Below are 113,918 nucleotides of genomic sequence, written 5' to 3' on the forward strand. Positions count from 1 at the left end.
ATAAAGCGCACGTAAGATGAACTTAGCTCTGTAGGTCCAAATTGGCTTGTAGACATCAGCATAATCATCTGAGTAAATCGATTTGCTATGGTAAAAAATGGATTTGTTCGCGGTCATTTTCACTCCAGATTAACTTGTGCTCAATAGCGACAATTAAGAACCGACGGACGAGCAGCGAAGAACCCGAAAAGGAGGAATGCAAAGCACGACTGAAAAGAGGTGGTTTTTGCTGTGTCCGACGTTTTTGTAAGGTTTTGAACACTGTTCTTTTGCTGGAATTCTAAGAGAAAATTGACCTTAGGTATTGTATGGTTTGGTAAGGAAATGTCAGGTTGAAACCCATTGTTCAAAAGGAAGAAAATGCGAATGTCGGCTGAATATGACGTTGAGTTGCTAAGTTAATGTGAAATAAGTTGAACGAAAATTGAACATTATTTGAAATTGTTTTGACGTGTTTTAGGTCTTTATACGTACCTTATAAGTATCGAGCCAATTTTGGCCCGATGTAAAGGTAAGTAAGGAGAGGTTTATGAAACGCTTAACAACTTTAGCAAGTACGATTGCTCTGATTGCTGCACCTTCTATGGCTCTTGCTGGTGGTTATCATTGGACAAACGATACCGAAACTATCCATGGCGACGTAATGGATAGCAAACAAGCGGCTTATGAAATGGGCCGAGACATGATCCAAAGCTACCAAAATAAATCATCTGGACAACTCCGTGATGAGTTTACGAGCCTTACAACGTATGTTGATCGCCAATCGTTTTCTATCACTGACTCAAAAGTCATGGTAAATGAGTTCTTGCAAAGTGACGGGCAAGTTGTTTACCAGCCTATTCTCAATGTTCAATACGAGTACCGCATGCGTGATACCGGTAAATATTAACCAGTAAGACGGACTCGAATTGTTTACCAGTAATATTTTTGCTGTTTGTTTTGGGGAGCCACGAGCTCCCCATTTTGTTTTTGTTGGAAGCGAAAATTCGCACACTCTCAGTGCAACATTTTCTATCGCTCAGCGTTAGATTTTCTTGCTCGTTGATTGTCATCATCGTTTGTAAAGTGTTTGCGGAAATGGATGTAACGCACTAACGAGGATACCCGATGACACATCATTCATATTGGTTCAAGCAGGCAATTGAAGCTGAGCAACCAGAAACGCCACAACCGTTACAGCAGAACATTAATAGTGACGTTGCGATTGTTGGTGGCGGATACACCGGACTTTGGACCGCGATTATGATTAAGCAGCAATCTCCGGAAAAAAAGGTAGTCGTGATTGAAAAAGGCCTTTGTGGCAGTGGTGCATCGGGCGTAAACGGCGGTTGTATGTTGACTTGGTCTACCAAGTTTCCGACATTGAAACGGTTATTCGGTGAAGAACATGCTGCTTGGTTAGTAAAAGAGTCGGAACAAGCAGTGCTAGAGATTGACGACTTTTGTCAGCAGCACAACATCGATGCGCACTTATCGTTGAAAGGGGTTTATTACACTGCAACCAATCAGGCTCAAACTGGGGGAATGCAGCCAGTTGTGGACGAGTTAAAGCGATTAGAAGTGAACAGTTGGCGTCGTTGCTCGGTGGAGGAACTGCGTGCCAATGCGGGTTCACCTCGACATATAGAAGGCTTTCACTCTCCAGTTGCAGCCAGCGTTCAACCTGCATTATTAGTGAGGGGGTTACGCCGTGTTGCTATTGATCTGGGTGTAGAAGTTTATGAGAACACGCCGATGACGCGTCTAGATTATGGAAAACCTGCCACTGTCTGTACACCTAAAGGAAATGTTCAAGCGCAGCAGGTGGTATTGGCATTAAATGCATGGATGGTGGAGCAGTTTAAACAGTTCAAAAACAGTATCGTGGTGGTCTCTTCCGACATGGTGATCACCAAGCCGCTTGGTGACGCACTACCTCTATCTGGTTGGCAGGCAGGTTCTAGCGTGTTGGATTCACGTATCTTCGTCCACTATTACCGAGATACGCCAGATGGCCGTTTGATGTTGGGGAAAGGCGGCAATCAGTTTTCTTTCAATAACCAAGTTGACGCAATGTTTAACAAGCCAACACGCTACCAAGGTCTACTGCGCAAGTCGTTCGATAAGTTGTTTCCTCATTTGAGAGGAGAGGAGTTTGCTTATTCATGGACGGGGGGCTCTGATCGTTCTGCTACTGGTTTCCCTTTTTTCGGCGAGCTAGATAAACAGAGCAATATCTTTTACGGATTTGGTTATTCAGGCAATGGTGTAGCGCAGACTCGAATGGGCGGAAAGATCTTATCTTCATTGATATTGGGAATCGATAACGAGTGGACGAACAGTGGTTTAGCCAAAGGACCGTTGGGGTATTTCCCACCAGAACCGCTTCGCTGGACCGGGGCTATGATAGTGCGCAACGCGGTACGTCGAAAAGAGGAAGCAGAAGATAACGAGAAAACGCCGTTTATCTGGGATAAGTGGCTAGCAAAACTCGCGGGACCAGCAGGCAAAGCGGATAAGCTTGACTAAACTGAAGACTTTAGCCACAAACGAGACAGTTTGCAGTGAAAGTCATTGGGGCGCGATGAAGCCTTGTGTTAGCCTCTGTCTTTCAAGCTCAGATTTAAAAGGTGAGTCATAAAATGAAAGTATTCAGCAACTTCGATAGCGGCAGCATTCACGTAGTGAAAGCGGACGACAAAAACGACATCCAACTCAAAATTCCTAACGACAATATGTCGGAATTCTACCAGTGGTTCCACTTCCGTCTTGAGACAGAAGCCGAGCAATCACACACCATCAAATTGCTTGATTTGGCTAAATCGGCTTATCCAGAAGGATGGCAAGGTTACGATGTGGTTGCGTCTTACGATCGTGAAGAATGGTTCCGAGTACCGGCAGAGTTCGATGGCGACACGCTGACTTTCACTGTAATCCCTGAGCGCAGCTCAATTTACTTCGCGTACTTTGCGCCATACACGTACGATCGTCATTTAGACTTGTTACACATGGCACAAAGCGCGCACCACTGCCAACTAGAGACGCTTGGTCATACGCTAGATGGCAATGACATGAGCTTGCTTACTTTCGGTGAGCCAGAAGAAGGCAAAAAGAAAATCTGGATGATTGCACGTCAGCACCCAGGTGAGACCATGGCGGAATGGTTCATGGAAGGTATGATCCAACGTCTGTTAGATGAAAACGACACGGTTGCGCGTGCATTGCTTGAAAAAGCGGTGCTTTACGTCGTACCAAATATGAACCCAGACGGTGGTATTCGCGGTCACTTGCGTACCAACGCAGTAGGTGTAAACCTAAATCGTGAATGGCAAACGCCATCAATGGAAAAGAGCCCAGAAGTCTACCTTGTGCGTCAGCGCATGCTGGAAACGGGTGTTGACATGTTTTTAGATATCCATGGCGATGAAGCGATTCCGTATAACTTCGTCGCTGGCTCAGAAGGTATTCCTTCTTACGATGAAAATCTTGCCGCTTTAGAGGCATCATTTAAGCAAGCGTTATTGACTATTACGCCAGAGTTCCAAGATGAGATTGGTTACGATAAAGATGAGCGTGGTAAAGCGAATTTGACTGTGGGTTCAAATTGGGTTGCAGAGCAGTTCAAATGCTTGTCTTACACAATCGAAATGCCATTTAAAGATAACAACAATCACCCAGATCCACTTTACGGTTGGTCTCCTGAGCGTAGTGTCTTGTTTGGACAAGATGTATTAGCTGCAACGTTAACCGTAGCGGATAAAATTTAGCGCGACGAGTTAACGCTTTTTCATTATTTCGAAAACAGCTCATTTTAAATGAGCTGTTTTTTTGTGCTCTCCATATCCACGCTCCCCTGTAAAAATTTGTTGCCATTCACAAGCTTAAATGATGATTCTTAAATTTGAGAAAGTGGCTTTTTATGGTGATTTGCGTCACAGAAAGTTGGCTTCTTTGTGATATTCTCCGCAACGAATTGACTATGGCTAAACCAACGCAACGAACTTTATTTTTCGGTTGGGTATGCGGATGAAGCTCATGAATAGATGGTCTTGAGGTTACCTTTTTCCGTTTTACGTCATTGGCGTTTGAATATCATTTTTGATTCTTTCCTACGCTATTTAGCTATTTCTATTCGAAGAAAAGAGAAAGTTACGGCTTCATATTTTACGGCAGTATGCTGCCGCGATGTGTTGCTTTGTGTACAAGAAAAAGGAAAAGAATAATGAAAAAAATCGCTATAGCAGTGGCTACTGTACTTGCTGGTGGTGTGATCTCAAACGTTGCACTTGCTGACACTTACATGGGCGGTAAAATAGGTTACAACTCTCTAAACGATGCGTGTTACCTAAACGAACCTTGTGACGACGACAGTTTTGCAGCATCTATGCACTTAGGCTACAGCTTCAACAAGTACGTTGCAGCAGAGTATGGTGTTGATTACCTTGGTGACTTCACTGCAAACTTCAAAAAGCCTGGCCTAAACACAGTTGACGGTGACCTATGGGCACTAACTCTAGCTCCTAAGTTCAACCTACCACTAACGGATTCTTGGAATCTATTCGCGAAAGTTGGTGCTGCATACATGATGGCTGGTGACGAGAAAGATTTCGTACCAACTGGCTCTCTGGGTGCTGAATACCAAATCAACTACAACTGGAGCCTACGTGCTGAATACCAACGCTACCAAGATATGTCTGATGATGTAATTGAAGACATGGATTCAGATTTCTTCGGTATCGGTTTCAACTACAAGTTTGGTTCTGAGCCAGTCGTTCAAGAAAAAGCCGTTGAAGAGGTGGTAGAAGCACGTCCTGCAACCCGCATTGTAGATCACGTTTACCCTGCTCAAACAACAGCGACAGTACAATTCGACTTAGAAAGTGCAGAAGTGAAAGACGCGTCGAACCTTTCTGGTACCGTTGATTTGATGAATACTTACCCACAAGCTCAAGTTGAGATCACGGGTTACAGCGATACGACAGGTTCTGCTGCTTACAACAAGCAACTCACAGAAAAACGTGCGAAAGCCGTTGCTGACGAGTTCCAAGCAAAAGGTATTGCGGCTGAGCGTATGACAGTGAAAGGCATGGGTGAAGCTAACCCAGTAGCAAGCAACGAAACACGTCAAGGTCGTCAAATGAACCGTCGTGTTGAAGTAGTTGTCCCTGCGTTTGAATACCAAACCACTGAGAAAGCAGAATAATTCCTGCTTAAGATAAAGTTCCAAAAGCCAGCGTGTATCACGCTGGCTTTTTTGATCCCGCTTAACAAACTCAGCACTTTCATCAATTTGTCATCACCAGTTCATACCATGGCTGCCAAGTGTTTGGGAGAGTGTTATGCAAAGTTTACCGCCGCTTAATTTGCTCCGAGCGTTTGAAGCCACGGCGCGATTACAGAGCTTCACTAAAGCCGCAGAGGAGCTAAATGTGACCCGTGCGGCCGTCAGTCAGCAGGTGAAATCGCTAGAACTGCAGTTAAATGCAACATTATTCGAGCGCAAGGGTACGCACCTTACGCTGACCAGCTCAGCAAAAGAATACTGGCCTGTGGTTAACCATGTGCTTCAAACATTATCGACCACGACGCAGCATTTATTTACTCGTCCCAAGAATACGCAAGTTAACTTACATGTCGCTCACAGCTTTTGCTCTCAGTGGTTAATGCCAAGATTGGCTGATTTTCAGCGACAATTCCCAGACATTTCCTTTAAAGTCTCGACAACTGCTAATACAGTTCCAAACGCCAGTGCGATTGCGGATATCGAAATTATTAACGGAGATGGAGATTGGCAAGAGCAAGAAGCCATACGATTAACCCAAGAAAACTGGATTGTTGTCGCAAGCCCCGGCTTTATGCATTTAAACTCGATAAATGACCTCTCGCAGTTAGCTAAAGCGCCTAAAATCTGTACTAGTGGTTATCATGAATCTTGGCAAGAGTGGCTTTCACACCAAGGTTACCAAGGGAAGGTGAGCAAAGTCGTCGCCGAGTTTGAACACTCATTGCTTGCTATTCATGCTGCGATTAATCAACTTGGCGTGTTGCTGGTAAGAGACTTTCTTGTTGAGGATGAGCTGCAACAGGGCGTATTAGTCCAGGCTGGAAATTGGCATATGCCAAGTTCTGGTGCACATTATATGGTGGTTCGAGCATCCGAAAAATCACACGTAAACACCTTTGCTCAATGGTTAATACAGAGTCTTTAATGTTCGTTCAGCGAGTAAGTAGAGCGCATGTGTGGTTTGGCTATTATTAGCAGTAGCAAGTCATCAGTCTAGGACTGAGCGACATGCTTAATGACATCTAATAACCACTGATTTACTGGAGCTTGCTGTTGAGAGCGACGACAGCTCATCACGTAGCGAACATCAAGCTCTAGCCCAGCAGGAAGCGCGATACTCCGGCAACCCTTAGGAACATGTCCACTCATCGTTATGCCAAAATGATTCGTTTGCAGAAGCACTTTTTGAATCATCGCTGGATGCTCAATTTCCACTTTAGGTGTGGTTCTAAAACCCATATGTTTGAGCCTTTCCAACACTGGGTATCGGTAGTCGTTCCATCCCGGCGTTTTAAAAAGTATAAAAGGGTATTCTTCTAGTTCTTGGGAGTTTTGAGCGGGATGATCTTGTCGAACAAAAAATACCGCTTTTCCTCGCCCTAGTTCGGTCTGAACAATTGACTGTGGCAGATCTTCATCAAAGTAATGAATCGCAATGGCGTTTTCACCGTCAATTAATCGTTTTTTTGCTTCGCTACCCCAGCGCAAACATGAGAATTTTGCGTTTGGGGCGTGCTTTAGTAACTCCAAGTAAAACTTGTCACCAAAGTACTCCCAAAACAATGTGTTGGCATAAATAGTGATTGAACCGTCAAAATGAGCTGGTGAAAAATGCTGTGGTTTGATGGAATCAATACTGTTGATTATTTGCTCAAAATGCGCAATGTTCGCTTCCACAAAAGCTGTTGGTTCAAAGCCATTTTTGGTCTGAACGAATAGCGGATCATTGAGCTGAGTTTTCATCTTTGTCAGATTTTTGCTGATTGCTCCTGACGTTTTACCGAGTGATTCTGCGACTAACCGGACGTTACGTAACTCATACATCCGTTTTAATACCAAAATATTTTGAATATCCAGATTAACGCTCATACATTGTCTCGCTTGGCTTTTGTCGACAAATCATATCGCTGAATTTCTTAAGAAAAGACAACGCTCGGTCAATTTAAGTTGCTGCCTTATCCCTGATTTATTGAAGGTAACGATAAGTTATTCTTGGTTACATCAGTTTATTAGCATGGATTTCCATTTGGTAAATAATGGCTTTCCTCGTATGAGCGCGTTTCTGTTGTTACAGTTTTTCCACCGACAGAAAGTAAGAACGATAATAGAGGTGATGTATGAAAAAACTAATCGCACTTGTTTTGATGGTTTGCTCAACAAACGTAGCATTTGCTGGTGATGGGTCATACACGGGCACGATTGATATGACGATGGCAACGAAAAATCAGGTTGACGTAGAGCGTTCAGATTCTCAATTGACGCTGAAGGGTCGGAATGAAATGGCCTATGGCGGTGTAACAATCCATTCGGATGCTGCAACTCAAAAAATTGAACTTCGTGGTCGACGTGATTAATCGAATAGTTTCTTGTTAAGAAAATGCCGCGAAGAACGCGGCATTTCTATATGTAATATCATCAGATCATAATTACCAGATAAGCGTATGGTGAGAAGCTAAGCGCAATGACCACCTGCCATTATTCGCATGGCGGTGCCATATGAATGACAGCTAAGCCCCCCAAAGAGGTTTCACGGTATTTTTTATTCATATCTTTACCAGTCTGATACATGGTTTCGATAACTTTATCTAAAGAAATTAAACATTTACTTGTGCGCTTTAATGCCATACGCGATGCATTAATCGCTTTCATTGCTCCCATGGCATTTCTTTCAATACAAGGTACTTGAACCAAGCCGCCAATCGGGTCACAAGTCATACCCAATGAATGCTCCATCGCAATTTCCGCAGCAATACAAATCTGCTCGTTACTGCCCCCTCTTAGCGCTGTTAAGCCAGCGGCAGCCATGGATGAAGAAACCCCAACTTCTCCCTGGCACCCCACTTCTGCACCAGAAATTGACGCGTTAGTTTTATATAAGATGCCGATAGCGCCGGCGACTGCGAGAAAGTCTTTTAGCTGTTTAACATCGAGCTCTTTGATGAAGCGATGGTAGTACATCAATACCGCCGGAATCACCCCTGCTGCACCATTCGTTGGAGAAGTGACGACTTGCCCTCCTGCTGCATTTTCTTCACTAACCGCAAAGGCGAAGAGATTGATCCAATCCATGATCTCCATCGGATCGTTTTCAACTGCAGCGTTGGCTTCGAGCTTTTTCAAAAGGTTTGGTGCTCGACGAGTGACATTTAGACCACCTTCCAAAATCCCTTCCGTATCGAAGCCACGTTGCATGCAGAGCGACATCACTTTCCAAATTTGCTCTGCTCTTTGGTTAATTTCTTCGTCTGAGCGAAATGCGAGTTCGTTTTGGAGGATCATGCCTCCCAAGCTGAAACCGTTCGTCTCGGCTTTTTCCAGCATCTCATCTGCGGATGTAAACGGAAATGGTACTGCGACCTCATCTTGTTGCGTGCCGTTCTCTAGTTCGTCGGCGGTGGCGATGAATCCGCCCCCAATGGAGTAATAAATTTCAAACGCTACTTGATCTCCAGCTGCGTCTAATGCCGTAATCGTCATGCCATTTTCATGCAGGGGAAGGTTGTCGCTATGAAAGACGATGTCATGGTCGTAGCTAAACTCAATCTGGTGTGTACCGGCGAGCATGAGCGTATTATTGTCTATGGTATTTTGTAGCGCACTTTTGGCACTGCTCATTTTGATGGTATCAGGTTTATTTCCCATCAAACCAAGGACCGTGGCTCGGTCTGTATGGTGCCCTCGACCTGTCAGTGACAATGAGCCATAAAGGTCCACTTGCACCCGATGCACTTTCGCCATAGAGTCGCTAACTAGCTGAGTGAAATGGAATCCGGCAAGCATAGGACCATTAGTATGGGAGCTGGATGGCCCGACACCAATTTTAAATATATCGAAAATCGACAGCATAATTGACTTCCTTTAGCAGTGAACCTTTATAAAGGTCTCTAGAACAGTGTTGTTAACTAGATGTTAAAGCTTGTGGGTCGGGAGTGAAAGAAGATTTTTGTAACACTGCCAACTAAGCGCGAGATTTTAAAATGAAGTTAGACAACATCGTCATCGTTTTAGGTAAACGCCTCGTCAATAACAAATTGACCTCTGAGGGCATAACCAGAGTCGAAGTTTTGTCTTGTAGGACTGCATCACTACCGACAGAGCGAACGGCGATTATTTTTTGTGGCGGAGTAACGCAAGGACAAAGCGTTTCTGAAGCAGAGGCGATGTACGCGTATTTTAGAACCCTAAACGCAGACTCTGTGAATCCGTTCCCTGAACGTCATATACTCTTAGAAACGGAGTCGTTGAACACGTTTCAAAACATGCGTTATGTTTCCCAAGTTTTGTGCAAAAGTGGGTTGTTCGAGTTATGGTTGGGGCATCCGGTTGAGGTTATCTTGCTGTCTAATGACTACCACCTCGAACGAATCATTGATATCCAGAATTTGATGGATGAGCAAGGCTTATTACGAGTACTTAAATCCGATTGCGAATCCATGGGGGTGACCCTCAATATTCCACTGGATATCAGCAAACATATTAGCGTGCCATACCCACATAAAGGGCTTATGGCGGACACATTCTTGCTACTCGATGAACTCACAACCTACCGAGTTTATTTAGAAGGGGTCAAGCATGGCGTATTTTTCCGAGATTTATCAATTGTCCGAAAAAAGCCACTTATGATCGCAAGAGATACTATTCACAAATTGCTCTCTTTACCGCTCGATAAAGAGGCTTTGCAACATATTGAAGAAATGAAAAAGGCCGTCGAAATGACGGCCTTGGATGAATCTGTAGGTGCTGCGGAAAAGGCATTAAGTATCTTCCATCCGATACTGACGGCATTGAACCGTCGCTTTGACCCAGAGTCTATTCATTAAGCTCGCGTTTTGTGCGGACGGCGCTTAATGCGATCAAACAGTAGCAAAGCAGTTCTATACCTTCTTCTGAGATATTTTTAACATCACGGATGTAATTTTCGTCCATCACTTGTTGCCAAAAACTACCCATACCATACAAACGAGAGAAGACTAATAATAGCATTACAGCACCAACTAATAGCTTCATATGTGGCACCGTTAAAATGGTCGCCATTTCGTTCATGGTACCTTTACCACCTTGGTAAGCTTTGGCGCAAGCCAGTGCGGTGACAGCAAGTGCTGGGAAAACCCAAGAGCCATGATGAATCATGTCTGTCCAATAGTCCGTTTCGCGAATAATCAGTACTGCAAAAAATCCTGCAATCAAAATAGCCGCATGCTTTAGCTGAGGCTGTTGTTTCGATAAGCTGAAAAACGACCATGATGCAATAGCAAGCATCACAAGCTGGAGCGTTTCTGTAACGGAAAGCTCGCCAAGGCTTGATCCCAACACGACATAATCAAGACGAAGACTAAGGTTAACGAGAATACTTATAGCGACAATCATCAAGGCGTTTAAACTCGATTTATAAATAATGCGCTTTGATTTTTCAGTAACAACGTTGCTTGGGGCTGACTCGGCTTCTTTTACTATTTGTGTTTTCATCTTGCTCACCTGTCCCAGAAAATGTGGAAGAAATGTGAATTAGTGTGATCTGTGTTTGGAATTTTATTGTCCAAGTGGAAAGTTATGTCAGGGGAATGTCAAGAATAGAACACTGTTCGATATAGGGTCGATGTGCGGTAAAGTCAGAGATATGTAAAAACAACGTAAGAACACTTTGATAAATCAAATAAAAAGGAGCCCAAAGGCTCCTAAGTGATAGAGGGAAGGTGACGTATCGATAAAAATAATTAGTAGTTGTCACCCTCATTTTCTTTGTGATTCTCGCGATAGTATTCCCATTGCTCGACGCGTTCATTGTCCGACAGCACACAGTAAGTGACACGTTCGCCGTTTTCCGACACGGTATCCAGCTCACCACCTTGCTGAACACAGTATACGGCTGCGGGATTTGCAACGGAGGTATACTCAGTTGATCGGGTCGCTCCCTCGTAAGTTGAACAACCAGCCAGTACCAATGTTGCAGCCATAGCCATCATTAAATTTGTCTTTTTCATTCTTTATCTCCGCATGGGGTGGGCGAGTATTGTATTGATTATAGGCAACTTTAAGAGATTATTGTCTTATCGATGTTAAAAGTAAGAGGGACGTATAAGAATTTAGATATTCTCATTTATTGCTGATTAGCACGTCACACTTCTGTTCTAGGCGTATTGTTGTGAAGGTCATATCAATCACTTCCTGACAAGCGCTCGAACGTACCTGGTCTACAACAATGATTTAAAGTGTGAAATTCGGTAATATGCGCACAAAACATTGACCGTGGTATTTTCGATGAGACATTTAAAATCGACCGTTCATCCAGACATAGAGCATTTGGATGACAAAATTGTTTTTCAGCGCAATGCAGCGCGAGCCATTGTACTTGATGGTGAAGATGTGCTGTTGCTCTATACAGAACGTTACCATGACTACACGCTACCAGGCGGTGGTATTGATGATGGTGAAGATGTCATTGCTGGATTAGTCCGTGAATTAGAGGAAGAAACGGGCGCCCAAAATATACATGGTATTAAGCCTTTCGGAATCTTTGAGGAGTTTCGTCCGTGGTACAAGGATGACGCTGACGTGATGCACATGGTGTCGTATTGTTATACATGTAAAATCGAACGTGAGCTAGGCGAAACGGCGTATGAAGATTACGAAGTTAAAAATGGAATGCGCCCGGTATGGATGAACATACACGAAGCAATTGCACACAATGAAAAAACGATGGCAGAGAGCCCGAAAAAAGGCATGAGCATTGAGCGCGAAACGTTTTTACTTCAGTTGATTTCTAAAGAATTACTATAAACAGCTAGTTTGCATCATTACGACTTAGCTTCTGTTGGCTCTATTGTGGGCAAAGATTTTAGAGCAATAAAAAAGTCCGGACTCCCCCCCGGAACCCGGACTTATTCCAGACGCGCAAGCGAAGCGTCATCTTGATATGTTAGATTTGTTTCGAACTATGAAAACAATAGCTGTTTTACATTTAGTGTGTAAATAATTATTAGGTCTGACCATTGGTTTTCATGTTTTTTTGCAAACGCAATGTGACGCATATCTACCCAATTGCCAAGCGCAATTGGGGCGCTTTTTAGTAAACCACTACTCTTTCTTATCTTTGAGATACCTTACCTCAACTTTTTTGCACACGTTTGCATAGAGATCACGAGTTTTCAAATCCGCCGAACAGGATCTTGTGATTTTACGTTTCTCTGACATTGAGCTCTGTCGTAGCTTTTATCACAAATTAACTAGCGGAGGCAGTCGGCTAAAGTCGACCAGCGGTTGTGAAATCATAGGAGCGTCTGGAGCAAATAAGAGTAAAGGTTGAAATGATGAGGATTGTAACTGACCGATATCTATCAACTTTTCCAATGCATAGAAGCGGCTGACATATTGGCGAGTCTCGTTAGGCAGCGTGAGTTGTTGGAAATCTCGACTTCCTGCTCGCTGAATAGCACGTGCAACACGTCCTTCTCCGGCATTGTATGCAGCTAAAGTGAGAGCCATATTTTGATCGAATTTGTTGTATAAAAACGCCAGGTACTTGAGCGCGGCCGTTGTGCTAGCTTCTGTGTCAAAGCGATCGTCTTGTTTTGTATTTATCGTTAATCCGAAACGTTTCGCTGTGGCTGGTATCAGTTGCCAAAGTCCGGCGGCGTTAGCGTGAGAAACGGCTTTGGGGTTGTAAGAAGATTCTAACATTGGCACTAAGGCTAGGCTATTTGGTAATGAGTGGTTTTGAAGCTGTTTGAAAATGTGGTTAATTACCGGTTTGGATGAATCGAGACGCTTGGCAATTTGTGGTTTGTATGGGGCTAATACTTGATACTGCGTTTGAATATCGACAGCATTTGGTTTTGCCTGGCATGTGAATGGAAGGTAGGACAGAAAGGCAATAAAAATAAAAAGGCCTACAGTACTCAGCCGAGATGGCGACTGAATCTGTAGGCAAGACGAACATCGTTTAGAACGATTTATCTTCATAAGTGTGTTGCACAGGTTGTTTGAGTTGACTGACCAACTCATGGAACGCCGCAGAGCTGTGGCCATTGCTCTGATTGTATTGTTGGCACTGACTTACCAACGTTTCCAATAGCGCCCATTGTTTTCTAGCTTGCATACCTATTTGGGCAGGCAAAGCATTGAAAATTCGTTTTACGCTGGCGTCATTACACGCTAACCCCAGCGCTCGCATACACTGGCTTCTGTCATTGGCGGAGCGGCTGAGTTTATTGAGTATCGGCATTTGTTTCTGAACATTGTCGTTCAGTGCCTCTCCATCAAACTTTAAGTACAATACCTTTTGCTGCTGCAGCAAAGGAAGCAGTTGTTGATAAAGCTTAATATCCTCAGATATAGAGCGAACAAATTGTTGAATTCGCTGCGATACTGCGCTTGCCATGATGTCTTCCTAGCGTTTTATTACTCGTGACCTGTATGGAACTGCATGATTGCCTTGGATAGCACTTTTGTATCTAGGCTAAGTTCACCACGCGCTAATGCGTTGCGTACTTGTTCTACTTTTTCCATATCAACATCAGGTAGTGATGCCATTTCAGCTTGAGCGCGATCTATCGCTACGGTATTCGCTTGAAATGCAGGCTCGTGTACTTTGCTCTGTTCGACGACGTCGACAGGCTGTTTGCTTGCTTGCTGTAATTTTGTTTGTGGGACATGACCGCCCGCGACTTTGTCGATTTTCATGCTGTGGTCCTCATCATCATGTTCTAAATTAAGTAGGCGGTTAGAATGTGATAAACATTAAATATTTTTTTTGTACTCGAAGTTCAGTGTTACTGACGAGAGCCAAAATTAAAAAATGTTACCCCGAGTCAAAAAATCAAAATTGAGTATGAACCTGGTTTAATCCAGTTACGACTGCTCTTATGACCTTGCCCGAACTTGGGTTTTCCACGTCAATTTGTTGCCCTTTCGCTCCATCTTCTAAGGCGACTCCTTTTGTGCTGGCACTAAATCCATTTTTGCTCGCAATGACTATGACTTCATTGCCTTTCTCGATTAGAGGTGGGGCCGACAAATTGGATGGATTAACCACTTGTCCAGCCCTCAAACGACGAGAGGTTTCTAAGCCTACTGCTTGCTCGGGGCGAGTATAAAAATCGTCTTGGCGAGAGATGGTTCGGGTTTCAAGCTTTATGTGTTTAGCCGTTACGACTTCATTTCGGCCAACCGTGGTTGTCGCGACCAAAACAGGCAGAGTCAGCGAAGACTTTATCGTAACGTTAATTCGCCATGGTGATGCGATATTGTCGCAGCTGACTGAGCGCTTGAGGTTACCGACTGGCAACGTGTTGTTGTCACGACCTGTGATAACTAAAGGCGATTGACATTCTGGCAAGTGATTGGCGGAACCGGGCACCCACATGTCGAAGTCCAGTTTGTACTTCCCCCACTGATTGGAGAGCGCTACGCGATCCACCTCTTGTTCGAAATCCGTTGCTACAACGGACCTTATCTCTTCAACGCTGAGGGTTTTGTCATTGGTGTTGGCGAATGCTTGTTCTGATGTCAAAGCGAGTAACGTCAGCATTATTGTTGAGGAAGTGGACACTTTCCTCTTGTTTTTAATGCTTTCCGAGAACCGGAAGTTTGGCTTCCATCCTTGTTTGTAAATCATTGATATATATGGCTATTTTTTATGGCACGTATCTTGTTTGTATGTTGGCGTATTCGAGCCAACTGTAAGGAAGATGCATGGCGATCACATTTGAAAATGCTTTAGGAGTACATCCAGAGGCACTTAATTTTCGCGTTCAGCGTACCAAAGTCCTCGCCAGTAACCTAGCAAATGTTGACACCCCTGGGTATTTGGCGAAAGACCTAAGTTTCACCACCGTAATGAACCAAGTAACGGCAGGTGGTGTGAACAAACCGGTGCCAAAGTTCCAGGTTCAGGCCCAATACTCGGTGCCTTACCAGAATAGCAAAAATGGCAACACCGTAGAGCTTGGTGTTGAACAAGCAAAATTCACGCAAAACAACATGGACTTTCAAACTAGCCTGACGTTTCTCAACATGAAATTTAATGGCTTAGCGAAAGCGATTGAGGGACGTTAATTATGTCATTCACTGATATTTACTCGATCACTGGTTCCGCGATGACAGCACAAACTGTGCGTCTGAATACGGTAGCCAGTAACCTAGCAAACGCAGATGCAGTATCTGCAAATCCAGAGGATGCTTATAAAGCGCTTAAGCCAGTATTTGCGACTGTGTACCAAAAAACGCAAATGACAACAGAAAATGGAGCTTATCCCAATGCAGAAGTTCGCATTGTTGACGTTGTTAAAAATGCTGGAGATGCAGAGAAGCGTTTTGAGCCGAACAACCCACTGGCTAATGATGAAGGCTATGTGTTTTACCCAGATATTGATGTAGTTGCTGAAATGGCAGACATGATGTCCGCAACACGCAGCTTCGAAACGAATGTTGAAGTATTAGCCAATGTAAAAAGTATGCAGCAAGGTCTGCTTAGATTAGGGCAGGGCAGCTAATGAGTATTGCACAATACACCCCTTTATCGTCTGACGCTCCAGTAAATACAAAAGCAAAAGACAGCAACGGTATCTCACCAAACCCTAAAGACATGAACAGCGCTTCTTCATTGGAGAATGAGTTTATTTCTTTGATGGTGGCTCAAATTCAAAACCAAGACCCACTTAATCCCCTTGATGGTACGGAATACGTTGGTCAATTGGCTCAGTTCTCGCAGGTACAAAGTACCGAGAATATGTCTAAGACAATGCAACAGAGCATGGTGTTACTGGACAACATGCAAGTGCTATCAACAGCGGGCCTTGTTGGGCAAACGGTTTACGTCAATGCGGATGAATTTCAGCTTGGTGAAGACGTACAAAACGGAAAAATCGAACTCGCTCATAGCTCAAACCAAGTCACGTTAGTTGTTAAAGATGAATTTGGTCAATCAACTAAAGTGCCACTAGGTGCTCACGGCAAAGGTGACGTCGACTTTTCAATTAATCCTGAAGAACTTGGTCTTAAACCAGGCAAATACTCAGTGGCCGTAGAAGTGCAAGAAGGGCAAGCAAGTCCAAATGTGCTGATGGCAGGCACTGTTGAGCAAGTGCGCATTCCTAATACCGGTGGCGCAGCATTAGTCAATGTCCATGGCGTTGGCAACGTTCCTTTCTATCAAATCACTCAGTTTGGTGCTTAACCAAATACGGAAATCAGAGGTCTATTTATGAGTTTTAACATCGCACTAAGTGGTCTGGACGCGACCAACACAGAGCTAAACACAATCAGTCACAACATTGCCAACGCATCAACGTATGGTTTTAAAGGTGGCCGCACAGAATTCTCCGCTGTATATAACGGCATGCAACCTGGTGGTGTGGAAGTCGCGTCAATTTCACAGAACTTCGACAAAGACGGCAGTATCACAGGAACTGGCCGTGCGATGGACCTAGCTATTAATGGCGGTGGCTTTTTTGTTACTAAAGATAATATGGGTCAAATGTTGTACACACGTTCAGGTGTGTTCTCAACGGATAAGAACAACTTTGTTACGGCTAACAGCGGTGCAAAGCTTCAAGGTTACAGTGTCGATAGCAACAACAACCTAATGACAGGTTCTGTGGGTAATATTCAGGTATCGACTTCCTCACTGAATGCTAAAGCAACAGACAGCTTAGATTTTGTTGCGAACTTCGACGCAAGCGCGTCTGTTATTGATAAAGCCGTAACGCCATTCAATCCAAAAGATCCAAGCTCATTTAACTCGTCTTACACAACAAAAGTCTACGACTCACTGGGTAACTCGCACACGGTAACTCAGTACTTTACTAAGACTGCTTCTAACTCGTGGGAAGTGAACGTTCAAGTAGATGGCGGTACGACGCCAGTAGCAACTGTGCCTGTAACGTTTGGTAAAGACGGCTCGCTTTCAGCACCAACTGCGCCGTTTAATGTTTCATTCCCTGCTGCAGGCGCGAACGCGATGAGTGTAGACATTAACCTGAAAGGCAGCACGCAATTTGGTGCAGCTTTTGGCGTAAGTACTAATAGTCCTAACGGTTACACATCAGGTGAACTTGCAGGTGTACGCGTTGAAGGTAACGGCATGGTTTACGCGACTTACACTAACGGCCAATCACAGCTACAAGGTCAGGTTGTTCTTGCTGATTTTGCAAACACACAAGGCTTAGCGAAAGTGAGTGGAACATCATGGACTCAAAGCTTTAGCTCAGGTGCTCCAATTATGGGTGTTCCGGGTTCAGGTACGATGGGTGACCTAACTCCGGGTGCATTAGAAGGTTCTAACGTTGACTTAACCAGCGAGCTTGTTGCTCTAATGACTGCACAACGCAACTACCAAGCAAACGCAAAGACAATTTCTACCAGCGACAAGCTTACTCAAGCTTTGTTTAACGCGGTGTAATGGGAGTTTTGCATGGATAGTTTGTTATTTACGGCAACGTCGGGTGCCAGCCGAGTTCTTAAAGCGCAGCACGTTCGTTCAAACAACTTATCAAATGCTGATACTGCGGGTTTTCGAGCGGATATGGAGCGTGTGCGTAGTGTAGAGATGCAAGGCCCAGGTTTTGATGGTCGCACTATGGTTGTGACCAACTCTGCCTCAACACGTTTCGACGCTGGCGATATTGTGAAAACAGGACGTCCGTTGGACGTTGCGGTTATGGGGGAGGGATATCTCTCTGTAGAAACCCCAGCGGGTAACGAAGCTTACACCCGTGCAGGCAATATTCAGGTCGATACTTTTGGCGCTCTAACAATCAATGGGTTCCCTGTCCTCGGTGACAATGGTCCTTTGGTTGTGCCGGATTATCAAAAGATTGAAATCAGCGAGCGTGGTCAAGTCTCAGTGATCCCACCAGGTGGCGGCGCAGAAATTGTGGCAGGCACTTTGAAGTTGGTTAAACCGGAAATTAATCAACTGCAAAAAGAGAGCGATAGCTTGCTGCACAGCGTAGATGGCGTGCCATTCGCGGCAGATGAAACCGTGCAACTCTCTCCTGAGCACATTGAGGGCAGTAACGTATCTGCTATTGATGAATTGGTTAGTGTGATGTCGCTGACGCGCAACTTTGAAATGCAAGTTCGCATGATGAAAACGGCGGAAACTCTAGCAAAAGCTGGTAACAAATTAATGGCGGCGAGCTAAGTCTCGCCCCGCAAGGAGTAAAAAATGCATTCAGCATTATGGGTAAGTAAGACAGGCATGGCAGCGCAAGACACGAAGATGACTGCCATTTCTAACAACCTAGCAAACGTAAACACGGTTGGCTTTAAGCGTGACCGAGTCGTATTTGAAGATCTTTTCTACAGCATTCAGCGTCAACCAGGCGCACAAGTAGACCAAGTTAACGAACTACCAAGTGGTATTCAGCTAGGTAGCGGTGTTCGCGTTGTTGGCACACAAAAAGTGTTCACGCAAGGTAATACCCAAAACACAACGCAAGAGTTGGATCTTGCTGTAATGGGTCAGGGTTTCTTCCAAATAGAAAACTCGGACGGACAGATCATGTATACACGTAATGGTCAGTTCCATCGAAACTCAGAAGGCTTAATGGTGAACAGTCAGGGCCTGCCTTTAGAGCCTCAAATCCAGATCCCAGACAATGCGGTCTCTTTCTCTGTGGGTGTTGATGGCACAGTGACTACAACAACAGCAGACGATCCAACACCTCAGCAGCTTGGTCAAATTACACTTGCAAAATTCATCAATCCAGCCGGCTTAGAGGCCATGGGTGGCAACTTATTCCGTGAAACGGAAGCCAGCGGTCCAGCTGATGAGCTGATTGCAGGAGCTGATGGCGCCGGCATTATCAAGCAAGGTGCACTGGAAGGGTCAAACGTACAAGTAGTAGAAGAGATGGTCGACATGATCACCACTCAACGTGCGTATGAGATGAATGCGAAAGTGGTCTCTGCTGCAGATGACATGCTGAAGTTTGTTTCGCAATCAATGTAAGTATGAAATTGGTGATGATGAAGGAAAAAGCAATGAAATGGCTTTCTAAGAGTTGGGCAGTAGCCGCCGTGTTGCTGGTGGGATGTGCTGGCCGTCAGGAATTTATTCCGCCTGAGCCGAATGCTGAGGAATATGCACCACCAACGCTCGATTACACGCTGCCGGAAACCCAATCTGGTAGCCTTTATCGTCACCAATACACGATGACTCTGTTCCAGGATCGTCGTGCTTACCGAGTTGGCGATGTATTAACGGTTCAATTATCAGAAGAAACCTCATCGAGTAAAAATGCGGGTACTAAGTTCGGTAAAAGTTCAGCAATTAACTTTGTGGCGCCGACCATAGGCACGAAAACTATCGATGAGTTAGGGGTTAGCGTGGATGGCAAACGTAACTTCGATGGCAGTGCATCAAGTTCACAAGGCAACAAGCTTCAAGGTGCCATTACGGTAACGGTACACGAAGTATTACCTAATGGCGTATTGCGTATCAGCGGTGAAAAATGGCTTCGTCTGAATCAAGGCGACGAGTTTATTCGTCTAACCGGTATCGTCCGTGTGGATGATATTAACCGCAGTAACCAAGTTTCTTCTCAACGAATTGCTGATGCAAGAATTACCTACGCAGGTCGCGGAGCGCTAGCTGACAGCAACGCAGCCGGGTGGCTAACTCAGTTCTTCAACAGCCCATGGGTACCTTTCTAATGAAGACAATGCAATCTTTCTTTATGTCTCTCCTATTGGTGTTGACCTTGGGACTACCAGGCACTTCACGTGCTGAAGCGGAAATTCCGATCATGGACTTGGTCGATGTTCGCGGCATTCGAGAAAACCAACTGGTTGGTTATGGTTTGGTAGTTGGCTTAGCCGGCCAAGGTGACCGAAACCAAGTGAAATTTACCTCTCAATCTATTACCAACATGCTACGTCAGTTTGGGGTTCAAATTGATGACAGTATGAACCCTAAGCTACGAAATGTGGCTTCTGTGAGTGTGACAGCGTCCGTTGACCCAATGGCAGGCCCAGGACAAACGTTGGATGTGGTTGTGTCTTCAATCGGTGATGCAAAGAGCCTTCGCGGTGGTACGTTATTGCTAACGCCTTTACGTGGTATTGATGGCGAAGTGTACGCGATTGCGCAAGGTAACGTGGTTGTGGGCGGCTTATCTGCAGAGGGGCGAAGTGGCTCCAAAGTAGAAGTAAACACACCAACGGCGGGTCGCGTTCCGAATGGTGCGACTTTAGAGAGAGAAATCAAAACCGATTTCAACCAACGTGATGAAATCACCCTAAACCTGCGCAAGCCTAGCTTCACTACAGCAAAAAATATTGCGCGTGAAATTAACAACACTTTTGGACCTAAAGTTGCAGTTGCGATCAATAAAGCGCGCATTGATATGCGTGCACCAAAAGATACACAGCAGCGTGTCGTCATGATGTCGATGCTTGAAGAAATGAGCGTCGTTGAAGGCCGTAAACCTGCTCGTATTGTCTTTAACTCTCGCACTGGCACCGTAGTGATCGGTAAGAGTGTCAAAGTGAGTGAAGCAGCAGTAAGTCACGGTAACTTGACCGTGCGAATTTCTGAATCACAACAAGTTAGTCAGCCTAATGCGTTTGCAAATGGCGATACGAAAGTCGTTAACCAAACGGACCTTGATGTGAATGAAGATCTCGCTCAGATGGTGATTTGGCCTCCAGGCACGGAACTTAACACCATAGTTAATGCGGTAAATAGTTTAGGTGCCACGCCTACAGACTTGATGTCTATCCTGCAAGCTTTGAGTGAAGCGGGTGCATTGAACGCTGAATTGGTCGTGATATAAGGAGTTAAGGATGAAGCTAGACAGTACCAATGAACAAACTCAGTTAAATTCGATGCTTTATCACGACAATAGTGCATTGGCTAACATCAAGCATAGTCGTGATCAAGAAGGCGCACTTGAAGTCGTCGCAGGTCAATTTGAGGCAATGTTCCTACAAATGGTGTTACGCCAAATGCGCAGCAGTAGTGATGCTCTTGCTGATAAAGACAGCCCGTTCGCCAGTCAGCAACAAGGGGTATTCCGTGATATGTATGACGGTCAGCTGGCGATGGAACTAGCAAAGAAACAGAGCTCAGGCATTGCCAATATGCTCATCCAGCAGCTGAGCCCGTCTATGCGTGAGGTTGCTTTCGATGCTGCGCGCAACATCTCATCCGCTAACGATGGTAAAGCTTCGAATTCTGAATCTATCTCACAAGTAGATTCTAAAGAGGTGGAGAAGAATTCAAGCCTATTTAATACCGCTTCTCAAGCCGTCGCCTCTGTTAAACAGGTATTCGGTGAGGCCGGTATGACTACCGCGTTTTCTCAGCCGTTGATCAGAAAAATGGAGCTGTAAATGAACCTAGTTAATATTGCCCTTTCAGGTTTAGGCGCGAACCGTGTGGCCCTAGACGTAACCGCGCAAAACGTGGCAAACGTGAATACCGTGGGTTACAGTCGTCAACAAGCGTTGATGGCGTCTGTCGATGATGGTAAAGCCAATCGCTTAAGTCCAGGTTTAGGGGTAGAAGTCACTAGCATTCGCCGCGTTACTGATCAATTTCTGATTAAGCAAACGTGGTCGACTAACAGTATGGCGGCATACGCATCTGGATACACCAGTAACATGAGTCAGCTGGAGAATACGCTTGGTGCCGATGGTTTCAGTATATCGGCTGGCTTGGACTCGCTAAACGCTGCGCTTAACGATGCGACCGTTAAGCCGGAATCCATACCTTACCGCCAGCAGATCATTAACGAATCTGAAGCTTTGGCCCGCCGCTTTAATACGCTTACCGAGTCTTTATACAATCAACATAAAGACATGAGCGACCAACGTAATGCAGCGCTTAACCACGCGAATAGCCTTATGGAAAATATCGCGAAGGTGAACAAGCAACTGGTAGAGATGCAAGGTACAGGTGGTAATCCATCACAGTTAATGGATGAACGAGATAGGTTAATCGGTGAGTTATCTCAAACCATTGAAATCAAAACAACACAGCAGCATGACGGCAGTGTTCAGGTCACACTAACCTCTGGTCAACCGCTTGTGATGGGTACGGACCATGGCAAACTGGAAGCCATTCCTGACCCGAGTGATCCTTACTTAGCGGACTTACACGTCACGTTCTCGAATCAAAGCTTTGCGATTGGTGACTCGCTTGGTGGCAAATTAGGTGCGATTAATGACTATCAAACCGAAGTGTTGAAACCAAACCAACTGGCTCTGAATGACATGGCGAAAGCTCTCGCGGATGAATACAACGCCGTGCTTGCAACTGGCAAAGACTTAAATGGCAACCCAGGTAAACCTTTGTTCAGCTATGACCCAGCAAACCCTGCAGCCAGTTTGGATATTACCAAGCTAACTCCAGATGAGCTTGCGTTCTCAAGTGATGGAACACCTGGTAACGCAGATGCGTTGCAATCATTGATCGAGTTAAGCAACAAGCCAGTGGCGGTATCAGGTTACGGCTCAGTAAGCTTGAACGATGCCTTTAGTTCAATGGTGGGTCAAACCGCAATTAAAGCACGCCAAGCTAATGCTGATTATCAAGCGAAGTTAGCCATGAACAAGCAAGCGCACGCAGCTCGCGATAATGTTAGTTCCGTAAACAGCGATGAAGAAGCGGCTAACCTAATGATGTTTGCTAATGCGCACAATGCCAACATGAAAGTGATCAGCACAGCAAATCAACTGCTCGATTCTATTCTGCAGTTATTCTAAGAGGAAAGTTTAGATGCGAATTAGTGACAATCAATTTAGTCAAATGATGTTGCACAGCTTGCAGAGCAATAGCTCGGGATTAGGCGAAGCTCTGCAACAGATGTCTACTGGCAAGCGCTTAACCAAGCTGTCTGACGATCCAATGGCTTCGATCAAGTTGCTTAACTTAGACCGAGAAACCAGTGCGATTGCTCAGTACAAAAACAACATTGAAAACGTAAAAACGACGCTATCGAGTCAAGAAACCCATTTAGATTCGATCAAAGAAAGCTTAAAAAGCATGCGAGACATCGCGCTTTGGGGTGCGAACGGCTCTCTTACTGACGAAAGTCGTGGCGGTATGATTACAGAGCTTAAGAGTTACCGTGATTCTATTGAGTCGTCTTTTAACGCGCAGGATGAAGAAGGGCACTACCTTTTCTCTGGTACTAAAACGGATACTGCGGCTGTAAGTAAAGCGAGCGGCAGCTACGTAATTGAAGGTAATAGTGACAAGCGCGTAGTAACAATTGCTAAAGGCGTCACGATGGATTCCAATATGACTGCAAAAGAAATATTGGACCTTGGGGGAGGCCATAACGTGCTTAACCAAATTGATGCGCTGATCAAAGAGTTTGAGAGCCCTACCGCCAACTTCAGAGCTGAAGTTGAGGCGAGTATCAGCGCTATCGACGATACTTTTTCAAACGTACTAGGGACCATGACTGAGATTGGTGGTCGACACAACAACTTAGATCTTGTTGGTGGCGCGCACAGTGAAAACAAGCTGTTCGTTGACAAGGTATCTGGAGACCTCTCTGCTCTGGACTATGGTGAAGCGTCGGTACGATTGAGTAATTACATGGCCGCTTTGCAAGCAACGCAAGCAAGCTATGTGAAGATCGATGGTTTGTCGCTGTTTGACCGTTTATAAGGTTAGGAAGTTCTTTTTATGGTAATGAGTACAGTAGAGGTTAGACCCCATAGCATACGCTTAGGTGGACAAGAACAAGCCTCTATCATGCCGACCCGTTCTGCAGACTCAAGTACGGCAATTAAACCGCGCCCGGCGCAAATTCAGGCTGACACTGCGTCAGCCTACTCTGTATCTGGTATTCAGCTTACGCAGGGTCAGCAGCAAGCCACGGCGGTTCAGATCGCGTCCAAATCGCTGCAGGTGATTGGCAAAGAGCTCACGCAAATTAAACGTGGTTTGACGCAAGCTATTAATCAAGGCGTACAAAATGTTCCTGGTTTGCAGGATACATTGGTTCGTTCTAAAGCCACCATCCAAAAAGTCGTTGAGCAAGCACGTTTCGATGGCCAGAAAGTCCTAAATAACGAACTGCACTTAAAACTGGATAAAGCGGACATTCGTCGCTTTTCTATTCCAGGTTTGAATGTTCATCGCTTAAGCGACAAGGCCGAGCAAATCCGTTTGGATTTTCCTCAAGGTCAAGCGGTGATGATTCAGTTTGATGGACAATCAGACGGTGAGCGAACGGTCAAAATGCTGGATCGCAGCTTGATTGCGTTAGGAATGCGAGCCTCATTAGCCGATGATGGCAGCATTTTATTTGAAGCCAGAGACAACGCTTATCAACAAATGCAGCAAAAGGTGATGGTAACGGGGGAAGGGCACCGATTCCCTGCGGGACAGCCTAACGTTTTGAACTTAAAGTCTGAGCCAGATGGTATTGCGGAGCTCGGGTTTGATCTAGGCTCACGCGACGGCATCAAGCAGACGATTGCCAAAGTAAATCAGCATCTGAAACAAGTTCAAACGAGCTTGCAGGAAGCGAAAGCTTTTCATGGTGAACTGAATACTCAAATGCGTTCTATCCAAACCAAAACCGCACAGCTTTCAGTCAATGAGGTGAATGCAAAACTGGATGGATTCATGCAAAAGTCTGGCGAGTTTACTTCGACTTTTCAGGCATTGAATGCGCAAGCAAACGTGCGTCGTCATACCGTGGTCGCTTTACTGAAGTAACGAACACTCCAATGATTCCCGGCTTTACACTGTTATCGTCCCCCAATAACGAAAACAGCGCACTGTCGGGAATCTCTCTTTGACTCGTCTAGGGCTCGAGTGCTTTTGCCACCGAACGATTCAATTTCTGGAATAGCCATCCAAGTGCTATCAAAGATGCACCTAAGCCTAAGAAGCTTATTGCTCGCCAGAACCCATCCAGAGAGCTCACATCCCATAAGAATACTTTCAGTGCGACACCGGCAAGGACCACTAGACCGACACGCTGCATCATCAGCCCCTGTTGGGTCACGCCGCGCCAAGTCAGCAATCCACCTACGAGCAAGCCAGCCACTGAATAACTGAACAACTCTGCCATGCTGGTTGGCTGATACAGCATCATCGATGTGGTTTGCCAGAATTGACGGATAGACATCCCCAACCAAATGGCTGCAAGTAAAAAGCCTAGACTAGCAATCGCAAATCGATGAACTTGCAACGTATTCCAGCGTTTAAATGTTGCGATAAGCAGGATGCAAGCTGGTAACAGCCAGCCGATACTCAGCATGTTAAAGATGGGAAGTGCTTGTGCCGAGACGTTATCAGTCACCAACGGCGATTCTGCCGTATTAAGCAAAATAATCAATATAGCGAACGCGCACCAAAGCAAGTAACTATAGATTTCGTAGATACGACTTAAGCGTTGCGCAAATTGGCTGCGGTAGCTGTATACCAAACCCATAACTAATGCTTGATTGGCAAAGACTGCCGCACTTGTGAAGTCGATGTGCCCCAAGTAACCATATTGCCCCGTTAACCAGTAGTTAGTTTGGGTGAACAATGCCATTAAGAATACATGTAAAAACGCCCCTTCAAACCAGTTGGTCAGTTCTCGGTCCACTTGTTTTAGTGTTGAACGAGCATAAGACAAGATGAAGAGAGAAGGCAGATAACTCATAAGAACCCAAGCCCAATGCCCAGCTTCTACCGGTTGCCATTCGGGGATGAAAGGTAGCAGCGTGAGTCGGATAACCAGTATTCCCATTGCCACTTTAATCGCCCAACTCGCAGGTCGAAATAACCCGACTTGAGCCTGTAAGGCCATTATCGCAACTTGTATTGAGATTGCTGTTGTTAACCAAGTATCGCTCAACCAAACAAAAGCGATACCTACGATTAAAGCATGCATAACGGCACAGCATTCTAATGCCAACGAACGTGCACGCTGACCAAGCACAACGTAGTAAGTGGCCATCAATGCGCAGAATGCAGTCCAATACCACAGGTAGCCTTGCATAAATTCGTCAATATAAAACAACGTAATTAAGCTCATCGCGGGAGCCAGTACCAGCAGAAGCAGCCCACTGAGTTGCGAACGGTCACTAAGTGATTGGCAATATGTTCGATAGCAGATCAGCGCAATACTCACCGCCAATGCGAATAGGATGCTAGCTTCTCGCTCTAACATATACAGCGCATCAAAAGCGATAGTAAGAACAATCTGCGCGGTTGCCGAGACGAGAATGGATGGCAAAAATACACGTAATGACCAGCCTGTACGAAGTGCTGGTAGCCAGATGATCGCAACAAGCAGCGTATAACAGTACGCTATTTGTAGAGTGTTCAGCTCCGGCATTCTGGTGACGGCAGAAAAGGTCAATAATACAATTGCGAGAGCGGTAGCGGTCGGCGAGTTTGTCCACTTGCTTTGATAGTGACGAAAGCGAGGATTGAGCATCCAACCCATTCTCGGAACCGCGAAAATGAGATACAAAGTGATGGAGAGATAAATCGCGAGCCACGAGAACAACAGTTCTGTTGGTACACTCTCAATCAACAGCAACATCCAAATGACATGTGGAATCGCGATACTTGGCGTAATCCATGCCCTACGCACTTTTTGCATCAATAAGGTCGCCGCGAACGAAATCGCGCAGATGTATCCGGCTAACAAAAAGTAGTTGGGTTCACTACCTCCAATCCACAGTGGTGCTGTGTAGCCACCAATTAAGCCAAGCACGGCCATTAACGGCCCTTGTCGCAATGATAATGCTAAACTGAAAAATGCCGCTGAAGCCAAAATGATCAACGAGATACTTGGCGTTAGCATTTGATAAACCACAAAGGCAAAAATGACGGTGCAGTAAATGCCCGTTAATCCCGTACCGGTAACGGCAGCAGGAACATACGTAAAGCCTTGGGCTCGTGCTGCCCGTTGCGGATTCTGTTGTTCTTTACGGTGAAACCACTCGCCAACAAGCACCATAAGTAATGAGAGCACAAAGGCAAAGGACACTCGCATAAATGGCGAAAACTGGATGTGGCTACCAATCACCTGTACGAGATAACCTCCACCGATCAGCATGGCCAATGCGCCTACCCAAACCAACCAATTTTCTTGGATGTTGCTAAGCAGGCTCTGAACTTTACTCTGAAGGAATGACTCATTTTCTTGACTAAAAACATCCAGTTGCATTTCTCTTGTCTGGGCGTGCCCTTGATTCGCAGCGCTCTGGTCCAAGTCTAAGTTGGCAGCTGGATCATGTTCCCCAGAGGATGAGACATTTTTCTGTTGTGATTCTATGTGGGGTGACGTCGCTACAGATGGTGTGTCTTTTTCGATGCTGGATTGTTGGTGCGCTTGTGGGTTTGAGCCCCCATGGACACTGGCTCGTAGTGATGTGACTTCCTCACGAAGTTTGGTTAGTTCTTTTTCTAAAAGTGCAGCTCGGTTGGCGGCTTTCACTCCGATGAGGATGGCGAGACACGCCATGAACAGTGCTAGTATTACGTACAATCCATTTCTCCTTGCGTACGTCGCGTGACCCACGATTCTTAACTTTGAGCACTTACGCTAAAGCTTAGTTCATGCTCTATGCCTTAGCCTCATATAGTGCTAGGTTCCGCGCTTTCTTCAGAAATCATTCTACATAATGAAACTCAATGCGTAATGATGAATTCGACAAAGTCGCACACTTGTGTGCCACTTTAAGACCTGATGAACAAAAATGAGTCGTTAAGTCATTGGGGGTCAACTATATTCATAATTCTGATGCGATCGCCAAATGACTTCAAACATGTGCGTTTCATAGCGATGTCATCGAAGGTCAGTCGTTTGATTTGCACGTTCGGTTGTTTCTATTTGACCGTAAGGCTGAATGTATTCGGGTATAGCGCATTCACGCGAAAAAAGACAAAAACAGGTAATTATTGATGCAAGTGGGTAATGAAGCGCTGGTGCTGTCAGCGGTTGGGGTTATTGGTTTAGGTTGCCAATGGTTAGCTTGGCGATTGCGTTTGCCAGCGATTTTATTTTTGTTGTTGGCAGGGCTGATCGTCGGGCCATTTATGCAGTGGTTAAATCCTGATGAGATATTAGGTAATTTGCTCTTTCCGTTGGTTTCTTTAGCGGTGGCAGTGATTTTATTTGAAGGCAGTTTGACCTTAAACTTTAAAGAAATTCGTGGCGTGAGTGGTTCGGTATGGAGCATTGTTTCCATCGGGGCGATCATTTCGTGGGCAGCGACCAGTATCGCAACACACTATTTCCTCGGCTTTACTTGGGAGCTTGCCATGTTGTTCGGCAGCTTAACCGTAGTAACAGGGCCGACGGTCATCGTGCCACTTCTACGAACCGTAAGACCTAACAGTACGCTTGCTAACATTTTGCGATGGGAAGGGATTTTGATTGACCCGCTCGGTGCGCTTTTTGTTGTGATGGTTTACGAGTTTATCGTATCTCACAGCGCGATAAATAGCGTCGAAGTGTTTGGGACGATCATTGCTGTCGGCGTCATGCTAGGTGCGGCCTCAGGCTATGCAGTTGCGACGATCATGCGTCGCTCTTGGCTACCGGAATATTTGCAGCCATTTGCGGTTTTGATGGTGGTTCTAGGTGTATTTTCGGTCTCTAACCACATTGAGTCTGAAGCTGGGTTACTAACCGTCACCGTAATGGGTATGTGGCTCGCAAACGCTAAAGACATCAATATTCAGCAAATTCTGCACTTTAAAGAGCATTTAACCATTTTACTGATCACCGGATTGTTCATCTTCCTTGCGGCTCGAATCAGTCTGGATGATTTTGCTGCGCTAGGTAGCGGTGCGTTATTGTTGTTTGTATTTATGCAGTTAGTATCGCGTCCGTTATCGATTTTTCTTTCAACCTTCCGCAGCAACTTGCGTCTCAAAGATAAGCTGTTTTTGTCTTGGGTTGCACCGCGCGGTATTGTTGCTGCTTCGATTTCGTCTCTTTTCGCGATCAAATTGACCGAATACGGCATTGATGAAGCGATTTTACTGGTCCCTATGACCTTCATGGTGATTATAGGAACGGTCGTGTTACAAAGTGCGACGGCACGTCCTATAGCGCTGACATTGGGCGTCGCAGAGCCAGCACCACGCGGCTTCTTGTTGATTGGTGCTAACCGAGTTGCAAGAGAAATAGGGCAGGCGCTAGCGCGTTATGACCGTCGCGTATTAATGACTGACTCAAACTGGGAGTACATCAGTCAGGTTCGTATGTTGGGATTGGATTACTATTACGGCAACCCTATTTCTAGTCACGCGGACGACAACTTGAACTTGATAGGAATAGGTCAAGTGGTTGCATTAACGCCCGATCAGCATTTCAACATTATGGCTTGCATGCAATTCGTCGACGAGTTTGGGGAAGATAAAGTTCACTGCTTACAAAAAGTGAAAACCAACGGCAATGGCAGCGAGAAGCACTCCGTGGCTCAGGAGTACCATGGTAAATTGCTGATGGGCGGCAATGTAAGCTATACCCAGCTAGCCAGTATGTTAAGTCGTGGTGCAGAGGTTAAACACACGAAATTGAGCGATAACTTCACGTATCAAGATTATTTAGCGCATCACAAAGGTAGTTCAGTTGTACCGCTGTTCCATGTAGAAGAAAAAGGAAAAATTCAATTCTGTGATGATCCAGAGCAGTTTGAACCAACGACGACAAGCACTGTTGTGTCGCTAATTCTGTCGGACAGCGTAAAGTAAACTACAGAGCAATGTGATCCATTTGCATCATGGGTATCGTACGCTGATTATCTCAATTTGAAGAGAAACTTGCCGGCTTGTTGAAAACGGAAAGCGAGTTTCTTTTCTTATAATGTCAGGGGCAGTCGAGATTCATTACTCGTTTCGGAAAAGTAATCCGGCAAATTCACAAAATTCGCATTGACGTTACTGATAAGGATCGCAATACTGCGCGACTGTTTTACTTTAGGGTGACATTATGGCTCCGCAAACTAACCGAAAAGATTTACACCTAGATGCTGTTTTACATCATGATATGAGCATGAAGCATAAAACGGCGGGTTTTGAGTCTGTCGAGTTCGAACACTGTGCGCTGCCAGAATGTGACTTTCACGCGATCGATTTATCGACAGAGTTTCTTGGTCATCAATTAGCGCTACCATTTTTGATTAGCTCGATGACTGGCGGAGCAAAAGACGCAGAAACGATCAATTGTCGTTTGGCTGAAGCCGCAAGTGAATTAGGTATTGCCATGGGTGTGGGCTCGCAACGGATTAGCTTAGAAGAAAGTCAGCATTCGGGCTTGGGTAAAACCATTCGTGAGTTGGCGAAAGAAGTACCGTTGTATTCCAACCTTGGAGCCGCTCAATTGCTCGATAAAGGTAAACTCGATAATGCGCAACGTGCGGTTGAGGCGATTCAAGCAGATGCCTTGTTTGTGCACGTTAATCCAATGCAGGAAGCGTTTCAGAAAAATGGCGACCACAATTGGGTTGGTGTTTTCCAGGCAATTGAGATGCTTAAATCTCGCGTGAAGGTTCCTATCATTATCAAAGAAGTCGGTTTTGGTATTAGCGGACACGTTGCGCAGCGATTAATTGATACTGGTGTGGATGCAATTGACGTTGCGGGCGCGGGTGGCACAAGCTGGAGTGCGGTTGAAGGGTATTGCCAAGATAATCCGAAAATGCAGCGTGCAGCCGAGCTTTTCCGCGATTGGGGTGTCCCTACAGCAACATGTTTGGCTCAAATCCGCGCACTGCATCCTACATTACCCTTGATCGCCTCGGGAGGTGTTCATAACGGACTTGAAGCGGCGAAAGCCATTCATTTGGGTGCTAATCTCATTGGGCAAGCTGGTGCGGTATTAAAAGCTGCGACGATCAGCACGCAGTCTGTCGTCGATCACTTTGAACAAATGGCATTAGAGCTGCGTTTAGCGTGCTTTGGTACTGGCTCTTCTAAGGTTGGTGAGCTAACGAAAGCGCGCTGCCTATAGCTTTTAGAATGGCGCGCTTTACACAGAGTCGCTCAATAATTTTTCGGTGTCTTAACACGTAGACTGATAATTTCGTTATAGTTGATACAAAAGTCACTTCAGCTAGTGACGCCTTTATTCAGACATTTGAATGGGCTCGTGTTGAAGAGATTGAGTTTAATTTTACTATTGTTTGCAACTGGAACCTTAAATTTATGAAAAAACTAGTCATGCTGATGTTGGCGGCTTCTGCTTTGACCGCTTGTAGTGATGAAGTGGGCACTGAAGGCTGGTGTAACGACATGCGCGATAAGCCAAAAACAGAATGGACAGCAGACAACGCGGTAGACTTTGCAAAGCATTGTGTTCTGCAAGATGGTGTCAGCAGCGAGCAATGGTGTGAAAACCTGAAAGATAAGCCGAAAGGTGACTGGACTGCAAACGAAGCGACCAGCTTTACTAAACACTGCATTTTTTAAGCACAGCGGAAAGCGCCTTTTCTGAGGTGACATTCTGTGAGGTAAACACCAAGCGTTATTGCTTGGTGTTTTTGTATCTAAAATAGCTCGATTTTTCACGTGTCGAGCGCACTTTCCTCTGAATGGAAAGTTTTACATTTTCGTTTCATTTTTGAAAACCTGTATTGCCTGTCTTTAATTTTTCGTATTGCAGTGGCATGGTGTCGAGATAGCCATCTAGTTCAATTAGATTCATAACAAAAAGGAATTCAAATGGAAGTACTAAAAGGCTCATGTCTGTGCGGCAAGGTAAAGTTGGAAGTGGCAGATGAATTTAAGTACATGGGAAATTGCCATTGCTCTGAATGCCGCAAGTTCACAGGTTCTGACTATTCATCTGCCGGTGGTATTGCGTTGGATAAACTGCTTATTATCCAAGGGAAAGAAGATATTCAAACTTATCAGAAAAGCGAAAATACCATGCTATGCTTTTGTCGCCACTGCGGATCAAGTCTGTATTCGAAAAAGAACAATGGGATCGTCAATATTCGCCTTGGTATCTTGGATGACACACCTTCTCACAAGCCTGATTTCCATATTTTTGTCGCGTCGAAAGCGCCGTGGCTCGAGATATCGGATAACCTGACTCAATTTGATGCTGGGCCAAAATAGAGTTGTTGTAGATAAGTATTTAGAAACAGAGCGCGTTACAATACGCTTGCGACACGCTCTGTGCTTTTACTTTGTATATTAGAACGGAGACGACTATTTGGCGTTTTGTAGTTCTTCTAAGCCACCTGCATTGTGCAGATTCGTAAAGCCTTGCGATTGTAAGTATTGATACGCTTTGCCAGAGCGGTTACCACTGCGACAGTACAACACGATAGCTTGATCTTTATCGACGTCTTGAAAATGTTTATCAAGTTCAGATAAAGGGAAGTTGACGGCATTATCCAAATGCCCTTCAGAAAACTCTTGCGGCGTACGCACATCGACAATCATCGCGCCCTTGTCAATCAATTGCCACCCTTGTTCAGCGCGTTCAGAAGCCGACACGTTGGGTGAGAGGAAGCCAACGCACAACGTTGCAAGAAATAGAGATACGGCCTTTTTCATTGTTTGATTATCCTTTTTAAGAGTACGTAACCACTCTAGATTTGATTGAGCATATTTTCCATCATAAAGAGATGCTAAGTGGTTGTGAATACGATAATTCGATAGAAAATTTTATTTAATTTAATAAAAAATTTTTATCAAATTCACCTCTTGAACTCTCATTTTTCGACCTTATTATTTTCATCGAAAGCGAGCTGTCGACTCGCAAATCCATCTTGATGTTTATTTTGTCTTTTATTTTTGGTTCCAAGTAGGAGGCACTTAAAAATGAAAATTCGTCCTTTAAATGACAAGCTAATTGTTGAAAGACAAGAGGTGGAAAATAAATCTGAAGGGGGAATCGTTTTAACTTCTCAGTCGGTGAAAAAATCAAACCGTGGGAAAGTCATTGCTGTTGGTTTAGGTAAACGTCTTGAAAATGGCGAACGCGCTGCGATGGAAGTCAAAGTGGGCGACCAAATCATTTTCAATGACGGTTACGGCGTGAAAACCGAGAAAATTGACGGCGCAGAATACTTAATTCTGTCCGAATCTGATGTGTTAGCAATCGTTGAGTAATTATTTTTGTAGTAGTTTTTTGAGGAGATAACCATGGCTGCAAAAGACGTATTATTTGCTAATGACGCACGTCAAAAAATGCTGAAAGGTGTGAACTTACTGGCGGACGCAGTAAAAGTGACACTAGGCCCGAAAGGCCGCAACGTTGTGCTTGATAAATCTTACGGCGCGCCAACCATCACCAAAGATGGCGTATCTGTAGCGAAAGAAATCGAATTGAAAGATAAGTTCGAAAACATGGGCGCACAAATGGTGAAACAAGTGGCGTCCAAAGCGAATGATGAAGCGGGGGACGGTACAACGACGGCTACCGTACTGGCGCAATCTTTCATCAATGAAGGTCTTAAAGCGGTAGCCTCTGGCATGAACCCAATGGACCTAAAACGTGGTATCGACAAAGCCACTGAAGCGGCGGTTGAGAAACTACGTGAAATGTCTAAGCCATGCAGTGACAAAGAATCCATCACCCAAGTGGGTAGCATTTCTGCAAACAGCGATCGCGCGATCGGTGAAATCATTGCAGAAGCGATGGAAAAAGTGGGTCGCAATGGCGTGATTACGGTGGAAGAAGGCCAAGGTCTAAACAACGAACTGTCTGTGGTTGAAGGTATGCAATTTGACCGCGGTTACTTGTCGCCATACTTCATCACTAACCAAGAAAATGGCAGCGTCGAGCTAGACAACCCTTACATCCTATTGGTGGACAAAAAAGTCAGCAGCATCCGCGAGCTATTGCCTGTACTAGAAGAAGTGGCGAAATCTTCTCGCTCGCTATTGATCATTGCTGAAGACATCGAAGGTGAAGCGTTAGCGACATTGGTTGTGAACAACATGCGCGGCATCGTGCGTGCGACCGCGGTGAAAGCGCCTGGCTTTGGTGACAACCGTAAAGCGATGATGGAAGACATTGCGGTACTAACTGCTGGTACGGTCATCTCTGAAGAAATCGGCCTAGATCTCGAAAAAGCAACGTTAGAGCAACTAGGTAGTGCGAAGAAAGTGACCATCACCAAAGACACAACAACCATTGTGGGTGGCGCAGCAGAAGCAAGCGCGATTGCTGATCGTGTGGCTTCGATTGAAAAACAAATCGAAACAACCACCTCTCAATACGATAAAGACAAGCTTCAACAACGTGTTGCGAAGCTTTCTGGCGGCGTAGCGGTGATCAAGATCGGCGCTGCAACCGAAGTTGAGATGAAAGAGAAGAAAGATCGCGTGGACGATGCACTACACGCTACTCGCGCAGCGGTTGAAGAAGGTATTGTTGCTGGTGGTGGTGTTGCCCTAACTAAGATCGCGAAAGAATTGGCGGATCTAAAAGGCGACAATGATGACCAAAACGTGGGTATCCGAGTTGCGCTACGTGCAATGGAAGAGCCTCTTCGTCAAATCGCAACTAACGCAGGTGACGAAGCTTCTGTTGTGGCGAACGCTGTCAAAGCTGGTGATTCCGATTACGGTTACAACGCTGCAACAGGTGAATACGGCAACATGATCGAAATGGGCATCTTGGACCCTGCGAAAGTAACACGCTCAGCGCTTCAATTCGCTGCGTCTGTTGCTGGCTTGATGATCACCACTGAAGCGATGATCACCAACCACGTTGAAGACAAAGAACTTGATATCTAACGTCATCAACCGTTAGTGATTAAGTAAGCGTTAAAATAACAATAACATCGCAAAACCTAAGCGGGCTCGCTTGAGCCCGCTAATCAGTCATTTGAGGTAAGTGTTATGACCCGTTTACCTGCGTTTTCTTTCTCAATATCTGAGCCGGGCGGTAATGAAGCTTCGTCAACGTGGCCGACTGCTATTCACTTCCCCCTCGTTCCAGCTGGGCCAGAGTTTTCGATCGAAAATGCTCTGCCTAAACGTCCGACAGTGACGATATTCACTATCGATCTGTCTCAGTTATTTAAAGGGGACGCTCGGGTCATCCATTAACTGTATCGAAACAGCCAGCGCACGTTGGCTGTTTTTTTCTAATTTAAAGTATTGATAATGTAGATTTTTATTTGATTACTGCCACTTGTTCAATGATCAATTTGAACTGGGGTAATCGGACCGCAAGCGCACTACACCTTTAAGCCCAGCATTGCGCCGAAAATGATTAATCCCGCCCCACATGCTTGATTGAGTCGATGCTTAATCTTCAACAAGAAAGCTTGTAGCCGGGATGACGTGAATAAAACAGCAACGATAGAAAACCAAATACCATGCAGCGCAATCATATAAATCCCGTAAAACAAGGCGATGTGTTGCTGACTAGAGTCGGGAGAAATCACTTGGCTAAAAATACTCAGAAAAAACAGCATCGTCTTGGGATTGAGTAAATTACACAGAAATCCCTGCATGAAAAATCGCCACATTGAATACTCGCTCTGTTGAATGGTTTCTGAGTTTGACGCAGGCTGCGAGGAGAATATTCCTTTAATCCCAAGGTAGACAAGATAAGCGGCCCCAAGATAGCGCACGAGATTAAACAACCATTCGTTTTGTGAAATTAAGTAACTGATCCCTAGCGTGGAGTAAGCGATGTGGATGCTGATCGCCATGCTGATACCAATCGCACTGTATACGCCTGCTTTTCGTCCTTGATTTAAGCTATTTCTTAATACCAAAACAAAGTCTGCGCCAGGGCTAATGACAATAAGCACACCTAATAACGCAAGAGTTACAAATTCCATATCGATTTCCTGTTTGAATGATGAAGTCTGGGATGTAGTGGAATTGTAGGCGTCTTTATTACTGACTATAATCGAAAAACATTCCCATATTGGTGAGAAAAACTCACAGATGCGTCACCTGAAATCTTTTTATGTCTTCCACGTTGCGGCGAGTTCTTCAAGCTACACTGAAGCGGCTGACAAACTGAACATTACCCACGGAGCCGTGAGTAAGCAGATCAAGCAACTTGAGCAATATCTGTCTCAACCTTTGTTCTTCAAAGAGGGCAGGAAAGTCGTGTTGACGGCAGAAGGCGAATTACTCAAGACATACACAGAAACGGCATTCCAAACGCTAGAAACAGGCGTGAATACGCTTATTCAAGAGAAGCATCAGCATCTTGAAGTGTCTTGTGAACCGACATTAACCATGCGCTGGTTGATGCCAAGGTTGGCCGCGTTTAATGATGAACACCGTGCTGATGTTCGTTTGTCGACGGCTGGTGGCCCGGTAACATTAGGATCAACTGGGCTTTCGATGGCGATTCGTCGAGACGATTTTGCGCAGCATCACGATTACGACAAAACCATTCTTGTGGAAGAGTGGGTGGGGCCGGTATTTTCTCCTGAGTATTGGCAATCCATTAAAGACAATTTGAAAGCAGCTCGATTGTTGAATAGCCAAACCAGACCGAATGCTTGGGCGGATTGGCAGCAATCAACACGTTGTGAAACTTTCAACGGCAACACTCAGCAATCATTCGCGCATTTTTATTTTTGCATACAAGCCGCAGTGGATGGCTTAGGCGTCGCAATGGGATCGTATCCTTTTGTCATGGACGATATTAAGCGTGGTAATTTGGTCGCACCATTTGGGTTTTCTCCATCAAGTTGCAATTACGTTTTATTGAGTCAAGATAAAAAGCGTACAGAACTCGAACATAAATTTATCACGTGGTTACAAACGCAAATGGCAGAGTGTGTGCCACTGTCATCACAGCAGATTACGCAAGGCGAATAGAAGGCATAGAGCGAGATTACGTCAGTCAGTTTTATGGAAAAAGGCTTAGGAAATTGGAAATGGAAAACCTCAATATTGTTGAAATCAAATCATTTGTTCCGGCGAAAGATTACGCGCTATCAAAACGCTTTTATGAGGCGATTGGCTTTGAAATGGCGTCGGACTTCGGTGATGTAGCATACTTCTCTCAAGGTAGCTGCGCGTTTCTTTTACAGAATTTTTATGAGCCAGAACACGGCAATAACTTCATGATGCACTTGCTCGTAGAAGACGCAGAAAGTTGGCATCAGCACTTATCCAAAGTGGGTCATGAGGAATTTGGTTCGCGTTTGACAGAGCTAGTCGAGCAACCTTGGGGCATGCGCGAATGTTGTTTGTTTGACCCTAGTGGCGTTTTATGGCGAATTGGCCAGAACATGAATACTGACTAAAGCCAGTCTTATTTTCACCGCATCTACGCGCAGGTATTGAGATCTCGATATCTGCGCGTTTTCTTTTTTACTTAGCCTTGCCAACGTTTGTAGCGCACTCACGCCTTTTTCGAGGTGGTGTGCGATGGGCTAACGCCAAAAAACTCCTCAAGCAGCATGGCTTTGAGTTCCGCTCTGACTTCTGCGCCACCGATTAACGCCAAAAGTGCGAGTCCTCCTGGAATAAGGATGACCATTAATATCGGTCTTAAAATATACGAAAAGCAGAAGATGGTCGGGAAGAAAATCAATCCTTGGCCTAGTTTGTTTAATACGTACATGAGCGATTCCTTTTGTTTTTATATAAAATGAGCATGCTCAATTTTATAAATGAGCGCGCTCAATTTGTCAATCTCAACCACGCAAGGTATGATCCTTTCAGGCTCATTAAGCAGACACATCAATGACGAAGCGACAACAAACCAGAGATAAAATTCTAAAAGCCGCATGGGCATCTTTTGCTCAAAATGGCTATGACATGACGACCACAAGGCAGATAGCGAGAGAAGCAGGAGTAGCCGATGGTACAGTGTTTAGCCATTTCCCGACTAAACTGTCGATTTTGCGCGAAGGGATGCTGGCGCAACTGCAACAGATCAGCCAAGAAACGCTAGTCAGTGTGGAAGGTAAAACCGATATCGACATTGGTTTGGCGCTGACGGAGAAATACTATCGCTACTATTTTGCGAACGTTGAGCTGAGCCGAGCTTTGTTGAAAGAAGTGATTTGGGATTTGGATTATTATCAGTCGTTTAACCAAGCTTTGTTTCAATCTGTAAACGGAAGCTCCGTCCTTGAGGGAAAAATACCGCTGATTTTTGACTGCTATTTTATGACGTTAATCTCGCACTTGAGCCGTGCAGGACCGGATGTTGAAGCGGCACTTGAAGAGCTTCATGCTAAGTTTCAGCAAATCATTGCGACTGCATAACATGGCCCCAACGCAGGATCTGAAAGAATATACTGCCTGTCATTTTATTTGCTGGGCTCCCATTTTCTCGTTTCAGTTGGCGTCTCACCAAATAGCCGCTTGTAGCTTTGACTGAACTGCCCGAGATGGAAAAAACCAAAGTCAAAAGCGATTTCTGCAATTGTTCGATTATCTTCAGGGTTTTGTAGCACTCTACGTACTTGATTCAGGCGCATTCGATGTATGAACTGCTTTGGGGAAGTATTACAGCAATGTTCAAAGGTGTACTGTAGTGTGCGACGACTGACGTGTACTGCGTCACACAGTTCACTGACGGTTATCGGTGTACGGTAGTCTAGATCCTGTAGCTGTTGTTTTATACGGTGCATCACGTGTTGACGATGAGAGATTGATATCGGATGGCTCGTGTGCAGTGAACTGAGTGAGAACAACTCCAGCACAATATCTTTTAAGATTGCTTGATGTGTGGTTTCAGACCATCTTGGCTCGGCGGAACCAAGTAACGTGCCTAAGTAGTATTTAAGTTGTTGAATGTGTTTTTCCGTCAAACCCGTTAAGTGTAATGTGTTGTTTTGGATACTCCCAAGCTCAAGTTGATTTTCTATGATGTGAACGAAGTTTTTGTCGAGCACTATTCCATAGATAGAAAACTGCTCCGGTGTCATTAACTCAAAATCAGCGCCACCTTGCCTAAGCAAAAGTTGGCTTGAATTAAACTGACTGTGATTTAGGTGTAGCGGCTTATTTTCCGCACTCAAACCCAACCAAATACCTCCCTCTTCAACCCTGCATTGCTGTCTTAGCGAGCGGTTACTGTCTTCACGAAACACATGGAAATTGGGAAATCGTCGTTCTCGAATTTGACCTAAAAATCGACCATCGCTGAGTTGGTCATATTCCTGTTGCCAGTTTATCAGACTCGCAGCTTGTTGGTTTGCATCCTTAGTGTGATGGATGCACAGCATTGGTGCAGTTTGGGGCATTTGGTTACTCATCCTTGTGATGCTCATTCCTTTTTTGTGAGTCATGTTGGAGCAGTATTTACATAACTCATTGTTTATTATTGGTTTATAAATGTTGCCAGTTTTTGATAACGCTACGGAACACATTTGGCAATACTTTCTTAAAGCTTATTGATAGTTCAGCAAAAAGCGAACCAAATAGTGAAGAGGAAGAGCAATGACGGCAACTTATCGTCGGCAACAAGGAAGTAAAGTCTATACCTTTAAGTCATTAGCTGACTTGATGGCGAAAGCGACACCGGAGCGCTCAGGCGATGCGTTAGCCGGGGTTTGTGCTCAGTCAGCGGCAGAACGTGTAGTCGCACAAATGGCGCTGTCTGAGTTACCACTTAAAACGTTTCTTAACGAGGCGGTTATTCCATACGAAAGCGACGATATCACTCGCCTAATTATCGATACGCATGACCTTGAAGCCTTTAAGCAGATTGAGCACTTGACGGTCGGAGATTTTCGAAATTGGCTGCTGAGTGAAGAAGCCGATGGTGAAACGTTGGCTAAAATTCGTCAAGGTTTAACACCAGAAATGGTGGCCGCAGTCAGTAAGATTATGCGCAACCAGGATTTGATTCTCGTTGCTAAAAAATGCCAAGTTGTCACGGCTTTTCGGAATACGATAGGTTTGCCGAGTCGCCTGTCTACTCGCTTACAGCCGAATCATCCCACTGATTCTCTCAACGGTATCGCAGCGACCATTTTTGATGGTCTGATGTACGGAAATGGCGATGCGGTTATCGGTATCAATCCGGCAACAGATAATGTGCCTCAAGCTATCAAGTTAATGAACTTAATGGATGAGGTGATTCAACACTATCAAATACCGACTCAGTCTTGTGTGTTAACTCATGTAACGAACACGATCGAAGCCATTGAAATGGGCGCACCAGTCGATCTCGTTTTTCAGTCGATAGGCGGCACGCAAGGGACGAATGATACCTTCGGAATCGACTTGTCGATTTTGAAAGAGGCCCATGAAGCCGCGTTGTCTTTGAATCGAGGTAGCGTAGGAAACAATGTGATGTATTTTGAAACCGGACAAGGTACCGCGCTGTCTGCGAATGCATTTCATGGGGTCGATCAACAGACTTGTGAAGCCCGTGCTTATGCTGTCGCGAAACAGTTCGATCCTTTGTTGGTTAATACAGTTGTTGGGTTTATTGGCCCTGAGTATCTGTTTGATGGCAAACAGATCATTCGTGCTGGGCTTGAAGATCATTTTTGTGGGAAGCTGCTTGGTTTACCCATGGGTTGCGACATCTGTTACACCAATCATGCCTATGCCGATCAGAATGACATGGATAATTTGCTGACACTGTTAGGCGTGGCCGAGTGCTCTTTCATCATGGGTATTCCAGGGTCTGATGACATCATGCTCAACTATCAAACTACCTCATTTCACGATGCCCTTTACGCAAGAAAAGTACTCGGTCTGAAGCCAGCTCCAGAGTTTGAACAATGGTTAATGGAGATGCAGATTTTCGAGAGCGTGCAAGACGTTCGGTTAAGTGAGCAAATCTCTCGCTCGTTTTCGGGAGCAATTAATCAACTGAATAAGGGGTATTCTCATGGGTAAAGTAATCACCATTGCTCAGTCCCCACAAGATGAGTCTGAAGTTGTCACACACAACCCTTGGGGCAAGTTACGCGACTTCACCTCTGCTCGGATCGCTCTGGGTCGCAGCGGAAACAGTGTACCAACCAACGAGTTACTCTCATTTCAGCTGGATCATGCCCAAGCTATGGATGCAGTGCATTGCAGTTTGAATATTGAGTCTCTCGTTGCTGGTTTGTCGGACTCTTACTCGATTCTTGAAAATACCTTAGAGCCTCCAGTGGTAGTGAGCAGCCAAGTGAGTGATCGGCTTATGTACTTGCAAAGGCCCGATTTAGGACGGCAGCTCGATGAATCTTCTTGGAAAACGCTCAACTCGATAGCAAATGAGCATAACACTGACATTGATCTTGCGATTGTTATTGCTGATGGACTTTCTTCCGTCGCAATTCAAAACCATGCCGTGCCTGTTGTTACGCGATTGATTTCTCTTTTAAGCGCTGATGATGAACATCAATGGAAATTCGCACCTATCACAATCGTAAAGCAAGGAAGAGTAGCGGTAGGGGATGATGTTGGTGAATGTTTTAACGCCAAGGCCGTGCTGGTTTTAATTGGAGAGAGACCCGGTCTAACTTCTCCGGATAGCATGGGTATGTATCTCACTTGGGGGGCTAAACGAGGCTCTAAAGATTCCCAAAGAAACTGCATTTCCAATGTGCGTCCCCAGGGACTCAACTATGACGATGCCTGTGAACGCGCATTTTACTTGCTCAAGGAGGCTCGAAAATTACAACTGTCAGGAGTGAATCTGAAAGATCGCTCAGATATCAATGAGCCAAGTGGCGCAAGCGTTGAAGATAAACACAGCGACAACTTTTTAATTTCATCAAAGTAGAAGGATTTACTATGTCTAAACATCAGGAGTACTTGGCCAAAAGGCAGCTAAAAAGAGGCACCGCAGGTTGGATTTTACTTGCGGGCTTAGGTGTCTCGTATGTTATATCTGGTGACTTCGCCGGTTGGAACTTTGGCATCGCTCAAGCAGGATGGGGAGGCTTTCTTATTGCTGCTATCGCGATGGCAGTAATGTATTTCACGCTAGTATTGTCTTTAGCTGAAATGTCTGCGGCTATTCCTGCTGCGGGTGGTGGTTACAGCTTCGCAAGACAGGCGATGGGGCCGACAGGTGGCTTTTTCACTGGCTTATCAGTTTTGATTGAATATGCGCTCGCGCCTGCTGCGATAGTGATTTTTATTGGCTCAGCAGTTAATGAATTGGTTGGTATCGATGGTCCTGTTGTTTACGCACTTTTCTACGCCGTCTTTATCGCTATTCATATGGCAGGGGTTGGCGAAGCTCTCAAAGTAATGATGGTCATCAGCGGTTTGGCTGTGCTAGCTATTCTAATTACTGCTGCTGTGCTTATTGGTCACTTTGACGTTAATAACTTATTCGATATTGCTCCGGCGACGGCTCAGGCAACAGAAATCTTGCCGTTTGGGTGGTATGGCGTATGGGCTGCGTTGCCATTTGCAATGTGGTTGTTTCTTGCGGTTGAAGGTGTGCCTTTAGCGGCAGAGGAGGCAAAAAATCCGGCAAAAGATGTTCCCAAAGGCATCATTGGTGCGATGCTGTTTTTATTGCTAACCGCAACTCTCGTAGTCTTCCTTTTGGCTGGTGCGGTTGGCTCAAAGGTCATAGGCGATAGCGCGGTGCCATTAGTTGACGCCCTAAAGCTTACGGGCAATTCAACGGTAGCAATGGCCGTGAACTTACTTGGATTGGCTGGCCTTATCGCTTCTTTCTTTTCAATCATTTATGGTTACAGTCGCTTGGTGTTTGCGCTTTCCCGCGCGGGTTATTTACCGCAAACTTTGTCATTAACCAGTGACAAAAAAGTGCCTTCTCGTGCGCTTTTGGTTCCGGGCGTTTTTGGGTTCTTGGTTTCACTTACGGGTGAGGGGGACTTAATCTTGGCGATGGCTGTTGTCGGTGCGACTGTATCGTACGCATTAATGTCCTTGAGCCATATTTTATTGCGAATTAAACAGCCGGAATTAACTCGTCCATATAAAACGCCTGGTGGGATAATTACTTCGAGTATTTCTCTGGTGCTTTCTTTGATCGCAATGACAGGTGTTTATGCTTTTGATCCCTCAGCCTTTTTCATGACAATGGGATTGTTTCTTATCGGTGGTGTTTATTATGGGTTATACAGCCGCAACAAACTGGTGGCAGCAACCGCCGAGGAAGAGTTTGCCATGCTGTCTGTAGCAGAGCTAGAGCTTGAATCAGATGTCGTACGATAGTCACTTTGATTCTTGTTATTCAGCATATTAAGGGAGCCATAGGCTCCCTTTGTCATTTCTATCAAAAGTGCATAGCGCACAAATGCATCACTTTAACTTTATAAGCGGTTAATCATGTGAAAGTCTAGTCTGGATAACGATGGCGCAAATCCATCACAGGTAAAGGTTAAGTTTTCAAGGAAAGGTCATGATAAATAAGATATTTAATACACTTTTGGGAACAGAGTTACCGATTATTCAAGCACCAATGGCCGGTGTGCAAGACAGCCAAATGACCATAGCCGTCAGTAATGTTGGCGGGCTTGGCTCGTTACCTTGTGGAATGCTGAACAAAGACGCCATCGTAAAAGAACTTCAACTTATCAAGCAGGCAACTAACCGACCGTTTAACCTCAATTTCTTTTGCCATGAAATGCCGGAGTATGACGGCAACAAGCACGAAAAGTGGCAAAAAACGCTGCAACCGTATTTTTCCGAGGTTGATGCAACCGTTCAGGCTCAGCCAAACGCTCCGACAAGGATGCCTTTCAATCATGATATTGCTGACGCGATTGAACCATTTGCACCGCCAGTGATCAGTTTCCACTTTGGTTTGCCAGACGATGATCTGTTAGCTCGAATTAGAGGGTGGGGAGGGAAGATCCTTTCGTCAGCGACCACGGTGGACGAAGCACTTTGGCTAGAAGCAAAAGGCGTTGACGGTATTATCGCCCAAGGCTTGGAGGCTGGTGGACACCGAGGTATGTTTTTATCGGATGATTTAACTACTCAATTAAGTTTGATTGCGTTATTACCACAAATCGCCAAACGGGTGAATTTGCCTGTTATTGCTGCAGGCGGAATCGCTGATAGAAGAGGGGTGGAAGCCGCGTTGAGATTAGGAGCGAGTGCCGTTCAAGTTGGCAGCGCCTATTTGTTGTGTGATGAGGCGAAAACATCGTCTTTACATCGATATGCCATTGCCAGTGAACGCGCGCAACATACCGCTGTGACCAATGTTTTCTCGGGCCGACCAGCGAGAGGCATTGTGAATCGCGCAATGTCGGAGCTAGGCTACATCAGTGAGTTTGCGCCGAAATTCCCATACGCCTCCATTGAAATGGCTCAACTAAGAGCGCTTATGGAAAAGCAAAACCGAGATGAATTCACACCGTTGTGGTGCGGACAAAACTCGTCGGGTTGTAAGGAAATATCGGCGGCAGAAATGACATTGTCATTAATGGAAGGCATCGATTTTAACTGATATGCATCTTGCCTTTTAAAGCGATGCTGACTGAATGGTTACGAGTTATCCCTGTATTTATGTAGTAAATCTAATGGGATGTGGCAGTAATCATTCGGAAAGTTTGTGAGTCTGTCTTGGTGCTCATCATCACTTGGTACATAATTTGTGAGTGGCAGTACTTCTACGGCGATCTTGTCGGCGTCCGGTCGTGCTGCGATAAACGCTTTCGCGATGGTGAGATGCTGTTCGTTTTGGCTATAAACACCAGTACGGTACTTCTCACCTACGTCTTCACCTTGCTTGTTAACGCTGTAAGGGTCGATTATCTCAAACAAATACCCCATTAAAGTTTCAACCGAAACTTGCTCAGCATCGAACTGGGTTTTCACGCACTCTGCGTAGCCATCGTATTCGGATTGAGTGTTATCCGTTGTGCCATTTGCTCGCCCGGCTTCTGTGTTGATTACGCCCGGAAGGTGGCGCATAAATTCTTGCACGCCCCAAAGGCAGCCGCCAGCGAAGTAAATTTCTTCCATCACTTTTATCCTAGTCTTTACCGTTGTTGGGATGTAGGGAGCTAACCCCTCTTCTTCTATCCCATTTCCGTTGCCCTATTATCTGTTGATGGGAGCGATATTCGCAAGGTACAGCTTGGCTAATCAGACCACGCGTTTTTTCCTTTTTTACTTTCAAGTTCTTTTCATATGAAACATCAGGTGAGTATACTGTAAGCTCATCAATAAGGAGCGAACCTGTGAACCCAAGACAAAATGAAATCCTGCAATTAGTGAACGACCGTAAACGCGTTCAAGTCACGGAGCTTTCTGACATCATTGGTGTGTCGGGCGTGACCATCAGACAGGATTTGAACTTTCTGGAGCAACAGGGCTACCTAAAGCGCGTTCACGGCGCAGCTACCGCGTTGCAAAGTGATGACATTGATGCCCGTCTAGAAGTGCGTTTCGATATTAAACAATCGCTCGCAAACCAAGCTGCGGATTTGGTCGCATCGAATGAGACAGTGCTGATTGAAGGGGGCAGTGCCAATGCGTTGTTGGCTCGGACTTTGGCTGAGCGCGGCGATGTGACCATCATTACGCCATCGGCGTATATCGCCCATCTCATCCGTAACACTTCTGCCAACATTATCTTGCTTGGTGGCGTATATCAGCACCAAGGCGAGAGTTTGGTCGGACCGCTGACTAAGTTGTGTATTGAGAACATTCATTTCAGCACAGCCTTCTTGGGTATTGACGGCTTCCATCAAGACACTGGCTTTACTAGCCGCGACATGATGCGTGCTGAGATCGCAGAAACCATCATTGCGAAAAAAAGGCGCAATATTGTTCTAACGGATTCTAGTAAATTTGGGCAAATTTATCCCTCATCAATTGGTAAGACTGACGAAATATCAGTGCTGCTGACTGACAAAGCCGCTCCGAAAAGCGACCTTGAACAAATCAAAAAGCGAGGTGTGGAAGTTATATTAGGCTGATTAAGCAACGCTTTGTTTTCGCTTCGCGAGCATTGCTGTTGGGGAGAAACCGGTGACTAGCATAGTGCCGCTAAGCACTAGAATTGTTCCTATGATGGTGTTAGAGCCGACGGGCTCATCTAGCACCAAGTAGCCCCATAAGATACCAAAAACAGGAACAAGAAAAGTGACAGTCAGTGCTGACGCTGGGCCGATATCAGAAACTAAGCGGAAATAGAGCAAATAAGCGAACCCTGTGCATACAACGCCGAGCGTGACAACAGAGCTCCATTCGAAATGACTTGGTTCTGCACGCATTGGTAAGAATGGTAGCAGCGGCAGTACCCAAATAACCGCCGCCCACATGCTGCCGTGAGCATTGTCAAAAGCTGGTACTTGTGGCGCATTTTTAGTGTAGTTGGTAGCAATGCCATAGCTGAAAGAAGCCATCAAACTGGCGGCAATAGGGAGCATGGCTTCTTCACCTATGGTTGAAGTATCTAAGCCGACCAAGACTGCAACGCCTCCAATGCCTATTAGCATACCGAGAACAGATTTCGCTGTGAGTGGGCTGCGGTACCAAACAAAGCCAACTAGTGCTCCCCATATTGGGGCGGTTGAGTTCAATATTGCTAAAGTTGATGCATTCAGTGTCTGGGCTGCGTACGCAAAGAGTAAAAATGGAACTGCGCTATTGAATAAGCCAATAATAAAGAAGTGTTTAGTATGCGCAGTTAACGTGAGTTTCTTCTTCAAATATACGGCGATCAATAACAAAGCGACGGCGGCAAATGTAACTCGAAATTCGATTAAGTAAGCCGGCCCGAATGTGTTGGCGGCGACTCGCATAAACAGAAACGAGCCACCCCAAATAGCAGCGAGGCAGAGTAAGCGAAAAAAACTGACGGCAGTCATTTGACATCCTTGGTCGAGGTCTAGCGCCTCATCGATTAATTGTTGCGCTAACAGTGAATTAAACCAAGGATGAGGTCAACCAGAAATGTAATACCAGTTCCGGATCTGGCTAGCTTGGGCTCACGTTGATGGTGTGTTGTTGATGTGTGATGACTTAATGGCTCTCTGACCATACTGCGAATTCATTTCCACTCGGTTCAGTGAAGTGGAATCGACAGCCGCCGGGGAATTCGAAAATAGGGCGGATAATTTTTCCACCATACTGCTCTACTTTTGTCTGAGTGGCCTGAATGTCTGAGCTATAAAATACTAAAAGTGCGCCACCATTTGCGGTTTGGTTTATAAACTCAGATTTGAAGAATCCGCCATCCAACCCTTGTCCTGAAAATGCAGAATATTCTGGACCATAATCGGTAAAGCTCCAGTCAAAAGCACGCTCAAAAAATTGTTTGGTCGCACTGACATTAGTGGAACCAAATTCAACGTAATTCAATTTTTCATGTTGATGCATGGTGAAATCCTTCTCGGTTACTATCGTTTCTAAGCGAACTTTTCTACGATGATGTCGTCCGCTTTTTCGACAAATAATGCGCCATTATCTCTGAGCTCTGTCAGCACATTCTCTACATTATCAGGCAGCACCGCACGAGTTGAAGCAAGATTAACTACCACATTGTAGCCAAGTTCCAGCGCTTGCATGACGGATTTTTTCACGCAAAAGTCTAAGGCAAGGCCACCGATAACTAAGGTATCAATCCCGTTGAACTTTAGAAATTCATGCGCGCCTGTCGTTTTGGTGTCGGCAATATCATGGAAAAAAATACCGTAAGGGTGTGCGTCAGGATCCATACCTTTATTAACTTGAAAATCATAGTCCAACACGGGTGGTAAGCCATCTAGCAGCTCAGAACCTGTTGTGCCAAGCACACAGTGACGGTTCCACTTTATATCCACATTCGGTAAACCAACGGGCTCAAGCATATTGGATGGCGATTCTGCATCCCACTTTGCTTTTGGTGGGTGTAAGTCACGACTGACCAGTTTTAATCGGCCTTTGGCATGATTGTTCAAAAGTTCCGGTACGATTTCCAACGCACCTGCAACGGGCAGTTCATCTGGACATAACTCACTAAAGCCTTTCTCTGGATCAACGTCGATCACTGCTGTAGTTTGATAGTTTACTCGAACAGTCATGGCAGACTCCTTGTCTGTCTGATTGTCTGCGTTTATCCACGCAAACAGTTTTGAAAAAAGGTTACTTCGTCGCTAGTCAGCGTATATACCATTGCGGGTTTTCCACCTTTGCCTTTGTTGGTTGAAGCGACTTTATTAGTGGGTTTTAGTACGCCTGAATCTATCAAGCGGCGCTTAATCGTCATTCGGCTGATATCAATACCAAACTCTTGATAAGCAGAAATGATGTCCGCAACCAAAAACTCTTTGTCTAATGCAAACAAAAGAACCGATGTGTATTCAATGGATGCACGAAGCTTTTGCCACGCTTTTTCAATGGTTTTTTGATGATCAAATGCGAGAGTCTCTTCTCCATTGAGAATAGCCTGTAGCGAAAACCATTTAAGTTGGCATTCCGGTACACCTGCATTATTTATTTGCTCTACATTGTTACGATCAACTAAGGCGTAGTGCGTAATGTTTAAGCTCCAGTCTTCTGGATCGCGTTTTGGATCACCGTCGATAAACGCTTCGCTAAAATGGCGAGGGTAGGTATGGATTTTCTCACGGCAAATTCGGCGACGCGCCGCTTCAAAGTTTTCATCGGCCGGGCGTCCGCCTTCACTGGTTAAGTCTTTATCAAAGACAAATCCGCCCGGTAGTGCCCAGACTCCATGGTATGGCCGATTTGGATTTGAACGTTTAATCAACAACACTTCCAATCCCTTATCGGCACAGCCAGATAGCCTGAATGGAATAATGTCGACAGATACGATCATGGTTGGGTCCTAATATTGATTTGTAAATAATCTAGCGCATAACAAGTGGTCAATCAATGGGTAAGTAACGAGTTGTTAGAAACGTTTTTGGTAGTGTTCGTAATACGGTTTGAGCATAAATTTACGGATGACTCTGACTTATTCACAATGCTTGCTCGAATTCTAGACAAAAAAACCTTATAAAAATGAGTGGTTAGTAACAAAAGTTGACAAACTATAGATGGGTGTTTATTGTTTACGCAAATTAGTTAGTAACAAAAAGTTATATACCCAGGAAGGGCATGTAGAAGGGCACCTAATGACCACCAAACTATTTTCTTCCCGCATCATTCAAAGCGCTTTGGATTTCGATGTCTACAAAGTCAATATGATGAGCGCTGTAACAGCGCTTTACCCTGATGCGATGGTGTCATATAAGTTTATCGTGCGCAGTGAGGAAGACCTCTCTGAGCTTTTGCCTGAGGTAAAAGCCGAAGTCCTTAAACTGCAAGATATTCAATTTACGCAAGAAGAAATTGAATATATTAAGCGTGTCGCGCCTTACCTGAATCCTGACTTTGTTGATGCACTGCGCCATTTCCGTTTCAACCCACAAAGTGATGTCTCTTTCCATAATAAAGCCATGGCTGATGGCTCAAGCCAGTTAAGAATTACCATTAACGGTTTGTGGCGAGATACCATCTTGTACGAAACGATCATCATGAGTATCGTGTCTGAAGTTCGTAGCCGTCAGCGTTGGTCAGATATCCCTGTTGCGCAATTTACCACTGTTTTAGAAGAGAAAGTTCGACACCTAAAGTCGGAACTAAAACGTCGTAACATTACTAACTTTAAATTTTCTGACATGTCGACGCGTCGACGTTTTTCCTTTCAAGCTCAGCGCACTATGCTGGAATATTTGTGCCAGGAAGTGCCGGAATGTTTGACAGGAACAAGCAACTATCACTTAGCAAAAGAGCTAAACTTGACGCCTATCGGCACGGTTGCTCATGAATGGTTTATGGGACACCAAGCTCTGGTGAATGTGCGAGATTCGCAAAAAGTGGCGTTGCAACGTTGGCAAAAAATGTTTAATGGTGCACTAGGTATTGCGTTAACCGATACGATTGGTATCGATGCTTTCCTTAAAGACTTTGATGAAGAACTAAGTAACGCGTACTTCGGTGTACGTCACGATAGTGGTTGCCCTTATAGCTGGGGTGAAAAAATGATTGCACACTACCAGTCGCTGAATATAGACCCATTAACAAAAACACTGGTGTTTACCGACGGACTTAACTTCGAACAAGCGTTAGATATTTGCGAGTATTTCCAAGGACGTATTCAGGTGAGTTTTGGTATCGGTACTTTTCTTGCCAATGATATGGGTGATTATGTCAATAAAGATGGTGAAGCCTACCAGCCACTTTCTATCGTGATAAAAATGGTCACGTGCAATGGTTCACCGGTCGCCAAAATCAGTGACGAACCTGAGAAAGCCATGTGTGAAGATATCTTCTTTTTGATGAATCTCAAGCGCCGCTTTGAACAACCTCTTGATTTAAATGAGTGTCGTAAAATGATCGATCGTTTAGAAACTGAAGGTCAAAATTATCTCATCGACGTGTAGGCGTTATCCTCTCTCCATGATAAGCACCCTCTATCGTTACGACAAATTTATATAGGTAAACGTGGAGGGTGATTTCGTTATAGTAATATACAGAAGTAACCAGACACAGCGCAGGAAAGCACTCAAAAGTTGATGTGTTATCTGCCTTTGATTGGTGTAAATCGATACGTTACAGCATCGTGGACGGTGTATCTCATCCGACACTAAACTCAGTCTAATCACGTAGTTTATTCCCACGTACCATGAGCTCACTCGGGTATAGACGTCTATCTGCTTTTATGACTTTGGGCTTCACGTAGTTGCTTGAATCAGGAGTCAAAATGAACCTAGTAGTACATTTGCAAAAGAAAGCGATCCGAAAATATGGCTATGAGATGGCCACTCGCCAAGCATGGAAGTGTGGTATCAAGGCAAATCTTGTAAAGCGCGTGATTGGCCTTTTTAAAGGACAAATTGTTTGTGTGGTTGAAGGTTGCCGAGCAGAGTTTTCTTCTCCTCTTAATAACCCCCTTCACGAAGATGACAAGCAGGGGCGATATGTGTTTGTTGGCGGTGTATGCTGGGAACCAAATAACATTATAGCGCCTGGTTTCCCTGATTTTATGTTTATGCACGTGCGTAATCTAAGCCACCGTCATAAGTATTTAACGGATGACGAACTATTTTTGAGCTTGGCTTAAAAATAAATCTCATAGACTAGTCCAGCCCAATCATAATCAGTAGTGATACAGTTTTAGCTCTGTTGACATTCTGCTGAGTGTTTCTTGACGTACCTCTTATAAAACAGTGTTTCTTTACTTGTTAATAACAGAGGGTTTGTTTTCGTCTGATGTGATTTCCCTTTTGCGATTTACCATAACGCTCATCAAAGCAAACCATACTGGGATGTAAATCATGAATATGAAATCTATCGCAATTGCAACGGCAGTTGTTGCTGTACTAGCAGGCTGTAAAGACAAAACGCCACCAGCTCCAACTCAAGCAAACATTACTTTGGTTGAAGCGGTGACTGAAACGGTGAAAAAGCCGCACCAAGTATGTAAAGACGTGGTAGTAACCGAGCAAGTTGCCCCTGCGGATGACAATAAAATTATTGGTACGGTTGGTGGCGCAGCAGCTGGAGCAGCGCTGGGCAACCAAATCGGTGGTGGCTCAGGTAAAGTGATTGCAACTGCAGCTGGTACGATTGCTGGTGCACTGACAGGTCGTAAGATCCAGGAGAATGTGCAAAAAGGTGATGTAGTAACAACGACGAAAAAACAGTGTCATACAGAATATACGACATCTGATAAAGTAGTGGGTTACGACGTCACTTACGAAGTTTCAGGTGCACCAACGACGGTTCGTTTGGCGAGCAAGCCAGCGACAAAAACGTTCCCAATTCAAGATGGTAACGTTGTTCTACCACAATAGTTAGCGACTTAACCGAAGCGATTAACAAGCCCTTTTATCTTTGAGATGAAAGGGCTTTTTCACACAAGCGGCGTTTTCATCTGTTTTCCTATTGGAATGTGCGGCCAGAAATACCCGTTAATTTCCGTGTTCGATACAATCACTTTTCTAAAAGTACGAACGGAAAAAACATGGAAGATTTTTACCTGACCGAGCACGGTTTGGCTGGTTATTTCGAAGCGCAATGGTTCGACAAGTTCATTGAGGATCAACAGATTGAGATGATAACCAGTCGCTCAAAACAAGTCCCACTTTCTTTTTTGTCATCACCTCACTGCTCCCAAGTTGCTGATTTTATTGCGCAGGCGGTAATCGAAAGCAGCGTTCAGCCGTATTCCCTACTTGAGGTTGGGGCGGCGCTGGGAAGAAATTATTATGAGTTAGTGCAACGCTTACCTAACCTTAGAGAAGCGACGCTTGTGGAGCCTTCAAATAGGTTAATGGATGGCTTGAAGCAACTATTAATAGAAGAACAACGCGTCGAGCTTACTTACCTTCACGATGTGAACACCTTAAACACTTTAGAGGTAGAGAATAGAGATATCGTACAGAAATGTGCTCATGTTGATTTGACGCTAATTAACCAGCCTTTTGAGCTTGATACTCTCCAATCTCGCTTTGATTTAGTCGTATGTTTAAATGTGATTGATCAATGTGAGTCGCCACTTAGCGTGATCAATGCTCTAAAAAAAACCACCAAGGTGGGTGGGCTGATCGTTGTCTCTTGCACTTATCAGTGGAACGCGAAACACATCAAAAATAAAGAAGAGGCGGTTGATGATATCAAAGAATACTTTGCTGAAGGCTGGCGTCTAGTGTCGGAAGCCGATCATGAATATCGCATCCGGTTTAATGATCGCTTTGCAAGGCAGTTTTTATCTCACGTAGTCGCTTACGTAAAAACCGATTAGAGCCACATAAAAAAACCGAGCACTTACGGCTCGGTTTTTTAGTCTTTGGGTTAGAGCACAACTTTAAGTAACGTGCGCTTCTTGTTGCTCTTGCAACTTTTTCTTGCGACGCTCTCGTTTAGAAAGCCAAACCAGAGGCACAACAATCATAATGGTTCCTATTGCCATAAATATATCAGGCACTTCTCCAAACCAAATCAATCCCACAAACACGGCACCAATTAAGCCACTGTATTCAGCGCTGGCAATTTTGTTGCTATCGATCGAGCGGTAAGCGATGACACATGTTGCTGCATAAATCATGATGAACAAACTTGAGCCAGCAGCAACAGGGAAAGCACTCCAGTCCCAAGGTTCTGCTTCGATCAGAACAAGCAAGAAGGCTACTGGAATACCTGCCAAGTTTGTCATCAATAACGTTTGCATCACAGACTGATTTTTTGGCAGTTTTCGAATGAGCAAGTTATTGATTGCTAGAGTAATTGCAACAACTAAAGCTGAAATCGCTGCCCAATCGATTTGGTCTGGACGAATGATGACCAATACACCGGCAAAGCCCATTATCGCTGCGGCGACCGATTGCTTAGACAACTGTTCTCCAAAAAAGATTGCTGCAAGCGGCAACATGATCAATGGCGCGGCGTAAAAGATCGCGTTCGCAGTTGCGAGCGGTAAAGATGAGATCGCCAAAACCATGAATATTGCACCAAGTAACCATACGTGAGCGCGAACAGCATGCCACTTAAACCCTTCAAGAAAAGGCGCATTTTTTGTTAGCAAGTAGACTGGCAGCAGGAAAAGCACCGCTGAAATTTGTCGGAAAAAGACAAATTGAAAAATAGGCACTTCATTTCCGACACTTTTAATTAAAGAGTCCGAAAGCACCGCAATGAGATTTCCAACAATTAATAGCAGCATCGCTGCTCCGACCGATGTAACTTTCACTTTTCCTCTCCTCTTTCTTTGCCAAAGAGTAGGTGATGTCATAGGATGAAGTGAAGTGATATTTATTAGTTTAAGTATGAGATTTTTAGATAATGAAATTGCCACCACTCAGAGCGGTTCACTGTTTTGAATCTGTTGCCAGAAACTCTAGCTTTTCGCTTGCTGCTGAAGAACTCAATGTGACGCAAAGTGCCGTTAGCCACCAGATACGATTATTAGAAGATTATTTGGGTGAATCATTATTTATCCGTCAAGGCAGAAAGCTCTCTTTGTCCGATACGGGCACCCGCTATTTAGAGGATATTAGCCCAGCAATTAGCTCAATTGCGATGGCCAGCCAAAAGGTGCGAGAAGGGGACAAAGGCAGCATACGGTTGGCGATTTATAGCTCGCTTGCCGTAAAGTGGCTTATTCCGCGTTTGTCTGATTTTAAGCGCTTACATCCAGAAATCGATCTGACACTCAATATGGTCGTTGGTGATCCTGAACAGACAGACAGCGTTGGCGATTGTTTCATCACGGTAGAAAAGCCAAAGCGAAACTACATGTCGGTAAAGTTATACGCGGAGACGCTGTATCCGGTCTGCAGCCATAAAATTTGGAAAGAGTTGCAAGATCAACCGATTCCAGAAGCGCTTTGGCGATACCCTATTTTGTCGACAGACTCAATTTATCGTGAGAGAGGAAAAGACTGGGCTGAGTGGTGCAGAGCGGGCGGTTACACCTTGCCGAAAGATGTCGATGTTCAACATTTTAGTCATATGTTGTTGGCAATAGAGGCGGCGCGTTATGACCAAGGCATCGCATTTGCGAATGATTTTATGCTCAATGAAAGAGATAAAGCGCACGATTTGGTGTACATCCCTTCTCATGGATTGGAAACCGGCGACAGCTTTTATTTTATTCATAAAAAGAGTCGAGCCAAGCAAGCGGAAATCATCAAACTCACTAACTGGTTGAAGCAGCAATGCTTGTGAAATGACTAAATTGTCAAAATTAAGAAAGAAAGTGGCAAAGTTGTGTCTAAATATTTCATGTTTTATTGAGTTTTTATTCATTAACATCCACTTGGTTTTGAAACCAAGTGAAATGGATAGCATGGCATGCTTAAGGATGGGCAAAACACAACCTCAATAATTAACAGGCAGTGAAATACAATGTTTAAAAAAACATGGCTAATGACAGCCCTTCTAGCAACATGTTCTGTTGCAAACGCAGCTCCTTACGTTGGTGCATCTGTAGGTCAAGCATCGTTTGGTGATGTTAATGGCTCTATCAATGGTGGTGGTACTAACGCTAGCACTAAACTTAAACTTGAAGATGACTCAAGCCTTTCAGGCAAAGTATTCGGTGGTTACAAATTCAACGAATACATTTCTCTAGAAGCAGCCATTGGTGGCTACGATGCTTTAGACGGCAAAGTTGTTACTGTTGGTGATATGAAGTATCTATCGATTCAGCCAAAAGCGACTCTACCGATTGGCGATCGTTTCAACCTTTTTGCTAAAGCTGGTCTTTCTTACTTCAATGCTGAATTCAAAATTAGCAACTCTGTGATTGACGGTAGCGCAGGCCATACCACCATTTCTGACAGCACTGTAACAGGCATGTACGGTTTAGGCGCAGAGTTCGCTATTACTGAAAACTTTGCTCTACAAGTTGAATGGGAATACATGATGCCTGAGCTAGACATTGCGAAATTTGGCAATGAAAAAGTAACGGTTGATGCAGACATCAATGTGTTCTCTGTAGGTATGAGCTACCGTTTCTAAGAATACTTATTCAAGTTACCTCTTGGCTTAGTAAACGTTTTTGACTTCTGTTGGTCGAGCTGAGTCCAAGCTTTGAATTTGTTTAGATATAGCACAGGAAGTTTAGTTGCTAAGCGTCCTGTGCTATTTTTTTGCTTTGGAATAACTCTTAGGAATCTTTGTGAACGATGTCAATCTTAGGTATCTGGATCTACTGTTAAAGCACTTTGAACCTCACCAGTATCACCTTGTTACGCTTTCTGAGCTAGAAGCGGTGATTTGCACGTCGAGGCGCAATGTTTCTATTGTGATGAAAAAGCTTGCCACTTACGATTGGGTCGATTGGCAACCTGCGATTGGCCGAAGTAACGCTAGCCGTCTCAGTATTAATATTTCCCTCCAACAAGCGATGACCGAGTTTTTGGTTGAGGAGCTTGGCAGAGGAAGAATGAACTCAATAACGAAACTTATTGATTGGTTCGGTCAAACCGCGGTTAGAGCACTAACTATCGCTTCTGAAAAAGTGAATCGATTGAATGAATCAAATAACGCTATTTTGATTTCTTCTTACCCTTGGGTATCCAAAATCGACCCTGCGAATACTTACCGTCACACTGAATTACACGTCGCGAAAAGCGTTTATGACGTATTGCTGACCCAAAATTCCAATGGTGGTATCGAGCCATCGTTAGCACACGAATGGAAAATGGAAGGCAAGGTAATGACGTTATGGTTGCGGCCAGGCATATATCGCCATGATGGCGAGCTCCTTAACATACAGGATGTGGTTTGGAGTATAGAAAGACTTAGGGAGATAAAAGGACCAGTTCACGAGCTCTGGCAGTGTATTGATAGCGTGGTTGCAGAAACATCTAACTGCTTAAAAATTATATTGAAGTATCCGAACAAGTTGTTTCCATACATGCTAGCAACTCCTCATGCGTCTATTCTATGTCGAGATGTCGTCTCTTTCGGTTCTAGTTATTCCTACCACATAGGGACTGGACCATTTAAAATCAGCGGCTGGAACCAGGAGAGTATGACTCTTGAAGCGCACAAAGAGTATTTTTCAGCACGCGCATTGTTAGATCAAATAACGCTGTCTCATGGTGATGTTAAAACCTTAAATATGTTGAGCTTTAACCAAAGCTCCGATCACGTTGAAGTGGAAAAAATTAGCGCATTTTCATATTTGACCTACCGCGAACGCGTGGAATCCCAACTCACAAAAGAGACTTGGTATCAACTCGCTGATTACATCCATGTGCAAAAGCGAATTTATGATGCGCCAAGTGCCGTTGACAGCATTCAGTTAGAGACTCACGAGCAAGATTTATCAATAACAGATGGTGTTGTGATACCTAAACTGAAAGGTAAAGTGGTATTAGCTGAACCTGTCTGGACGATTCCGAGTTTAATTCGTCATTCCGAATGGTTGCACAGTGTGATTCGTGCAACGGGATTAGAGTTAGAGATCATTGTTATTGATGACATTAGTTTTCCTGAGGTAGTGTCTCACCAAGCAGATTTGCTCTTCATTGAGGAAGTCATGGAAGCACCATTTGAATATGGCATCTTCGAATGGCTGTCGATAGCAACTGGACTGCGTTTTAGTTTTGATCAAAGCCAGATGTTAAGCCATAGAGAAAAGGTTCGCAGGGCGATGGCAGATGATCACTCGCTACAGTCTTTATTAAACCTAGAGAAAGCGCTGCGCGATCAGTACCTATATTTGCCTTTGTTTGTTGGCTACGAAGAAGTGACAAAAACACAGCAAGTGCGAGGTGTGCAGGTGAAGAATACAGGCTATAGCGATTTACATAGGTTATGGATTGCTCATTCACACTAGAGTCGGTGTTCAAGATTATGCAAATGTCCAACACATAAAGCCATCGAAATGATGGCTTTATAAGGGCGTATCGGATTAGAAGTTGTACGACACACTTGCGCCAACAACCCATTGGTTTGCGCTATCAACGATAGAAGAGTCGCTGATACCGCTGCCTAGGCGCGTGTATTGTGTCATTTGGCTTACTTGCCAGTTGTCGTTGATTGGCATAACAAGTTTGTAGCCCACACCATAGCTTACCGTTGAATCACCTTTGTATGCTTTGCGGTTTGCGTTTGCTTCGCGTTGTTTCACACCAAAGTAGTAATCTACGTAGTCTTCACTTTGATAAGTTAGGTTAGCAAAAGGAACAAAATCAACACTACCGAATTTCATGATGTGGAAGTAAGTCGCGCCCGCTAAGTAACCTTTGTAAGCACCGCTGATATCGTGCTGAAGGTATGTAGAAATGACGTTGTTTTGATCCAGTGTAAAGTCTGCGTTTAAACCTAGATCGACGGCGAAACGGCGTTTATCTGTGCCTTTCAGGCTTTTCGCTGTATCACCGTCGCGCATTACACCACTACCTACAAGGTAGGCACTCATGTTGATTAACTCATTGGTGTTACCGAAGAAGCGGTAGTTAATGCCACTTAGGTCGGCATTAAAGTCGTCACCATGGTAACCACCGTTGAGAATTGGTGCTGTATTATGCTTTTGATCTTTGAAAAGATCGCTGCCTTGAGCCACACCAGCTTCTACGTTCCAACCGCCTTCGTTGTTGTAGATGTTACCGTTACGAATGTAAGTATCGCCAGCGAAAGCTGAGCCAGCAGCTGTCAGAGTAAGTAGTGCAATTAATGTTTTTTTCATCATTTTTCCGAGTTGTTCTGTTTTGTTTTGAACACTGTACAAAATGACGTTGTAAGCATCTATCGGCAAAGCGTATGGAAATGTAATGAACAATCAGGGTAAGAAGCAGAATGTTGCTTCAGAATAGAAAGGTTGCTGGAATAGCTTTCGTTAAAACAGCGAAAAAATCCGAGCTGGGGTGGCTCGGATTTGGGGTATTTATCAGGTATTGATACTAACTTCTTACTGTTTCGTTAAGTTGTATAGTGGTGCTAGGTCACCCGTTACTTTTTCGCCATTCATGTCTAGCTTCATAAGTACGTTTTCACCAACAAAGTATTGGTTTGGTGCATCTTCATTTGTCAACGTTACGATGCTGCCATTTGCGTCCCAAGTGAATTGACCTTCAGATTTTGATTGACCGTCTTCTTTGTCTTGGTAGCTTTCTTCAAGTACGTAAGTGCCATCTTGATTTAGTGTGATGGTCATATCGATACCAGCACAATCCGCGCAAGGTAGTGTTCCTTTGTAGGTGCCGTTCCAGTCCAGAGCACTTTGTGCGTTGTGTTCAGAGTCTACAAATGTCTCTTCAGTAATTACCTGTTCTTCTTCTACTGGTAACGTGTCAATTGTCTCAGTCGTAACGTCTGCACTGGTGGTGACTTCAGTTTCCGTTGCCTGAGGTACTTCAACTGCGCTTGTTTCGGCAGGTTTCTCATCTTGACAGCCTGCAAGAATGATTACCGCGCCTGTTAGTGCCAACATTGTCTTTTTCATTTTATCCCTCTTTAAATCAAGATTTTGTATGAGAGTAATAGTAGACATTTATCGAGGATTTGCGTCATCAAAAAGCAATAGAATGATCTAACTATGTCAATAAAACCGGATATGAGCATGAAATTGTCAGGAAAATCAGAACAATGTAAATGTTGCTTGGGGTATCAAGCTTGAGCCCACAGATAAATATCTAAAAAGGGGAGTGGGAGTGGGAGTGAGTTAATTGATAACAGCCCACATTGTTGTGAGCTGTATTATCAACATCATCTAAGAAACGTTATTGAAGCTTGAGCGTGAAGTGCCTCGTTTTGTGCTTCGTTGATCAGAAAACAGCTCCGCAATAACCTGACGATTTAATTCGCCTTTCAAATGGCCGTGCTCATCGATGACGGGCAGTGAATGTTCACACGACATGACTTCAGTCAGCACTTGCTCAATGGCTAAATGTGGAGAGATGATAGGCACCTCTTCATAGATATCATCACGCCAATCTGATATATGAGTTAACTTCGCTGCGTTTAGCAATCCTTGCTGTGTTATCACGCCTTGATAGCCTGCATTGGTCTCATGGTAGGCATAATCACGTTTAACACGTTTCATTTCACTTAGTGCATCTTCAATGGTTTCAGCGCGAACACAGTACGAAGGTGGCTGCATCAGCGTTTCGACTGTCAGTGCTCGCGCTCTATTGACGTCTTTTACAAAGGCTTCAACGTACTCATCGGCAGGATGCAGTAAAATTTCGTCTGGTGAACCTTGTTGGACAAGTTCACCGTCTTTAAGAATCGCGATGCGATCGCCAAGTCGAAGCGCTTCATCTAAATCATGAGTAATGAAAATAATGGTTTTGTGCAGCTTCTGTTGCAGCTCTACCAGCTGATCTTGCATTTCGCTCCGAATCAGAGGGTCCAATGCTGAAAAAGCCTCGTCCATCAACAGTATTTCGGCGTCGGTAGCCAGTGCCCGTGCAAGGCCCACACGCTGTTGCTGTCCACCCGATAGTTGAGCAGGATACTGGTGCTTATAACCCGTCAGTCCAACGGTTTCTAACCATTCATTTGCTTTTTCTAAGCGCGCCTCTTTATTCATTCCCTGAACTTCCAAACCATATGCGATGTTGTCGATAACAGTGCGATGAGGCAGCAAACCAAAGCGCTGGAACACCATAGACATCTTGTGACGGCGAAACTGTTCAAGCTCTTTGTTAGAAAGTTGCATGACATCCACCCCTTCTACCAAAATCTGCCCCATGGTTGGATCGATTAATCGGTTGAAGTGGCGAATCATGGTGGATTTTCCAGAACCGGATAATCCCATAATGACAAAAATTTCACCCTTTTGAATTTGCAGGTTGATGTCTTTTAGTCCGACCGTGTGGCCCGTTTCCGCTAAAACCTGCTCTTTACTATGTCCCAACTTAACGCGCTCAATCACGCTATTGGGTTTGGGGCCGAAGATTTTATACAGACCGCTGATTTCGATAAGTGGACTAGTCATGTTTTGAGTCTCCTAAATGAGCTTGAGTGCGTTTCGCATACGCTTGTGAAGCACGGTCAAAAAGGATTGCTAGGGCGACAATGGCTAAACCATTGAGAAGACCAAGAGTGAAATATTGATTGGTAATAGACTTTAGAACAGGCTGACCTAAACCTTTTACCCCAATCATTGATGCGATGACCACCATTGACAGTGCCATCATGATCGTTTGGTTAATTCCCGCCATGATGGTTGGCATTGCAAGCGGAAGCTGAACCCCAAAAAGCCGTTGCCGAGTGCTGGCACCAAATGCGGTTGCGGCTTCCAATACTTCTTTATCAACTAGACGAATGCCCAAATTGGTTAAACGAATAACCGGTGGAATCGCGTAGATCACTACTGCGATAAGGCCAGGAATTTTCCCAATGCCCAATAACATCACAACTGGAATGAGATACACAAATGCTGGCATGGTCTGCATGACGTCGAGTAATGGTGTTACCACCGACTGAATGCGATTAGAGCGCGCCATAGCGATGCCGATAGGGATACCAAGTGCGATGGCAAGCATAGTACATACAGTGATGATACTGAGCGTGCGCATAGTATCTTCCCACATTCCAAAATAGCCAATCAGAATCAGCGAACCAAAACATGCAGCGGCCAGTTTCCAAGAGCGGCTGGCGGCATAAACGAGAGTGGTGCAGACACCTAAAATAATGAACCAAGGTGTAGAAATCAGAAGTTTTTCAAACCAGACAAGAAACGCCAGGAGCGGATCAAACAGAGACTCAATGAGTTCACCATACTCGCGAGAGAAATCTCTGTAGGCGCCGTCGAGTGTTTTGCGAATCGCCCTGAGATCAGAGGCATCCATTTCCGGGAATTCGCTGAGCCAATTTGAGTCAGACATATGTACTTCCTTTTTCTGATATACCTAAGCGCTTTCAAGAAACTTAATTTGGCAAGAAGAGTAGGGCACCTAGGCCAAGTAATGGTCGTTCGACAGGTTCTGTATCGAAAGTATTACCCCTTAAGCTCAGGCCAATGTCGTCAAACTTCTCTTTTTCGTTCTTTAGGTATACATCCTTTTAAATAAAACAATCATTAGTGTTCAAACTAATGATTTGCTTGGATTATAGTTTTTCTTCTTCAATAAAATGAACACATTAGCGTGTATTTGTATGAAAAATCTGCGCAAACTAACGTTTTTATTATCCGGTTAATTAGAATTGATCTTTTTGTTCGTTTGTCATCAAAATTCCTAAATTATTAGATGTCTAATTAATGCTGATGTATTACGTATTTGTCGTGTTGATTTTTGCAAACTTAGTTTATTGGCATATGCTAAAAATGTTATTGGCATATGCCAGTTTAAGGCGTAATTTGACTCTGCGTTTTTGAGGGACAATGATGGCAAGACCAAAGATAGAAAGACGAATATGCGGACGTGCGGCTCACCATTGCTTTAAGCCCAATGGCATTCCATTTAATCAGTTGGAGCAAGTCGCCATATTACCAGAAGAGTTAGAAGCGCTACGTTTAGCCGACTTAGAGGGGCTTAGCCAGCAGCAAGCTGCGGAGCAGATGGGCGTTTCTAGACAAACTTTTGGTAACACAGTAAAAAGTGCAAGATTGAAAGTCGCAAAAAGTTTAGTTGAAGGTCATGCATTAGTTTTTCCGAATGAGGAGTCAAACTTATGATTTATGCTATTCCTAATGATGGTGAGCGGGTGGCAAACCACTTTGTAAAAGCACCATACATCGCTATTTATTCTGATACTGACGGTATGCTAAAAAACTTAGCGAACATTGCTTCTATGCCACAAGCGGGTTGTAATGCGAAGTCTCAGTTGATTCAGTCTCTACAAGGGTACAATGTGGATGCTGTTCTTGTGCGAAATATTGGTGAACGTGTATTGGCAAAGCTACTTAGCAGTGGCACGCCAGTATTTAGGCTGTCTACTCGTAGTTCATTGGAAGATGTGCTTGCGGTTCCAAGAGAGCCTTTGATTGAGCCCTCTCAAGGACGCCCATCAAACAATCATAAGAAAAGTGTTCACAAACAAAAAGGCGGCTGCGGCTCCTGTGGTTGTGGTGGCCAAAAATCAAAAACCTCCTTGTTGGCAAGACCTAAAGCGCTACTCAAAGCAACATCTAGCCCTGCTATACTTAAGCTAGAGTCGATGGCTAATAAGGCAGGTTAATATGGTTTGGTTATTTACCTTTCTTGGTTTTCTCGCAATCATTTTGTTGATGTCACTTGGCGTCATTTTTCATAACAAGCGTATTCAAGGAAGTTGCGGCGGTTTAAACAACGTCGGTGTTGATAAAGTATGCAACTGCGAAACCTCATGCGCAGAACCTGAAAGGCGTTTATATCAAATCTCAGAGCCTAACTCATCACCTGAGCACTAAGGCTTTTGGCCCATTGCGGCAAGGTTTGCCGAAACCAGTCCAAATATTTGCTGGTCTGCGGATTCTCTCTGGAGACCAGTATGTTGACTACCTCGACAACGATCCACGCTTTTGCTAGTCCGATATCGCGCGCCAATTCTGTTGTTTCACCTCTCTCTGCGCACTTTATATATTTGTCTGCTACGTTCAAGTAATCATCAAATGTGCCCATGCCCTCGATGAGCGGCGCTAAATCTATCGCGACATGCCCTGTAGAAAAGCGCTCCCAGTCGAACAGCACCAGCTCGCCATTTTCGCGCTGTCCCCAGTTTCCTGCATTGGTGTCTCCGGAGATCAAGTTCCGCCTATCAAAAAGGTGCGCCGATCGTTGTTGTAGCTGGTGGAAGAACTGTTCTGTCTCTGAGCCCAGCTTAAGTGTAGTGAGTGCTTGTTGAGTCGCTTGTGGTGTCCACTGGTGGCGGTGATAAACACCATCTGATGTTGGTGGAAGTTGGTGCAGTTTGACGAGTTGTTCAATGACTCGATCATCTTCAAGTAAGAATGCTTGCTCGACTGCGTGGGGAACGTATTCAATGTGCAGAACGTTTTTCTGGTCGTCGAATTGAATCAAGCGCGGTACGTGTATTCCAAGCGCGTTAAACTGTTCGGCATAGCGTTGATAAAACGCGACTTCTATTTGAGTAGAGTTACGTTTTTCTATTACTTGGACGCCATCTTTTTCGATGAGAAAAACTTTGGCACTGCCCATTTGGTTGAGTTCTTGCTGCGACACCGGACTTCCTGTCTTCATGTAGAGAGAGCTCACCTTAATCGCTGCACTCACGTTTGCCAATAGCCACGACAAAGTGCCTCAAAAATATTAAATGCAACTGTTTAAATATGATTTTGTCGTTGGTGTCTAAATTTTACACAGTTACGCCTGTACTCCGATAAATTCGTTCTACGCTTACTATTCGTCTTAATAAAGGAGAACCAAAATGGCTGTAATGAAGCAGGATATTCCAAATCGTGTAACGGTTTACCATGACAATATCGATCAAGAACAAGAGCTGAAAAATGCGATGCTGCCAGAGAAACCGCGCTACTTTAACGGTGCTCCGACTTACAAAGCGAACAGCATCGAAGAGTTTGAAAGCAAAATCAGTCAGATAGGTTTGTCTCTCGATAAATAATTTTTCTTTTACATAAAAGCGCCCTCAAAATGAGGGCGCTTTTTTGTTTATGTGATTGATTTGAATCTTAGGGAATTAACCTTGTTGTGTACTGCCTTGGCAGACCTGTTTTTGCACTGCTGGTGGCGCAGGCTCGTAATGGCTTAAGGTCATACTAAAGCTGCCTTCACCACCAGTGATAGAGCGTAATCGACGAGCGTAATCTTGCAGCTCGTTTACAGGTGACTTGGCTCTGAGTAAGGTGAAGCTGCTGTCGATTGGCTCGGAGCCTTCGATTAAGCCTCGGTTGCCAGATAAATCACCAGAAACATCGCCAACATTCGCGGTTGGGATGTACAGTTCCATCTGGACAATGGGTTCTAGCACAATAGGATCGGCGTTGTTAATCGCATCTAAAAAGGCTTTCTTACCTGCGATGACAAACGCAATTTCTTTCGAATCGACGGAGTGATATTTACCGTCATAAACGGTGACTTCCACATCCTTAATTGGGTTGCCAGAAATCGCGCCTTCCTCTAACGCTTGCAAAATACCTTTTTCAACAGCAGGAATGAGCGCGGTTGGAATGGCGCCACCCACCACTTTGTTGATGAACTTAAATCCGGCACCACGTTCGAGTGGACGAACCTTCAATTGCACTTCACCAAATTGGCCTGCACCGCCACTTTGTTTTTTGTGTCGATAATGCCCTTCGGCAGGTTTGGTGATGGTTTCAAAGTATTCGACGCTTGGTTGGCAGGTTTCGACGTCCAGTTTGTACACGTTCGCCATCTTTTCTAATGCGACTTTGAGGTGAAACTCCCCTTGGCCGCTGATGATGGTTTCGTTGGTGCGAGCGCGATGTTCGATGCGCAGAGAAGGATCTTCACTGGCAATTTTATTCAGCACATCTCCTAATTTTTGCTCATCTCCACGCTTAAGAGGCTTCAAGCACAAAGAATACATGGGGTCAGGAAGATCCAACGTTTTGAGTTGAACACCATCTTCTTCGTGAGAGTCATGAACGATTGAATCGAATTCGAGATCATCCACTTTGGCTAAAACGCAGAAGTCGCCTGTAAGCGCGCGAGGGATCTCGGTTCTATCTTTGCCCTGCAGTTGATATAAGTGCCCAACCTTGAATGCCTTGTTGCTTTCGCCAATATAAAGCTGGCTGCCCGCATTGATTTCACCCTGATATACACGTAAGTAGGCAAGTTTTCCCATATATGGGTCGACGCTGACTTTGTACACGTGTGCGACGGTGTGCTCTAAGGTTTCGCAATTTACTTTGATTTTTTTGCCGTTCTTTTCCAGTTGAGGAGGGTTACCCTCGTTTGGCATGGGCATGATCTCCGCCAAGGTGCGTAGCAGCAGCTCGACGCCCGCCTCGGTTTGTGCTGAGACAAAACAGACCGGAATCACATGTCCAGTTCTTAGTGCTTCTTCAAACGGATCATGCAGTTGCTCTGCGGTGAGTTCGGAGCCTTGTTCCAGATACAGTTCCATCAGTTCTTCATCGACTTCGATAACTTGGTCAATTAAGGTCTCATGAGCTTCATCTACTGTTGCAAGTAAGGTTTCTCGTCCCAATTCTGGTTCGAAATAGCAGTCAACTACAGATTCTCCGTCAGCCGAAGGTAAGTTGATCGGCAAGCAGTGGTCACCAAAATGCTCAACGATGTTCTCCATCAATCTTTCTAACTGATTACCGTGGTTATCGAGCTTATTGATGATGATCATCTGACATTTTTGCTGCTCTTTAGCAAAGGTGAATAAGCGATCGGAAGTTTGGTTAAGCGGTGTTTGAGGGTCGATGACAAGGGCGGATGTTTCAACGGCGGGAAAAACGCTGATCGTACGGCCAAGTAACTCGTTTTGTCCCGGAGTGTCGATGATATTGAGCCGGTGTTTATTCCAGCGCAGTGCGACTGGCGTTGCTTCAATACTGTGTTGATATTGGATGGATTGAGGGTCGAAGTCGGTAACGGTATCGCCTTTTTCTACGCTGCCTAAATGGTGGGTGGCATCACAGGTGAAGAGCAATTTTTCTATCAGTGTGGTTTTACCGGTCCCGGTTTGACCGACAAAAGCGATATTGCGTATTTTATTGATAGGCATAGAGCCTCCTTGCAAGATGGCGTGAAAAACCTACGAATTGCTAGGAAGTGGGTTGTTATAGAAACCCACGCACTGCATTGGAGTAGGGCGGGATTACCGCCTATTCGTTTTCCACGTCATTTTCCGGATGACTCGATGCATAAGATCACCTTCTTGGACTACTGGAATCTTAGCATGCCTCAATAACCATATAATTTATGTGACTTATTTCATGATGGGGCTGATTGTTTTTTAATCGAGATCATAAACTCAGAGGCTCTGACTTTTGGAGCAAAACCTCTGGATTGTTTAGGCTATTTGGAAAGAACGATTTCGCCGTCGCGATAAACCAAGCTTGGCGTTACATCTTGTCCGAGCAACACCGGGCCATCAAGATCGACAACGCTTGCCTGAGCAGCAATGGGTAAGGCAGCACGCATCGCAAGCGACGTCCCCAACATACAACCGGACATGAGGCTAAAACCGAGTTTTTGGGCGTCGTCGGCTAATAATAGTGCTTCAGTGAGCCCGCCAGTTTTATCTAGCTTAATATTCACCATTTCATATTTGCCAACCAACTGATGTAATTGCTCTCTGGTGTGACAACTTTCATCGGCGCAAAGTGGAATGGGGTGTGGAATGCTGGCGAGTACGTCATCGCAGTCTTGTGGCAACGGTTGTTCGATCATGGTGATGTCTAGCGGTTCGAGTTGAGCAAATACCGTCGCGAGGTCGAGGCCTTGCCATGCTTCATTCGCATCTAAAACAATTTGCGCGTGCGGCGCAGCATCGCGTACTGCGGCAACGCGCTCAAGCACGTGTTCACCATCCAGTTTTACCTTAAGCAGTTTTGCGCCTTGGCTAAGGTAAGCTTGTGCCTGTTTTGCCATCGCTTGCGGCGTGTCGATAGAAACCGTCATCGCCGTCACAATCGCCTCTGGTAACGTAAAGAGGTCGTGAACCTGTTGCTTGTGGCTCAAAAGCGCGTGAAGATGCCAAAGGGCGCAATCCAATGCATTTCTTGCCGCCCCCGCGGGCAATAACGATTGAAGCTGGCTTTTGAGAACCATGACATCAGCTTCGCCTTTGGCATACAAACTTTGCAGTTCATGTGCGGCGTGAGAAATCGCCTTAATCACCGATTCAACCGATTCACCATAACGAGGGTATGGCGTGCATTCACCTTGGGCGGTCATGCCTCGATGTTCAATTGTCACGCGGACTACGTGGCACTCTGTCCGACTGCCGCGAGAGATGCGAAATGGTGTCGCCATGGCAATCGTGACAGGTTCTACATGAATTTTCATCTCACTAGTTTTCCCTAAACCGCAGTTATTTTCTAAACCGTAAATGTTTCTTAAATCGTAAGGAGCCTATCTGCAACCGCATCAACGCCAAAACGTACAGGGTCGGTGACGGGCACTTGGTATTTGTCGCTCCAATCCTGGCATAACTGGGCTGCATCTTCTTCGCTGACCGCCGAAGTGTTCAAGCAAATACCCACTAATTGAGCGTTTGGATTTGTTAGGCGAGCAGCGGCCAGATTCGCTTCTATCGTTTGTTCAATGGTTGGCAAGCTCGCATGTGGTAAGTTGCGGATGTGCGGGCGACCAATCTCATGGCACAGTATCAGAGCGTCAGCTTGTGCGCCGTGAAGTAAGCCCAAACTTACGCCAGCAAACGAAGGGTTAAACAATGAACCTTGCCCTTCGATGATGTCCCAATCGTGATCGGTGAACTCAGGGCTGATCGCTTCTACTGCGCCGGAGATAAAATCGGCAACTACGGCATCAATCGAAATGCCACTGCCTGCGATGAGAATTCCGGTTTGACCCGTTGCTTTGAACTCTGCACGACAGTTTTTACGCTTCAATGCATACTCAATGGCAAGGGCAGAGTACATTTTGCCAACGGAGCAATCTGTTCCTACAGTAAGTACTCGCTTGCCTGCACGAGCTTTGCCATTGCCGACCTTGAGCGGGGCATCATAATGGCGAACATCATACAGTTTGGTTAATCCGCGTTGTTCTAGATCGGCAAGAGGAGAAAATTCCGCCAAACGTTGATGCATGCCCGATGCAATTTCAAATCCCATCTCTGCCGCTTCAAGTAAGGTTGCTTGCCAAGCTTCGGGAATGACGCCTCCTGGATTTGCCGTGCCGAGCACCAGCGTTTTTGCTCCTTGCTGCTGCGCTTGTTGTATTGTCATGTCGGTTAAACCAAGCGATACGGTTTCTGGCGTCAGGCGGATTTGGCCAAGGCAAATCTCAGGTCGCCATTGGTAAATGCCACGCGCGGTTTTTGCTGCAAGTGGATCGGTTACATCGCCAAGAAAAAGTAGGTAAGGTTGAGCAATTTGCATGATGGTTCCCTTCGTCATCGTTATTGCTCATTAATTTAGCCAGACTGATTTAGGAAACCGAATGCTTATTTGTTAGGCAGGTATAACTTCAGGTTATACCTTTAAACCATCTGTTGTTTTAGAGCGGTGATAAATTGCTTTGTCGCAATGGATTGAGGTGTGTGCTCTGCGAATAAAATAGAGACAGAGAAGGACATATTTGGCTCCAAAGCATGCACGGAAACGGCATTATCTTGGCGATATTGTTTTGCAGTCCAAGGGTCTACAATCGCGAATCCTGCTTCGTTTTTCACCAGTTCAGCCGCCGCGGAGTAGCTGCGGACGGTAATGGCATGTTGATAATGCTCGTCACGCGCTGACAAGGTTTGATGTAACAGCAAGCCCAGAGGGTCTCGGCTATCTAAACCGATAATGGGTAAATCGTGACTGATGAGTTCTTCTAAAATGACGGTTTTTTCTGCGGGTATCGCTGCGCTTTTAGGAGCGATCAGTGCTAAGTTTTCTTTCAATAACACGTGCCCCATGATCGCTGGTGGTGTTTCTTCACCGAACGCAATGGCGACATCCAGTTCATGTTTCAGTAATCCTGAGCACAGCTCATCGCGATTGGCCGTTAATAGCTCAAAGGAGATGCCGTGCTCTTTCGACAACAACGCGACAGTCGGCGCTAACAAGTGCGCGGCCAAAACAGGCGGGGCACCGACTCGTAAATGTTGAGTTCCCTGTTTGACTTTGTTGGTCAGAGAGCGAAATTGTCCGAGTTGTTGATAGACTTTTTCAGCCTCTGGCAATAAGGCTTTGGCTTCTTGAGTGGGAACGAGGCGACCTTTTACACGCTCAAATAAAGCGAAGCTCAGTTGTTGTTCTGTATGGGCGAGAACTCGAGTGACATTAGGTTGGGAAACGTGCAGTAAGCGAGCCGCGCCTGACACCGTTCCTGCTTGCATAATGGCGTAAAAGACTTCTAATTGCCTTAAGTTCACTGCGATTTCCCCCTGCTCATGTTGGTCACCTCAGAATACCCAACCTTGCTGATAAGCGATAGAGGCAAAAGTGCTGGCGTAAAAAATAGGAAGACGATGTTGGTTGCCTTCTTATCTCGCTTTTTCAATTTCTCAACTTCTCAACTTCTCAACTTCTCAACTTCTCAACTTCTCAACTTCTATGCTTCACTTTGCTGCTGCATGAAGGGGCAGGTCGTTAAACGGCTCGACGTCTCGGCTGAGTAATCCCATCAAAACCACTGCTAACACCATGACAACAGCTGCTATTGCAAAACCGTATTGTGTTAGCTCGTAATGACTTAACATCGCGATTAACACGTAACTGAGAGATTGAATGGTGGTGGCAAACATGCTGATGCCGCCATCGACGCGACCTCGTTGATGAACCGCTACGGTATGATGCATCCAGTTGACTCTCGCAATGCGATTTAGCGCGTTAAATACGCCAAACAGCGCCGTAAACAATAAGATGGTCAGCGGGCTCATCGCAAAACTCATACCGATAAGCGCAAAAGAGACCATAACCATCGAAGCGAACATAATGTGGCTATGGGAGGCACGGCTTAGCACTTTGGTGACAATAAAGCCGGTTAGCAACGAGCCGAGGCCAAAACTGATGTTGAACCCTGCAAACCAATCGCCAGAGATGCCTTGTTCAGAAAACCAAATCGGCACCAGTTTGCTCAAATACGTCAATGCAGGATAAGAGAGGCAAGAGAGCAGAATAAAGCCATAAAATCGAGGTTCGAGACGGAATATTTGTTTGCTCTCTTTGAGTTGCGCGATGAAAGCAACGGATTTTGATGCCCTTAATTGTTGGGTATAAGGCGTCAGAATATAGAACATCGCTGCTAACGCAGAGGCGCTGGCCGCAAACAAAGCAAACTCTTTCATACCCCACATTTCAAGCAAAACAATACCCAACGCGCCAGCTCCGAGGGTTGTGGATTGCATTACAATTTCTTGCTGACCCGAAATTTTCGCATACTCATGGTGCTGATAATTTTCTTGGGTGAAGGCGTTGTTGGTCGTCCATGCAAAATTACTCGAAACCCAATACACCAATTGTGCAAAAGCCAGTAACCAGTGTGACTCAAACCCTAACCAATAAGCAATGAACACCACCAAAGCCATACCCGATTGAATCCATTGATTGAGCACGAGTAGTACTTTGCGTGAATGTCGGTCAATTAAAGTGGAAAAGAAAGGCGCTGCTAGAAAAGAAATCGCGGTGCAGCTCAGAGAAACTAAAGCGACGAATGTACCCATGTTAGGTTCGGAAAGCATGACCCATGGCAGCGCCATCATGAATAAGCCAGAGGAGATACTGTCGAAGAAGCGGCCAGCTAAGTACGGCTGAGTTTTATTTTTCATTATGTTTGCCTCTAACTCCCGATGTATTTCAAAAGGTTGATGTCCAACTGTCTTGTGTTTAACAACCAAGTCGTTCGCGCTGAACACATTATCTTGAGCTCGCCGGGGTTTAGCGTTAATTAAGATGGTGCAACTTTAAAACCTCAAGTAAACTTGAGGTAAAGCGTTTTTTTAACAAAATTGATATACAGGGAGTCAAGGATGGAAATCAGCGTAGGAGAAGTGGCAAAACGTTCTGGAGTGAAAGTATCTGCCCTACATTTTTACGAGCAAAAAGGACTGATTTCGAGTTGGAGAAATCAAGGTAATCAGCGTCGCTACCATCGCAGTGTGTTGCGCCGTGTTGCGGTGATCAAAGCAGCGCAGCAAGTTGGGTTGTCGTTAGAAGAAATTAAACATGCGTTAGATGAACTGCCGAAACACCAAGCCCCTAACAAAGCGCAATGGGAAGAAATGGCAAGCCATTGGCATGAACAGTTAGAACAAAAGATTCAAAAACTTAAAGCGTTGCAAAACGATTTAGGCGGATGCATTGGCTGCGGGTGCTTGTCGTTAGAAACCTGCGCACTGCGAAACCCAGAAGATGTATTAGGGAAAGACCACTCGGGGTCGAACTTAACGTTAGAAGAAGAGTAGCGATTATCTCTATTCTTTGTCGAAACTGTCGACTACGATCGCGCCCATCGAAGCAGGCATTGTGATGACGATAACGCGCTTTATCGCAACCAAAGGCTCATTCATGAGTGGCAGCTTATCAAGACAGAAAAGAACTAACGCTACCACAACTGCCGCAATGAGGTACGCGATAACCACACGAAAAATAAAGATGGATACGCGATTCTTGATGTGGCTTTGAAACACGCTTTGATACGCGAAAAAACTGAGGAAAATGACAGAAAGACTTAACAGCATGAGCAAGTTTGCCATTGGTAGGCTCTCACCCAATCGCCACGCTTCCTCCGAAAATGAGATCGGGACTGCTAGGGCAAAAGCGCCAACCAATACTTGGCTAGCGTCTTCTAGATTAAAGTGGCTGCTCATGCTGTTTATTCCATTATTCGCTTGCTAGATGTAAGAGCTTTTCAAAACGCTCATTACCGTGCAGCAATTCGAGGTCTCGTTCTTCGGCAAGTAAATCACGAATGGATGGGCTGTATTCAATTGCGCGTTCCAAGTCTTCAATAGCTTGCTCTTCGATACCAAGGCGAGAGTATGCACACGCGCGTTGATACAGTGCAGGGCCGTTGGTGTAATCGACTTCAAGTACGCGGTTACAAATGCTAAGTGCCCAATGGTATTCGTTGATTTCCATCGCTGCGTCGGCTTTGTAAGTCAACGCTTCTAAATCACCTGGACGAATTAATAAGATTTCATCATAGATCTCAATACGTTGTTCTGGAGTTTGAGAGCTTTGTGCACGTAGCCATAAGTTATGGATCTCGTTGATTTTCTCAATCTCTTTGTTGTTTTCGCTGATAATGCGAGTTTTGCGTTTTAAATCTCGCTCAAGGGCGACAAACTTTTTCTCGTATTCTTGGGCGATCTTCTCCAATCGTTTATCAGCCATCTCTTTGGTGTTGTGTTTAAACTCGCGCAGAGATTGCCATCCGACAAAGGCAATCAGCGATGCGACACCAGCAATGATGTAGAAGAAGTATGTAACGGTCACGTTGGCATAGTTCAACGATTTATCTGCGACCGTTAGCTCGCGATCGGTGATCTCTGTGATCATTCGCTTTTCTAGGCTTTGATAGTCCTGACGCAGCGCTTTTAGTTCATCTAAAATATAGCGTTCCATTAATGGTCTATCTAACAGATCCGATTCTGAATACTTTTCCTCCGATGCCATTGTTGGCAAGGCAAGTATCAGCGAGAAAAAAATACCAATAAATAAGCGCATATAACGTCCTTTCACGAGAAGAGTACAGATAGACCATGCAACAATAGCAAATAGCACAAACGTTTAGCAAAGTTATTACAAAAGAAATAACAGTCGTCTTCGTAGAAGTCATATTCTTGTTGTTTTTCAGTTTGTTCCTGATGGTTATTTGTTGTGATATCTTTTATCCTCCTTGCGAATTTATGATTAATGGAGTGAGCATGGACGCGCGAGCTAAGGATTACTTAGAACAATTCCTAGAATTATTATCACCAGAACAAAGGGAAGCTGTACCATCAGTCAGTGCTGACTATTATTGTGCCGATGAATACAACGCGAATGTATGCGCAGATTTGGTTCGTATTGGACAGAAAACTGCATCGTGCAGTTTGGAGCTTTGGTATCGAGAGCATGGTGAAATCATGCCCCAAGTCGGTCATTTACAAGTAGTGACGAATTGGGATGGGGACCCGGTTTGCGTGATACGAATTACTGACGTAAGTACATGCAAATATGAGGATGTAACCGCAGAGTTTGCCTTCGCAGAAGGCGAAGGTGATAGAACCTTAAACTGGTGGCGTGATGCTCATACTGCATTTTTTAAAGCTGAATGCGATGAGTTGAACATCGCTTGGCATGAGAAACGTACGCTGGTTTTAGAGCGTTTTGAAGTGGTGTATCCCGTCAATTAATCTCTGATAGCAGCACTGATTTGAAGTGCTGCTTTCTTTACTGAGAGACCATTTTTAGCGCTTTCGAGCGGTCACACTAAACATGTGCCAATGTTTTTGGCTTCCGACTACAGTGGTCCCGTCTTCATCTCTTTCATGCAATGAAATGAGGTCGTAACCTTCGAATAAGCTTTCCACTTCCTTTTTTGTTAATGCGGTAATGTTTGGGTGCATTTCGGAGGTAACCCAGGAGTCTTTCACTCCCAAGAAATCGCCGGAGAAGATACCGCCCGGTTGTAATGCGCTGTCTATTTTTGTCCAGACTTGTTTGAAGCCTGTGTCAGGGCAAAAGAACAAACTGGCATTTGCGATAACCAAGCTGCACTTAGGGTAATTAAATTCAGTAAAACAGCACTGCGAAACCGAAAATCGTTTATTACCTTCAAAGCGTGTTAAACAAGTTTTTACTGCATTTTCATTGCTATCACATGCGTGAACCTTAAATCCCTGTTCGAGGAGAAAGTGGCTGTCTCGACCTATTCCGCAGCCAATATCGAGAGCGACTTTGCCTTCTATCTTAAGTAGGTTCAGGGCATTTTCCACGTTTGGGCGGTGAGGTTGGCTTAAAATTTTCTGATAGTATTCATTCCATTGCGCTGGCATTGAACTTCCTTATGTTGGTTGTGTCCCCTGCCCAAAACTAGCGTCCATTTTGTTTTGCTTGACTGGGGAGGTTTGCAGTATTGGCAGCTGTTATAGCTGATCTTCAATCGGTAATATTCCGGAGAACCAAGCGCCCATTTTTCGCCATACTCCTGCTTCTGGTTCGGAGTCGTATTCTTCGCCTGTTTTTACGTCGGTCCAGACAATGTCCCCGTCGCGCAGAGTTAAGGCGTAGGCGTTACTCGACAGTTGATTCGGCAGTTGTTCTAGAAACATTTGCACATATTCTGGCTGTTCGATAACAACGGCCATTTCGGTATTCAAAGCGGCCGAACGTGGGTCCCAGTTCATCGAACCAACGAAAAGTGTTTTGTTATCAATCGTCATTGCTTTAGCGTGTAAACTTGCTCTGCTACTCCCCGTGAGGCTCCACTTACTTTTGAGTTTCGCGCTCGCTTTTACTTCCCAAAGCTTGATTCCAGCTTCGAGTAGATCTTTTCGATATTTTGCGTACCAACCATGCACGGCAAACACATCGTTAGACGCGAGGCTATTGGTCACAATCGTGATATCAACGCCTCGCTTGGCCGCGTTACTTAATGCTTGAGTACCTGTTTCAGTTGGAACGAAATAGGGAGAAATGAGCACAAATGAACCCTCAACACTTTTAACCAGTTCCGTTAAATTATCAATAAGTTGGCTCTCTCGGGTCGCGACTTTATCGGGCAGGTCAAACCATACTTTCGCTTCTCCCCAGTAGAGCTTGAGTTTGCCTTGTTTTAGATCTTGGTACATATCCAGTTGAGTGAAGTCATAGCGGCCGGTTGAAAACTTTTCCTCTAACCGGAGTTTATTGACCTGCTTTTGAATCGCTTGGTCGGTAATTTGCTGTGAATTCGGTGTAATCCATTCCATTGGTATCGAATAGGCGCTATTCCAGTAGAGGTCGAACTGATCGGCAGTTTGTTGTACCGCCTCACCATAGAGCAGAAGATCAAAATCACCAAACTCAACTTGCGATTCAAAAGAGAAGTATTCATTGCCGATATTTCTACCTCCGACAATGGCGGAAACACTGTCTGCAATCAGAGACTTATTGTGCATACGACGATTAAGACGTTCAAAATCGCTAGCAAGAGCGAACCAACGGGAGTCGCGATACTGATGCGGGTTAAATAAGCGGATTTCTATATTAGGATGTGCATTGAGGGCAGCCATCACATCGTCGTTTCGCTTTTGCATATCGTCAAGCAACAGCCTTACTCGAACACCACGCTTTGCCGCTTCATACAAGCGCCACGTTATTAGCTGACTCGTTTCGTCACCACGGTAAATATAGTATTGAAGATCAAGACTTTTCTGGGCGGACTCGATCAAAGAGGTTCGAGCAAGAAGGGCATCGTGTCCCTGATTTAACGGTGCAAAGCCAGTTATGGACTTAGGATCTCTCCCGTAAGCTTCAAAGTACTGCGCAAGAACAGAATCCTTTTGATAACCGAGCTGAAAGCTGGTGGACTTTTCACTGGCGTCATTCAACGATACGGATGAGCATGCCGATAAAATAGTGAGCAGCGAGGGGAAGAGCAACTTGGCGAGTGTTTGTAACAAAGCACATTTCCTTGTCTTACAGAGTGTTACCTACTCCAAATTATAGACTTAAGCTGACGCCACATGCACCCAGAACCGTTTGATAACGAGCGATTAATCAATGAATTGCCATAGAGCCTGCACTAAGTTCAACTTTTAGAGCGCAGATAATCATTTATTTTAATTATCATTATGGCCGTATTGGTCATAATCACTAATATCTGGTGATTATGACCAATAGCACACTGGACAAAATAATGATTTTTATATAACCATATGATTTTTAATAAATAAATGCTTGGCATGTCATTTGCTGTTTAGAATAAAAGTTAAGTCAGAGCAACTTGCGCAGTTGGTTAATTTTTTGTTAATTTTATTAACTTTGAATTGGCAATAACTATCTAGTTTGCTGCTTAAAAGACTAGGCAAGCGCCGCTTTGATGTTTATTCAAATTCAATTCTCTCACCACCATGCTTACCGGGAGCAATGGACTGAATAAAAGTGTGGTGTTGAAAACAACAATAAAAAAGGATTTTCGATGTTAGCAAAACCCATATTACGTTGGCTTTTACCCTTCGCCGTCGTTGGAGGCTCTTATGCAGGATATGCTGCAATTGCCGCAACTGCGCCGGAAAAAGAGTCAACCAAAGATGCAATTACAGAACCTACTGTTCAGGCTTCTTCTCTTTTTCCTACTGATCACAAAGTGGTGATTACCAGTCACGGTGAATTAGTCCCTTTTGAAAAAACACACCTTTCCGCGCAAGTCAGTGGTGAAGTGATAAGTTGGCACCCGAATTTTATAACGGGTGGCATCGTGAAACGAGGAGAGGTTCTTTTCACAATTGAAAGTGACAACTATGAAGCGTCGGTTCTACAAGCTGAAGCCGATTTAGCTAGTGCACGCGCAAACTTGATTGAGGAACAAGCGAAAGCCGAAGTGGCAAAACGTCAGGCAAAGAGACTGAGCGATAAGCAAGTGACGGATCTGTATTTACGCAAACCTCACGTTTTGAGCGCACAAGCCCAAGTGAAGTCGGCTCAAGCGGCACTCAAACGAGCAAAAAGAGAGTTAGAAAATTGCAAAGTCGTTGCACCTTACGATGCGCTGGTTGTTGAGCGTGATATTGGTGTTGGTCAATTTGTTACATCTGGTTCTCGAGTTGCCACGTTAAACAACATCGAAGTGGCAGAGGTGCACGTACCCATTGCCGGTTTTGATAGTGCATTTTTACCCGAATCCATTGGTGAACTCACTGCGACAGTGACGCAGCAAGGTGTGTTTTCTACCACTAGAGAAGGTCGAGTAGTTCGTGATTTAGGCATGATTGATAGTGCTACCCGAATGATTAACATGGTCATTCAAATCGCGGACCCATACGGTGTCGATAACCAGCAGCCTCCAATTAAATTCGGCTCCTACGTTGAAGTGAGCTTCACTGGTAAGGAACTTAAGCACATCTACCGCTTGCCACAGGAATTAGTTAAAAACCGTACCGTGTGGGTGGTGAATGGCGATAATCAACTTCAACCCAGAACTGTCACGGTTTTGAGAGCAGAAGGTGAGTTTTTGCTGGTGGGCGAAGGCTTAGAGCAAAGTGATAAGTTGGTACTGACCTTGCCCGAGTACCCTCAAAAAGGCATGGCGGTACAAATCGCAAAAAAGAGTGACGACTCCGAAACCGTCGTACAGTAAGTAGGAGTTTGTCATGGAAGATACTAAACAAAAGGGCTTAATTGCCTATTTTGCGAATAACCCCGTCGCTGCCAACCTTTTGATGGTGTTCATCATTATCATGGGTGTGGTGAGTTTTCTCTTTATTCAAAGGCAGATGTTTCCGAATATTGAGGTGAACTACATTGATGTTCGTGCGACTTATCCTGGCGCTTCTCCTCAAGAGATAGAAGAGAGTATTCTCGTTAAGGTCGAGGAATCGATTAAAGACGTCACCGGGATTAAAAAAGCAGTCTCAACGGCCTCTAGAGGTAGCGCGTATGTTTCTATCGAGGTAGACGTTAATGCCGATATCAAGCGTGTCTTAGATGATGTAAACCAACGTATTGATACTTTGTCTAACTTACCAGCGGGTATGGAACCAATCAATGTCTACCAAGTTGAATGGCGCCAAGATGTAATCGAAATGGGGTTAGTTGGGGACCGACCGCTCGAGGAGCTTAAACCGATTGCTAAGCAAATCGAAGATGAATTACTTCAGTTAGAAAACGTCATGCTGGTGTATCTGAGTGCGCCAGAAGAAGAAATAGCGATTGAAGTGGATCCACTTGTTCTTCGTAAATACGACCTGACGTTGAGCGATATCAGCAGCGCGATCAGCCGTTACTCGGCCAACTTTTCTGCGGGCGAAGTAAAAACAAATTCAGGGATGATTGCAGTAAGGATTGAAAACCAATACTACCGTGGTGATGAGTTTAGAAATATTCCTGTAAAGCTTGGCGCAAATGGTGCGAAGGTTTTACTGCAAGATATCGCCACGATCAAAGATGGTTTTACGGAAGAAGAGCGCTATTTTGAATACTCAGGGCAAAATGCGATCTACATGTCTGTTGAAGCAACTCGTGATCAGAACATTATCCCTGTTGCACAGTCCGTTCGTAATTATATTGAAGCAAAAAACAAGACATTACCGCAGGATGTTAAGCTCAAAGTTTTAGTTGATACTACTTATTATTTAAATGGGCGTCTCGACATGATGTTGAAAAACTTGCTGCAAGGCGCTGCATTAGTCGCGATTATGCTGACCATTTTCCTACGTTTCCGCTTGGCTATGTGGGTAATGATTGGGCTACCTGTCTGTTTTCTCGGTGCCGTAATGATGATGCCTGCATTAGGGATCACGGTAAACATCGTGTCTCTTTTTGCCTTCATTATGGTGCTCGGTATTGTAGTTGATGACGCCATCGTGATGGGAGAAAGTGCGTACAGTGAAATCGAAGAAAAGGGCGGTGGCGTCGAAAACGTGGTTCGTGGTGTAAAACGTGTTGCCACACCAGCCACTTTCGGTGTGTTAACCACAATTGCTGTGTTTGCCCCTTTCTTGTTGTCTAGCGGTATTGATAGTGCCTTCTTTTATGGTATCGCGGGGGTCGTGATTCTTTGTTTGATCTTCAGTTTGATTGAATCGAAGCTGATCCTTCCTGCACACCTTGCGCATACCCATTTTAAACCAGTCAAACCTGGTGGATGGCGAGATCGTTTCAACCAACGTTTCTTCGGCTTTGTAAACGGTCCGTATCGTAACTTTGTAACAACATGCACCCATTGGCGCTGGACAGTGTTTGCAGTGTTCTGTGGTTTACTGCTGATCAGCGCGGCTTTGATCAACGCGAATTATGTTCGGGTGATCCCTAACCCTAAAGTGCCGACTGACTATCCTGCGATCACTATTGAAATGAATGATACCGTTTCAAGTGAGCAGACAATCAGTGCACTCAAGACTATTGAACGTGTCATGCAAAAGATCGAATCTGAGACCATTGCAGAACATGGTCAAGGAATGATTCGTGATGTGCTGTCGTACAACAGAAGCCGCACCGAAGGTCGTGTATTAGTACCTCTGGTTGATGAAGAGTTACGCCCGTTCAATACATTTGAACTGGCTCGACGTTGGCGTGAAGCTATGCCTGTTATTCCAGGTATGAAGAGCATCAAAATCCGCGAGCAGAGTGCGGGTGGTGGTGACAGAGATGAGTTTGGTTACTTGTTGTTTGGTTCTAACATCAATGAGCTCAACGAGGCTGGGCGTTACTTGATAGAGCGTTTACAGCAGGAAGAAGGGTTATATGATATTTCATCTTCTATTGATTCTGGAAGCAAAGAAGTACTCCTGTCTCTTGCGCCTGTAGCGTACGATCTCGGTCTGGATCTCACCATGATCGCAGAGCAAGTTGGTGGCAGCTTTTATGGTGGCGAAGCACAGCGCATTATTCGTGATGGTGAAGAAATTAAAGTTATGGTGCGTTACCCGCAATTGACGCGTGAAGCATTCTCATCATTGCGTTACGCTGTGATTACAACACCAGCAGGTAAGAAGGTCATGCTAGGTGATGTGGTGAAGATCAACGAGCAGCCGGGCGTGAGTAGCATTCGACGTGAAGGCGGGTATCAAACCGTTTATGTTTATGGTTCCATAGACGAAGAATTGGTTGAACCTCAAGAAATCGTGAAGGTCATTGACGACAATATCTTACCGGACATGAAGCAAGCCTTCCCAACTGTGAAAACAGAATTGGGCGGTGATATTGAAGAGCAGGCTGCGCAGCGTAATGAACAGATTTTGTTCTTTATTGCAGGCATGATCATCGTCTACATCTTGTTAGCTGTACCGTTAAAAAGTTATACCCAACCTTTGATTGTAATGTCCGTCATTCCGTTTAGTCTGACGGGGGCGATTTGGGGCCATTTCTGGCTAGGTTTAGACATCAGTATGATGTCGACATTTGGTTTGATCGCCGCTGCTGGCGTGGTTATCAACGACTCTCTGGTTATGACAGATTACGTAAACCAAGTGAGAGAAAAGGGTATGAACATCAAACAAGCGGTTGTTGAGGCGGGTTGTGCTCGTTTTCGAGCTATCACGCTCACCTCAATAACGACGTTTGCGGGTGTATTGCCGATAATGTTTGAAACGAGTTTGCAGGCGCGTTTTGTCATACCGATGGCTGTCGCTTTGGGCTTTGCGGTGTTGTACGCAACGGTTCTGACTTTAGTGTTGGTGCCTTGTTTGTATTTAATGCTTGAAGATATTAAAAATATTTTCAGATCGATTAAGAGGTTTATCCATCGTTTGATTAATCGTTTCAGAAAGTCGCCAGTGACGTCGAGCGTTGAAGCAAGCGTATCGAGTTAACAAGCTTGATGTTAACGATTAGGAGCAGCCTTCGGGCTGCTTTTTTGTTTCCGCATTTTGATTCAAAGTGATTTTTTAGTGGGCAGTTACGTAATTATCTGATGAGAAAACTGCCTGACAAAGTATTTCTAATATGTATGTTTCTAATGTTTTAAATTCGCATGGTTAATTTGACACTTGGTTAGCGAAATTTACCAGACGAAGATAACGTTGAATATGAGGCTTTATTTAAGTTGTTGAAAAATAACAAAATAAAAGTTGGCATCGTATGTGCAATATATAAATTGTAATTAAAATTAACTGCTAATCCTCAAGGAGCTTATTATGAAAAGCGTATTTCTATCTACTCTAAGTCTTATTGCTGTAATGTCATCACCAATCGCTGCTGCTAACACTTTAGACAAAGAGGAGTGGAGCTCAGATTTACGTCAGGACTTTTCTGAGATGAAACATGAAGCTATAGCAGATATTCAGCAAATGAACATGGATGCCATTCACGCACGTGATGAGCGTATCGTGAAAAACATTAAAGATGAGCAAGAACAGTTAGTAAAGGTAACGTGCCACAAAGAGAAAGCAAGCAAGTCATAAACGCCGCTAAAAGAGACTAACAGACGAAAATGAATCCAATACGAGTTCGGTGTTAGTTAGCAGTAAGCACTGACCTTGTTGCTCAACTTGCCAGCCTTTTAAGGCTGGCTTTTTTGTTTCTCATTTCATGGGTGGAGATCAGATCCTCAAGCTTATTATCAATAGTTGGCGTGTTTGATGAGCTATTGCTGGATGGAGCGGATGTAACTTTTAAAAGTGTAGATTTCAGTAAAGTGGAGGTGATGTTAGATATTTAAAATTTAGAAAAGATCCGATCTCCTTTTTGACCTTCATAATACCTTAGTATGTGGTTCACTTTTATTTGAAGAGGGATTAGTAATGACTTGGGAATTTATTGAAAGGAAAGAGGCTTTTGATTACATTGGGCTAAATAATAAGTCGGTTAATGAGGTTGAACAATTCTTACATGGAAGAGTGAGACTTTCAGCTGCACTCTTTAGCAATAAAAAACTATACTTATCAAGACAATCCCTCGTCATGCTTGCGTCTCTGAATGAATATGATCAGAAGCAAGTTGTCAAAGAAATGTATTTTCTTTCATCTAATCCAAGCACACCCTCTGTAGTTAGACACAAACGCAATCCATTGCTTCGAATATTTCGAACTAGGTATCCCTTCAAAAATTATCATTACTTATTAACTTGTATCCTTAGAGACGGGAAAGTTGTAATTCATGATATTGCTTTTGATCGACAGTTGCATGGTAAGTCTATTTTTAAGCATTCACATCAAAGAACCCAAATGTATCATGTGAAGAAAGAAACAGGTAAAAATGGTGAGTATAATGGAGTGCAGAACAATGATGAAGCAAAGTTATTGTTGGCTGAGTGGGACCACACTAAAGCTCAAGTAACTCATCAAGTCAATACGCTTCATGCAACGGTAAATGGAATGTTGAATGATTATGAGAAAGCGGCGACACTGATGGGGGTACATACGCAGGTGGCGTACAAAGAAGATAAGCCAACAGAGTATACGTTGTTTCACAACCCTTCTGATAATGCGAAGCTGGACCTTATTGAATGTGTTTATGACAAAACTCGTTTTACTTCGCACAATGCTCAACACCTAGCAGCAGTAATGAAACAATGTGCAGAGCAGGGTAAGGAAGTAAAATGGACAGTGCATAGCCAAGGTGCCATTATTTTTAACTCTGCTCTTGAGTATGTTAGAAAAAATAATCCGAGCTTAAGACTATTGAATCAACAAATCGTTGTGCATGCAGGGGGAACAAATACAACGAAGATAGGGAAAAATGCACAGCAGCTTGGTTTGAAAGTTAATTACACAAAAACCCGAACGAATCCCTTTGATATTGTCCCAAATATTGCTGCGAGACAAACTCCATTATCTGCAAGTAGTCTCGTTCGTTGTTGTAAATTCTTGGGATTAGTGATGAATGGAGAGGTCACAGAGAGCCCACATACATTACCCTATTTCGGTGTGGAATCTTATCGACGACAACTGATGATGTCTGGTAATAATATGGCTAGTAAACGTTTAAAAGATATTGATGAATATTTAAAGAACAAGGGTTAGATATATGGGCCTTATTAAAATGTATAAAGATGGCTTTCGAGGAAAGCCAGATTTTGCAAACTTGTTACATAATGTATTCCAGATAGATGACTTAGTGCTGTCATTTGAGTGTCCGAACAACATATATGAAGGACATGTATACCAAGATTTTATTGAATTACAACGGTTCAATATTGATTCAAAAGTAGAGCGGCATGAAAAGTTTATAAAATTGGCCACGATTTATTTCTCTTTTCAAAATAAAATAATAAATCCACTATTACCAATCAATAAACAAGGTGGTTTATATATTCGGTTAAGGATTAAATCTTCAGATAAATATATTACTAGTGTTAATGAACTATCTTCATTTATAGAGAAAGAGTACGTGGATTTTTATCATGCTGTAGAGTCACCTGACGGCTCTCGAAAAGGTGATCATACAGAGTTGATGAATGATGCCATTGCGTACGCAAATCATCGTTGGGGAATGGACCCGATAAACGAAGAAAAAAAGAGAGCGAAAGAAGAGTTCCTTGTAGGAGAGTTTCTTCGTGGTTACCCTCCAATCAAATGCCAAGATATCAAGATTGGTGAAAATACATTTTCAAAATATGTAGAAGGAAATTTGGAGTATAAAAAAGACTATCGAAGAGTGTACAATTTGCCTATCAAAAATGAGTTTTACTTTAGTATTGAATTTTTATATGAAATCGAGCCTATGTTTGCTCAAAAAAAGTTTTTAGATTGGGTAAGACACGCGGATGAAATCTTTGAAAAAAATGTTTTAGAGTTGCTAGCACTGTCTCCGCTTATTGATTCACATACTACCTCCAAATCCGAAAGGTTGACAAAAAAAAGTTGATCCAGAGCGTTCATACTTAACTTAAAGAAAAAAGCCCGCGAAAAATGCTTTCACGGGCGAAAAAAGGGCACCAAATTGGGTGTCTATTCATTTTGGAGGTGGTCGAACGTCCATATAAAACTGACAATAGGCTTGGTGAGAGGCTTACCACCAGCACGACCAACGAGGCTAAAGTTAACATTGTTGTAATGATTGTTAAAATGTTAATTCTTCAATCAATGTTTTCATTATCGTGAGTTTAAATTGTGAATGTGTTGCCTGCGTGTATTTTTACTCTGTGAAATTCCGTTTTTGACAATAAGACATATTATAAATCTTGTGTTGGTTATTTGATTTGGTTATATAAAACTCAACATACTTAATCCTTAACTGTTCATATTCACACTTAATGAGACACAATAACCCTCTGTTTGTTAAGTGATTGTGTGTTTTTTAACGCATTGGTATTGAACAAAAAGCGACCTAAGCCGCTCTTGTGCATTTTGATAAGTTTACTTATCAGTCGTTTTAGATTTCTTCGTGCTTATGGACTAGGCCGAAGTCAGCTAAAATGGCATACGCAGCAGGGATCATAAACAACACCAGCAGAGTGGATGCGAAAATACCAAACACGATAGAGATAACCAGTGGTTGGATAACCTGTGCTTGCAAACTGGTTTCAGTCAGTAACGGAAGCAAACCTGCTGCAGTGGTCATTGATGTCAGGAATACTGCTCTAAAGCGTTCCCGACTGGCTTTGACTACTGAGTCGTGCACATTATCCCCTTCATCGACATGATGGCGTATGTACTGAACTAACAGAATCGAGTCATTCACCACAATCCCCGCTAGTGAGACAAAGCCCATCATACTCGGCATACTTAATGAGTGACCGAGTAGGATGTGTCCCCATACCACGCCAATAAAGGCGAGTGGAATCGCAAGCATGACGACGAATGGTTCCAAATAACTGCGGAATTGGTAACTCAGAATCGCAAACACGCCAAATAAACCAAGCAAGAAGCCTTTACCCATTGATGCGCCAGTTTCAGCGGTATCTTTGGCTTCGCCTTCAAAATCAAAGCGAAGACCAGGATACTTTTGCATAAGCTTTGGCGCCTCATCCTGTTGGAACTGACGAATAATGGCGGTTGAGTTGGCTTTCGTATTGTTGATATCGCCGAATACGCTCACAGTCCTCAAGCCATCAATGCGCTGGATTCTTACGTAATTACGTTGGAAATCCAAAGTCGCAATGGTTGCGAGGGGGATTTGACTGCCATCGGACAAGATAATCGGAAAGTTTGCCAATTGCTGTAAGTCACCGGCTTGTGCTTTATCGAGGCGAACTTCGATTGAAATGTTTTCTACCCCAACTTGGATCTCGTCTGCGGTTTGGCCAAAGAAAGCTGCACGCAATTGATTGGCGATGAGTTGGCCGTTAATCCCGTAAGCTTCTGCGCCCGGACGCAGTTTTACCAAGACTTCTTCTTTACCCATACGCATGTCATCCAACACGCCATGGACACCGTCAAACTCATTTAAGTATTGTTGAATGTCGATAGAGGCGGCTTTGAGCGCATCCAGTTCATCATGCTTCGCTCGAATTTCAATCGCTCGTCCACCCGGCCCCATGGTCGGTTGTTTAAATACCAGCGAGATAGGATCGGCAAGTTCACCAATGTCTTCACGCCATGCGTCGATAAATTCATCGATGAGTGTGTTACGACTCTCGGCGCCCAGCAAATCCAGACGTACCGTGGCAATGTGAGGGCCAGATTCATTCGCGTCGGCGTTAGCGTTGAATTGACTGGTAATGTGTAGAACCAATGGGTTGCCGTCTTCCACTTTCTCTGTCCATTCTTTATCTAGCTTTTGAGCGGAAGCGACGATCTTATCGACGACAGCTTCCGTTTGAGACAGAGAAGAACCCGGAGGAAGAATAATACGCGCTTCTGCAATGTCGCCATCCAATTCAGGGAAGGGTTGGAACTTGAGTAAACCACCTACTAACGTGGCCGCGGAGATAAGAAGCAAGGCAACCACGCCACCCATAAAGGCATAGCGATACTCGACCACTTTATCTACTGCGTTGACCAAGGTGGTGTTGCGGAAGTTTTCAAAAGAAGCGAGCAGCTTTTGTTTGAACTTCGGTGTTTTTCGCTCTTGCTTTTGTTTATGTAGCGAATGAGAAAGGTGGTTAGGTAGGATCAAGAAGGCTTCCACCAAACTCAAACTCAAAACGAGGATCAGAACTTGAGGAACTGCTTTAAGTACCGCACCCATTTCACCTTGCAGGAATAACAAGCTACCAAAAATACACACCGTAGTTAGGAAGGAAGAAATTACCCCTGGCAGTACCTTTTTCACTCCTTTGATAACGGCATCATCGATCTCTTCTCCTCGGTCGAGGTGAGCGGCAATCGATTCGGCAATAACGATGGCATCATCCATCATGATACCGATGGCCATGAGTAACCCGACCAAAGACATGATGTTGATGGACAGGCCAAGTTGCGCCATCAAAAATAACCCACCTAAGAAGGCAACGGGTAAACCAGCTGCGACCCAAAAGGAATAGCGAAAACTAAAGAACAACCACATGGTGGCGAAGACCAGAATGATACCTTGCCAACCGTTTTTGACCATCATGGTCAGGCGATCCCAAAGCACGGATGAAAGGTCATTGGTCATTTGTAGCATCACACCGTCTGGCGCGATAGCTTGTTGTTCTTCGACAAATTGAGCAACCCGTTCCTTGATACGCAGTGCGTCATCTTCTTTGTTTTTGCTGACTTTTAGTAGGGCAGAAGGGTGACCATCGAAGAGGACTTTCTGTTCGTCCAATTCAAACCGGTCGGTAATCGTCGCAATATCTCTTAGACGGATGATTGAGCCATTTGTACCAGAGCCCACGACGATAGTCTCAAGCTCTTCCGGCGTCACGCGTCGTTCGTCAAAGCGGATCAGAAAGTTCTTATCTGGCGTTTCGACATTACCACTTGGCAACTTGACGTTTTGACGACCAATCTGCTCCGCAATATCACCAACACTCAAACCAAGTTGTCGGATAGCTTGAGTGTCTAACTCTACTCGGTATTGGTGGTCAGAGAAGCCAGCAACTTCAACCAAAGAGACATCGTAATCGATTTTTAACGTGCGTTTAAGCTGTTCGGCATACGCTTTTAGCTCTGGCCATGTGGTATCTGCGGTGATCGCGACATCCACAACTGGCTCGTTCCAATCGAGCTCTTGGACCACAGGAGATTCAATCTCTTGTGGGAAGTCGTTTATCGAGTTGATCTGGGTTTGAACATCAACCAACATGCGCCCAATGTCGGCTTCTTCATTCAGTTTTAAGATAAGACGCGCAGAACCCTCAATCGCTTCACACTGAGTTTCTTTAATGTTGGCAAGGCCATCGACAGCATCTTCCATTCGGATACAGATGCTCTCTTCTACCTCTTGAGGGGAAGCGCCGGGGTAAACCACACCAGCTAGGATGTAGGGCGGATCAAACTCAGGAAAAGTTTCACGCTTAATCGTGGAAAGTGAAGAAATCCCCAATATCAGCAGCGTTAGCATCAGCAAGTTGGCTGCTGTTGGATGCTTGGCGAAGAATCGGATCATGAATCAGACTCCTCAATAGCCGTTTCTGACTGTTCAGGTGACTCTTTCAATAGCATGCCGTTAATCGCAGGCAGCAAATCGTTGATGATCAGCTTCTGACCTTGCTCTAGTTCACCATCGATCACCACTTGGTTATTGCGACGATATAACACTTCAACCGTAACGACTTGCAGACGATTGTCATCGCCCATCAGGTAAATCTTATTGCCATGAAGCGCACGCTCTGGGATGACCCAACTCGGGTTCTCTTGTCCCTCAATCAAGGCACGCACAAACATGCCGTTCACCAATGGAGGCGCAGACGTTGGGTTTAATGCACGGTAGTCTTGTTCAATTTCCAGAATCACACCGGCAGTCGCTTGGCTTGGATCAACCGTTTCACTGATGCGTGCAACTTTCGCAGGCCAGCTTGCAGAGAGGTTACCGCTGCTGAGTTCAATGTTGGCATGAATCGCATTCATATCAGGTTGTGGAATACCAGATTCATCGCGGACAAACTCACCGATGCTCGCCGCCAAAGTTTGCATGTCATGAATGGATAGTTGAGCTTCCACTTCCATGACATCAATACCATGTCCTGTCACCATGGTTTGTTGGAGGTTAACCACTTGCTTTTTCTCAATTTCTACGTCAGCAATACGCAAATCGTAAGGAAGCGTGATGATGGTTTTATCAAGCGAGCGTTCGGCCTCATCCACTTTTGATGCATTAACTTTAACTAGGGCTTCCGCGACTCGTTTCTCATCCGGCATCAAACCAATTTGATTTTCAATATCCAGTACTAACTTACGTTGAGAGAGCGCGCTTTGCTCTTGCTGATCTACATCCGATTGCGAGGTTAAGCCTTTCTTACGTAGGTTTTGTTTACGGTCTAACTCTTTGTTGGCGATAACCAGACGGTTGGCTTCTATCTTGAGTGTGCTTTTGAGATTCGCTTCTTCTTGGTTCAGCTTAGCCAGAGAGGTTTGGGCAGATTTGAGATCGGCTTGAGCTTGAACCAGTTTCAACTCGTAATCGAGCGGGTCGATGCGCAAGATTTCTGTCCCTGCTTGCAACACTTGTCCTTTTTCCAGTTGCGGATGGCGGTAGACCACTTTACCCGTCACTTCGGCTATCGCTTTCCATTCCACTTTTGGGGCGATCTTGCCAAACCCTATGGCTACTGGAGCAATGGCTTTGAGCTCAAGTGGAATCGTCTCGACCAACCGTGCACGATCTCCAGCGGGTTTTACGGGCAAATCTGGTTTGAGGCTAATCGCCAAAAACAGAATGACGACCCCCACCGCAAGAGCAGGAAAGAACAGCAGCTTTTTATTTATCTTCATATTGGTCGCCCGAGTCTAAAAATCCATGTTTCATCAGTTGTATGTTGTGTTCGAATAATCGGTTCAAGAAGGCTTCAGAAAGTTCAATGCCATGAATGGCGAGCAGTGCTGGTGGTGCCATAAAAGGAAATACCATCAAGCTGATGTAAGAGACGCGACAAAGTTGAGGGTCGGCGTCTTTTCGTAAAACGCCACTGTCGATCAACTTATCAAAGATCACGCCTTGCATTGGCTTACTGATATCTGCGAAGACTTTTTCGAGCAGTTTGCGTTGGGTTTCCGATGGGGGCATATTCATAACTTGGGCAACTAAGCGTGGGAACTGTGGTACCTTGATCATTTCGCGGTAGTAGGTGCGCATTAGATCGAGAAAGTTTTGCTCGTTACTGTTGGATACCAACGTCTGCATCTGCTTTTGCATCGGTGACAGTGTTTCGCGCAACATGGTCTCGAACAAGCCTTCTTTGTTGCCAAAGTAGTAACGAATCATCGCCACGTTCACGCCTGCTTTCTGCGCGACTAGGCGAGTAGAGACCTTGTCATAAGCCATAATGGTGAAGAGTTCGCGCGCGTGGAAAATCAGTTTTTCCCTTGCGTCGATATTATCTGTGGGTCTTCCCGCCCTTCGATGCGCTTCCGTCACAATCTTCTCTCAAAATATTAAACATTTGATTAATTATAAGACGCTGATTTCTCATGCGACATGTGAAAAATTAATCAGTATTTAATCAAGTGATTAATTTGTGATGAAGAGAAGTAAAAAAGAGCAGAAAGAACTGCTCTTTGAACAAATAGAAAAGTATTTACTTAGGAAGAACGGTCTTGTGAGGCTATATCACCCCCAACTTAACACACTCCAATTCGGTCTGTTGGCGTGTTCTTTTAGTTGTGGGCATGGATTTACCAGATAAGCGTAGTTCGCGTATTCACAAAGCGGTAAATCGTTGATTGAATCGGTATAGAAATGGATTTCGGAATAAGGCTCAGGCTGATTTTCTAGCCACTGTTTTAATCGCGTGACTTTGCCTTCACGATAACTCGGGACACCGTCGATTTCAGCAGTATAACGGTTGTTTTTCTCGATTAAATCAATTCCGAGTGCGGTTGGAATATTAAGACGGCGACCAACGGCTTCCACCAAAAAAGTGACGCTGGCAGAGATGATAACCATATCTATACCATCACGAGACAGTTGCTCAATCAGGGTTTTGGCTTGAGGGAACTGTTTAGGCAAAATATGGCTTTCAACACATTCTTCAACCAAGGCATTTACTTCTTCAATCGGCATGTTTTCTAGTGGCTTCATGGAGAACGCTAGATAGTCTTCCATGTCCATTTTGCCTTCAGAGTACAAGGCCATTAGACGCTGATCTTCCTGAATAAATAAAGGATCAGTCGCGATGCCTTTCTCAACCATAAACTCGTTCCAAATCATTGCGCAGTCAGCGTTTATTAGGGTTTCATCCATATCAAAAACATACAAAGGTTTGGACATGTTTAGGCTCTCACTGGTTGAATTTCGTTTAGGTTAAAGAGTAGCTCTAGTTGGCTGCCATTCGCTAGTAAGCGTTCTGAAGAGCGGTTAAGCAAGTCAACAGTGAGCTCACACTCTTCAACGTTCACTTGATAGCGAATAACATTACCTAGAAGCTGGTGGTTGGTGATCGTACCTACTTGTGGCGCTGAGATGTGGCTATCATATTGACGACCTTGCTCTTTTACATATATAGACTCTGGGCGAATCGCTACTTTCCATTCGGTATCAATGTTGAAGAGTTGCTTGGCTTTATTGGCCTCTACAAGGTTGTAGTGCCCCATGAAACCGGCCACAAACTCGTTAGCAGGATGAGTATAAATTTCTTCAGGTGTTCCTGCTTGAACAATTTCCCCTTTACTCATTAGGAAGATACGATCAGACATAATCATCGCCTCTTCTTGGTCATGAGTTACGAAGATAGTGGTGAGATTCATCTCTTTCTGAATGTCTCGGATTTGCTGACGAAGGTGTTTGCGGATTTTGGCATCAAGCGCAGAAAGTGGCTCATCAAGCAATAATATGCGAGGTTTCACCACCAATGCTCGAGCGAGTGCGACACGCTGGCGCTGACCGCCAGAAAGTTGATGCGGATAGTGTTTTTCTTTACCTGCCAGATCCACCAGTTTGATGACTTTAGCCACTTCACGTCGAATATCATCATTCGCAAGCTTTTTCATTTTTAAGCCAAATGCAATGTTGCCTTCGACGGTCATATTGGGAAACAGCGCATACGATTGAAAGACCATCCCAATACCACGCTCTTGCGGGACTTGATGCGTGATATCTTCTCCGTTTACCCAAATCTCGCCTCCATCGACAGGGTTAAGCCCAGCAAGGCTGCGAAGTAGTGTCGATTTACCACAACCGCTAGGGCCCAAAAGCGTAATGAATTCACCTTGCTCGATGTTAAAGTGAATGTCCTCAAATACGGTGTTATCACCAAAACGTTTAGTCAGATTTTTCGCTGTTACGTAGCTCATTGTTTGACTCCTCGGCTGAAACGACTTGCCAACCAAGTCAGTAAAAAAATAAATAGGAAGTAGGTCATCACTAAGGCAGACGTAAAGTGGCCGCTCGTCTGACGCATGTTATACAAGTAGATTTGCAGGGTTTCATAACGTGTGCCGACTAAAATATTGGCGAACACAAACTCTCCCAATAGAAATGAAAATGAAAGGAAAAGCGATGCCATCAGTCCTTTTTTGAGGTTAGGTAAAATGACCATCAAAAACGCTTTGGTTGTGCTTGCCCCTAGCAAGTGTGCAGCGTCCATTAAATCGTTAAGGTTAATTGCTTCGAAGCTATTAGAAATCGCACGATACATGAACGGTAACGCGATGGTGAAGTAAGTACCTACTAGAATCCAAGGAGTACCGATAAGGGAGATTTCACTGTCAGCATAAAGTTGAAGCAAGCCGACGGAGGACACCACTGGTGGTACAGCGAATGGTAGCAAAATCAATACGTTCATGAGCTTATCGAGCTTCGGAAAGTAGTAAAACACCACGAATATCGCTGGCAGAACCAGAAGCACACTGAGGGTTAGCGAAGCAATACAAATAAACAGCGAACGCCCAAACGCTTGCAAAAAGCGTGGGTCGGTCAGCAATTTAACGTACCAATCAAAAGTGAAACCATCTGGAAGCACCGTGGCACCCCAGCGTGATGAAAGCGAATAGACAAAGGTCGCTAAAATCGGGATGAGCATGATCCCAACAATGGAATAAACCACTGTTTTATGGAATCGAGTATTAACGTTGTGCATGACTACTTCCTACCTGCATAGCTTTTCGAAATGAGCCATTGGTTAATCAATGTGATAAAGGCAAGTAACACCATTAGAACCACCGAAATTGCAGCGGCGAGATTAGGTTCAAGGAACAGGTCTCCCGATACCAGACTCGCAATTCGAATTGTGATGACGTTATAGTTACCGGAGGTCAACGCATAAACACTCGCATATGCGCCGATTGCGTTGGCTATTAAGATAATAAAGGTACCGAATAAGGCTGGTGAGAGCACTGGCAGCGCGATTTTCGCCCAATACTGTGATGTTTTGGCTCCCAGTAGCGCAGCAGCTGCTTGCCAATCATCACTCAACGCATCGAACGCAGGGTAGAGCAACAACACCGCCAGCGGGATTTGGAAGTAGATGTAAATGGCCAGCAGACCCCATTTACCATAAAGGTCGAAATCACCGAGTAAGCCATACTGCTTGAGCAAAAGGGTAATCGCCCCATTGGTGCCCAAAATAATGATAAAAGCGAATGACAGAGGTACGCCTGCAAAGTTGCTGCTCATGTTCGTAAACGCAATCACACCGTCGCGGACTTTAGAATCGACTCTGCGTAGAGAAGAGACCAACAGAGTCGCAATGGCTAAGCCAAAAATGCTCGACCACACAGCTAACCACAAACTGTTGCCAAACGCCTGCATCATAAAGGCGGAGTCGAGCACTTCAATGTAGTTATCGAAGGCAAACTCGCCATCGTAGATAAAGCTGTTTAACAGCACCCAAATCATCGGTGCGAGTTGAAATAGATAGAAAAACAGTGCGAAAGGTGCCAACCAAATGGCTGGCTTAAAGCGCTTTAACCAAGTACTTGCCAAATTTGAACGTGATTCGCTAGAGCTTGGGGAGAGGACTGAACTGCTCATAGTGCTAACAATTCCTGAGTGTATGGCTTCGTGTGGTCAAGGTTTAGCAATTGACAAACGGTGCCACAAATATCAGTTTGCTTAATATGACAATCTTGATGGGTAAACTTATCACCAATGACAAACAGGGGAACTTCTCGTTCTTCAGGTAAAATCCCACCGTGAGAAAGATCGTTGTTCATGCCATGATCGCTGGTCACAATGATTTGATACCCATCAGCAAGCCATTGATCGATGTAGTTGGAAAGAATAATGTCTGCACCTCGCGCACAATTGCGGTATTGGCGAGAGTCTAGGCCAAACTTATGTCCTGTATCGTCGATATTCATCGGATGGATCAATAAGAAATCAGGTTGATAGTTGCGGCGTAAATACTCTGCGTCCAGGAACAAGGCTTCATCAGGATAATGATCCCAATGGTAAAAGCAGCCGTGCTGGATATTCAGGGTTTCATCATGCGTGAAACGATCGCGAACAGGTTCAAATGGCGCGCGATTATAAAGCTCACTTACCCAGTGGTAGGCAGCCGCAGCGGTCACTTTTCCTTGGGCTTTTGCCAAACTGAAAATGGAATCGTGTTTGGATAGACGAACGATATTGTTGTTTACGATGCCGCTTTCTACAGGGCGAACGCCCGTTAAAATGCACTCATAAAGTGGGCGAGACATAGAGGGCAGCTCACACTGCACAGGATAAAGCGTTGCGCGAGTTTCTTGTTGGGAACGACTTTGCTCTAGAAGACCATTGAGGTAGCCCATGCAATCACGGGCTACCTGATAGTTCAGTCCATCTAGAACAACAAGGATGACCTTATTGCTCATAACGACTTACTCTTATTGCTGGTGGATTAAGACACTTTCTTGCCATTGACGTGGCAGCTTACGTGCGGACTTTTCCCAAGCTGAGAAGTCAGTCACTGGGTGAACATTGCTGTATTGGTCATTAGCAATTAGCTTGTCTTGCACTGCTTGAGGCAGTGTGATGTTGGTGCGGATTGGACGCGCATAACCTTCTGCTAAGTTGATTTGCCCTTGATCGCTGAAGATGTATTCACGAGCAAGCTTTGCTGCATTAGGGTTCTTCGCGTATTTATTGATTATGGTTGTATAACCAGAAATCACAGAGCCATCTTGAGGAATGCTCACTGTAAAGCGGTCGCGGTCAATTTTGTCGCGGTAGTTCAATGCATTGAAGTCCCACATGATCGCCACTTCAACTTCGCCTTTTTCTAGGTTGGCGATGTTCGGATCGGTAAATGAAAGACGACCTTGCTTCGCGAGTTCAGAAAAGAATTTGAGCGCAGGCTTGAGGTTGGATTCGTCCCCACCGTTGGCGAACGCTGCGGCGAGAACCGCGTTGTTTGCCTGTGCTGCTACGCCTACGTCCCCTACGGTCACTTTGTAGTCGCCTTTTAATAGGTCATCCCACGTTTTTGGCGCGTCTTTTACGAGGTTATTGTTGGAGATAAAAGAAATAGTGCCAGTGTAAGCAAGTGCCCAATGACCATCTTCGTCTTTTGCCCAATCTGGGATGTCATTCCAAGTTGTTGGTTTATATGGCTGAGTGACGCCTTTTTTAACCGCTACACGTGCGAAGGCAAAGCCTACGTCACCAATGTCTGCGGTCGCGTTTTTCTTCTCAGCTTCGAATTTTGCGATTTCTTGAGCCGAGCTCATATCCGTGTCTTGGTGCTTAAGGTTGTAATTTGACTTTAAATCAGCCCAAGTGTCTTTCCAGTTTGCCCAACTGTCAGGCATACCCACACTGTAAACCGCCCCTTCTTTTTGTGCTGCTGCTACCAAAGATTCAATATCGGCTTCTTTCGCTACTGTTGGCGTAGCGAGCGTTACCGCAATGATTGCCGCTGGTGCGGTAATTGAACGACTTAGCAAAGTTTTCATTGTCTCCATCCTTCTGGACTAGGTCAGTAAGTTCGCTTTGTATGCTATGGATGGAATGTGACGATTTAGCGCAAGTAATTTGACAGTTTTGCTGATTTTATGTGGCACTTATATTTCATACGTTCAGTATGTGTTCTGTTGATTAATGTCATATTTTTGTTACGTAAACGCCTTATGTTATTCGTCAAATTATCGTTGGACTAGATCAGAATGAGAGCGACAGGCACCGGACAATTTGGTACCCAATTAGGAAAAATTAGAAGCAGCTTAAAACAGCAGATTCTTTCCGGCATCATGTCGGAAGGACAAAAACTGCCGTCAGAGAGAGAGCTCAGTGAGCTGTTTTCTACAACTCGAATCACTATCAAAGATGCGTTGGTGTCTTTGGAAACGGAAGGTCTTATTTATCGAGAAGAGCGCCGGGGTTGGTATGTATCTCCTGAGCGTATCTGTTACAACCCGTTGTCTCGTTCTCACTTCCATCAGATGATTCGAGAGCAGCATCGTATTGCAGAAACTAAGTTACTCAACGTGCGAAGTGAAATGGCCGCAGGTGAGTATGCCAAATCGTTAGAGGTGGAGCGAATTACCCCAATTTATGTAATTGAACGGTTACGTTTTATTGATGGGCGAGCGGTATTGTTTGTTGAGAACGTGCTCAAAGCGGCACTGTTTGAGGGTATATTGTCTGAGAACCTCACCATGTCCCTGACGGGCATTTATCGTGAGAAGTATGGTTACGAGACAAAGCGCTCTCGTTTTGATGTGATTCCAACGTCAGCTCCTGCTCATGTCGCTAAGGCGTTGAACCTAGCTGAAGGACAACCCGTTCTGAAAATTCGGCGGGTAAACTACAAACAAGATGGGCATTTAATGGACTGCGAATTCGAGTATTGGCGTCCAGACGCCGTGATGATTCGCATTGATAGCGTAGGATAAAGCGCAGAATTAAAAAGAGCCCAATGAAGGGCTCTTTTTCGCATATTGGTTAGAGAGGCGGTTTAAACGAGGCCTTGCTCTTTTGCCATTCTGCTTGCAATGCCGGGTGCTTTCCAAATGCTTGGCAGCAAAATGAAAGACACAGGTACGGCAGTAATTACAATGAAAGACTGCAATGCAGAAATACCACCAGAGCCCATTGAGATAAGCGCAATAGCGACAATACCCATAATCAGACCCCAGAACGAGCGAATCACTGCGTTTGGTTCTGTTGAGCCCGTCATCACTACACTGATTGTGTAAGTCATCGAGTCACCCGTCGTCACGATAAATGTTGTCGTTAAGATCAGGAACAGAACCGAAATGATCATTGGGTAAGGTAATTCACCAGTAATCGCTAGCAGTGCTGCAGGCAAGTTAAAGCCTTCAAACGCAGATGAAATCAAACCAGGGTTATCAAGTTCAAACGCAAGGCCACTGCCACCAACGATACTAAACCAGAAGCAAGTAATCAGCGGTGCCGCGATGCTAATAGACATGATTAATTGGCGAATTGTACGACCACGAGAGATACGAGCAATAAAGATCGCCATCATTGGGCCATAACCGATAAACCAACCCCAGAAGAATACTGTCCACCAACTTAGCCAGCCTGTATCACCACGGTAAAGTGCCATAGGGAAGAAGTTATCCACCATACGACCAACGCCTTGCACGTAGCCATCAACGATAAAGCTTGTCGGCCCGAAGAACAGGATGTAACCAATTAATAGTACAGACAAAATGATGTTGTAACGACTGACGATTTGAATACCCTTGCTCAAACCGCTCAGTGCGGAAAGGGTATACATCAGGATCGCCGCCATGATAACCATGCTTTGCGTTACGAACGTATCTGGCAGGCCAAACAATGAGTTTAGCGCGTAGCTAATTTGTAAACCTAAGAAGCCGATAGGACCGATGGTTCCTGCTGCTACTGCAATGATGCTACATGCGTCAGCAACATCACCAATCCAGCCTTTAATGGCTTTATCACCAAAAACAGGGTAAAGCAGAGTACGCGGCTTAAGAGGCAGGCCTTTATCGTAATGCAAGTGCATTAAGACAATGGAAGATAGACCACCAAGGATCGCCCAAGCTAAGAAGCCCCAGTGCATAAAAGACTGAGATAGGGCATTGATTGCGGCAGTTTTCGGTGAGGCTTCCCCGTATAGAGGCGGAGCAGTCACAAAGTGCGCGATAGGCTCAGCTGCGGCCCAGAACACACCACCACCTGCAAGTAGAGTACAGAGTACGATTGACAACCACTTAAAGTTATCAATATCAGGTTTCGCTAGACCACCTAGGCGCACATAACCAGTGCGACCAAACGCAAGAGCCAAACCAATTAGGAAATTCAGAAGAAGCAGTACTTGCCAGTAAGCTCCGAAATATTTAGTAGCAAAGCCGAAGCCGGTGTTAACCATTGCGGTTAGAGAGTCGGTATTCGTTAGAGCAAGTAAAACGAATAGAGTGAGGAAGCTACCACTTAACCAAAAGACAGGATTGGTGAGTTCGAGGCGCTTGAGTAAAGATGGGGGATGAATAGCAGAATAGTCAGCATCCTGAATAGGCGCTGTGTGGGAGGCGGCATTCGTCATATTTGACATAATTACTTCGCTTTTTAGGGCTATGAAGCCGTGCATTTCCCCTCACATCGTTTCAACGAAAAGTGTGAGGATGTTCAAAAAGCTGATGATGTTAACATGTCGAAGTTGCAAATATAACCTTAGATTTCGATTAATTTTTAACAGGTTAGCCAAGTTGCTGATTTTTGGGTAGAGATCAAAAGAAAGAGTTTTTACGTGAAATGCACCGCATTTCGTATGTAATTAACATTTCCCTTGTTTTTGCATGGGATTGTCAGGATTACATTGAGAAAACATGTTTTTCCCAAGCTAAGGTTTAACTCGATGGCTCACTTCGAACTTAACGGGCAGTGGATGCTTACCTCGCCACAGCGTCCCAATCTTGAAATTCCAATGTTTATTCCGGGCGATAATGTGTCGGCGCTTTTACAAACAGAGCAGATTCCAGATCCTTATTTTGCCGATAATGAAAACAAAGTTCGATGGATTGAAGAGTGTGAGTGGCATATCTCACGTGAGTTTGACGTCGACGCGTTTACGTTGTCTGCCAAGCAAATTTGGATGACGCTAACTCGTGTCGATACATTGGCAACCTTCTATGTTAATGGTGAGTTAGCACAAACTTGCAGCAACATGTTTACCCAGCAACGTGTGGATATTAAACCGCATTTAAAGCAAGGTACTAACACGATTCGGGTTGAGTTTGCTCGGGTGGATTTAGAAGGTATCGCAAGAGCAAAAAAACTGCCATTTCCTATTCCATCGGCAATGGGCAACAACCAAATTCCACACATGAACTTGATCCGCAAAACACAGTGCCATTCCGGATGGGACTGGGGCATTTGCTTGATGGTATCGGGTATTTACGACCCCATTCAAATCGACATTGTGAATGAGCTTTGGCTCAAAGGCTTCTCGACAGAGCAGCAATGGCAAGCCGATGGGAGTGTGTTTCTTGATGTAGTAGTTGAAGTGGAAACGGACAGTCAACGCCATGAAATGATGGTTGAATTTAATGGTGAGCGTCAATGTATTCAAACAAAAGGAAGTGGTCACTATCATTGCCAGTTCCACATTTTGGAGCCTCAACGCTGGTGGCCATCGGGTTATGGCGAAGCGTATCTCTATCCCATTACCATTTCTTGCAGAGAGCAAAAGTTAACGCACAACATTGGTTTGCGTCAGCTAACTCTAAATAATCAAGCTGATGAGCACGGCTCTGCAATGGAATTTATCGTCAATGGCGTACCGATTAATGCTAAAGGTGCCAACTGGATCCCTATTGACGCAATGCCGGGGCGAGAGTGCGAAACACGTTATCGCAACCTTTTGCAAAGTGCGGTTGACGCCAACATGAACATGATTCGCGTATGGGGCGGTGGTCAGTACGAGAGTGAAATCTTTTATAACCTTTGTGATGAACTTGGCTTGTTGGTGTGGCAAGACATGATGTTCGCCTGCTCGTTGTACCCATCAAACGACGAGTTTTTAAAAGAGGTAGAAGAAGAACTTAGATTCCAAATCCCGAGGCTCAAGGAGCACCCATCAATCGCACTTTGGTGTGGTGACAATGAAGTGATTGGAGCTATTGGTTGGTATGACGAATCTAAGCGCAGTAAAGTCAAATACACGGTTAACTACGATCGCCTCAACCGCATGATTGAGAAGGAGATTACCGAGCAAGATAGCACTCGCCGTTTCTGGCCAAGTTCCCCATGTAATGGTGAACTGGATTTCGGTGATGCGTGGCATGATGATAGTAAAGGCGATATGCACTTTTGGGACGTTTGGCATTCAGGAAAATCATTCAGTGCCTACCTTGACGTGAATCCTCGTTTTTGCTCTGAGTTTGGTTTTCAATCTTGGCCATCTTTTGCTGAAGTTAAGCGGTTTGTCCCTGAGCAAGACTGGAATATTACATCCCCAACTTTCGAACAACATCAGAAGAACCCGCGTGGTAATAGTATTATCACAGAGATGTTCACGCGCTATTTTCGTTTTCCCTCTGGATTTGAGAGCATGCTGTATTTAAGTCAAGTTCAGCAGGCAATCGCGATCAAAACTGCATGCGATCATTGGCGTGCCATTTCTCCAGTTTGTCGCGGCATGCTGTACTGGCAACTCAACGATAACTGGCCTGTCAGCTCTTGGTCTAGTTTGGAATACAGTGGTCGATGGAAGCAGTTGCACTACCATGCAAAACGCTTTTTTGCGCCGCAGTATTTGGTATTTTCCGAGCATACAGGCAAGTTGAGCCTACATTTGCTCAATGATGCGAAAGAGTCCGCAAGCGTCAACGCATTGCTCAAGTGGGTAGATTGGCAAGGGGAAGAAAAGCAATGTTGGAGCTTAGAACAAACAGTCATAGCAGACAGCAATACGATTTTGTGGCAGTTGGATGAATTGATCGAGAAGGATGAACTTACGTCAGGCTTCTTCTATGTTGAAGCGCAAATCGGTGAAGACAGAATAAGCAACACATGGTTTAGTACTCACGAGCTAAAAACCTTGCCGATAGCGAAAGCCAATATAGATGTCTCTATTGAAGGGAGGCGAATTACATTGATTGCGGATAAGCCTGCGTTTTTTGTTCATTTGGAGAGTGATGCTGATGGAAGGTTCAGTGACTCCAGTTTTACTCTGTTGGTCAACGTTCCAATGACGGTTGAGTATTTAGGTGATGATGTTTCAGGTATGCAGCAGTCGTTGAGGGTATACCACCTTAATGATTAAAGCGGGTATAGAACATCTACATGCTGACAACTAAAAAGGGAGCGTTTGCTCCCTTTTTAGTTACCAAGTATCCGTTATTAAGCTCAGGTTGAGACAGAAGACTATTTAAGTTTCTGATGGACCCGATAGCTAACGACAAAGCCAATGTAGAATAGTGCAGCAAGAGTAATCATTGCCGTCGCGTACGCCAGTAGGCTGTTTAACCCTAAACCAAAAGCCAGAGTGAAGGCGATACCATGAATGGCTTCCGCAGGGATTCGGTACCAAGCAGAGTGGACGGAAGATCCAAAGAGGATAAAGGTACTAAGTAAGACAATCGTGCCGCCTATAAAGCCGACCCATCTGCTGTTGTTCATGTTGCAGTCTCAGGGGTTACCGAGGTAACGTAACAAAATATTTCAGGATCGTATTATACAACCGATCATCGCGAAAAGCGCTAGAGAAATTTCGCGGATAAAACAGAGTGTTTTAATTCGAACAAAAGAATACGACCATAGCCAACTTAATACAGGAATAACAAAACATGTTGAGATTTATACAACGTCGCCGCATTAAGAAAGTGATTAAACTAATGAGTACCAGATTGGTGGTGGGATACGGCAGTCGTGAGTACTTTTCGGTTGGTCAGGTAAAGACGAGCACCAGCGAGTTAAGCGCGTGCCAACAAAAAATTGCGTTGGCGTTGTATGCGAATCCGCAAGATCTTGATTTGGAAAATCAACCAGAGTTGCAAGCCATCCGCTCTGATGTAGCGCATGACTTCTTCGCTGGTGTCGATTATACCGCTCAAGATGTGCTTAATTTACTCGGCTCTGGTGGCTGGAAAGGAGGTCGAATGGAAGATGGAATGTCTCATCATTTTGGTATGCACAGTCGCTATTAAAAACATGCGTTAATTTTATAAATTCGATAAATATTTTTGCTGTTAAAGATTAATTAAATTTTCTTTCAATTGGGTAACAATTACCTAATTATGCACCCGAATCCCAGCGCGTCGCTGGACTGGTTGGATTGCATACCATGAAATTAATCATCAAAGGATTGGGGCTGAGTGCTCTTGTGCTCAGCATGTTTGCTCATGCAGATAGCAAAACGTTGAACGTTTATGCATGGGGTGGCTATTTGCCGGAAGCATCGTTAAAAGCGTTTGAAAAACAAGAAGGCGTTACGATTAATTATTCGACCTTTGAGAATAATGAATCAATGTATACCAAGCTAAAATTGCTAAAAGGTTCTGGTTACGATGTGGTTTTTGCTTCTGCGTACTTCATTGAAAAAATGGGTCGAGAAGGACTGCTTTCGAAAATAGATCACGCTCAAGTGCCAAACATGCAAGACACAATGGACGGCTTACTTGGCCAAGCGCACGATCCGAAAAATGATTACTCATTGCCTTATATTTGGGGCATTACCGGGATCAGCTACAATGAATCCATGGTTGAGCAACCAGTGACAAAATGGGCTGACTTATGGGAGTCACAATACGAACAACAAGTCATGCTGATTGATGACGTTCGCGATGTGTTCGGTATGGCGCTGAAGAAAAATGGCCATAGTGTGAACACCAAAGACGAAGCAGAAATCAAACAGGCTTTCGATTCTTTAGTGGCACTGAAAAATAACGTATTGCTGTACAACTCAGATGCACCTCAAGTCCCTTACGTGTCCGGTGAAACATCGGTCGGCATGCAATGGAACGGCAACGCATTCCAAGGGCAGGTTGAAATGCCTGAGCTGAAGTTCGTGATGCCGGAAGAGGGCGCGGTATTGTGGATGGACAACTTCACTATTCCGTCTGGCAGTAAAAACAAAGCATTGGCGCATAAATTTATTAACTTTATGTACCAATCAGAGAACCAAGCGGAAATCGTGACCAGTTTGGGTTATGCGTCGGCAACAAACGCTGGGCGTGACAAATTGCCAGAAGAGTTGAAAAACAACCGTACTATTTTCCCTTCATCAGAAGACATGAAAAAAGGCGAGTTCATTAATGATGTTGGCGCAGAAACGTTAGCGATTTACGAAAAGTACTGGCAACGTTTAAGAACGCAATAAGCGACGTCTTTACCTATTTTTAGGCTTAAAATCGTTCAAATTTGGATTCCCCTCATCACGAAAGTGGTGAGGGGAATTTTTTACAGGCTTTGTACTGCGAGTGTTACTACGCGGCACGCTTTACGAGGCAGAAGTGCTTTTTACCGCGTTGCAGTAACCAGTATTGATCGAACAGTGGGAAGCTCAAACTTGGGTTATCAGCCGACACTTTTTCACCGTTTACACTAATGGCGTTGTTGCTGATGTGTTCGCGTGCAACACGCTTCGAACTTGCTAAACCCGACTCAACCAACAGCTCAACCAAATCTTGTTGTGCGCTCTCAATGCTTGGTAAACCATCCAACTCCAATTGTTTTAATTCACCCAAACTCAGTTGTTGCACATTACCGCTGAATAAAGCTTGAGTGATGCGCTCGGCGCTAGCTAGGCCTTCTTCGCCATGAACAAATCGCGTCATTTCCTCAGCGAGAATACGTTGTGCTTGCGGTTTACCTTGGCTTGTTTGGTCTTGCGCCTCAATGCTGGCAATTTCTTCGCAGCTCAAGAACGTGTAGTAACGCAGGAAGTGGTAAACGTCGGCGTCTTCTGCGCCAAGCCAGAACTGGTAGAACGCGTAAGGAGAGGTTTTGCTAGGATCTAGCCATACTGCGCCGCCTTCGGTTTTGCCAAATTTGGTACCATCGGATTTGGTGATCAGCGGCAGAGTTAAGCCAAATACTTGCTCACCATTTTGACGGCGAGTTAAATCGATCCCGCTGACGATGTTTCCCCATTGGTCATTGCCACCGATTTGCAAACGGCAACCGTATCGACGGTTTAGCTCGGCAAAATCGTACGATTGCAGTAGGGCGTAGCTAAATTCGGTGAAGGAGATACCTTGGTCAGGTCGTTGCAGGCGTTGTTTTACCGAGTCTCGGTTGACCATAGTATTGATCGAGAAGTGCTTACCCACATCGCGGAAGAAGTCGATCACATTGATCGCTTTCATCCAGTCAGCGTTGTTCACCATGATCATCGGCTTGGTCAGTTGGAGGTTCATCAACTGCTGAATTTGATTAGAAAGATCGTTAACCCAGCCTGAGACGATTTCCTCTGAGTTCAGACTGCGCTCAGTCGCTTTAAAGCTTGGGTCGCCAATCATGCCCGTTGCACCGCCAATCAAGGCAACAGCTTGGTGTCCGGCATCTTGAAAGCGCTTAAGCATAATCAAAGGCACGAGGTGGCCGATATGCAAGCTGCCAGCTGTAGGATCGAAGCCGCAGTAAACGGTTTGTGGCTGTGAGAGAAGTGTCTGAATTTCTTCCAAATCGCTGGCTTGTGCAATCAAGCCACGATCTTGTAAATCTTGCAGTAATGGTGTTGTCATTCTTTTTGTCTGTTTTAGTGGTTGTTACATTCAGACTAAAACGCGACACCTTTTCTCGATATATCCCTTAAGGGACAGTTTTTTATCTTGAATGGAGAATGAGGTGATTGAGGAAAAGCTGGAATAACTCACTCAATGAAGACACATTTAATTGCGAGTAAATTCGCTTTCGATGATTTTTGACCGTGCCTTGAACTAAGTGTAACCGCGCGGCAATTTCTTTGGTGTCAAACCCTTGAGCGAGAAGCGAAGCCACCTCTTGTTCGCGACGGGTGAGTGATTCTACGCCAAACGTTGCTAAAGCTTGCTCAATGGCTAATCGCATACTGCCAGAATAAGCACTCTGTGCAAAAACAGGCTCAGAAAAGGTAAATTCCGTTTGTTTCCAATGTTGCTGACAAAGCGACTGAATTATCGGGAAATAGGGCTTTAGCTTATTGATTTGTGGCTGAGAAAAGTATTTTCCATCAGTCATATATCCGAAGTACAGCATGACCCAACGGCCAGATTCAACTTCGACTAGCATGCTAAGCTCGTCTTTCCACCCTGTTTGATGATAGAACTGCTCGCAGTATGAGGTGAAGTCAACGCCTTTACGCGCCACGTCTTTGAGCGTAAATACGCCTTGTTGCTTTGTCTCGTTTAGTTTGAGAAAAAAAGGGTCATTTTGAAATGAGTCAGTAAGGTAGCGTTGAAAAAGTAACTCTCGCTCGTTCTCAATTGAGTCGTAGAGATAAATAGGATGTTTACCTTCTCGGTAACCTAAAATAACTGCGCAATCAAAATGAAAAAGAGTGCGAATGACACGCATAAGTTTAGGAGTAAAGTTAGGCGTGTTAAGAGCAGAAATTGCTTCTGCTAGCAGATTATTAAAGTTATTGTCAGGCATGGGATACCGAATTGCAGGTGGTTTTGCGCAAGCATAACCAAAAGCAATCCAACGAGAAAGGGAAGTCGCCATCTTCTGGTGACTTCCATAGAGAAAGTTGCGTAAGTGCTCAGTTTTGAGGAATCATATCCCCGTTAACTTATTGATAAGGGTGCATAACAACGGTTTTATTTAAGCGATTAGTTGCTATGCATTACTGCGAGTTAGTGAGCTCTTCGTTAACCCAATATTTAGAACCAGACACGTTAGCATCGATGAGCAAACCTTTAGCGTTCAACTGATAGACGGCGACGCCGCTGTTAAATTGTTTTGAAAGTTGCTCTGAATCTTCGCCCGCAACAGCAGAGGCTTCACTTGTGGCCTCCCATCCTTCGTTGACGAACGTATCAAAGTCTTCTTTGCTCTCAAACAGAACCACTTGTTGGTAAAATTTGCCGCCAGCCCCAAGTGCAACGCCCAAACCAAACATATTCATATAAGTGCGTTCTTCTGTTTCCTTATTCACTGCGACTCCTGACCCTGAGTTGGTGTGAAACAGCAAAGATAATTTACGAGAATCAAAGACCGCGTAGCCGTACGCGTTGTCGTAAATAGCTTTTGCCTCCGGCTTTTCATTAAATAACTTGAGCAAAGCGCTATCTGCCATTAAGTCCACGGCTTGGCGAGCTTCTTCTGGCGTATCGCCTTCCATCAGCTCATCAATTTTTTTGTCGGCAGCATCTATCCATTCTTTGCTTTTCTCGATGCTGGCTTCCGTCCATTCGCCTGCGGTATTGATCGCTTCCTCGGACCAGTTCGTGAAATCTTGCCACGCTTGTTTTGAAAACGCTTTGGTGTCGTCCCAAGCATCTTGTGCAGTATCAGAAACTGCGTCGCCAAGCTCAGACATTTTATTGGAAATTTCATCCCAATCGGCATAAGCAGGGGATGCCAGGAGCATCAATGTAGTAAGGAGTGCGATAGGCTTTTTCATCAAATTCTCTCTGGAGTTATCGATATACCATTCATTTTAGGTCATCAGACTTTGATAATGAAATTGACTAAATGACGAACTTGAGAGAGGAATCACGAACTGATTGTGAAATGACGTGTGAATAACAAAGCCCTCACAAGGGGAGTGTGAGGGCTAGAGTTTATCGTGTGTTACTTGCTGCTAACTTTACCGAGTTTTAACCAAGTATCGATAACCGTATCTGGGTTTAGTGATACAGAGCTAATACCTTGATCCATTAGCCATTCCGCTAAGTCGTCGTGGTCTGATGGGCCTTGACCACAAATACCAACGTATTTGCCTGCTTTTGTTGCCGCATCAATCGCCATTTGAAGCATCACCTTAACCGCTGGGTTGCGCTCATCAAATAGATGTGCGACATCGCCAGAGTCACGGTCAAGACCAAGCGTTAGCTGAGTCATGTCGTTTGAGCCAATCGAGAAGCCATCAAAGTACTTCAAGAACTCATCGGCAAGGACCGCGTTGGATGGCAGTTCGCACATCATGATGACTTTAAGACCCTGATCGCCACGGCGCAGATCAAACTTCGCTAGCAAATCAATCACTGATGCTGCTTCGCTTGGTGTACGAACAAATGGGATCATGATTTCAACGTTTTTCAGACCCATTTCGTTACGAACGCGTTTGATTGCTTGAGTTTCTAGCTCGAAGCAGTCTTCAAACACTGGAGAAATGTAACGAGACGCGCCACGGAAGCCAAGCATTGGGTTTTCTTCATGCGGTTCGTATGCTTTACCGCCAACCAAGTTGCTGTATTCGTTAGACTTAAAGTCAGACATACGAACAATAACGCGTTTCGGCCAAAATGCCGCAGCAATGGTTGCGATACCTTCTGTCAGCTTGCTTACGTAGAAATCGATAGGATCTTTGTAACCACGAATACGCTGAGTGATTTCTGCTTTTAGCTCATCGCTTTGTGCATCAAAGTTAAGTAATGCTTTCGGGTGGATACCAATCATCTTATTGATGATGAATTCAAGACGAGCAAGACCAACACCTTCATTTGGAATTTGTGCGAAGTCAAACGCGCGATCAGGGTTACCCACGTTCATCATCACTTTTGTTGGTAGCAGTGGCAGTTCATCAACAGAAGAGCGTTTTACGTCAAACTCAAGTTCACCTTGGTAAACGTAGCCCGTTTCACCTTCTGAACAAGATACGGTCACGGTTGCGCCATCGGTTAACTTGCTTGTCGCATCGCCACAGCCAACGATTGCAGGAATACCAAGCTCACGAGCGATGATGGCAGCGTGGCAAGTACGGCCACCACGGTTGGTTACGATTGCAGATGCTTTTTTCATCACTGGTTCCCAATCTGGGTCAGTCATGTCTGTAACTAGCACGTCACCTTCTTGGACTAAAGACATTTGGTCCAGAGAGTCAACCAAGCGAACCACGCCTTTACCGATGCGCTGACCGATTGCACGACCTTCAACCAAAACATCCGCTTTGTTTTGTAGCTCGTAGCGCTCAATCACGTTTTGTTCCGTTTGTGAACATACGGTTTCAGGACGCGCTTGAACAATGTACAGCTTGCCATCAATGCCATCTTTTGCCCATTCAATGTCCATTGGACGCTGATAGTGCTTTTCGATGATCATTGCTTGTTTTGCGAGCTCTTTGATCTCGTCGTCGTTCAATGAGAACGTGTTGCGCTCTTCATCAGAAGTATCAACGATATCAACTTGTTTGCCGATTTCTTGGTTATCTGAGTAGATCATTTTGATCAACTTAGAACCAAATGTTTTCTTAACGATTGGGTGTTCGCCTGCTTCAAGCATTGGCTTGTGAACGTAGAACTCGTCAGGGTTTACTGCACCTTGAACGACCATCTCGCCTAGACCCCATGAAGAGGTGATGAAGACAACTTGGTCGAAACCCGATTCAGTGTCTAGTGTAAACATAACACCCGACGAGGCTTTATCTGAACGCACCATACGTTGGATACCCGCAGATAGCGAGATGCCACGGTGGTCGAACCCTTGGTGAACGCGGTAAGAAATCGCACGGTCGTTAAATAGAGAAGCGTAAACGTGCTTAGTTGCTTCTAGTACTGCGTCGATGCCTTTCACGTTCAAAAACGTTTCTTGCTGACCAGCAAAAGAAGCATCAGGTAGGTCTTCTGCCGTAGCAGATGAACGAACTGCGACTGAAAGCTCAGGATTGCCTTCGATCAGTTCTTGGTAATTTTCACGAATTTCTTGTTCAAGGTCCGCAGGGAAAGGGGCCTCTAATACCCATTGACGAATGTTTGCACCTGTCTTACGCAGAGCTTCTACATCTTCAACGTCTAGTTCATCGAGTAATTGGTGAATACGCTCATCCAAACCTTCGTGGTCAAGGAATTGGTTAAACGCGTATGAGGTTGTCGCAAAACCATTTGGTACAGAAACGCCTGCGTTTGCTAGGTTAGAAACCATTTCGCCAAGTGAAGCATTCTTACCGCCGACTTTGTCGACATCATCCATGGATAGGCCATTGAACCAGAGGGTGTTCTTTTGCATGTCTTTCTCCAGAAACATTGCAGCTTAGTAGGGGGACTTAAATCGATCTAAACAATCGCATGTTGGCTGTTATTACACGTTGACCATACATTGCTTCATTTAGATTGATATCAAAGGCAAACGATTACGTTCTGGCTGAAAAAAATTCAAAAGAATTTTTAAAGCTGTGGTGAACCTAACTGAAAGCCAAACTGATTTATTAATATTATGTGTACCATCCTACTCAAAAGATTTTGAAAAATTAAACAGAAATGCAAATAAATAACCAAAGTCGTGATGTGTTCTATGTTTCTGACGGTACGGCGATAACATGTGAGACATTAGGGCATGTTGTTCTCGGTCAATTTCCGTTCATTCCTAACGAAAAAACCTTTCCGTTTGTAGAAAGCCAGGACAAAGCTACTGACGTAGTCAAAGAAATTGAAACTTCCTACCAGCGCAATGGCGTCAAACCTCTGGTCTTTTTCTCAATTGTCGTTCCAGAAGTACGTGAAATGCTGCTTGAAGCGCCGGCATACAGTTACGATGTGTTGGAGAGTATTGTGCAGAAAGTGCAAGACGACATTCAGATGGCACCAAAGCCTAAGTTGCAGCGTTCTCGCAGCGTGGGGAAAGATTCCGACACCTATTTTGACCGTATTGCGGCTATTGAATACACATTGGCGCATGATGATGGCATCACGCTAAAAGGGTTGGAACAAGCCGATATTATCCTGCTGGGAGTATCGCGCAGCGGAAAAACGCCGACTAGCTTGTACATGGCGATGCAATTTGGTTTACGTGTTGTGAACTATCCGTTCATTGCGGAAGATGTGAAGATGATGCGTTTGTTGCCTGAGTTTGAGATCCATCGTCATAAGTTGTTTGGGCTGACGATCGATCCCGAGCGCTTGACTGAAATCCGTGAAAATCGTTTGTCTGGAAGTGATTACGCTAGCACAGAGCAGTGCAAGCTGGAGCTAGACACTGTTGAGGCGTTGTTTAGAAGAGAGGCGATCCCATATATCAATACGTCCTCTCTGTCTGTTGAGGAAATTACTACGCGTATTCTGGAAAAAGCAGGAATGAAGCGTCGCTTGTTTGGCTAACAAGAGACGCTCATGTCGCTATGTGTAAGAGGAGGTAAGGTGTGTACCTCCTCTATCGAATGAGCCTTAGACAGAATTAATAGTATTGGAACATCTTTTGGATGTCTTGATAGTTTTTCGTCTGAGTCAGTGACAGCATCAGTAAGATACGTGCTTTTTGTGGGTTCAATGTACCTGCGGCAACAAAGCCATATTTGTCGTCATCAATTTCAGCATCCAAAGTCGTTGAGCCGCTAGGCGTTCGGGAGCTTCTTACAACAACAACGCCATCTTTACTCGCTTTCTCTAGCTCATCAAACACAGTGTGGTACAAGTTACCATTACCGACACCAGCACTTACGATGCCGTCAAACTTCGCATCCACAAAGGCTTTCACCGGCAAACTGGAGGCATTTGCATAGTTATAAACAATACCGACCTTAGGCAACTTAGTAAGCTTTGATACATCGAATGGGGTTTCTGTCGTATGTTTACGTTCTGGGCTTCGTTGATATTTGGCATCGCTATTATGAATGTAGCCGATAGCACCAAAGTTGGGTGACTGGAAAGTGCTGACGGAGGTTGTATTGGTTTTTGTCACATCTCGCGCATCGAAAATCGTGTCATTCATTGCGACTAGCACGCCACGTCCTTCTGAATCTTCATCGGTGGCTGTTACGACTGCATTGTATAAGTTGACTGGTCCATCAGCACTCATTGCGGTGGAAGGACGCATTGCACCGACGATCACGACAGGCTTTTTGCTCTTGACGGTCAGATCAAGGAAGTAAGCGGTTTCCTCTAACGTATCCGTACCATGAGTAATGACGATGCCGTCAACATCATCTTGATCGAGTAGCTCATTAACTCTTTTCGATAATTTTAGCCACACTTCATCATTCATATCTTGTGAACCGATACTGACCACTTGCTCTCCAGAAATATCGGCAATCTTGGTCATACTCGGCACCGCAGAAATCAATGATTCAACGCCGACTTTACCTGCTGTGTAGTTTGATTCTGTTGCAGATTGACCTGCGCCTGCTATGGTGCCACCAGTGGCAAGAATTTTAATGTTCGGAAGATCGGATTGCGCAAAAGAGAACGAACTGATGCATAAACCGAGGGTTATCGTACTGAGGCGGAAAAGATTTTTTGTCATGGGAATCACCTGCTTTTAGGTTAGATGTTGGTTGGGGAACAACCTCTATCCTAAAAACAGAACGGGAGAATTTTTGAGCACAAGCTCAACAAATTGCATATGAAAATCGTGATCAACTAATCACTTAAAGAATATCAAATCAACCAGTTAACCTAATTAACGTGCTTCTTTAACAAGTGAGATGTGCTAGTAACGTGCACAACGTGTTAAGTCCTATAATTTATTGATTTATAAATAAAGGAGGTAGGAGTCTCGTGATGAGGTTATTAAACATGAATTTAGCCGTGCAATTTTCCAAAGTTTACAGTGTAAAAAAAGCGGCTTTACCCCGGAACAGATAAAAGCCGCTTGCCAATGATGTGTTAATTCACATCTTATCGCATAATCATTTGTTCACGACCAGGACCCACAGACACCATTTTTACTGGTACGCCCATCAGTTCCTCAATGCGTAGAACGTATTTCTGTGCTGCTACTGGAAGCTCTTCAAACTTACGACAACCTGTGATGTCCTCGCTCCAGCTTTCCATCTTCTCGTAGATTGGCGCAAGAGAGGCAGTTTGAGGCCAGATTGGGTTTTCGCTGTGGTTGCCTTCGTAGCCAACACAGATTTTCAGATCGTTAAGGCCAGTCAAACAGTCTACTTTCGTTAGTGCAATTTCAGTTGCGGCTTGCAGTTCAACGCCATTCTTCGTAGCGACTGCGTCAAAGTAGCCCATATCGCGTGGACGACCCGTAGTTGCACCGAACTCGCCAGCAAGTTCGCGGAAAGCGTCTTGCTCTTCCATTGCAGTGATCAACGTACCAGTACCCACTGATGAGCTGAAGGCTTTTGCAACCGCAATAACGCGTTCAGGACGAAGTGCCGGAAGGCCACTACCGATACCCGCGTACATTGATACAACATTAGAAGATGTTGTCCAAGGGTACTCACCGTAAACAAGGTCACGACCCGCGCCAAGCTGCGCTTCGAACAAGAGAGTTTTGTCTTTCGCTTGTAGTTCTTTTAGAGGAAGCGTTACGTTGCAAATTGAATCGCGCCAAGGTGCAGACACTTCTAGCAGCCAGTTCGCCAGTTCTTCAGCGGTTTGTTCAAACTCGAACGTCGGGTAAAGTGCACGCAGTTGCGGCAGTTTCCAATCCATCATGAATTGAAGGCGTTCAACCAATACTTCTGGTTGCTTCAACCAACCAACTAGGATGCCTTTCTTCATTACGCGGTCACCGTAAGCAGGTGCAATACCTTGACGAGTTGAACCGTATGCTTTGTCGCCTAAACGTTGTTCTTCTAGCGTATCTTCTAGTGCGTGTAGAGGTAGACACAGTGTTGCGCGATCAGAGATGCACATATTCACTTTTACGCCCGCTTCTTCAACTTCCGCAATCTCCTGAGACAGCAACGCAGGGCTGATAACCATACCCGGACCTAACACTGCCAAACAGTCAGGGTTGAATACGCCACTTGGAAGCTGGTGCAGCTTGAACGTACCTAGATCGTTAACCACGGTGTGACCCGCGTTGTTACCACCTTGGAAACGAATGCTCGCAGAAGCTTGCTCTGCCAAAAAGTCAACGATGCGGCCTTTGCCTTCATCACCCCAGTTTGCACCCACAACAACGATAGACGACATAATTTAATCTCCAAAAACAGATGCAAAAATCTTAAGGTGTTCGCCATAATAAGAGAAATTAATTATACTCATTAACTTGATAAGAATTTCATATCGGAATTGGCAATGTTAGATTTGAACTGGCTGCGAACCTTCGTAACTCTTGCAGAGGTAAAACACTTTGGTAAAACAGCGACGGAACTGCACATGACGCAGCCGAACGTAAGTTTGCATATCAAGCAGTTGGAGCAAGCCACGCGCACGAAATTGATTGAGCGAAATCCCGTGCAGTTGACGCAAGCGGGGAAGCGTTTGTTAGCTACGGCGCAGCGGATGCTTAATGAGCTGCAAATTTGTCAGTCGGATCTCAATGCCATCAACGATCTTACGCAGGGGACGCTTTCTATTGCGGCGAGCGATATTGTTTCACGTTTACTGCTTATCAAACCATTTCAGCAGTTCAAAAGTGAATATCCGGGGATCGACTTGGCATTGTTCAATACCACATCTTCTCAAGCGGTGGATTTGGTGAAAAGTGCGCGTGCCGATATCGGCTTTGTTATCGCACAAAAAGAGAGTCAACCGCTGCATTTTACGCCTCTCACGCAAATTCACTGGTGTGCGTTTGGTGATAACATTTTTGAGTGGCAAGACAATCGAAAAGAGAGCCAGACGCTGATCCTGCTAGGGCACGATACTCGAACCCGAGAGCTGATTGATGCGTCTTTACCTGAACTAAATCTGCCTAAGCATCGCGTGATGGAAGTGGGCAGTGTGGAAGCACAAATCGACTGGGCGGAAGCGGGGTTTGGGACTGCTATTGTGCCGGATTTTTCGCTCGATCCGAGATTAAAGCTTTCTCGAGAAGTTACGCCTTTGCCAAGTTTTCCAAACACTGATTTCGGCTACATCGTGCGTCAAAATCAGGTGTTATCCAAAGCGGCAAAACAGTTGTTGGCTTGGGTTGGCGAGAATGTGTCGGTGGTTGAGGGCTAAGGCGATGAAAGAAAAGGCCATGAAAGAGACGAAGATTACGATTTCGCTCCCATCCTTGATTCACCGTATTGGGGGCGACCATGCCAAGCGAGCGAAAACACTCGCAGCAGAAAAACAGTGCGATCTTAAGCGAATTAGACGATCTCGTCACTGGCAAATCTCGGGCGAGGCTTTGGATGTAAAAGCGTTTTTAGAGGATCTCAAAAACGAAGAAGCAGAGACGATGCGATTTGCGATCAACAAGATCGAACAAGCTCTACTTGCTCACCAAGACAAATTGGAACCTTTGGACGTGAAGTTGATACGTTTGGTGAGACAAAACCCAAACATCACCCTAGCGGAGCTGATGGCTGAAACGAACTGCACGTTAGTTCAAGCTCGCACGGTACGATTTGGTGCTGAGTTGCTTTAAGATCGGTTTGTGGTTTACTCACTTTATTAACAGATGTTAGGGTACCGATCAAAATCACTCACTAAGACCATTTTATTATGGATATTTGGCAGCTTCTCCTTTTTATTCCTGCTTGCTTCGCTCTAAATATGGCTCCAGGCCCAAACAATTTATTGGCAATGAATAATGCGCGTTGTTACGGCTTTAGGGCCGCGTTTACGGCCAGTTTAGGCAGAATTGCTGCTTTTTCAGCGATGATTGCGTTGTCTGCATCAGGTCTGGCTGTGATTTTGTATACGTCAGAAATGCTATTTTGGGCAATAAAGTTGGTAGGAGCGCTGTATCTACTGTGGATTGCGTTTAACCTTTGGCGTTCAGAGTCCAGCCCGATCTCTGACTTGGACAATTCGCGCAATTACGCAGGACTTGCGAAGCAAGAATTTACGCTTGCTGCTGGCAACCCGAAAGCGATACTTATTTTTACTGCATTCTTGCCGCAATTTGTTGATGCCAATGCCAACGTTCAAGAGCAGTTTTTTGCCCTTGGCTCGACGTTTTTGATATTAGAAATGGTCGCCATTTCAATCTATGCCATCTTTGGTTTGTACTTGAGGCACTGGTTTTCAAATCCAAAAATGGCGAAACGTTTCAATCGCGGATGTTCGTTGTTTTTAGCCGCATCAGGTGCGAATTTGCTACTAAGTAAGCAATAACAACACATCATCTCCGTAGATTATTTTTCTATAAAAAGAGCCGCTGATGTTACATCAGCGGCTCTTTTCGTTGATGCATCGATTATTTATTGTTACCACATCAAATCGTCAGGCACGACGAAATCTGCGTATGGATCGTCTTCTGCTGGAATGTCCGATTCAGGTTCTTTTTGTTCGATGATGACGGACTCATCACGTTGAGCAATTTTATTCGCTACTCCACGTGGAATGACAACATAGCTTTCACCAAAAATTGCGATTGCCAAAATACCTTTGATCAACTGCTCGCGGATAAGTGAATCT

The 113,918-nt window shown here is 44.7% G+C and carries 113 protein-coding genes (2 of these 113 running past the window's edge); 61 read left to right on the top strand and 52 right to left on the bottom strand.

What is annotated here, in order from left to right:
- A protein-coding gene (locus tag R7E00_RS00520) for a VirK/YbjX family protein (protein ID WP_262606171.1) crosses the window boundary here: on the bottom strand, positions 1 to 117 show its start. 810 nt of this gene lie to the left of the window's left edge; the window shows 117 of its 927 coding nt (coding positions 1-117); its start codon is at positions 115 to 117; the stop codon falls past the left edge of the window.
- Positions 118 to 529: 412 nt separating this feature from the next.
- On the opposite strand from R7E00_RS00520, the gene R7E00_RS00525 reads away from it, so the two are divergent.
- The 5 genes from R7E00_RS00525 to R7E00_RS00545 all read left to right on the top strand — a co-directional run bounded on the left by R7E00_RS00525 (position 530) and on the right by R7E00_RS00545 (position 6,188).
- Complete coding sequence (locus R7E00_RS00525; RefSeq protein WP_064369428.1) at positions 530 to 889, top strand: DUF3316 domain-containing protein; 360 nt, start codon at positions 530 to 532, stop codon at positions 887 to 889.
- A 218-nt stretch (positions 890 to 1,107) separates the two neighbouring features.
- On the top strand, positions 1,108 to 2,508 hold the full coding sequence (locus R7E00_RS00530) for an FAD-dependent oxidoreductase (protein ID WP_262606170.1): 1,401 nt from the start codon (positions 1,108 to 1,110) through the stop codon (positions 2,506 to 2,508).
- A 113-nt stretch (positions 2,509 to 2,621) separates the two neighbouring features.
- A complete protein-coding gene (locus R7E00_RS00535; RefSeq protein WP_085569208.1) occupies positions 2,622 to 3,746 on the top strand; it encodes a M14-type cytosolic carboxypeptidase in 1,125 nt (374 codons plus the stop codon).
- A gap of 455 nt (positions 3,747 to 4,201) precedes the next feature.
- Complete coding sequence (locus R7E00_RS00540; protein WP_065275126.1) at positions 4,202 to 5,182, top strand: OmpA family protein; 981 nt, start codon at positions 4,202 to 4,204, stop codon at positions 5,180 to 5,182.
- Between the two features lie 136 nt (positions 5,183 to 5,318).
- Positions 5,319 to 6,188: a LysR substrate-binding domain-containing protein gene (locus tag R7E00_RS00545; RefSeq protein ID WP_248525492.1), complete on the top strand. Its 870-nt coding sequence runs from the start codon at positions 5,319 to 5,321 to the stop codon at positions 6,186 to 6,188.
- Positions 6,189 to 6,256: 68 nt separating this feature from the next.
- On the opposite strand, the gene R7E00_RS00550 is transcribed toward R7E00_RS00545, so the two are convergent.
- The gene (locus tag R7E00_RS00550; protein ID WP_005384388.1) at positions 6,257 to 7,132 is read right to left on the bottom strand and encodes a LysR family transcriptional regulator; all 876 of its coding nucleotides are present in this window, start codon (positions 7,130 to 7,132) and stop codon (positions 6,257 to 6,259) included.
- Between the two features lie 248 nt (positions 7,133 to 7,380).
- Here R7E00_RS00550 and R7E00_RS00555 point away from each other — a divergent pair, with 248 nt between their 5' ends.
- Positions 7,381 to 7,617: a hypothetical protein gene (locus R7E00_RS00555; protein ID WP_054579233.1), complete on the top strand. Its 237-nt coding sequence runs from the start codon at positions 7,381 to 7,383 to the stop codon at positions 7,615 to 7,617.
- Between the two features lie 121 nt (positions 7,618 to 7,738).
- On the opposite strand, the gene R7E00_RS00560 is transcribed toward R7E00_RS00555, so the two are convergent.
- Positions 7,739 to 9,109 (bottom strand): L-serine ammonia-lyase, encoded by a 1,371-nt coding sequence (locus R7E00_RS00560; protein ID WP_017819764.1) that lies wholly within the window; start codon positions 9,107 to 9,109, stop codon positions 7,739 to 7,741.
- A gap of 131 nt (positions 9,110 to 9,240) precedes the next feature.
- Between R7E00_RS00560 and R7E00_RS00565 the strand changes: the two genes are divergently transcribed.
- Complete coding sequence (locus tag R7E00_RS00565) at positions 9,241 to 10,083, top strand: YdcF family protein (protein ID WP_258481929.1); 843 nt, start codon at positions 9,241 to 9,243, stop codon at positions 10,081 to 10,083.
- On the opposite strand, the gene R7E00_RS00570 is transcribed toward R7E00_RS00565, so the two are convergent.
- Together R7E00_RS00570 and R7E00_RS00575 are read right to left on the bottom strand one after the other, a co-directional pair.
- Positions 10,073 to 10,729, bottom strand: coding sequence for a hypothetical protein (locus R7E00_RS00570; protein WP_005374025.1), 657 nt, complete (start codon positions 10,727 to 10,729; stop codon positions 10,073 to 10,075). The genes R7E00_RS00565 and R7E00_RS00570 overlap by 11 nt on opposite strands.
- Positions 10,730 to 10,977: 248 nt before the next feature.
- Positions 10,978 to 11,244: a DUF333 domain-containing protein gene (locus R7E00_RS00575; protein WP_005374023.1), complete on the bottom strand. Its 267-nt coding sequence runs from the start codon at positions 11,242 to 11,244 to the stop codon at positions 10,978 to 10,980.
- Between the two features lie 277 nt (positions 11,245 to 11,521).
- Between R7E00_RS00575 and R7E00_RS00580 the strand changes: the two genes are divergently transcribed.
- Positions 11,522 to 12,040 carry an NUDIX hydrolase gene (locus R7E00_RS00580; RefSeq protein ID WP_005374021.1) on the top strand — a complete coding sequence of 173 codons (519 nt, stop codon included), beginning with the start codon at positions 11,522 to 11,524 and terminating at the stop codon, positions 12,038 to 12,040.
- Between the two features lie 435 nt (positions 12,041 to 12,475).
- Here R7E00_RS00580 and R7E00_RS00585 read toward each other — a convergent pair whose 3' ends face one another.
- From R7E00_RS00585 to flgA, 4 genes are all read right to left on the bottom strand, one after another.
- Positions 12,476 to 13,222, bottom strand: a complete 747-nt coding sequence (locus R7E00_RS00585; RefSeq protein WP_042523341.1) for a lytic transglycosylase domain-containing protein — start codon at positions 13,220 to 13,222, stop codon at positions 12,476 to 12,478.
- Positions 13,203 to 13,640, bottom strand: a complete 438-nt coding sequence (gene flgN / locus R7E00_RS00590; protein WP_005374018.1) for a flagellar export chaperone FlgN — start codon at positions 13,638 to 13,640, stop codon at positions 13,203 to 13,205. Before flgN ends, R7E00_RS00585 begins: the two co-directional genes overlap by 20 nt.
- 20 nt (positions 13,641 to 13,660) lie before the next feature.
- Positions 13,661 to 13,942: a flagellar biosynthesis anti-sigma factor FlgM gene (gene flgM / locus R7E00_RS00595; protein ID WP_005374016.1), complete on the bottom strand. Its 282-nt coding sequence runs from the start codon at positions 13,940 to 13,942 to the stop codon at positions 13,661 to 13,663.
- 136 nt (positions 13,943 to 14,078) lie between these two features.
- Positions 14,079 to 14,876, bottom strand: coding sequence for a flagellar basal body P-ring formation chaperone FlgA (flgA, locus tag R7E00_RS00600; RefSeq protein WP_064369423.1), 798 nt, complete (start codon positions 14,874 to 14,876; stop codon positions 14,079 to 14,081).
- Between the two features lie 77 nt (positions 14,877 to 14,953).
- On the opposite strand from flgA, the gene flgB reads away from it, so the two are divergent.
- From flgB to R7E00_RS00660, 12 genes are read left to right on the top strand one after another with little or no spacing between them, the layout of a single operon-like run.
- On the top strand, positions 14,954 to 15,316 hold the full coding sequence (flgB, locus tag R7E00_RS00605) for a flagellar basal body rod protein FlgB (protein ID WP_005374013.1): 363 nt from the start codon (positions 14,954 to 14,956) through the stop codon (positions 15,314 to 15,316).
- A gap of 2 nt (positions 15,317 to 15,318) precedes the next feature.
- Positions 15,319 to 15,753 carry a flagellar basal body rod protein FlgC gene (gene flgC, locus R7E00_RS00610; protein ID WP_005374012.1) on the top strand — a complete coding sequence of 145 codons (435 nt, stop codon included), beginning with the start codon at positions 15,319 to 15,321 and terminating at the stop codon, positions 15,751 to 15,753.
- Complete coding sequence (flgD, locus tag R7E00_RS00615; RefSeq protein WP_005384410.1) at positions 15,753 to 16,436, top strand: flagellar hook assembly protein FlgD; 684 nt, start codon at positions 15,753 to 15,755, stop codon at positions 16,434 to 16,436. The genes flgC and flgD overlap by 1 nt, the downstream gene beginning before the upstream one ends.
- Before the next feature lie 27 nt (positions 16,437 to 16,463).
- Positions 16,464 to 17,660, top strand: a complete 1,197-nt coding sequence (flgE, locus tag R7E00_RS00620) for a flagellar hook protein FlgE (RefSeq protein ID WP_005374010.1) — start codon at positions 16,464 to 16,466, stop codon at positions 17,658 to 17,660.
- 12 nt (positions 17,661 to 17,672) lie between these two features.
- Positions 17,673 to 18,404: a flagellar basal-body rod protein FlgF gene (flgF, locus tag R7E00_RS00625; RefSeq protein ID WP_005374009.1), complete on the top strand. Its 732-nt coding sequence runs from the start codon at positions 17,673 to 17,675 to the stop codon at positions 18,402 to 18,404.
- 24 nt (positions 18,405 to 18,428) lie between these two features.
- The gene (gene flgG, locus R7E00_RS00630) at positions 18,429 to 19,214 is read left to right on the top strand and encodes a flagellar basal-body rod protein FlgG (RefSeq protein WP_005374008.1); all 786 of its coding nucleotides are present in this window, start codon (positions 18,429 to 18,431) and stop codon (positions 19,212 to 19,214) included.
- A gap of 32 nt (positions 19,215 to 19,246) precedes the next feature.
- Complete coding sequence (gene flgH, locus R7E00_RS00635) at positions 19,247 to 19,918, top strand: flagellar basal body L-ring protein FlgH (protein WP_017635111.1); 672 nt, start codon at positions 19,247 to 19,249, stop codon at positions 19,916 to 19,918.
- Positions 19,903 to 21,039 (top strand): flagellar basal body P-ring protein FlgI, encoded by a 1,137-nt coding sequence (locus R7E00_RS00640; RefSeq protein WP_139831986.1) that lies wholly within the window; start codon positions 19,903 to 19,905, stop codon positions 21,037 to 21,039. Before flgH ends, R7E00_RS00640 begins: the two co-directional genes overlap by 16 nt.
- Positions 21,040 to 21,049: 10 nt before the next feature.
- Positions 21,050 to 21,598 (top strand): rod-binding protein, encoded by a 549-nt coding sequence (locus R7E00_RS00645; protein ID WP_005374002.1) that lies wholly within the window; start codon positions 21,050 to 21,052, stop codon positions 21,596 to 21,598.
- The gene (gene flgK, locus R7E00_RS00650; RefSeq protein WP_005374000.1) at positions 21,599 to 22,972 is read left to right on the top strand and encodes a flagellar hook-associated protein FlgK; all 1,374 of its coding nucleotides are present in this window, start codon (positions 21,599 to 21,601) and stop codon (positions 22,970 to 22,972) included.
- Between the two features lie 13 nt (positions 22,973 to 22,985).
- The gene (gene flgL / locus R7E00_RS00655) at positions 22,986 to 23,885 is read left to right on the top strand and encodes a flagellar hook-associated protein FlgL (RefSeq protein WP_213907742.1); all 900 of its coding nucleotides are present in this window, start codon (positions 22,986 to 22,988) and stop codon (positions 23,883 to 23,885) included.
- 18 nt (positions 23,886 to 23,903) lie between these two features.
- The gene (locus tag R7E00_RS00660) at positions 23,904 to 24,944 is read left to right on the top strand and encodes a flagellin (RefSeq protein ID WP_005373996.1); all 1,041 of its coding nucleotides are present in this window, start codon (positions 23,904 to 23,906) and stop codon (positions 24,942 to 24,944) included.
- Between the two features lie 88 nt (positions 24,945 to 25,032).
- Here R7E00_RS00660 and R7E00_RS00665 read toward each other — a convergent pair whose 3' ends face one another.
- The gene (locus R7E00_RS00665) at positions 25,033 to 27,696 is read right to left on the bottom strand and encodes a DUF2339 domain-containing protein (protein ID WP_373921399.1); all 2,664 of its coding nucleotides are present in this window, start codon (positions 27,694 to 27,696) and stop codon (positions 25,033 to 25,035) included.
- A 440-nt stretch (positions 27,697 to 28,136) separates the two neighbouring features.
- On the opposite strand from R7E00_RS00665, the gene R7E00_RS00670 reads away from it, so the two are divergent.
- The 4 genes from R7E00_RS00670 (at position 28,137) to R7E00_RS00685 (ending at position 32,303) form a co-directional block, all read left to right on the top strand.
- A complete protein-coding gene (locus R7E00_RS00670) occupies positions 28,137 to 29,936 on the top strand; it encodes a cation:proton antiporter (protein ID WP_115386480.1) in 1,800 nt (599 codons plus the stop codon).
- Between the two features lie 238 nt (positions 29,937 to 30,174).
- A complete protein-coding gene (fni, locus tag R7E00_RS00675; protein WP_258481927.1) occupies positions 30,175 to 31,194 on the top strand; it encodes a type 2 isopentenyl-diphosphate Delta-isomerase in 1,020 nt (339 codons plus the stop codon).
- 194 nt (positions 31,195 to 31,388) lie between these two features.
- On the top strand, positions 31,389 to 31,652 hold the full coding sequence (locus tag R7E00_RS00680) for a DUF3012 domain-containing protein (protein WP_262606169.1): 264 nt from the start codon (positions 31,389 to 31,391) through the stop codon (positions 31,650 to 31,652).
- Positions 31,653 to 31,904: 252 nt separating this feature from the next.
- A complete protein-coding gene (locus R7E00_RS00685) occupies positions 31,905 to 32,303 on the top strand; it encodes a GFA family protein (protein WP_005388696.1) in 399 nt (132 codons plus the stop codon).
- Positions 32,304 to 32,396: 93 nt separating this feature from the next.
- On the opposite strand, the gene R7E00_RS00690 is transcribed toward R7E00_RS00685, so the two are convergent.
- Positions 32,397 to 32,747, bottom strand: a complete 351-nt coding sequence (locus R7E00_RS00690; RefSeq protein ID WP_064376174.1) for a rhodanese-like domain-containing protein — start codon at positions 32,745 to 32,747, stop codon at positions 32,397 to 32,399.
- 267 nt (positions 32,748 to 33,014) lie between these two features.
- On the opposite strand from R7E00_RS00690, the gene R7E00_RS00695 reads away from it, so the two are divergent.
- From R7E00_RS00695 to R7E00_RS00705, 3 genes are all read left to right on the top strand, one after another.
- On the top strand, positions 33,015 to 33,305 hold the full coding sequence (locus tag R7E00_RS00695; RefSeq protein WP_005373989.1) for a co-chaperone GroES: 291 nt from the start codon (positions 33,015 to 33,017) through the stop codon (positions 33,303 to 33,305).
- A gap of 33 nt (positions 33,306 to 33,338) precedes the next feature.
- Positions 33,339 to 34,937, top strand: coding sequence for a chaperonin GroEL (gene groL, locus R7E00_RS00700; RefSeq protein WP_258481925.1), 1,599 nt, complete (start codon positions 33,339 to 33,341; stop codon positions 34,935 to 34,937).
- 105 nt (positions 34,938 to 35,042) lie between these two features.
- On the top strand, positions 35,043 to 35,252 hold the full coding sequence (locus tag R7E00_RS00705) for a hypothetical protein (RefSeq protein ID WP_005373984.1): 210 nt from the start codon (positions 35,043 to 35,045) through the stop codon (positions 35,250 to 35,252).
- A 131-nt stretch (positions 35,253 to 35,383) separates the two neighbouring features.
- Here R7E00_RS00705 and R7E00_RS00710 read toward each other — a convergent pair whose 3' ends face one another.
- Entirely contained in the window at positions 35,384 to 35,995 is a 612-nt protein-coding gene (locus R7E00_RS00710) for a LysE family translocator (RefSeq protein WP_262606168.1), read from the bottom strand.
- 109 nt (positions 35,996 to 36,104) lie between these two features.
- Between R7E00_RS00710 and R7E00_RS00715 the strand changes: the two genes are divergently transcribed.
- Together R7E00_RS00715 and R7E00_RS00720 are read left to right on the top strand one after the other, a co-directional pair.
- Positions 36,105 to 36,995: a LysR family transcriptional regulator gene (locus R7E00_RS00715; protein ID WP_005388706.1), complete on the top strand. Its 891-nt coding sequence runs from the start codon at positions 36,105 to 36,107 to the stop codon at positions 36,993 to 36,995.
- Between the two features lie 59 nt (positions 36,996 to 37,054).
- Positions 37,055 to 37,426 (top strand): VOC family protein, encoded by a 372-nt coding sequence (locus R7E00_RS00720; RefSeq protein WP_005373979.1) that lies wholly within the window; start codon positions 37,055 to 37,057, stop codon positions 37,424 to 37,426.
- A 98-nt stretch (positions 37,427 to 37,524) separates the two neighbouring features.
- On the opposite strand, the gene R7E00_RS00725 is transcribed toward R7E00_RS00720, so the two are convergent.
- Positions 37,525 to 37,746 (bottom strand): hypothetical protein, encoded by a 222-nt coding sequence (locus R7E00_RS00725; protein WP_017635120.1) that lies wholly within the window; start codon positions 37,744 to 37,746, stop codon positions 37,525 to 37,527.
- Positions 37,747 to 37,868: 122 nt separating this feature from the next.
- Between R7E00_RS00725 and R7E00_RS00730 the strand changes: the two genes are divergently transcribed.
- A complete protein-coding gene (locus R7E00_RS00730; protein ID WP_262606167.1) occupies positions 37,869 to 38,396 on the top strand; it encodes a TetR/AcrR family transcriptional regulator in 528 nt (175 codons plus the stop codon).
- A gap of 44 nt (positions 38,397 to 38,440) precedes the next feature.
- Here R7E00_RS00730 and R7E00_RS00735 read toward each other — a convergent pair whose 3' ends face one another.
- Positions 38,441 to 39,391 (bottom strand): helix-turn-helix domain-containing protein, encoded by a 951-nt coding sequence (locus tag R7E00_RS00735; RefSeq protein ID WP_161440815.1) that lies wholly within the window; start codon positions 39,389 to 39,391, stop codon positions 38,441 to 38,443.
- A 184-nt stretch (positions 39,392 to 39,575) separates the two neighbouring features.
- Here R7E00_RS00735 and R7E00_RS00740 point away from each other — a divergent pair, with 184 nt between their 5' ends.
- The 4 genes from R7E00_RS00740 (at position 39,576) to R7E00_RS00755 (ending at position 44,523) form a co-directional block, all read left to right on the top strand.
- Complete coding sequence (locus tag R7E00_RS00740) at positions 39,576 to 40,988, top strand: ethanolamine ammonia-lyase subunit EutB (protein WP_005373972.1); 1,413 nt, start codon at positions 39,576 to 39,578, stop codon at positions 40,986 to 40,988.
- Complete coding sequence (gene eutC / locus R7E00_RS00745; RefSeq protein WP_262606166.1) at positions 40,981 to 41,865, top strand: ethanolamine ammonia-lyase subunit EutC; 885 nt, start codon at positions 40,981 to 40,983, stop codon at positions 41,863 to 41,865. Before R7E00_RS00740 ends, eutC begins: the two co-directional genes overlap by 8 nt.
- Positions 41,866 to 41,876: 11 nt before the next feature.
- On the top strand, positions 41,877 to 43,280 hold the full coding sequence (gene eat / locus R7E00_RS00750) for an ethanolamine permease (RefSeq protein ID WP_171342651.1): 1,404 nt from the start codon (positions 41,877 to 41,879) through the stop codon (positions 43,278 to 43,280).
- 187 nt (positions 43,281 to 43,467) lie between these two features.
- Positions 43,468 to 44,523: an NAD(P)H-dependent flavin oxidoreductase gene (locus tag R7E00_RS00755; RefSeq protein ID WP_104980413.1), complete on the top strand. Its 1,056-nt coding sequence runs from the start codon at positions 43,468 to 43,470 to the stop codon at positions 44,521 to 44,523.
- 38 nt (positions 44,524 to 44,561) lie between these two features.
- On the opposite strand, the gene R7E00_RS00760 is transcribed toward R7E00_RS00755, so the two are convergent.
- Complete coding sequence (locus R7E00_RS00760; RefSeq protein WP_005388723.1) at positions 44,562 to 45,041, bottom strand: peptide-methionine (S)-S-oxide reductase; 480 nt, start codon at positions 45,039 to 45,041, stop codon at positions 44,562 to 44,564.
- Between the two features lie 218 nt (positions 45,042 to 45,259).
- On the opposite strand from R7E00_RS00760, the gene R7E00_RS00765 reads away from it, so the two are divergent.
- Positions 45,260 to 46,000: a DNA-binding transcriptional regulator YciT gene (locus R7E00_RS00765; RefSeq protein ID WP_054865466.1), complete on the top strand. Its 741-nt coding sequence runs from the start codon at positions 45,260 to 45,262 to the stop codon at positions 45,998 to 46,000.
- On the opposite strand, the gene R7E00_RS00770 is transcribed toward R7E00_RS00765, so the two are convergent.
- The 4 genes from R7E00_RS00770 to R7E00_RS00785 form a co-directional block, all read right to left on the bottom strand.
- On the bottom strand, positions 46,001 to 46,894 hold the full coding sequence (locus R7E00_RS00770) for a DMT family transporter (protein ID WP_064354514.1): 894 nt from the start codon (positions 46,892 to 46,894) through the stop codon (positions 46,001 to 46,003).
- 154 nt (positions 46,895 to 47,048) lie between these two features.
- Positions 47,049 to 47,405, bottom strand: a complete 357-nt coding sequence (locus R7E00_RS00775) for a VOC family protein (protein WP_171344253.1) — start codon at positions 47,403 to 47,405, stop codon at positions 47,049 to 47,051.
- 29 nt (positions 47,406 to 47,434) lie between these two features.
- Positions 47,435 to 48,088: an isochorismatase family protein gene (locus tag R7E00_RS00780; protein ID WP_053307171.1), complete on the bottom strand. Its 654-nt coding sequence runs from the start codon at positions 48,086 to 48,088 to the stop codon at positions 47,435 to 47,437.
- A 32-nt stretch (positions 48,089 to 48,120) separates the two neighbouring features.
- Positions 48,121 to 48,846: an NUDIX domain-containing protein gene (locus R7E00_RS00785; protein WP_005373953.1), complete on the bottom strand. Its 726-nt coding sequence runs from the start codon at positions 48,844 to 48,846 to the stop codon at positions 48,121 to 48,123.
- A 298-nt stretch (positions 48,847 to 49,144) separates the two neighbouring features.
- Here R7E00_RS00785 and pncB point away from each other — a divergent pair, with 298 nt between their 5' ends.
- The 4 genes from pncB (at position 49,145) to R7E00_RS00805 (ending at position 52,818) form a co-directional block, all read left to right on the top strand.
- A complete protein-coding gene (gene pncB, locus R7E00_RS00790) occupies positions 49,145 to 50,455 on the top strand; it encodes a nicotinate phosphoribosyltransferase (RefSeq protein ID WP_318124397.1) in 1,311 nt (436 codons plus the stop codon).
- 320 nt (positions 50,456 to 50,775) lie between these two features.
- Positions 50,776 to 51,135, top strand: coding sequence for a hypothetical protein (locus tag R7E00_RS00795; protein ID WP_005373947.1), 360 nt, complete (start codon positions 50,776 to 50,778; stop codon positions 51,133 to 51,135).
- A 214-nt stretch (positions 51,136 to 51,349) separates the two neighbouring features.
- Positions 51,350 to 51,868, top strand: a complete 519-nt coding sequence (locus R7E00_RS00800; protein ID WP_005373945.1) for a glycine zipper 2TM domain-containing protein — start codon at positions 51,350 to 51,352, stop codon at positions 51,866 to 51,868.
- 170 nt (positions 51,869 to 52,038) lie between these two features.
- Positions 52,039 to 52,818, top strand: a complete 780-nt coding sequence (locus R7E00_RS00805; protein WP_025768005.1) for a methyltransferase domain-containing protein — start codon at positions 52,039 to 52,041, stop codon at positions 52,816 to 52,818.
- Between the two features lie 63 nt (positions 52,819 to 52,881).
- Here the strand turns inward: R7E00_RS00805 and R7E00_RS00810 are convergent, their stop codons facing one another.
- Positions 52,882 to 53,763: a DMT family transporter gene (locus R7E00_RS00810; RefSeq protein ID WP_005373940.1), complete on the bottom strand. Its 882-nt coding sequence runs from the start codon at positions 53,761 to 53,763 to the stop codon at positions 52,882 to 52,884.
- Between the two features lie 92 nt (positions 53,764 to 53,855).
- Here R7E00_RS00810 and R7E00_RS00815 point away from each other — a divergent pair, with 92 nt between their 5' ends.
- The 3 genes from R7E00_RS00815 to R7E00_RS00825 all read left to right on the top strand — a co-directional run bounded on the left by R7E00_RS00815 (position 53,856) and on the right by R7E00_RS00825 (position 57,363).
- Positions 53,856 to 54,740, top strand: coding sequence for a LysR family transcriptional regulator (locus tag R7E00_RS00815; RefSeq protein ID WP_005387224.1), 885 nt, complete (start codon positions 53,856 to 53,858; stop codon positions 54,738 to 54,740).
- Positions 54,741 to 54,920: 180 nt separating this feature from the next.
- Positions 54,921 to 55,535, top strand: a complete 615-nt coding sequence (locus R7E00_RS00820; RefSeq protein WP_005373936.1) for an outer membrane beta-barrel protein — start codon at positions 54,921 to 54,923, stop codon at positions 55,533 to 55,535.
- A 160-nt stretch (positions 55,536 to 55,695) separates the two neighbouring features.
- Positions 55,696 to 57,363, top strand: coding sequence for an ABC transporter substrate-binding protein (locus tag R7E00_RS00825; protein ID WP_262606165.1), 1,668 nt, complete (start codon positions 55,696 to 55,698; stop codon positions 57,361 to 57,363).
- A 75-nt stretch (positions 57,364 to 57,438) separates the two neighbouring features.
- On the opposite strand, the gene ompV is transcribed toward R7E00_RS00825, so the two are convergent.
- The 4 genes from ompV to R7E00_RS00845 form a co-directional block, all read right to left on the bottom strand.
- Complete coding sequence (ompV, locus tag R7E00_RS00830) at positions 57,439 to 58,215, bottom strand: outer membrane protein OmpV (protein WP_017635134.1); 777 nt, start codon at positions 58,213 to 58,215, stop codon at positions 57,439 to 57,441.
- A 222-nt stretch (positions 58,216 to 58,437) separates the two neighbouring features.
- Positions 58,438 to 58,971 (bottom strand): copper resistance protein NlpE, encoded by a 534-nt coding sequence (locus R7E00_RS00835; RefSeq protein ID WP_005373930.1) that lies wholly within the window; start codon positions 58,969 to 58,971, stop codon positions 58,438 to 58,440.
- A gap of 267 nt (positions 58,972 to 59,238) precedes the next feature.
- Positions 59,239 to 60,468: a glycine betaine/L-proline ABC transporter ATP-binding protein gene (locus R7E00_RS00840; RefSeq protein WP_238975676.1), complete on the bottom strand. Its 1,230-nt coding sequence runs from the start codon at positions 60,466 to 60,468 to the stop codon at positions 59,239 to 59,241.
- Entirely contained in the window at positions 60,461 to 61,360 is a 900-nt protein-coding gene (locus tag R7E00_RS00845; protein WP_005373926.1) for an ABC transporter permease, read from the bottom strand. The genes R7E00_RS00840 and R7E00_RS00845 overlap by 8 nt, the downstream gene beginning before the upstream one ends.
- A 500-nt stretch (positions 61,361 to 61,860) precedes the next feature.
- Here R7E00_RS00845 and R7E00_RS00850 point away from each other — a divergent pair, with 500 nt between their 5' ends.
- The 3 genes from R7E00_RS00850 to nqrM are packed head-to-tail and all read left to right on the top strand — an operon-like array spanning position 61,861 to position 62,865.
- On the top strand, positions 61,861 to 62,151 hold the full coding sequence (locus R7E00_RS00850) for a DUF134 domain-containing protein (protein WP_005373924.1): 291 nt from the start codon (positions 61,861 to 61,863) through the stop codon (positions 62,149 to 62,151).
- Positions 62,148 to 62,654 carry a NifB/NifX family molybdenum-iron cluster-binding protein gene (locus tag R7E00_RS00855; protein ID WP_005373923.1) on the top strand — a complete coding sequence of 169 codons (507 nt, stop codon included), beginning with the start codon at positions 62,148 to 62,150 and terminating at the stop codon, positions 62,652 to 62,654. The genes R7E00_RS00850 and R7E00_RS00855 overlap by 4 nt, the downstream gene beginning before the upstream one ends.
- A 1-nt stretch (position 62,655) precedes the next feature.
- Positions 62,656 to 62,865, top strand: a complete 210-nt coding sequence (nqrM, locus tag R7E00_RS00860) for a (Na+)-NQR maturation NqrM (RefSeq protein ID WP_005373922.1) — start codon at positions 62,656 to 62,658, stop codon at positions 62,863 to 62,865.
- On the opposite strand, the gene R7E00_RS00865 is transcribed toward nqrM, so the two are convergent.
- A complete protein-coding gene (locus tag R7E00_RS00865) occupies positions 62,843 to 63,655 on the bottom strand; it encodes an aminoglycoside phosphotransferase family protein (RefSeq protein ID WP_262606164.1) in 813 nt (270 codons plus the stop codon). The genes nqrM and R7E00_RS00865 overlap by 23 nt on opposite strands.
- Before the next feature lie 187 nt (positions 63,656 to 63,842).
- On the opposite strand from R7E00_RS00865, the gene R7E00_RS00870 reads away from it, so the two are divergent.
- Entirely contained in the window at positions 63,843 to 64,037 is a 195-nt protein-coding gene (locus R7E00_RS00870; protein WP_005373920.1) for a hypothetical protein, read from the top strand.
- Between the two features lie 75 nt (positions 64,038 to 64,112).
- On the opposite strand, the gene fusA is transcribed toward R7E00_RS00870, so the two are convergent.
- From fusA to R7E00_RS00895, 5 genes are all read right to left on the bottom strand, one after another.
- The gene (gene fusA / locus R7E00_RS00875) at positions 64,113 to 66,137 is read right to left on the bottom strand and encodes an elongation factor G (RefSeq protein ID WP_262606163.1); all 2,025 of its coding nucleotides are present in this window, start codon (positions 66,135 to 66,137) and stop codon (positions 64,113 to 64,115) included.
- A gap of 293 nt (positions 66,138 to 66,430) precedes the next feature.
- Positions 66,431 to 67,423: an N-acetyl-D-Glu racemase DgcA gene (gene dgcA, locus R7E00_RS00880; RefSeq protein WP_262606162.1), complete on the bottom strand. Its 993-nt coding sequence runs from the start codon at positions 67,421 to 67,423 to the stop codon at positions 66,431 to 66,433.
- 50 nt (positions 67,424 to 67,473) lie between these two features.
- Positions 67,474 to 68,478, bottom strand: a complete 1,005-nt coding sequence (gene dgcN, locus R7E00_RS00885; protein ID WP_025767998.1) for an N-acetyltransferase DgcN — start codon at positions 68,476 to 68,478, stop codon at positions 67,474 to 67,476.
- A 101-nt stretch (positions 68,479 to 68,579) separates the two neighbouring features.
- The gene (locus tag R7E00_RS00890; RefSeq protein ID WP_025767997.1) at positions 68,580 to 69,461 is read right to left on the bottom strand and encodes a LysR family transcriptional regulator; all 882 of its coding nucleotides are present in this window, start codon (positions 69,459 to 69,461) and stop codon (positions 68,580 to 68,582) included.
- Positions 69,462 to 69,647: 186 nt separating this feature from the next.
- Positions 69,648 to 70,856 carry an MFS transporter gene (locus R7E00_RS00895; RefSeq protein WP_262606161.1) on the bottom strand — a complete coding sequence of 403 codons (1,209 nt, stop codon included), beginning with the start codon at positions 70,854 to 70,856 and terminating at the stop codon, positions 69,648 to 69,650.
- A gap of 201 nt (positions 70,857 to 71,057) precedes the next feature.
- Here R7E00_RS00895 and soxR point away from each other — a divergent pair, with 201 nt between their 5' ends.
- The gene (soxR, locus tag R7E00_RS00900) at positions 71,058 to 71,492 is read left to right on the top strand and encodes a redox-sensitive transcriptional activator SoxR (protein ID WP_005373898.1); all 435 of its coding nucleotides are present in this window, start codon (positions 71,058 to 71,060) and stop codon (positions 71,490 to 71,492) included.
- Positions 71,493 to 71,501: 9 nt separating this feature from the next.
- On the opposite strand, the gene R7E00_RS00905 is transcribed toward soxR, so the two are convergent.
- On the bottom strand, positions 71,502 to 71,897 hold the full coding sequence (locus R7E00_RS00905; RefSeq protein ID WP_005373896.1) for a DUF2391 family protein: 396 nt from the start codon (positions 71,895 to 71,897) through the stop codon (positions 71,502 to 71,504).
- 13 nt (positions 71,898 to 71,910) lie between these two features.
- The gene (locus R7E00_RS00910) at positions 71,911 to 72,756 is read right to left on the bottom strand and encodes a tetratricopeptide repeat protein (protein ID WP_005373890.1); all 846 of its coding nucleotides are present in this window, start codon (positions 72,754 to 72,756) and stop codon (positions 71,911 to 71,913) included.
- A gap of 200 nt (positions 72,757 to 72,956) precedes the next feature.
- Here R7E00_RS00910 and R7E00_RS00915 point away from each other — a divergent pair, with 200 nt between their 5' ends.
- Positions 72,957 to 73,427, top strand: a complete 471-nt coding sequence (locus tag R7E00_RS00915; protein WP_149192157.1) for an ASCH domain-containing protein — start codon at positions 72,957 to 72,959, stop codon at positions 73,425 to 73,427.
- Positions 73,428 to 73,481: 54 nt separating this feature from the next.
- Here R7E00_RS00915 and R7E00_RS00920 read toward each other — a convergent pair whose 3' ends face one another.
- The gene (locus R7E00_RS00920) at positions 73,482 to 74,069 is read right to left on the bottom strand and encodes a class I SAM-dependent methyltransferase (protein WP_017635142.1); all 588 of its coding nucleotides are present in this window, start codon (positions 74,067 to 74,069) and stop codon (positions 73,482 to 73,484) included.
- A 90-nt stretch (positions 74,070 to 74,159) separates the two neighbouring features.
- Complete coding sequence (locus R7E00_RS00925; RefSeq protein WP_213917189.1) at positions 74,160 to 75,677, bottom strand: phospholipase D family protein; 1,518 nt, start codon at positions 75,675 to 75,677, stop codon at positions 74,160 to 74,162.
- A 518-nt stretch (positions 75,678 to 76,195) separates the two neighbouring features.
- On the opposite strand from R7E00_RS00925, the gene R7E00_RS00930 reads away from it, so the two are divergent.
- The 5 genes from R7E00_RS00930 (at position 76,196) to R7E00_RS00950 (ending at position 83,520) form a co-directional block, all read left to right on the top strand.
- Entirely contained in the window at positions 76,196 to 77,353 is a 1,158-nt protein-coding gene (locus R7E00_RS00930; protein WP_258666849.1) for an efflux RND transporter periplasmic adaptor subunit, read from the top strand.
- Between the two features lie 13 nt (positions 77,354 to 77,366).
- Positions 77,367 to 80,525 carry an efflux RND transporter permease subunit gene (locus tag R7E00_RS00935; protein ID WP_025767992.1) on the top strand — a complete coding sequence of 1,053 codons (3,159 nt, stop codon included), beginning with the start codon at positions 77,367 to 77,369 and terminating at the stop codon, positions 80,523 to 80,525.
- A gap of 324 nt (positions 80,526 to 80,849) precedes the next feature.
- Positions 80,850 to 81,116, top strand: coding sequence for a hypothetical protein (locus R7E00_RS00940; RefSeq protein WP_005373876.1), 267 nt, complete (start codon positions 80,850 to 80,852; stop codon positions 81,114 to 81,116).
- Positions 81,117 to 81,455: 339 nt separating this feature from the next.
- Positions 81,456 to 82,676: a hypothetical protein gene (locus R7E00_RS00945; RefSeq protein ID WP_025767991.1), complete on the top strand. Its 1,221-nt coding sequence runs from the start codon at positions 81,456 to 81,458 to the stop codon at positions 82,674 to 82,676.
- Positions 82,677 to 82,680: 4 nt separating this feature from the next.
- Positions 82,681 to 83,520 carry a hypothetical protein gene (locus R7E00_RS00950; protein WP_025767990.1) on the top strand — a complete coding sequence of 280 codons (840 nt, stop codon included), beginning with the start codon at positions 82,681 to 82,683 and terminating at the stop codon, positions 83,518 to 83,520.
- 507 nt (positions 83,521 to 84,027) lie between these two features.
- On the opposite strand, the gene R7E00_RS00955 is transcribed toward R7E00_RS00950, so the two are convergent.
- The 9 genes from R7E00_RS00955 to R7E00_RS00995 form a co-directional block, all read right to left on the bottom strand.
- On the bottom strand, positions 84,028 to 87,129 hold the full coding sequence (locus R7E00_RS00955) for an efflux RND transporter permease subunit (RefSeq protein WP_262606160.1): 3,102 nt from the start codon (positions 87,127 to 87,129) through the stop codon (positions 84,028 to 84,030).
- Entirely contained in the window at positions 87,126 to 88,454 is a 1,329-nt protein-coding gene (locus R7E00_RS00960) for an efflux RND transporter periplasmic adaptor subunit (protein WP_025767987.1), read from the bottom strand. Before R7E00_RS00960 ends, R7E00_RS00955 begins: the two co-directional genes overlap by 4 nt.
- Positions 88,441 to 89,097, bottom strand: coding sequence for a TetR/AcrR family transcriptional regulator (locus R7E00_RS00965; protein ID WP_021707693.1), 657 nt, complete (start codon positions 89,095 to 89,097; stop codon positions 88,441 to 88,443). The genes R7E00_RS00960 and R7E00_RS00965 overlap by 14 nt, the downstream gene beginning before the upstream one ends.
- A gap of 192 nt (positions 89,098 to 89,289) precedes the next feature.
- Positions 89,290 to 89,949: an HAD family hydrolase gene (locus tag R7E00_RS00970; protein WP_182039506.1), complete on the bottom strand. Its 660-nt coding sequence runs from the start codon at positions 89,947 to 89,949 to the stop codon at positions 89,290 to 89,292.
- Between the two features lie 2 nt (positions 89,950 to 89,951).
- Positions 89,952 to 90,971, bottom strand: coding sequence for an ABC transporter ATP-binding protein (locus tag R7E00_RS00975; protein WP_005373862.1), 1,020 nt, complete (start codon positions 90,969 to 90,971; stop codon positions 89,952 to 89,954).
- Positions 90,968 to 91,756, bottom strand: coding sequence for an ABC transporter permease (locus tag R7E00_RS00980; RefSeq protein WP_065969830.1), 789 nt, complete (start codon positions 91,754 to 91,756; stop codon positions 90,968 to 90,970). Before R7E00_RS00980 ends, R7E00_RS00975 begins: the two co-directional genes overlap by 4 nt.
- A gap of 2 nt (positions 91,757 to 91,758) precedes the next feature.
- Positions 91,759 to 92,649, bottom strand: coding sequence for an ABC transporter permease (locus R7E00_RS00985; protein ID WP_158159465.1), 891 nt, complete (start codon positions 92,647 to 92,649; stop codon positions 91,759 to 91,761).
- Positions 92,646 to 93,470, bottom strand: coding sequence for an alkaline phosphatase family protein (locus tag R7E00_RS00990; RefSeq protein WP_005373854.1), 825 nt, complete (start codon positions 93,468 to 93,470; stop codon positions 92,646 to 92,648). The genes R7E00_RS00985 and R7E00_RS00990 overlap by 4 nt, the downstream gene beginning before the upstream one ends.
- A gap of 12 nt (positions 93,471 to 93,482) precedes the next feature.
- On the bottom strand, positions 93,483 to 94,550 hold the full coding sequence (locus R7E00_RS00995) for an ABC transporter substrate-binding protein (RefSeq protein ID WP_005373851.1): 1,068 nt from the start codon (positions 94,548 to 94,550) through the stop codon (positions 93,483 to 93,485).
- 210 nt (positions 94,551 to 94,760) lie between these two features.
- Between R7E00_RS00995 and R7E00_RS01000 the strand changes: the two genes are divergently transcribed.
- Positions 94,761 to 95,489 (top strand): UTRA domain-containing protein, encoded by a 729-nt coding sequence (locus tag R7E00_RS01000; protein ID WP_005387087.1) that lies wholly within the window; start codon positions 94,761 to 94,763, stop codon positions 95,487 to 95,489.
- Between the two features lie 62 nt (positions 95,490 to 95,551).
- Here R7E00_RS01000 and R7E00_RS01005 read toward each other — a convergent pair whose 3' ends face one another.
- A complete protein-coding gene (locus R7E00_RS01005; protein WP_005373846.1) occupies positions 95,552 to 97,138 on the bottom strand; it encodes a BCCT family transporter in 1,587 nt (528 codons plus the stop codon).
- Between the two features lie 303 nt (positions 97,139 to 97,441).
- Here R7E00_RS01005 and R7E00_RS01010 point away from each other — a divergent pair, with 303 nt between their 5' ends.
- Positions 97,442 to 99,850 (top strand): beta-mannosidase, encoded by a 2,409-nt coding sequence (locus tag R7E00_RS01010; protein WP_005373839.1) that lies wholly within the window; start codon positions 97,442 to 97,444, stop codon positions 99,848 to 99,850.
- Between the two features lie 101 nt (positions 99,851 to 99,951).
- Here the strand turns inward: R7E00_RS01010 and R7E00_RS01015 are convergent, their stop codons facing one another.
- The gene (locus R7E00_RS01015; protein WP_005373837.1) at positions 99,952 to 100,206 is read right to left on the bottom strand and encodes a hypothetical protein; all 255 of its coding nucleotides are present in this window, start codon (positions 100,204 to 100,206) and stop codon (positions 99,952 to 99,954) included.
- Between the two features lie 167 nt (positions 100,207 to 100,373).
- Here R7E00_RS01015 and R7E00_RS01020 point away from each other — a divergent pair, with 167 nt between their 5' ends.
- Both R7E00_RS01020 and R7E00_RS01025 read left to right on the top strand, forming a co-directional pair.
- Entirely contained in the window at positions 100,374 to 100,733 is a 360-nt protein-coding gene (locus tag R7E00_RS01020) for a DUF6559 family protein (protein ID WP_005373833.1), read from the top strand.
- 137 nt (positions 100,734 to 100,870) lie between these two features.
- Entirely contained in the window at positions 100,871 to 101,905 is a 1,035-nt protein-coding gene (locus tag R7E00_RS01025; protein WP_005373831.1) for an ABC transporter substrate-binding protein, read from the top strand.
- A 106-nt stretch (positions 101,906 to 102,011) separates the two neighbouring features.
- Here R7E00_RS01025 and tyrS read toward each other — a convergent pair whose 3' ends face one another.
- The 4 genes from tyrS to ppsA form a co-directional block, all read right to left on the bottom strand.
- Positions 102,012 to 103,271 carry a tyrosine--tRNA ligase gene (tyrS, locus tag R7E00_RS01030; protein ID WP_005373828.1) on the bottom strand — a complete coding sequence of 420 codons (1,260 nt, stop codon included), beginning with the start codon at positions 103,269 to 103,271 and terminating at the stop codon, positions 102,012 to 102,014.
- 82 nt (positions 103,272 to 103,353) lie between these two features.
- Positions 103,354 to 104,160 carry a response regulator transcription factor gene (locus tag R7E00_RS01035; RefSeq protein WP_031778843.1) on the bottom strand — a complete coding sequence of 269 codons (807 nt, stop codon included), beginning with the start codon at positions 104,158 to 104,160 and terminating at the stop codon, positions 103,354 to 103,356.
- A gap of 193 nt (positions 104,161 to 104,353) precedes the next feature.
- Positions 104,354 to 105,133, bottom strand: a complete 780-nt coding sequence (locus tag R7E00_RS01040; protein ID WP_005373824.1) for a hypothetical protein — start codon at positions 105,131 to 105,133, stop codon at positions 104,354 to 104,356.
- Between the two features lie 170 nt (positions 105,134 to 105,303).
- A complete protein-coding gene (gene ppsA, locus R7E00_RS01045; protein ID WP_005373822.1) occupies positions 105,304 to 107,676 on the bottom strand; it encodes a phosphoenolpyruvate synthase in 2,373 nt (790 codons plus the stop codon).
- Between the two features lie 251 nt (positions 107,677 to 107,927).
- On the opposite strand from ppsA, the gene R7E00_RS01050 reads away from it, so the two are divergent.
- Positions 107,928 to 108,764: a pyruvate, water dikinase regulatory protein gene (locus R7E00_RS01050; RefSeq protein WP_005373820.1), complete on the top strand. Its 837-nt coding sequence runs from the start codon at positions 107,928 to 107,930 to the stop codon at positions 108,762 to 108,764.
- Positions 108,765 to 108,840: 76 nt separating this feature from the next.
- Here R7E00_RS01050 and ansB read toward each other — a convergent pair whose 3' ends face one another.
- Both ansB and R7E00_RS01060 read right to left on the bottom strand, forming a co-directional pair.
- The gene (ansB, locus tag R7E00_RS01055) at positions 108,841 to 109,905 is read right to left on the bottom strand and encodes an L-asparaginase 2 (RefSeq protein ID WP_213869136.1); all 1,065 of its coding nucleotides are present in this window, start codon (positions 109,903 to 109,905) and stop codon (positions 108,841 to 108,843) included.
- A gap of 374 nt (positions 109,906 to 110,279) precedes the next feature.
- Positions 110,280 to 111,536, bottom strand: coding sequence for an adenylosuccinate synthase (locus tag R7E00_RS01060; protein ID WP_258475863.1), 1,257 nt, complete (start codon positions 111,534 to 111,536; stop codon positions 110,280 to 110,282).
- A gap of 105 nt (positions 111,537 to 111,641) precedes the next feature.
- On the opposite strand from R7E00_RS01060, the gene R7E00_RS01065 reads away from it, so the two are divergent.
- The 3 genes from R7E00_RS01065 to R7E00_RS01075 all read left to right on the top strand — a co-directional run bounded on the left by R7E00_RS01065 (position 111,642) and on the right by R7E00_RS01075 (position 113,615).
- Positions 111,642 to 112,511, top strand: a complete 870-nt coding sequence (locus tag R7E00_RS01065) for a LysR family transcriptional regulator (protein WP_005373812.1) — start codon at positions 111,642 to 111,644, stop codon at positions 112,509 to 112,511.
- A gap of 19 nt (positions 112,512 to 112,530) precedes the next feature.
- Positions 112,531 to 112,923 carry a ribosome recycling factor family protein gene (locus tag R7E00_RS01070; RefSeq protein ID WP_213907143.1) on the top strand — a complete coding sequence of 131 codons (393 nt, stop codon included), beginning with the start codon at positions 112,531 to 112,533 and terminating at the stop codon, positions 112,921 to 112,923.
- 77 nt (positions 112,924 to 113,000) lie between these two features.
- On the top strand, positions 113,001 to 113,615 hold the full coding sequence (locus R7E00_RS01075) for a LysE family translocator (protein ID WP_262606159.1): 615 nt from the start codon (positions 113,001 to 113,003) through the stop codon (positions 113,613 to 113,615).
- A gap of 92 nt (positions 113,616 to 113,707) precedes the next feature.
- On the opposite strand, the gene R7E00_RS01080 is transcribed toward R7E00_RS01075, so the two are convergent.
- Positions 113,708 to 113,918 carry the final stretch of a DUF2058 domain-containing protein gene (locus R7E00_RS01080; RefSeq protein ID WP_033906326.1) on the bottom strand. The gene runs 311 nt beyond the window's last position, so the window shows 211 of its 522 coding nt (coding positions 312-522); its start codon lies beyond the right edge, outside the window — the gene reads right to left on this strand; the stop codon is at positions 113,708 to 113,710.

Origin of the sequence: Vibrio sp. Vb1755, assembly GCF_033338635.1 — a bacterium.
In the GTDB taxonomy this organism is placed as follows: Bacteria; Pseudomonadota; Gammaproteobacteria; order Enterobacterales; family Vibrionaceae; genus Vibrio; species Vibrio alginolyticus.

What these genes read in the sequence shown, in the direction of transcription:
- R7E00_RS00525 (WP_064369428.1), top strand. Translation starts at nt 530, where the DNA reads ATGAAACGCTTAACAACTTTAGCAAGTACGATTGCTCTGATTGCTGCA.
- R7E00_RS00530 (WP_262606170.1), top strand. Translation starts at nt 1,108, where the DNA reads ATGACACATCATTCATATTGGTTCAAGCAGGCAATTGAAGCTGAGCAA.
- R7E00_RS00535 (WP_085569208.1), top strand. Translation starts at nt 2,622, where the DNA reads ATGAAAGTATTCAGCAACTTCGATAGCGGCAGCATTCACGTAGTGAAA.
- R7E00_RS00540 (WP_065275126.1), top strand. Translation starts at nt 4,202, where the DNA reads ATGAAAAAAATCGCTATAGCAGTGGCTACTGTACTTGCTGGTGGTGTG.
- R7E00_RS00545 (WP_248525492.1), top strand. Translation starts at nt 5,319, where the DNA reads ATGCAAAGTTTACCGCCGCTTAATTTGCTCCGAGCGTTTGAAGCCACG.
- R7E00_RS00550 (WP_005384388.1), bottom strand. Translation starts at nt 7,132, where the DNA reads ATGAGCGTTAATCTGGATATTCAAAATATTTTGGTATTAAAACGGATG.
- R7E00_RS00555 (WP_054579233.1), top strand. Translation starts at nt 7,381, where the DNA reads ATGAAAAAACTAATCGCACTTGTTTTGATGGTTTGCTCAACAAACGTA.
- R7E00_RS00560 (WP_017819764.1), bottom strand. Translation starts at nt 9,109, where the DNA reads ATGCTGTCGATTTTCGATATATTTAAAATTGGTGTCGGGCCATCCAGC.
- R7E00_RS00565 (WP_258481929.1), top strand. Translation starts at nt 9,241, where the DNA reads ATGAAGTTAGACAACATCGTCATCGTTTTAGGTAAACGCCTCGTCAAT.
- R7E00_RS00570 (WP_005374025.1), bottom strand. Translation starts at nt 10,729, where the DNA reads ATGAAAACACAAATAGTAAAAGAAGCCGAGTCAGCCCCAAGCAACGTT.
- R7E00_RS00575 (WP_005374023.1), bottom strand. Translation starts at nt 11,244, where the DNA reads ATGAAAAAGACAAATTTAATGATGGCTATGGCTGCAACATTGGTACTG.
- R7E00_RS00580 (WP_005374021.1), top strand. Translation starts at nt 11,522, where the DNA reads ATGAGACATTTAAAATCGACCGTTCATCCAGACATAGAGCATTTGGAT.
- R7E00_RS00585 (WP_042523341.1), bottom strand. Translation starts at nt 13,222, where the DNA reads ATGAAGATAAATCGTTCTAAACGATGTTCGTCTTGCCTACAGATTCAG.
- flgN (WP_005374018.1), bottom strand. Translation starts at nt 13,640, where the DNA reads ATGGCAAGCGCAGTATCGCAGCGAATTCAACAATTTGTTCGCTCTATA.
- flgM (WP_005374016.1), bottom strand. Translation starts at nt 13,942, where the DNA reads ATGAAAATCGACAAAGTCGCGGGCGGTCATGTCCCACAAACAAAATTA.
- flgA (WP_064369423.1), bottom strand. Translation starts at nt 14,876, where the DNA reads ATGATTTACAAACAAGGATGGAAGCCAAACTTCCGGTTCTCGGAAAGC.
- flgB (WP_005374013.1), top strand. Translation starts at nt 14,954, where the DNA reads ATGGCGATCACATTTGAAAATGCTTTAGGAGTACATCCAGAGGCACTT.
- flgC (WP_005374012.1), top strand. Translation starts at nt 15,319, where the DNA reads ATGTCATTCACTGATATTTACTCGATCACTGGTTCCGCGATGACAGCA.
- flgD (WP_005384410.1), top strand. Translation starts at nt 15,753, where the DNA reads ATGAGTATTGCACAATACACCCCTTTATCGTCTGACGCTCCAGTAAAT.
- flgE (WP_005374010.1), top strand. Translation starts at nt 16,464, where the DNA reads ATGAGTTTTAACATCGCACTAAGTGGTCTGGACGCGACCAACACAGAG.
- flgF (WP_005374009.1), top strand. Translation starts at nt 17,673, where the DNA reads ATGGATAGTTTGTTATTTACGGCAACGTCGGGTGCCAGCCGAGTTCTT.
- flgG (WP_005374008.1), top strand. Translation starts at nt 18,429, where the DNA reads ATGCATTCAGCATTATGGGTAAGTAAGACAGGCATGGCAGCGCAAGAC.
- flgH (WP_017635111.1), top strand. Translation starts at nt 19,247, where the DNA reads ATGAAATGGCTTTCTAAGAGTTGGGCAGTAGCCGCCGTGTTGCTGGTG.
- R7E00_RS00640 (WP_139831986.1), top strand. Translation starts at nt 19,903, where the DNA reads ATGGGTACCTTTCTAATGAAGACAATGCAATCTTTCTTTATGTCTCTC.
- R7E00_RS00645 (WP_005374002.1), top strand. Translation starts at nt 21,050, where the DNA reads ATGAAGCTAGACAGTACCAATGAACAAACTCAGTTAAATTCGATGCTT.
- flgK (WP_005374000.1), top strand. Translation starts at nt 21,599, where the DNA reads ATGAACCTAGTTAATATTGCCCTTTCAGGTTTAGGCGCGAACCGTGTG.
- flgL (WP_213907742.1), top strand. Translation starts at nt 22,986, where the DNA reads ATGCGAATTAGTGACAATCAATTTAGTCAAATGATGTTGCACAGCTTG.
- R7E00_RS00660 (WP_005373996.1), top strand. Translation starts at nt 23,904, where the DNA reads ATGGTAATGAGTACAGTAGAGGTTAGACCCCATAGCATACGCTTAGGT.
- R7E00_RS00665 (WP_373921399.1), bottom strand. Translation starts at nt 27,696, where the DNA reads ATGGCGTGTCTCGCCATCCTCATCGGAGTGAAAGCCGCCAACCGAGCT.
- R7E00_RS00670 (WP_115386480.1), top strand. Translation starts at nt 28,137, where the DNA reads ATGCAAGTGGGTAATGAAGCGCTGGTGCTGTCAGCGGTTGGGGTTATT.
- fni (WP_258481927.1), top strand. Translation starts at nt 30,175, where the DNA reads ATGGCTCCGCAAACTAACCGAAAAGATTTACACCTAGATGCTGTTTTA.
- R7E00_RS00680 (WP_262606169.1), top strand. Translation starts at nt 31,389, where the DNA reads ATGAAAAAACTAGTCATGCTGATGTTGGCGGCTTCTGCTTTGACCGCT.
- R7E00_RS00685 (WP_005388696.1), top strand. Translation starts at nt 31,905, where the DNA reads ATGGAAGTACTAAAAGGCTCATGTCTGTGCGGCAAGGTAAAGTTGGAA.
- R7E00_RS00690 (WP_064376174.1), bottom strand. Translation starts at nt 32,747, where the DNA reads ATGAAAAAGGCCGTATCTCTATTTCTTGCAACGTTGTGCGTTGGCTTC.
- R7E00_RS00695 (WP_005373989.1), top strand. Translation starts at nt 33,015, where the DNA reads ATGAAAATTCGTCCTTTAAATGACAAGCTAATTGTTGAAAGACAAGAG.
- groL (WP_258481925.1), top strand. Translation starts at nt 33,339, where the DNA reads ATGGCTGCAAAAGACGTATTATTTGCTAATGACGCACGTCAAAAAATG.
- R7E00_RS00705 (WP_005373984.1), top strand. Translation starts at nt 35,043, where the DNA reads ATGACCCGTTTACCTGCGTTTTCTTTCTCAATATCTGAGCCGGGCGGT.
- R7E00_RS00710 (WP_262606168.1), bottom strand. Translation starts at nt 35,995, where the DNA reads ATGGAATTTGTAACTCTTGCGTTATTAGGTGTGCTTATTGTCATTAGC.
- R7E00_RS00715 (WP_005388706.1), top strand. Translation starts at nt 36,105, where the DNA reads ATGCGTCACCTGAAATCTTTTTATGTCTTCCACGTTGCGGCGAGTTCT.
- R7E00_RS00720 (WP_005373979.1), top strand. Translation starts at nt 37,055, where the DNA reads ATGGAAAACCTCAATATTGTTGAAATCAAATCATTTGTTCCGGCGAAA.
- R7E00_RS00725 (WP_017635120.1), bottom strand. Translation starts at nt 37,746, where the DNA reads ATGTACGTATTAAACAAACTAGGCCAAGGATTGATTTTCTTCCCGACC.
- R7E00_RS00730 (WP_262606167.1), top strand. Translation starts at nt 37,869, where the DNA reads ATGACGAAGCGACAACAAACCAGAGATAAAATTCTAAAAGCCGCATGG.
- R7E00_RS00735 (WP_161440815.1), bottom strand. Translation starts at nt 39,391, where the DNA reads ATGAGTAACCAAATGCCCCAAACTGCACCAATGCTGTGCATCCATCAC.
- R7E00_RS00740 (WP_005373972.1), top strand. Translation starts at nt 39,576, where the DNA reads ATGACGGCAACTTATCGTCGGCAACAAGGAAGTAAAGTCTATACCTTT.
- eutC (WP_262606166.1), top strand. Translation starts at nt 40,981, where the DNA reads ATGGGTAAAGTAATCACCATTGCTCAGTCCCCACAAGATGAGTCTGAA.
- eat (WP_171342651.1), top strand. Translation starts at nt 41,877, where the DNA reads ATGTCTAAACATCAGGAGTACTTGGCCAAAAGGCAGCTAAAAAGAGGC.
- R7E00_RS00755 (WP_104980413.1), top strand. Translation starts at nt 43,468, where the DNA reads ATGATAAATAAGATATTTAATACACTTTTGGGAACAGAGTTACCGATT.
- R7E00_RS00760 (WP_005388723.1), bottom strand. Translation starts at nt 45,041, where the DNA reads ATGGAAGAAATTTACTTCGCTGGCGGCTGCCTTTGGGGCGTGCAAGAA.
- R7E00_RS00770 (WP_064354514.1), bottom strand. Translation starts at nt 46,894, where the DNA reads ATGACTGCCGTCAGTTTTTTTCGCTTACTCTGCCTCGCTGCTATTTGG.
- R7E00_RS00775 (WP_171344253.1), bottom strand. Translation starts at nt 47,405, where the DNA reads ATGCATCAACATGAAAAATTGAATTACGTTGAATTTGGTTCCACTAAT.
- R7E00_RS00780 (WP_053307171.1), bottom strand. Translation starts at nt 48,088, where the DNA reads ATGACTGTTCGAGTAAACTATCAAACTACAGCAGTGATCGACGTTGAT.
- R7E00_RS00785 (WP_005373953.1), bottom strand. Translation starts at nt 48,846, where the DNA reads ATGATCGTATCTGTCGACATTATTCCATTCAGGCTATCTGGCTGTGCC.
- pncB (WP_318124397.1), top strand. Translation starts at nt 49,145, where the DNA reads ATGACCACCAAACTATTTTCTTCCCGCATCATTCAAAGCGCTTTGGAT.
- R7E00_RS00795 (WP_005373947.1), top strand. Translation starts at nt 50,776, where the DNA reads ATGAACCTAGTAGTACATTTGCAAAAGAAAGCGATCCGAAAATATGGC.
- R7E00_RS00800 (WP_005373945.1), top strand. Translation starts at nt 51,350, where the DNA reads ATGAATATGAAATCTATCGCAATTGCAACGGCAGTTGTTGCTGTACTA.
- R7E00_RS00805 (WP_025768005.1), top strand. Translation starts at nt 52,039, where the DNA reads ATGGAAGATTTTTACCTGACCGAGCACGGTTTGGCTGGTTATTTCGAA.
- R7E00_RS00815 (WP_005387224.1), top strand. Translation starts at nt 53,856, where the DNA reads ATGAAATTGCCACCACTCAGAGCGGTTCACTGTTTTGAATCTGTTGCC.
- R7E00_RS00820 (WP_005373936.1), top strand. Translation starts at nt 54,921, where the DNA reads ATGTTTAAAAAAACATGGCTAATGACAGCCCTTCTAGCAACATGTTCT.
- ompV (WP_017635134.1), bottom strand. Translation starts at nt 58,215, where the DNA reads ATGAAAAAAACATTAATTGCACTACTTACTCTGACAGCTGCTGGCTCA.
- R7E00_RS00835 (WP_005373930.1), bottom strand. Translation starts at nt 58,971, where the DNA reads ATGAAAAAGACAATGTTGGCACTAACAGGCGCGGTAATCATTCTTGCA.
- R7E00_RS00840 (WP_238975676.1), bottom strand. Translation starts at nt 60,468, where the DNA reads ATGACTAGTCCACTTATCGAAATCAGCGGTCTGTATAAAATCTTCGGC.
- R7E00_RS00845 (WP_005373926.1), bottom strand. Translation starts at nt 61,360, where the DNA reads ATGTCTGACTCAAATTGGCTCAGCGAATTCCCGGAAATGGATGCCTCT.
- R7E00_RS00850 (WP_005373924.1), top strand. Translation starts at nt 61,861, where the DNA reads ATGGCAAGACCAAAGATAGAAAGACGAATATGCGGACGTGCGGCTCAC.
- R7E00_RS00855 (WP_005373923.1), top strand. Translation starts at nt 62,148, where the DNA reads ATGATTTATGCTATTCCTAATGATGGTGAGCGGGTGGCAAACCACTTT.
- nqrM (WP_005373922.1), top strand. Translation starts at nt 62,656, where the DNA reads ATGGTTTGGTTATTTACCTTTCTTGGTTTTCTCGCAATCATTTTGTTG.
- R7E00_RS00865 (WP_262606164.1), bottom strand. Translation starts at nt 63,655, where the DNA reads ATGAAGACAGGAAGTCCGGTGTCGCAGCAAGAACTCAACCAAATGGGC.
- R7E00_RS00870 (WP_005373920.1), top strand. Translation starts at nt 63,843, where the DNA reads ATGGCTGTAATGAAGCAGGATATTCCAAATCGTGTAACGGTTTACCAT.
- fusA (WP_262606163.1), bottom strand. Translation starts at nt 66,137, where the DNA reads ATGCCTATCAATAAAATACGCAATATCGCTTTTGTCGGTCAAACCGGG.
- dgcA (WP_262606162.1), bottom strand. Translation starts at nt 67,423, where the DNA reads ATGAAAATTCATGTAGAACCTGTCACGATTGCCATGGCGACACCATTT.
- dgcN (WP_025767998.1), bottom strand. Translation starts at nt 68,478, where the DNA reads ATGCAAATTGCTCAACCTTACCTACTTTTTCTTGGCGATGTAACCGAT.
- R7E00_RS00895 (WP_262606161.1), bottom strand. Translation starts at nt 70,856, where the DNA reads ATGAAAAATAAAACTCAGCCGTACTTAGCTGGCCGCTTCTTCGACAGT.
- soxR (WP_005373898.1), top strand. Translation starts at nt 71,058, where the DNA reads ATGGAAATCAGCGTAGGAGAAGTGGCAAAACGTTCTGGAGTGAAAGTA.
- R7E00_RS00905 (WP_005373896.1), bottom strand. Translation starts at nt 71,897, where the DNA reads ATGAGCAGCCACTTTAATCTAGAAGACGCTAGCCAAGTATTGGTTGGC.
- R7E00_RS00910 (WP_005373890.1), bottom strand. Translation starts at nt 72,756, where the DNA reads ATGCGCTTATTTATTGGTATTTTTTTCTCGCTGATACTTGCCTTGCCA.
- R7E00_RS00915 (WP_149192157.1), top strand. Translation starts at nt 72,957, where the DNA reads ATGGACGCGCGAGCTAAGGATTACTTAGAACAATTCCTAGAATTATTA.
- R7E00_RS00920 (WP_017635142.1), bottom strand. Translation starts at nt 74,069, where the DNA reads ATGCCAGCGCAATGGAATGAATACTATCAGAAAATTTTAAGCCAACCT.
- R7E00_RS00930 (WP_258666849.1), top strand. Translation starts at nt 76,196, where the DNA reads ATGTTAGCAAAACCCATATTACGTTGGCTTTTACCCTTCGCCGTCGTT.
- R7E00_RS00935 (WP_025767992.1), top strand. Translation starts at nt 77,367, where the DNA reads ATGGAAGATACTAAACAAAAGGGCTTAATTGCCTATTTTGCGAATAAC.
- R7E00_RS00940 (WP_005373876.1), top strand. Translation starts at nt 80,850, where the DNA reads ATGAAAAGCGTATTTCTATCTACTCTAAGTCTTATTGCTGTAATGTCA.
- R7E00_RS00945 (WP_025767991.1), top strand. Translation starts at nt 81,456, where the DNA reads ATGACTTGGGAATTTATTGAAAGGAAAGAGGCTTTTGATTACATTGGG.
- R7E00_RS00950 (WP_025767990.1), top strand. Translation starts at nt 82,681, where the DNA reads ATGGGCCTTATTAAAATGTATAAAGATGGCTTTCGAGGAAAGCCAGAT.
- R7E00_RS00955 (WP_262606160.1), bottom strand. Translation starts at nt 87,129, where the DNA reads ATGATCCGATTCTTCGCCAAGCATCCAACAGCAGCCAACTTGCTGATG.
- R7E00_RS00960 (WP_025767987.1), bottom strand. Translation starts at nt 88,454, where the DNA reads ATGAAGATAAATAAAAAGCTGCTGTTCTTTCCTGCTCTTGCGGTGGGG.
- R7E00_RS00970 (WP_182039506.1), bottom strand. Translation starts at nt 89,949, where the DNA reads ATGTCCAAACCTTTGTATGTTTTTGATATGGATGAAACCCTAATAAAC.
- R7E00_RS00975 (WP_005373862.1), bottom strand. Translation starts at nt 90,971, where the DNA reads ATGAGCTACGTAACAGCGAAAAATCTGACTAAACGTTTTGGTGATAAC.
- R7E00_RS00980 (WP_065969830.1), bottom strand. Translation starts at nt 91,756, where the DNA reads ATGCACAACGTTAATACTCGATTCCATAAAACAGTGGTTTATTCCATT.
- R7E00_RS00985 (WP_158159465.1), bottom strand. Translation starts at nt 92,649, where the DNA reads ATGAGCAGTTCAGTCCTCTCCCCAAGCTCTAGCGAATCACGTTCAAAT.
- R7E00_RS00990 (WP_005373854.1), bottom strand. Translation starts at nt 93,470, where the DNA reads ATGAGCAATAAGGTCATCCTTGTTGTTCTAGATGGACTGAACTATCAG.
- R7E00_RS00995 (WP_005373851.1), bottom strand. Translation starts at nt 94,550, where the DNA reads ATGAAAACTTTGCTAAGTCGTTCAATTACCGCACCAGCGGCAATCATT.
- R7E00_RS01000 (WP_005387087.1), top strand. Translation starts at nt 94,761, where the DNA reads ATGAGAGCGACAGGCACCGGACAATTTGGTACCCAATTAGGAAAAATT.
- R7E00_RS01005 (WP_005373846.1), bottom strand. Translation starts at nt 97,138, where the DNA reads ATGTCAAATATGACGAATGCCGCCTCCCACACAGCGCCTATTCAGGAT.
- R7E00_RS01010 (WP_005373839.1), top strand. Translation starts at nt 97,442, where the DNA reads ATGGCTCACTTCGAACTTAACGGGCAGTGGATGCTTACCTCGCCACAG.
- R7E00_RS01015 (WP_005373837.1), bottom strand. Translation starts at nt 100,206, where the DNA reads ATGAACAACAGCAGATGGGTCGGCTTTATAGGCGGCACGATTGTCTTA.
- R7E00_RS01020 (WP_005373833.1), top strand. Translation starts at nt 100,374, where the DNA reads ATGTTGAGATTTATACAACGTCGCCGCATTAAGAAAGTGATTAAACTA.
- R7E00_RS01025 (WP_005373831.1), top strand. Translation starts at nt 100,871, where the DNA reads ATGAAATTAATCATCAAAGGATTGGGGCTGAGTGCTCTTGTGCTCAGC.
- tyrS (WP_005373828.1), bottom strand. Translation starts at nt 103,271, where the DNA reads ATGACAACACCATTACTGCAAGATTTACAAGATCGTGGCTTGATTGCA.
- R7E00_RS01035 (WP_031778843.1), bottom strand. Translation starts at nt 104,160, where the DNA reads ATGCCTGACAATAACTTTAATAATCTGCTAGCAGAAGCAATTTCTGCT.
- R7E00_RS01040 (WP_005373824.1), bottom strand. Translation starts at nt 105,133, where the DNA reads ATGAAAAAGCCTATCGCACTCCTTACTACATTGATGCTCCTGGCATCC.
- ppsA (WP_005373822.1), bottom strand. Translation starts at nt 107,676, where the DNA reads ATGCAAAAGAACACCCTCTGGTTCAATGGCCTATCCATGGATGATGTC.
- R7E00_RS01050 (WP_005373820.1), top strand. Translation starts at nt 107,928, where the DNA reads ATGCAAATAAATAACCAAAGTCGTGATGTGTTCTATGTTTCTGACGGT.
- ansB (WP_213869136.1), bottom strand. Translation starts at nt 109,905, where the DNA reads ATGACAAAAAATCTTTTCCGCCTCAGTACGATAACCCTCGGTTTATGC.
- R7E00_RS01060 (WP_258475863.1), bottom strand. Translation starts at nt 111,536, where the DNA reads ATGTCGTCTATCGTTGTTGTGGGTGCAAACTGGGGTGATGAAGGCAAA.
- R7E00_RS01065 (WP_005373812.1), top strand. Translation starts at nt 111,642, where the DNA reads ATGTTAGATTTGAACTGGCTGCGAACCTTCGTAACTCTTGCAGAGGTA.
- R7E00_RS01070 (WP_213907143.1), top strand. Translation starts at nt 112,531, where the DNA reads ATGAAAGAGACGAAGATTACGATTTCGCTCCCATCCTTGATTCACCGT.
- R7E00_RS01075 (WP_262606159.1), top strand. Translation starts at nt 113,001, where the DNA reads ATGGATATTTGGCAGCTTCTCCTTTTTATTCCTGCTTGCTTCGCTCTA.